This is a genomic window from Mesorhizobium sp. U510 (genome assembly GCF_059180695.1).
The window spans coordinates 4,857,528-4,968,967 of sequence record NZ_CP180532.1 but is presented as its reverse complement, the minus strand read 5'-3'; the positions used below and the strand labels follow the sequence as shown (position 1 = coordinate 4,968,967).

Annotated in this window: 110 protein-coding genes, 2 tRNA genes and 4 pseudogenes (2 of these 116 cut by a window edge); 74 read left to right on the top strand and 42 right to left on the bottom strand. The window is 61.6% G+C overall.

Annotation, left to right across the window (positions count from 1 at the left end; translation table 11 throughout):
• On the bottom strand, positions 1-323 hold the 5' portion of the coding sequence (locus ACLGL5_RS25855; RefSeq protein WP_069092312.1) for a bleomycin resistance protein. 310 nt of this gene lie to the left of the window's left edge; the window shows 323 of its 633 coding nt (coding positions 1-323); the start codon lies at positions 321-323; the stop codon falls past the left edge of the window.
• A gap of 265 nt (positions 324-588) precedes the next feature.
• Here ACLGL5_RS25855 and ACLGL5_RS25850 point away from each other — a divergent pair, with 265 nt between their 5' ends.
• A complete protein-coding gene (locus tag ACLGL5_RS25850) occupies positions 589-3,372 on the top strand; it encodes a valine--tRNA ligase (protein WP_494372792.1) in 2,784 nt (927 codons plus the stop codon).
• A 359-nt stretch (positions 3,373-3,731) separates the two neighbouring features.
• The gene (locus ACLGL5_RS25845; protein ID WP_019858578.1) at positions 3,732-4,898 is read left to right on the top strand and encodes an outer membrane protein transport protein; all 1,167 of its coding nucleotides are present in this window, start codon (positions 3,732-3,734) and stop codon (positions 4,896-4,898) included.
• Here the strand turns inward: ACLGL5_RS25845 and ACLGL5_RS25840 are convergent.
• Entirely contained in the window at positions 4,888-5,163 is a 276-nt protein-coding gene (locus ACLGL5_RS25840; RefSeq protein WP_141700947.1) for a hypothetical protein, read from the bottom strand. The two genes, ACLGL5_RS25845 and ACLGL5_RS25840, sit on opposite strands and share 11 nt — an antisense overlap.
• Before the next feature lie 128 nt (positions 5,164-5,291).
• On the opposite strand from ACLGL5_RS25840, the gene ACLGL5_RS25835 reads away from it, so the two are divergent.
• From ACLGL5_RS25835 to ACLGL5_RS25825, 3 genes are all read left to right on the top strand, one after another.
• Entirely contained in the window at positions 5,292-6,584 is a 1,293-nt protein-coding gene (locus ACLGL5_RS25835) for an OmpP1/FadL family transporter (protein WP_069092311.1), read from the top strand.
• 290 nt (positions 6,585-6,874) lie between these two features.
• Positions 6,875-8,599, top strand: coding sequence for a dihydroxy-acid dehydratase (ilvD, locus tag ACLGL5_RS25830; RefSeq protein WP_038647257.1), 1,725 nt, complete (start codon positions 6,875-6,877; stop codon positions 8,597-8,599).
• Entirely contained in the window at positions 8,586-9,416 is an 831-nt protein-coding gene (locus tag ACLGL5_RS25825; RefSeq protein WP_019858575.1) for a tetratricopeptide repeat protein, read from the top strand. The genes ilvD and ACLGL5_RS25825 overlap by 14 nt, the downstream gene beginning before the upstream one ends.
• Positions 9,417-9,466: 50 nt before the next feature.
• On the opposite strand, the gene ACLGL5_RS25820 is transcribed toward ACLGL5_RS25825, so the two are convergent.
• From ACLGL5_RS25820 to erpA, 4 genes are all read right to left on the bottom strand, one after another.
• On the bottom strand, positions 9,467-9,784 hold the full coding sequence (locus ACLGL5_RS25820) for a hypothetical protein (RefSeq protein ID WP_038647255.1): 318 nt from the start codon (positions 9,782-9,784) through the stop codon (positions 9,467-9,469).
• A gap of 72 nt (positions 9,785-9,856) precedes the next feature.
• A complete protein-coding gene (xth, locus tag ACLGL5_RS25815; RefSeq protein ID WP_019858572.1) occupies positions 9,857-10,651 on the bottom strand; it encodes an exodeoxyribonuclease III in 795 nt (264 codons plus the stop codon).
• A gap of 7 nt (positions 10,652-10,658) precedes the next feature.
• Complete coding sequence (locus ACLGL5_RS25810) at positions 10,659-11,051, bottom strand: VOC family protein (RefSeq protein WP_019858571.1); 393 nt, start codon at positions 11,049-11,051, stop codon at positions 10,659-10,661.
• A gap of 4 nt (positions 11,052-11,055) precedes the next feature.
• Entirely contained in the window at positions 11,056-11,403 is a 348-nt protein-coding gene (gene erpA, locus ACLGL5_RS25805; protein ID WP_038647252.1) for an iron-sulfur cluster insertion protein ErpA, read from the bottom strand.
• 76 nt (positions 11,404-11,479) lie between these two features.
• On the opposite strand from erpA, the gene ACLGL5_RS25800 reads away from it, so the two are divergent.
• The 13 genes from ACLGL5_RS25800 to ACLGL5_RS25740 all read left to right on the top strand — a co-directional run bounded on the left by ACLGL5_RS25800 (position 11,480) and on the right by ACLGL5_RS25740 (position 27,490).
• Positions 11,480-12,694, top strand: coding sequence for a deoxyguanosinetriphosphate triphosphohydrolase (locus tag ACLGL5_RS25800; RefSeq protein ID WP_019858568.1), 1,215 nt, complete (start codon positions 11,480-11,482; stop codon positions 12,692-12,694).
• Between the two features lie 61 nt (positions 12,695-12,755).
• Positions 12,756-14,513, top strand: coding sequence for an arginine--tRNA ligase (gene argS, locus ACLGL5_RS25795; RefSeq protein WP_038647249.1), 1,758 nt, complete (start codon positions 12,756-12,758; stop codon positions 14,511-14,513).
• A gap of 103 nt (positions 14,514-14,616) precedes the next feature.
• Positions 14,617-18,081, top strand: a complete 3,465-nt coding sequence (locus ACLGL5_RS25790) for an SPOR domain-containing protein (RefSeq protein WP_069092310.1) — start codon at positions 14,617-14,619, stop codon at positions 18,079-18,081.
• A 151-nt stretch (positions 18,082-18,232) separates the two neighbouring features.
• Entirely contained in the window at positions 18,233-19,252 is a 1,020-nt protein-coding gene (gene nagZ / locus ACLGL5_RS25785; RefSeq protein ID WP_019858565.1) for a beta-N-acetylhexosaminidase, read from the top strand.
• Positions 19,253-19,315: 63 nt separating this feature from the next.
• Positions 19,316-20,119, top strand: a complete 804-nt coding sequence (locus tag ACLGL5_RS25780; RefSeq protein WP_494372957.1) for a segregation and condensation protein A — start codon at positions 19,316-19,318, stop codon at positions 20,117-20,119.
• Positions 20,116-20,880 carry an SMC-Scp complex subunit ScpB gene (scpB, locus tag ACLGL5_RS25775; protein ID WP_019858563.1) on the top strand — a complete coding sequence of 255 codons (765 nt, stop codon included), beginning with the start codon at positions 20,116-20,118 and terminating at the stop codon, positions 20,878-20,880. The genes ACLGL5_RS25780 and scpB overlap by 4 nt, the downstream gene beginning before the upstream one ends.
• Before the next feature lie 181 nt (positions 20,881-21,061).
• Positions 21,062-21,283, top strand: a complete 222-nt coding sequence (locus ACLGL5_RS25770) for a twin-arginine translocase TatA/TatE family subunit (RefSeq protein ID WP_015317533.1) — start codon at positions 21,062-21,064, stop codon at positions 21,281-21,283.
• Between the two features lie 31 nt (positions 21,284-21,314).
• On the top strand, positions 21,315-22,076 hold the full coding sequence (gene tatB, locus ACLGL5_RS25765) for a Sec-independent protein translocase protein TatB (protein WP_069092309.1): 762 nt from the start codon (positions 21,315-21,317) through the stop codon (positions 22,074-22,076).
• Positions 22,073-22,948: a twin-arginine translocase subunit TatC gene (tatC, locus tag ACLGL5_RS25760; RefSeq protein ID WP_019858559.1), complete on the top strand. Its 876-nt coding sequence runs from the start codon at positions 22,073-22,075 to the stop codon at positions 22,946-22,948. The genes tatB and tatC overlap by 4 nt, the downstream gene beginning before the upstream one ends.
• 104 nt (positions 22,949-23,052) lie before the next feature.
• A complete protein-coding gene (serS, locus tag ACLGL5_RS25755) occupies positions 23,053-24,357 on the top strand; it encodes a serine--tRNA ligase (protein WP_069092308.1) in 1,305 nt (434 codons plus the stop codon).
• Entirely contained in the window at positions 24,357-25,115 is a 759-nt protein-coding gene (gene surE, locus ACLGL5_RS25750; protein ID WP_032930538.1) for a 5'/3'-nucleotidase SurE, read from the top strand. The genes serS and surE overlap by 1 nt, the downstream gene beginning before the upstream one ends.
• Positions 25,112-25,765 carry a protein-L-isoaspartate(D-aspartate) O-methyltransferase gene (locus ACLGL5_RS25745; RefSeq protein ID WP_064984145.1) on the top strand — a complete coding sequence of 218 codons (654 nt, stop codon included), beginning with the start codon at positions 25,112-25,114 and terminating at the stop codon, positions 25,763-25,765. The genes surE and ACLGL5_RS25745 overlap by 4 nt, the downstream gene beginning before the upstream one ends.
• A gap of 177 nt (positions 25,766-25,942) precedes the next feature.
• Positions 25,943-27,490 carry a peptidoglycan DD-metalloendopeptidase family protein gene (locus ACLGL5_RS25740; RefSeq protein ID WP_494372791.1) on the top strand — a complete coding sequence of 516 codons (1,548 nt, stop codon included), beginning with the start codon at positions 25,943-25,945 and terminating at the stop codon, positions 27,488-27,490.
• Between the two features lie 128 nt (positions 27,491-27,618).
• Here ACLGL5_RS25740 and ACLGL5_RS25735 read toward each other — a convergent pair whose 3' ends face one another.
• Entirely contained in the window at positions 27,619-28,509 is an 891-nt protein-coding gene (locus ACLGL5_RS25735; RefSeq protein ID WP_069092307.1) for an NAD-dependent epimerase/dehydratase family protein, read from the bottom strand.
• A 96-nt stretch (positions 28,510-28,605) separates the two neighbouring features.
• Here ACLGL5_RS25735 and ACLGL5_RS25730 point away from each other — a divergent pair, with 96 nt between their 5' ends.
• Complete coding sequence (locus ACLGL5_RS25730) at positions 28,606-29,445, top strand: AraC family transcriptional regulator (protein ID WP_171903294.1); 840 nt, start codon at positions 28,606-28,608, stop codon at positions 29,443-29,445.
• Here the strand turns inward: ACLGL5_RS25730 and ACLGL5_RS25725 are convergent.
• On the bottom strand, positions 29,435-30,310 hold the full coding sequence (locus ACLGL5_RS25725; RefSeq protein ID WP_027046915.1) for an ATP-binding protein: 876 nt from the start codon (positions 30,308-30,310) through the stop codon (positions 29,435-29,437). The genes ACLGL5_RS25730 and ACLGL5_RS25725 overlap by 11 nt on opposite strands.
• Before the next feature lie 288 nt (positions 30,311-30,598).
• Here ACLGL5_RS25725 and yajC point away from each other — a divergent pair, with 288 nt between their 5' ends.
• From yajC to ACLGL5_RS25695, 6 genes are all read left to right on the top strand, one after another.
• Complete coding sequence (gene yajC, locus ACLGL5_RS25720; protein WP_010909882.1) at positions 30,599-30,940, top strand: preprotein translocase subunit YajC; 342 nt, start codon at positions 30,599-30,601, stop codon at positions 30,938-30,940.
• Between the two features lie 51 nt (positions 30,941-30,991).
• The gene (secDF, locus tag ACLGL5_RS25715; protein WP_010909881.1) at positions 30,992-33,541 is read left to right on the top strand and encodes a protein translocase subunit SecDF; all 2,550 of its coding nucleotides are present in this window, start codon (positions 30,992-30,994) and stop codon (positions 33,539-33,541) included.
• A 26-nt stretch (positions 33,542-33,567) separates the two neighbouring features.
• Positions 33,568-33,963 (top strand): Mth938-like domain-containing protein, encoded by a 396-nt coding sequence (locus ACLGL5_RS25710; protein WP_019858550.1) that lies wholly within the window; start codon positions 33,568-33,570, stop codon positions 33,961-33,963.
• A 1-nt stretch (position 33,964) separates the two neighbouring features.
• Positions 33,965-34,816, top strand: coding sequence for a phytoene/squalene synthase family protein (locus ACLGL5_RS25705; protein WP_069092305.1), 852 nt, complete (start codon positions 33,965-33,967; stop codon positions 34,814-34,816).
• Between the two features lie 79 nt (positions 34,817-34,895).
• Complete coding sequence (locus ACLGL5_RS25700) at positions 34,896-35,324, top strand: hypothetical protein (protein WP_069092304.1); 429 nt, start codon at positions 34,896-34,898, stop codon at positions 35,322-35,324.
• Positions 35,324-36,274, top strand: coding sequence for a sterol desaturase family protein (locus ACLGL5_RS25695; RefSeq protein WP_027046911.1), 951 nt, complete (start codon positions 35,324-35,326; stop codon positions 36,272-36,274). The genes ACLGL5_RS25700 and ACLGL5_RS25695 overlap by 1 nt, the downstream gene beginning before the upstream one ends.
• A gap of 12 nt (positions 36,275-36,286) precedes the next feature.
• Here ACLGL5_RS25695 and ACLGL5_RS25690 read toward each other — a convergent pair whose 3' ends face one another.
• The 6 genes and pseudogenes from ACLGL5_RS25690 to ACLGL5_RS25665 all read right to left on the bottom strand — a co-directional run bounded on the left by ACLGL5_RS25690 (position 36,287) and on the right by ACLGL5_RS25665 (position 39,266).
• On the bottom strand, positions 36,287-36,493 hold the full coding sequence (locus ACLGL5_RS25690) for a type II toxin-antitoxin system RelE/ParE family toxin (protein WP_019858546.1): 207 nt from the start codon (positions 36,491-36,493) through the stop codon (positions 36,287-36,289).
• Positions 36,435-36,614: pseudogene (locus tag ACLGL5_RS25685) on the bottom strand (hypothetical protein); the annotation flags it as partial. The gene ACLGL5_RS25690 and the pseudogene ACLGL5_RS25685, both read right to left, overlap by 59 nt.
• A gap of 32 nt (positions 36,615-36,646) precedes the next feature.
• On the bottom strand, positions 36,647-36,886 hold the full coding sequence (locus tag ACLGL5_RS25680; RefSeq protein WP_019858545.1) for a type II toxin-antitoxin system ParD family antitoxin: 240 nt from the start codon (positions 36,884-36,886) through the stop codon (positions 36,647-36,649).
• A 71-nt stretch (positions 36,887-36,957) separates the two neighbouring features.
• On the bottom strand, positions 36,958-38,370 hold the full coding sequence (trmFO, locus tag ACLGL5_RS25675; RefSeq protein ID WP_069092303.1) for a methylenetetrahydrofolate--tRNA-(uracil(54)-C(5))-methyltransferase (FADH(2)-oxidizing) TrmFO: 1,413 nt from the start codon (positions 38,368-38,370) through the stop codon (positions 36,958-36,960).
• Positions 38,371-38,935: 565 nt separating this feature from the next.
• Entirely contained in the window at positions 38,936-39,076 is a 141-nt protein-coding gene (locus ACLGL5_RS25670; protein WP_019858543.1) for a DUF1127 domain-containing protein, read from the bottom strand.
• Between the two features lie 49 nt (positions 39,077-39,125).
• Positions 39,126-39,266 (bottom strand): DUF1127 domain-containing protein, encoded by a 141-nt coding sequence (locus tag ACLGL5_RS25665; protein WP_013531315.1) that lies wholly within the window; start codon positions 39,264-39,266, stop codon positions 39,126-39,128.
• A gap of 235 nt (positions 39,267-39,501) precedes the next feature.
• Here ACLGL5_RS25665 and ACLGL5_RS25660 point away from each other — a divergent pair, with 235 nt between their 5' ends.
• Positions 39,502-40,620, top strand: coding sequence for a DUF2157 domain-containing protein (locus ACLGL5_RS25660; protein WP_069093435.1), 1,119 nt, complete (start codon positions 39,502-39,504; stop codon positions 40,618-40,620).
• The gene (locus ACLGL5_RS25655; protein ID WP_069092302.1) at positions 40,617-41,201 is read left to right on the top strand and encodes a GDYXXLXY domain-containing protein; all 585 of its coding nucleotides are present in this window, start codon (positions 40,617-40,619) and stop codon (positions 41,199-41,201) included. The genes ACLGL5_RS25660 and ACLGL5_RS25655 overlap by 4 nt, the downstream gene beginning before the upstream one ends.
• 198 nt (positions 41,202-41,399) lie before the next feature.
• Here the strand turns inward: ACLGL5_RS25655 and ACLGL5_RS25650 are convergent, their stop codons facing one another.
• Together ACLGL5_RS25650 and ACLGL5_RS25645 are read right to left on the bottom strand one after the other, a co-directional pair.
• Positions 41,400-42,323, bottom strand: a complete 924-nt coding sequence (locus ACLGL5_RS25650; protein WP_019858539.1) for a COG3904 family protein — start codon at positions 42,321-42,323, stop codon at positions 41,400-41,402.
• Between the two features lie 230 nt (positions 42,324-42,553).
• A tRNA-Leu gene (locus ACLGL5_RS25645) sits at positions 42,554-42,638 on the bottom strand.
• 357 nt (positions 42,639-42,995) lie between these two features.
• Between ACLGL5_RS25645 and tig the strand changes: the two genes are divergently transcribed.
• From tig to ACLGL5_RS25620, 5 genes are all read left to right on the top strand, one after another.
• On the top strand, positions 42,996-44,471 hold the full coding sequence (tig, locus tag ACLGL5_RS25640; RefSeq protein WP_019858538.1) for a trigger factor: 1,476 nt from the start codon (positions 42,996-42,998) through the stop codon (positions 44,469-44,471).
• Positions 44,472-44,635: 164 nt separating this feature from the next.
• Positions 44,636-45,157 carry a hypothetical protein gene (locus ACLGL5_RS25635; RefSeq protein ID WP_069092301.1) on the top strand — a complete coding sequence of 174 codons (522 nt, stop codon included), beginning with the start codon at positions 44,636-44,638 and terminating at the stop codon, positions 45,155-45,157.
• Positions 45,158-45,309: 152 nt separating this feature from the next.
• Positions 45,310-45,690: a c-type cytochrome gene (locus ACLGL5_RS25630; protein ID WP_038647221.1), complete on the top strand. Its 381-nt coding sequence runs from the start codon at positions 45,310-45,312 to the stop codon at positions 45,688-45,690.
• A 36-nt stretch (positions 45,691-45,726) separates the two neighbouring features.
• A complete protein-coding gene (locus ACLGL5_RS25625; RefSeq protein ID WP_069092300.1) occupies positions 45,727-46,662 on the top strand; it encodes a heme o synthase in 936 nt (311 codons plus the stop codon).
• 467 nt (positions 46,663-47,129) lie between these two features.
• Entirely contained in the window at positions 47,130-47,942 is an 813-nt protein-coding gene (locus ACLGL5_RS25620; RefSeq protein ID WP_038647217.1) for a DUF2189 domain-containing protein, read from the top strand.
• Positions 47,943-48,081: 139 nt separating this feature from the next.
• Here the strand turns inward: ACLGL5_RS25620 and ACLGL5_RS25615 are convergent, their stop codons facing one another.
• The 7 genes from ACLGL5_RS25615 to ACLGL5_RS25585 form a co-directional block, all read right to left on the bottom strand.
• On the bottom strand, positions 48,082-48,555 hold the full coding sequence (locus tag ACLGL5_RS25615) for an aminoacyl-tRNA deacylase (protein ID WP_038647215.1): 474 nt from the start codon (positions 48,553-48,555) through the stop codon (positions 48,082-48,084).
• Positions 48,556-48,694: 139 nt separating this feature from the next.
• A complete protein-coding gene (locus ACLGL5_RS25610; protein ID WP_019858531.1) occupies positions 48,695-49,096 on the bottom strand; it encodes a cytochrome C oxidase subunit IV family protein in 402 nt (133 codons plus the stop codon).
• 9 nt (positions 49,097-49,105) lie between these two features.
• Positions 49,106-49,825, bottom strand: a complete 720-nt coding sequence (locus ACLGL5_RS25605; protein WP_038647213.1) for a heme-copper oxidase subunit III family protein — start codon at positions 49,823-49,825, stop codon at positions 49,106-49,108.
• Positions 49,826-49,838: 13 nt separating this feature from the next.
• On the bottom strand, positions 49,839-50,543 hold the full coding sequence (locus ACLGL5_RS25600; RefSeq protein ID WP_064984166.1) for a cytochrome c oxidase subunit 3: 705 nt from the start codon (positions 50,541-50,543) through the stop codon (positions 49,839-49,841).
• A complete protein-coding gene (gene ctaD, locus ACLGL5_RS25595) occupies positions 50,540-52,309 on the bottom strand; it encodes a cytochrome c oxidase subunit I (protein WP_019858528.1) in 1,770 nt (589 codons plus the stop codon). The genes ACLGL5_RS25600 and ctaD overlap by 4 nt, the downstream gene beginning before the upstream one ends.
• Before the next feature lie 21 nt (positions 52,310-52,330).
• On the bottom strand, positions 52,331-53,215 hold the full coding sequence (locus ACLGL5_RS25590; RefSeq protein ID WP_069092299.1) for a cytochrome c oxidase subunit II: 885 nt from the start codon (positions 53,213-53,215) through the stop codon (positions 52,331-52,333).
• Positions 53,216-53,348: 133 nt separating this feature from the next.
• On the bottom strand, positions 53,349-54,029 hold the full coding sequence (locus tag ACLGL5_RS25585; protein WP_069092298.1) for a GntR family transcriptional regulator: 681 nt from the start codon (positions 54,027-54,029) through the stop codon (positions 53,349-53,351).
• Between the two features lie 218 nt (positions 54,030-54,247).
• Here ACLGL5_RS25585 and ACLGL5_RS25580 point away from each other — a divergent pair, with 218 nt between their 5' ends.
• The 7 genes from ACLGL5_RS25580 to ACLGL5_RS25550 all read left to right on the top strand — a co-directional run bounded on the left by ACLGL5_RS25580 (position 54,248) and on the right by ACLGL5_RS25550 (position 62,742).
• A complete protein-coding gene (locus ACLGL5_RS25580; protein ID WP_038647209.1) occupies positions 54,248-55,375 on the top strand; it encodes a sugar ABC transporter substrate-binding protein in 1,128 nt (375 codons plus the stop codon).
• A gap of 101 nt (positions 55,376-55,476) precedes the next feature.
• Positions 55,477-57,009: a sugar ABC transporter ATP-binding protein gene (locus tag ACLGL5_RS25575; RefSeq protein WP_069092297.1), complete on the top strand. Its 1,533-nt coding sequence runs from the start codon at positions 55,477-55,479 to the stop codon at positions 57,007-57,009.
• Complete coding sequence (locus ACLGL5_RS25570) at positions 57,006-59,087, top strand: ABC transporter permease subunit (RefSeq protein WP_069092296.1); 2,082 nt, start codon at positions 57,006-57,008, stop codon at positions 59,085-59,087. Before ACLGL5_RS25575 ends, ACLGL5_RS25570 begins: the two co-directional genes overlap by 4 nt.
• A gap of 13 nt (positions 59,088-59,100) precedes the next feature.
• A complete protein-coding gene (locus tag ACLGL5_RS25565; RefSeq protein WP_069092295.1) occupies positions 59,101-59,907 on the top strand; it encodes an SDR family oxidoreductase in 807 nt (268 codons plus the stop codon).
• A 10-nt stretch (positions 59,908-59,917) separates the two neighbouring features.
• Complete coding sequence (locus ACLGL5_RS25560; protein WP_069092294.1) at positions 59,918-60,865, top strand: 3-hydroxyacyl-CoA dehydrogenase; 948 nt, start codon at positions 59,918-59,920, stop codon at positions 60,863-60,865.
• Positions 60,862-61,824, top strand: a complete 963-nt coding sequence (gene kce / locus ACLGL5_RS25555) for a 3,5-dioxohexanoate:acetyl-CoA acetone transferase (protein ID WP_069092293.1) — start codon at positions 60,862-60,864, stop codon at positions 61,822-61,824. Before ACLGL5_RS25560 ends, kce begins: the two co-directional genes overlap by 4 nt.
• 39 nt (positions 61,825-61,863) lie before the next feature.
• Complete coding sequence (locus ACLGL5_RS25550; RefSeq protein ID WP_019858518.1) at positions 61,864-62,742, top strand: SMP-30/gluconolactonase/LRE family protein; 879 nt, start codon at positions 61,864-61,866, stop codon at positions 62,740-62,742.
• A gap of 201 nt (positions 62,743-62,943) precedes the next feature.
• On the opposite strand, the gene ACLGL5_RS25545 is transcribed toward ACLGL5_RS25550, so the two are convergent.
• From ACLGL5_RS25545 to ACLGL5_RS25530, 4 genes and pseudogenes are all read right to left on the bottom strand, one after another.
• Positions 62,944-63,720 carry a hypothetical protein gene (locus ACLGL5_RS25545; protein WP_069092292.1) on the bottom strand — a complete coding sequence of 259 codons (777 nt, stop codon included), beginning with the start codon at positions 63,718-63,720 and terminating at the stop codon, positions 62,944-62,946.
• A 362-nt stretch (positions 63,721-64,082) separates the two neighbouring features.
• Positions 64,083-64,244: pseudogene (locus ACLGL5_RS25540) on the bottom strand (JAB domain-containing protein); the annotation flags it as partial.
• A gap of 115 nt (positions 64,245-64,359) precedes the next feature.
• Entirely contained in the window at positions 64,360-64,584 is a 225-nt protein-coding gene (locus ACLGL5_RS25535) for a helix-turn-helix domain-containing protein (RefSeq protein WP_019858515.1), read from the bottom strand.
• A 628-nt stretch (positions 64,585-65,212) separates the two neighbouring features.
• Complete coding sequence (locus ACLGL5_RS25530; RefSeq protein ID WP_019858514.1) at positions 65,213-65,671, bottom strand: Ros/MucR family transcriptional regulator; 459 nt, start codon at positions 65,669-65,671, stop codon at positions 65,213-65,215.
• Between the two features lie 800 nt (positions 65,672-66,471).
• On the opposite strand from ACLGL5_RS25530, the gene ACLGL5_RS25525 reads away from it, so the two are divergent.
• The 10 genes and pseudogenes from ACLGL5_RS25525 to ACLGL5_RS25480 all read left to right on the top strand — a co-directional run bounded on the left by ACLGL5_RS25525 (position 66,472) and on the right by ACLGL5_RS25480 (position 75,709).
• Entirely contained in the window at positions 66,472-67,611 is a 1,140-nt protein-coding gene (locus ACLGL5_RS25525) for a (Fe-S)-binding protein (protein WP_236952033.1), read from the top strand.
• A 740-nt stretch (positions 67,612-68,351) separates the two neighbouring features.
• Positions 68,352-68,606 (top strand): annotated as a pseudogene (locus tag ACLGL5_RS25520) (recombinase family protein); the annotation flags it as partial.
• 39 nt (positions 68,607-68,645) lie between these two features.
• Positions 68,646-68,846 (top strand): hypothetical protein, encoded by a 201-nt coding sequence (locus ACLGL5_RS25515; RefSeq protein ID WP_027046907.1) that lies wholly within the window; start codon positions 68,646-68,648, stop codon positions 68,844-68,846.
• Between the two features lie 614 nt (positions 68,847-69,460).
• Positions 69,461-69,871 (top strand): hypothetical protein, encoded by a 411-nt coding sequence (locus tag ACLGL5_RS25510; RefSeq protein WP_019858510.1) that lies wholly within the window; start codon positions 69,461-69,463, stop codon positions 69,869-69,871.
• 462 nt (positions 69,872-70,333) lie between these two features.
• A pseudogene (locus ACLGL5_RS25505) lies at positions 70,334-71,190 on the top strand (ATP-dependent DNA ligase).
• Positions 71,191-72,396: 1,206 nt separating this feature from the next.
• A complete protein-coding gene (locus ACLGL5_RS25500) occupies positions 72,397-73,626 on the top strand; it encodes a pilus assembly protein TadG-related protein (RefSeq protein ID WP_019858508.1) in 1,230 nt (409 codons plus the stop codon).
• Between the two features lie 6 nt (positions 73,627-73,632).
• Positions 73,633-74,073, top strand: coding sequence for a TadE/TadG family type IV pilus assembly protein (locus ACLGL5_RS25495; protein ID WP_069092290.1), 441 nt, complete (start codon positions 73,633-73,635; stop codon positions 74,071-74,073).
• Between the two features lie 171 nt (positions 74,074-74,244).
• The gene (locus ACLGL5_RS25490; protein WP_032921104.1) at positions 74,245-74,607 is read left to right on the top strand and encodes a transposase; all 363 of its coding nucleotides are present in this window, start codon (positions 74,245-74,247) and stop codon (positions 74,605-74,607) included.
• Positions 74,571-75,251, top strand: coding sequence for an IS3 family transposase (locus ACLGL5_RS25485; RefSeq protein ID WP_019858503.1), 681 nt, complete (start codon positions 74,571-74,573; stop codon positions 75,249-75,251). The genes ACLGL5_RS25490 and ACLGL5_RS25485 overlap by 37 nt, the downstream gene beginning before the upstream one ends.
• 179 nt (positions 75,252-75,430) lie before the next feature.
• Entirely contained in the window at positions 75,431-75,709 is a 279-nt protein-coding gene (locus tag ACLGL5_RS25480) for a hypothetical protein (RefSeq protein WP_245307160.1), read from the top strand.
• 1,351 nt (positions 75,710-77,060) lie between these two features.
• On the opposite strand, the gene ACLGL5_RS25475 is transcribed toward ACLGL5_RS25480, so the two are convergent.
• Entirely contained in the window at positions 77,061-77,249 is a 189-nt protein-coding gene (locus ACLGL5_RS25475; protein ID WP_245307159.1) for a Y4lK-related protein, read from the bottom strand.
• Positions 77,250-77,736: 487 nt separating this feature from the next.
• On the opposite strand from ACLGL5_RS25475, the gene ACLGL5_RS25470 reads away from it, so the two are divergent.
• Positions 77,737-78,183: a hypothetical protein gene (locus ACLGL5_RS25470; protein WP_141700942.1), complete on the top strand. Its 447-nt coding sequence runs from the start codon at positions 77,737-77,739 to the stop codon at positions 78,181-78,183.
• 25 nt (positions 78,184-78,208) lie between these two features.
• On the opposite strand, the gene ACLGL5_RS25465 is transcribed toward ACLGL5_RS25470, so the two are convergent.
• Complete coding sequence (locus ACLGL5_RS25465) at positions 78,209-78,433, bottom strand: conjugal transfer protein TraD (protein ID WP_069092289.1); 225 nt, start codon at positions 78,431-78,433, stop codon at positions 78,209-78,211.
• 1 nt (position 78,434) lies between these two features.
• Entirely contained in the window at positions 78,435-78,761 is a 327-nt protein-coding gene (locus ACLGL5_RS25460; protein WP_069092288.1) for a conjugal transfer protein TraD, read from the bottom strand.
• 172 nt (positions 78,762-78,933) lie between these two features.
• Here ACLGL5_RS25460 and traA point away from each other — a divergent pair, with 172 nt between their 5' ends.
• Entirely contained in the window at positions 78,934-81,981 is a 3,048-nt protein-coding gene (gene traA, locus ACLGL5_RS25455) for a Ti-type conjugative transfer relaxase TraA (protein ID WP_069092287.1), read from the top strand.
• Between the two features lie 115 nt (positions 81,982-82,096).
• The gene (locus ACLGL5_RS25450) at positions 82,097-82,312 is read left to right on the top strand and encodes a helix-turn-helix transcriptional regulator (protein ID WP_044547753.1); all 216 of its coding nucleotides are present in this window, start codon (positions 82,097-82,099) and stop codon (positions 82,310-82,312) included.
• A 550-nt stretch (positions 82,313-82,862) separates the two neighbouring features.
• Here the strand turns inward: ACLGL5_RS25450 and ACLGL5_RS25445 are convergent.
• Positions 82,863-83,768 (bottom strand): LysR substrate-binding domain-containing protein, encoded by a 906-nt coding sequence (locus ACLGL5_RS25445; RefSeq protein ID WP_019858496.1) that lies wholly within the window; start codon positions 83,766-83,768, stop codon positions 82,863-82,865.
• Between the two features lie 108 nt (positions 83,769-83,876).
• On the opposite strand from ACLGL5_RS25445, the gene ACLGL5_RS25440 reads away from it, so the two are divergent.
• The 3 genes from ACLGL5_RS25440 to ACLGL5_RS25430 all read left to right on the top strand — a co-directional run bounded on the left by ACLGL5_RS25440 (position 83,877) and on the right by ACLGL5_RS25430 (position 86,476).
• Positions 83,877-84,383: an FAD-binding oxidoreductase gene (locus tag ACLGL5_RS25440; protein WP_245307157.1), complete on the top strand. Its 507-nt coding sequence runs from the start codon at positions 83,877-83,879 to the stop codon at positions 84,381-84,383.
• A 122-nt stretch (positions 84,384-84,505) separates the two neighbouring features.
• A complete protein-coding gene (locus ACLGL5_RS25435; protein ID WP_494372790.1) occupies positions 84,506-85,270 on the top strand; it encodes an FAD-binding oxidoreductase in 765 nt (254 codons plus the stop codon).
• Positions 85,271-85,291: 21 nt separating this feature from the next.
• Entirely contained in the window at positions 85,292-86,476 is a 1,185-nt protein-coding gene (locus tag ACLGL5_RS25430; protein ID WP_019858493.1) for an MFS transporter, read from the top strand.
• A gap of 72 nt (positions 86,477-86,548) precedes the next feature.
• Here ACLGL5_RS25430 and ACLGL5_RS25425 read toward each other — a convergent pair whose 3' ends face one another.
• The gene (locus ACLGL5_RS25425) at positions 86,549-88,102 is read right to left on the bottom strand and encodes a winged helix-turn-helix domain-containing tetratricopeptide repeat protein (RefSeq protein ID WP_019858492.1); all 1,554 of its coding nucleotides are present in this window, start codon (positions 88,100-88,102) and stop codon (positions 86,549-86,551) included.
• A gap of 126 nt (positions 88,103-88,228) precedes the next feature.
• Here ACLGL5_RS25425 and ACLGL5_RS25420 point away from each other — a divergent pair, with 126 nt between their 5' ends.
• On the top strand, positions 88,229-88,690 hold the full coding sequence (locus ACLGL5_RS25420) for a cupin domain-containing protein (protein ID WP_027046903.1): 462 nt from the start codon (positions 88,229-88,231) through the stop codon (positions 88,688-88,690).
• A gap of 165 nt (positions 88,691-88,855) precedes the next feature.
• Here ACLGL5_RS25420 and ACLGL5_RS25415 read toward each other — a convergent pair whose 3' ends face one another.
• A complete protein-coding gene (locus ACLGL5_RS25415; RefSeq protein ID WP_010909788.1) occupies positions 88,856-89,107 on the bottom strand; it encodes a helix-turn-helix domain-containing protein in 252 nt (83 codons plus the stop codon).
• 91 nt (positions 89,108-89,198) lie between these two features.
• Here ACLGL5_RS25415 and ACLGL5_RS25410 point away from each other — a divergent pair, with 91 nt between their 5' ends.
• Positions 89,199-89,789 carry a hypothetical protein gene (locus ACLGL5_RS25410; protein ID WP_196232820.1) on the top strand — a complete coding sequence of 197 codons (591 nt, stop codon included), beginning with the start codon at positions 89,199-89,201 and terminating at the stop codon, positions 89,787-89,789.
• A gap of 52 nt (positions 89,790-89,841) precedes the next feature.
• On the opposite strand, the gene ACLGL5_RS25405 is transcribed toward ACLGL5_RS25410, so the two are convergent.
• The 3 genes from ACLGL5_RS25405 to map all read right to left on the bottom strand — a co-directional run bounded on the left by ACLGL5_RS25405 (position 89,842) and on the right by map (position 92,787).
• Positions 89,842-91,095 carry a tyrosine-type recombinase/integrase gene (locus ACLGL5_RS25405; protein WP_069092286.1) on the bottom strand — a complete coding sequence of 418 codons (1,254 nt, stop codon included), beginning with the start codon at positions 91,093-91,095 and terminating at the stop codon, positions 89,842-89,844.
• 147 nt (positions 91,096-91,242) lie between these two features.
• Positions 91,243-91,902, bottom strand: coding sequence for a JAB domain-containing protein (locus tag ACLGL5_RS25400; RefSeq protein ID WP_019858487.1), 660 nt, complete (start codon positions 91,900-91,902; stop codon positions 91,243-91,245).
• A gap of 57 nt (positions 91,903-91,959) precedes the next feature.
• On the bottom strand, positions 91,960-92,787 hold the full coding sequence (gene map / locus ACLGL5_RS25395) for a type I methionyl aminopeptidase (RefSeq protein ID WP_019858485.1): 828 nt from the start codon (positions 92,785-92,787) through the stop codon (positions 91,960-91,962).
• Positions 92,788-93,072: 285 nt separating this feature from the next.
• Here map and ACLGL5_RS25390 point away from each other — a divergent pair, with 285 nt between their 5' ends.
• The 8 genes from ACLGL5_RS25390 to ACLGL5_RS25355 all read left to right on the top strand — a co-directional run bounded on the left by ACLGL5_RS25390 (position 93,073) and on the right by ACLGL5_RS25355 (position 97,484).
• Complete coding sequence (locus ACLGL5_RS25390; protein ID WP_141700941.1) at positions 93,073-93,402, top strand: hypothetical protein; 330 nt, start codon at positions 93,073-93,075, stop codon at positions 93,400-93,402.
• A 74-nt stretch (positions 93,403-93,476) separates the two neighbouring features.
• Positions 93,477-93,752, top strand: coding sequence for a hypothetical protein (locus tag ACLGL5_RS25385; protein ID WP_019858483.1), 276 nt, complete (start codon positions 93,477-93,479; stop codon positions 93,750-93,752).
• A gap of 183 nt (positions 93,753-93,935) precedes the next feature.
• Entirely contained in the window at positions 93,936-94,232 is a 297-nt protein-coding gene (locus ACLGL5_RS25380; protein ID WP_038647195.1) for a DUF982 domain-containing protein, read from the top strand.
• Positions 94,233-94,442: 210 nt separating this feature from the next.
• Positions 94,443-94,706, top strand: a complete 264-nt coding sequence (locus ACLGL5_RS25375; protein WP_038647194.1) for a DUF6074 family protein — start codon at positions 94,443-94,445, stop codon at positions 94,704-94,706.
• A 217-nt stretch (positions 94,707-94,923) separates the two neighbouring features.
• On the top strand, positions 94,924-95,100 hold the full coding sequence (locus ACLGL5_RS25370) for a hypothetical protein (protein WP_155249097.1): 177 nt from the start codon (positions 94,924-94,926) through the stop codon (positions 95,098-95,100).
• A 190-nt stretch (positions 95,101-95,290) separates the two neighbouring features.
• On the top strand, positions 95,291-96,517 hold the full coding sequence (locus ACLGL5_RS25365) for a pilus assembly protein TadG-related protein (protein ID WP_069092284.1): 1,227 nt from the start codon (positions 95,291-95,293) through the stop codon (positions 96,515-96,517).
• A gap of 6 nt (positions 96,518-96,523) precedes the next feature.
• Entirely contained in the window at positions 96,524-96,964 is a 441-nt protein-coding gene (locus tag ACLGL5_RS25360) for a TadE/TadG family type IV pilus assembly protein (RefSeq protein WP_069092283.1), read from the top strand.
• A 166-nt stretch (positions 96,965-97,130) separates the two neighbouring features.
• Positions 97,131-97,484 carry a TadE family protein gene (locus tag ACLGL5_RS25355; RefSeq protein ID WP_223217723.1) on the top strand — a complete coding sequence of 118 codons (354 nt, stop codon included), beginning with the start codon at positions 97,131-97,133 and terminating at the stop codon, positions 97,482-97,484.
• A gap of 31 nt (positions 97,485-97,515) precedes the next feature.
• Here ACLGL5_RS25355 and ACLGL5_RS25350 read toward each other — a convergent pair whose 3' ends face one another.
• A complete protein-coding gene (locus ACLGL5_RS25350; protein WP_019858477.1) occupies positions 97,516-98,052 on the bottom strand; it encodes a DnaJ domain-containing protein in 537 nt (178 codons plus the stop codon).
• Positions 98,053-98,126: 74 nt separating this feature from the next.
• On the bottom strand, positions 98,127-98,300 hold the full coding sequence (locus ACLGL5_RS25345; RefSeq protein WP_171903293.1) for a hypothetical protein: 174 nt from the start codon (positions 98,298-98,300) through the stop codon (positions 98,127-98,129).
• Between the two features lie 1,142 nt (positions 98,301-99,442).
• Here ACLGL5_RS25345 and ACLGL5_RS25340 point away from each other — a divergent pair.
• Positions 99,443-99,814 carry a YybH family protein gene (locus tag ACLGL5_RS25340; RefSeq protein WP_245307154.1) on the top strand — a complete coding sequence of 124 codons (372 nt, stop codon included), beginning with the start codon at positions 99,443-99,445 and terminating at the stop codon, positions 99,812-99,814.
• Between the two features lie 388 nt (positions 99,815-100,202).
• Here the strand turns inward: ACLGL5_RS25340 and ACLGL5_RS25335 are convergent.
• From ACLGL5_RS25335 to ACLGL5_RS25325, 3 genes are all read right to left on the bottom strand, one after another.
• Positions 100,203-100,277: transfer RNA gene (locus ACLGL5_RS25335), tRNA-Glu, on the bottom strand.
• Between the two features lie 323 nt (positions 100,278-100,600).
• On the bottom strand, positions 100,601-101,857 hold the full coding sequence (locus ACLGL5_RS25330) for a YcbK family protein (RefSeq protein ID WP_069092280.1): 1,257 nt from the start codon (positions 101,855-101,857) through the stop codon (positions 100,601-100,603).
• A 216-nt stretch (positions 101,858-102,073) separates the two neighbouring features.
• Entirely contained in the window at positions 102,074-103,909 is a 1,836-nt protein-coding gene (locus ACLGL5_RS25325) for a PHA/PHB synthase family protein (protein WP_064984205.1), read from the bottom strand.
• Between ACLGL5_RS25325 and ACLGL5_RS25320 the strand changes: the two genes are divergently transcribed.
• From ACLGL5_RS25320 to recJ, 8 genes are all read left to right on the top strand, one after another.
• Positions 103,897-104,403: a hypothetical protein gene (locus tag ACLGL5_RS25320; protein ID WP_038652827.1), complete on the top strand. Its 507-nt coding sequence runs from the start codon at positions 103,897-103,899 to the stop codon at positions 104,401-104,403. The genes ACLGL5_RS25325 and ACLGL5_RS25320 overlap by 13 nt on opposite strands.
• A 46-nt stretch (positions 104,404-104,449) precedes the next feature.
• Positions 104,450-105,667, top strand: a complete 1,218-nt coding sequence (locus ACLGL5_RS25315; RefSeq protein WP_019858471.1) for an LL-diaminopimelate aminotransferase — start codon at positions 104,450-104,452, stop codon at positions 105,665-105,667.
• 38 nt (positions 105,668-105,705) lie between these two features.
• On the top strand, positions 105,706-107,019 hold the full coding sequence (locus ACLGL5_RS25310) for a homoserine dehydrogenase (RefSeq protein WP_019858470.1): 1,314 nt from the start codon (positions 105,706-105,708) through the stop codon (positions 107,017-107,019).
• Between the two features lie 123 nt (positions 107,020-107,142).
• Positions 107,143-107,502, top strand: a complete 360-nt coding sequence (locus ACLGL5_RS25305) for a hypothetical protein (protein ID WP_027046898.1) — start codon at positions 107,143-107,145, stop codon at positions 107,500-107,502.
• Positions 107,503-107,572: 70 nt separating this feature from the next.
• Positions 107,573-107,740 (top strand): Thivi_2564 family membrane protein, encoded by a 168-nt coding sequence (locus tag ACLGL5_RS25300; RefSeq protein WP_080643948.1) that lies wholly within the window; start codon positions 107,573-107,575, stop codon positions 107,738-107,740.
• Positions 107,741-107,943: 203 nt separating this feature from the next.
• A complete protein-coding gene (glpX, locus tag ACLGL5_RS25295) occupies positions 107,944-108,927 on the top strand; it encodes a class II fructose-bisphosphatase (RefSeq protein WP_069092279.1) in 984 nt (327 codons plus the stop codon).
• Positions 108,928-108,999: 72 nt separating this feature from the next.
• A complete protein-coding gene (locus ACLGL5_RS25290; RefSeq protein WP_069092278.1) occupies positions 109,000-109,224 on the top strand; it encodes a DUF6434 domain-containing protein in 225 nt (74 codons plus the stop codon).
• 193 nt (positions 109,225-109,417) lie between these two features.
• Positions 109,418-111,196 carry a single-stranded-DNA-specific exonuclease RecJ gene (gene recJ / locus ACLGL5_RS25285; protein WP_494372789.1) on the top strand — a complete coding sequence of 593 codons (1,779 nt, stop codon included), beginning with the start codon at positions 109,418-109,420 and terminating at the stop codon, positions 111,194-111,196.
• Positions 111,197-111,208: 12 nt separating this feature from the next.
• Here recJ and ACLGL5_RS25280 read toward each other — a convergent pair whose 3' ends face one another.
• Positions 111,209-111,440, bottom strand: the 3' end of a protein-coding gene (locus tag ACLGL5_RS25280; RefSeq protein ID WP_069092277.1) for a dihydrofolate reductase family protein. Its footprint extends 335 nt past the window's final position; 232 of the gene's 567 nt are visible here — the last part of the coding sequence; its start codon lies beyond the right edge, outside the window — the gene reads right to left on this strand; it ends in the stop codon at positions 111,209-111,211.

Below are 111,440 nucleotides of genomic sequence, written 5' to 3'. Positions count from 1 at the left end.
AAATTACAGGCCGCTACGATGTCGCTGACAAAGAGCTGTGGCTCGGCAAAGGCGAGATGCGGTTTCGCGGCGTCTGTTGCTGCATGATCGGTCACGGTTTGAAGGCCTTCCTTCAGCGCCTGCCAGCTCTCGAAACCTGACTTTCTGGCGACGAGTTCCTGGGCATCGGCAAGCTTGAAGCCGTGATCGAGGATTTGGCTGTCGCTGAGATCGTGAAAACGCGGCAAGAGCCATCCAATCACAGCGGCGACGGGATAGTACCGCTCGCGGTGCCATTTGAGATAGAGCTTGGCCTGTTTCTTGTGGTGTTCGAGGGTCGGCATGGGCGCATTGCGGGGTTGAGGTGGCGTAGGCGGGCAATGCCCCTCCGGCCGGAAGCCGATGCGCCCTACTGCAGCGTCCGCACGGTATGGCTACGACGCCCGGCGGTCAAGCTGCGAGTGCCGAGCGCCACGACCCTCCGTTGAAATGTGGGCGGGAGCGACTATTTGCTTCTGGTGAACCGAGGCGGCCCTTGCGGTTGACTTGGCCAAGACCTTCCGATTTACACCGAACCAGCAAAATCCCGACAGCGCGGACCGTTTCCCCATGCTTGAAAAGACCTACGACGCAAAGACCGTCGAGCCGAAGATCGCCAAAGTGTGGGAAGAGGCGGACGCCTTCCGCGCCGGCGCCGGGGCGGAAGAGGGGGCCGAAGCCTTCACCATCGTCATTCCGCCGCCCAACGTCACCGGCTCGCTGCATATGGGCCATGCGCTCAACAACACGCTGCAGGACATTCTGGTGCGCTTCGAGCGCATGCGCGGCAAGAACGTGTTGTGGCAGCCGGGCATGGACCATGCCGGCATCGCCACGCAGATGGTGGTCGAGCGGCAGCTGATGGAGAAGCAGATTCACCGCCGCGACCTGACGCGCGAGCAGTTCATCGAGAAAGTGTGGGAGTGGAAGGCCGAATCCGGCGGCACCATCTTCAACCAGCTGAAGCGGCTCGGCGCCTCGGCCGACTGGTCGCGCGAGCGCTTCACCATGGATGAAGGCCTGTCCAAGGCCGTGCTCGAAGTCTTCGTCACCCTCTACAAGGAAGGGCTGATCTACAAGGACAAGCGCCTTGTGAACTGGGACCCGAGACTTTTGACCGCGATCTCCGACCTCGAGGTCGAGCAGCACGAGGTCAACGGCAATCTCTGGCACTTCCGCTATCCCTTGGAGGGCGAGACCTTCGATCCGGAAAATCCGAAAACCTTCATCACGGTCGCGACCACGCGCCCGGAAACGATGCTGGGCGATACGGCGGTGGCGGTGCATCCGGATGACGAGCGGTACCGGCATCTGGTCGGCAAGAACGTCGTGCTGCCGATCGTCGGCAGAAAAATCCCAGTGGTCGCGGACGAGTATTCCGACCCCGAAAAGGGCTCGGGCGCGGTCAAGATCACGCCGGCGCATGATTTCAACGACTTCGAGGTCGGCAAGCGCCACAAGCTCCCGGCGATCAACATCCTGACCATCGAAGCCGCCATCAAGTTGAAGGACAATGAAGACTTCCTCGCCGGTCTCGATGCGACGCCGGAGCGCCAGGCCGTCTGGGACGAGCTTGACGGGCTCGACCGTTTCGTCGCGCGCAAGAAGATCGTTGATCTGATGGAAGAAGGCGGCTTCCTGGAAAAGGTCGAGCCACATCGCCATGCCGTGCCGCATGGCGACCGCGGCGGCGTGCCGATCGAGCCGTTCCTGACCGAGCAGTGGTACGCCAACGCGGCGGAACTGGCCAAGCCGGCGATCGCCTCCGTGCGCGAAGGCCGCACCAACTTCGTGCCGAAGAATTGGGAAAAGACCTATTTCGACTGGATGGAGAACATCCAGCCCTGGTGCATCTCGCGCCAGCTGTGGTGGGGCCATCAGATTCCGGCCTGGTACGGGCCGGATGGGCGCGTCTTCGTCGAGAAGACCGAGGAAGAGGCGCTGAGCGCGGCGATCGAATATTACCTGGCGCTCGAAGGCCCGTGGAAGGCCTGGGTCGAGGACAAGCTGGAAAACTTCCAGCCGGGCGAGATCCTGAACCGCGACGAGGATGTGCTCGACACCTGGTTCTCCTCGGCGCTGTGGCCATTCTCGACTTTGGGCTGGCCGGACCAGACGCCGGAGCTGAAGACCTATTACCAGACCGACGTGCTGGTGACCGGCTTCGACATCATCTTCTTCTGGGTTGCCCGCATGATGATGATGGGCTTGCATTTCATGGACGAGGAGCCGTTCCACACCGTCTATGTTCACGCGTTGGTGCGCGACAAGAACGGTGCCAAGATGTCGAAGTCGAAAGGCAACGTCATCGATCCGCTCGACCTCATCGATGAATATGGCGCCGATGCGTTGCGCTTCACCTTGACCGTGATGGCGGCACAAGGGCGCGACGTGAAGCTCGACCCGGCGCGCATCGCCGGCTACCGCAATTTCGGCACCAAGCTGTGGAACGCGACGCGCTTCGCCGAGATGAACGAAGTCGCGCGCAACGACGATTTCTGGCTGAATGATGCCAAGCTTGCGGTCAACCGCTGGATCCTGACCGAGTTGACGCGGGCCGCGCGCGAGATCACCGACGGCATCACTTCATACCGCTTCAACGAAGCGGCAGGATCTGCCTACCGCTTCGTCTGGAACCTGTTCTGCGACTGGTATCTGGAACTCTTGAAGCCGGTGTTCATGGGCACGGACGAGGCGGCCAAGGCCGAGAGCCGCGCCTGCGTCGCCTTCGTGCTCGACGAAATCTACAAGCTCCTGCATCCGATGATGCCGTTCATGACGGAAGAGCTGTGGGCGCAGACGGCGGGCGAGGGCAAGGAGCGCGATTCGCTGTTGTGTCACGCCGCCTGGCCGTCGCCCGACTTCGAGGACGCGGATGCCGCCGCCGACATCAACTGGCTGGTCGACCTGGTCTCCGGCATCCGCTCGGTGCGTTCCGAGATGAACGTGCCGCCGGCGGCGATCGCGCCGCTGGTCGTGGTCGGCGCCAATGATGTGACGCGCGAGCGGCTGGTTCGCGAGGACTCGGCGATCAAGCGGCTGGCCCGCGTCGGCGACATCTCGTTGGCCGACACGGCTCCCAAGGGCGCGGCGCAGATCGTCCTCAACGAGGCGACAATCTGCCTGCCGCTCGGCAGCCTGATCGATCTCTCCGCCGAGGCTGCCCGGCTGCAGAAGGAACTGGCCAAGGTGACCGAGGAGATCGCGCGCCTGCACAAGAAGCTGTCGAATGAAAAATTCGTCGCCAGCGCCCCGGCCGAGATCGTCGACGCCGAGCGCGAAAAGCTCGCCGAATATCGCGACGCGCAGGACAAGCTCTCGGTGGCGTTGACCAGGGTTCGCGATGCCGGTTGAGGATAGATTCGCTGGACCTTAGTCATCTCTAAAATGACAATCCTTTTGCCTCGAAAGTAGGCATTCCGTTGCGTTAATTTTGACGTAAACGGAAGTTTTAGCCCCATTGTTGCCATAATGTAACAATGGGGCCGAAAGCCCCTGAAAATGGCTATTTTTGAGCCTTTTGAAACGAATCTTCCTCATTTTTCGGTCGGATAAGCACGCGCAGGACCGTTTTTCGGCCTTGCGATACCTAACTGCATTTTGTCGAAAATGCCTTTGGCGAGCATGTACATGTACGCCCCGCGAATTCGTTATTGCACCGTTAACCTGAATTGGCTCTAGCTTGACGCACTAGTTATTCGGGGAGGACATCCATGAACAATTTGCGTCTGAAAGCACTGCTGGGGGCAGGGTGCTTTTCGCTGACTTTGATGGGCTCGGCGCACGCTGGCGGTTTTTCGCGCGGCACCGCCGATACCGATATTCTTTTTGAAGACGGCAATTTCAATATGCGCACCAGCGTGACCTATGTCGCGCCGACCCGGAAATATTCGGTGAACCCGATGAATCCCTATCTGGTCGGGGAGAACTACGCGGACAGTTACGCCATTCCATCGGCCGCCGTTAAGTTCAAGCTGTCAGACAGTCTCTCCTGTGCCGGCACTCTCACGCAATCATATGGCGGTAACGCGACGTGGTCGCGTTCGAGCGGCACGCTCGGCAAGCTGAATGAAGACTTCACCATGTATGAATATGGTGCGACTTGCGGGTTGAAGTTCGATCTCAGCAAAGGCCGTATCTGGCTTATTGGTGGCGTCTACAACGAAGTCACCGACTACCGGCTCGTTGCCGGTGCTCCTTTGGGGACAAGCATACCCGTCCTTGGCGTCAGCCTGCATGACAGCAATATCGGTTGGCGTGCCGGCATTGCTTATGAAATTCCGGAAATCGCGCTCCGCACCCAATTGATGTACCGCTCTGGCGTCGACATCAATGCCTCCGGTACGGCAAGCTTTCTGGGAGGGGCTCTTCCCGGCGGAGCAACGGGGGAAGCCAACTTTCCCCAATCAGTCGAATTCAAGGCGCAAACTGGTATCGCTCCGGGCTGGCTCGCCTACGGTAGCGTGAAGTGGACGGATTGGTCTGTTACGGAAACGCTGATGCTGAACGTGCCGGCGTTGGCGTTGAACAGCGGCAATCTGTATTTCTGGCGTGACGGTTGGACGGTCACCGGCGGCATCGGTCATAAGTTCAACGATCAGATCTCAGGGACTGTTTTTGCATCCTATGACCGCGGCGTTAGCACTGGTTGGGACCTGACTGGCGACAGCTATACGATCGGCACGGGTGTTTCGATGAAGGACAAGTTGGGTGGCGAATTGCGCCTGGGTGTAGCGGCAGTCTATCTGGCCTCCGTTTCCGAGACCCAATACAACAACAGTTATGTTCCTGGCAGCCCCGACCCGCGAAATGGCTTCAACCGTTCCGTGGACGGTGATTGGGGCTATGCACTCTCGGCTGGTTACAGCATCAAGTGGTAACGCCTTTGATCTGTTGAGCAAAAAGGCCGGGCATTGCCCGGCCTTTTCTTTTCGGCCTCCGACTCCCATGGATGCGCCGTCGCTCCAAAAGCAGTTGCTTAACTAAGGTGATCTTGACGTAAACGGAAGCTTTTTTGGCACGATGTTGCCATAATGCTACAGCGCCCAAATTGGCCTTCAGGACACCTTTTTGCGCGGTTTTGGCTGAGTTTCTCCGGATTTTTATGGGGATGCACTCGAAAATCGGCAATTTTACTTGGTTCATGCCGCCCGACACCGCGACGCAGAACGCAATCGCTGAATACGTACGTGTACGCCTCTTGAAATCGTTGTTGTGTTAGCCGTGCAAGTGGTTTTGCTTGAGGTCGTGCTCGAATTCGGGGGAGGCGATTCATGTACAATCTGCATCTGAAAGCACTGCTGGGGGCGGGGTGCTTTTCGCTTGCTTTGATCGGCACGACGATAAACGGGGCGCATGCCGGCGGCATTGAACGAGGTGGCTACGACATCGATCTGCTGTTCGATCCGGCGCCGTTTACCGTGAACACTGACGCGACCTATGTTTCACCACACCGCAAACTAAAGAACGCGGTCGACACGTCGGGAAACCCGGCCCCGCTTAGCGGCAATAGCTCGACGCGCAACACGGGCGACTATTGGGTGCCTTACTTTGGCGTAAAGGCGTCACTCGGCCACGGCGTGGACTGCCTGCTTGATTACTCGCAGCCATGGGGGGCGAGTTCGAGCCCGGGTATTTGGAACGGCTCGTATTCCAACATCGAAACCAACATCAAGAGCAACAATTACGCTGGCACCTGCTCTTACAAGATGGATGTCGGCAAGGGCCAGCTTCGCTTCATCGGCGGCGCGTTCTATCAAGAAGTCTACGGCTTCAAGACAAGCTATATTGGCGGTGTTCCTGACCTGTCAGGCGTCTTCCCTGTCCCCGCCAATTTCGTCGGTCGTGTCGATCTGAAGGCAGACGGCTGGGGATGGCGAGCCGGTATCGCCTACGAAATTCCCGACATCGCTTTGCGTGCCAGTCTCGTTTACAATTCGCAGGTCAAACTCGACAACATTTCGGGCACGCTCGATACCACATCCTTGGCTCCGATCGCGGCTTTCCTGCCTCCTGGTTCTTCGGCTGTGACAGACATTTACGGTTCGGCGAAGATGCCGGATTCCGTGGAATTAAAGCTTCAATCAGGCATCGCTCCTGGCTGGCTCGCTTTCGGTTCGATCAAGTGGGTCAATTGGAGCGTGCTGCAAAGTATTCCGATCTGCTCAACGGCAAGCAAAGGTATCGCACCCTGTACGTCAGTTTCCCCCAGCCCTGTCAGGCTAACCTCGCTCGACTTGATGTACCGTGATGGCTGGACGGTCACCGGCGGCATTGGTCATCAGTTCAATGAGCAATGGAGCGGCGCCGTGCAGATTTCATGGGACCGGGGTACGTCGCATGGTTACGGTGATCAGAGCGATACCTGGACGTTGGGCGGCGGGGTGGCCTACACGCCGCGACCGAACATCGAACTTCGCCTGGCAGGCGCGATAGGTGTGCTGACCAGCGGCCATTCCGGGGTGCTCACGGATGAGAACGGTTATCCGGCCGGCACCGACGTCAGCTATGACTTCGGCAACGATCTGGTCACGGCGATTTCCGGGGGTCTCAAGATCAAGTTCTAAGATATTGAAAATCCTTTTAAAAGGCCGGGCATTGCCCGGCCTTTTTCGTCTGGGCCGGCATCGTCGGTGATTCCGGTATCCAAGCTGCGTTGCATATAAGCCGCACCGGGACCGCCTCGTGCGATTGTGACGTTTTGGCAACACTTTCTGAACAACCCCTGCGCTAGAAGTCAGGCCGGGGAGATTGCCTATTTCCCGCCATAAACCCGGCGCACCTCGAACTTGTCTCGGGACACGCGCCAAAAGGCTCGGCGATGGGGCAGGCCGCACCGCCCGCGGCAAGGATGAGAATGGACGCCAAGGTCATTTCAAAGGCTAAGCTCCCTAGCCGCTATGTGACTGTCGGTCCGGCGCGTGCGCCGCACCGGTCCTATCTCTATGCCATGGGGCTTTCCGCCGCCGAGATCGCGCAGCCGCTGGTCGGCGTTGCCTCCTGCTGGAACGAAGCCGCCCCCTGCAACATCTCGTTGATGCGCCAGGCGCAAGTGGTCAAGAAGGGCGTCGCCGCCGCCAATGGAACGCCGCGCGAATTCTGCACCATCACCGTCACCGACGGCATTGCCATGGGCCACCAGGGCATGAAGTCGTCGCTGGTGTCGCGCGAGGTCATCGCCGATTCGGTCGAACTCACCATGCGCGGCCATTGCTACGATGCGCTGGTCGGCCTCGCCGGCTGCGACAAGTCGCTGCCCGGCATGATGATGGCCATGGTGCGGCTCAACGTGCCGTCGATCTTCATCTATGGCGGTTCGATCCTGCCCGGCAGCTATCGCGGCCGCCAGATCACCGTGCAGGATGTGTTCGAGGCGGTCGGCCAGCATTCGGTCGGCACGATCGGCGATGCCGAACTGCTCGAGATCGAGCAGGCCGCCTGTCCGTCGGCCGGTTCCTGCGGCGCCCAGTTCACCGCCAACACCATGGCGACCGTCGCCGAGGCGATCGGCCTGGCGCTGCCATATTCCTGCGGCGCGCCGGCGCCTTACGAAATGCGCGACCGCTTCAATTTCGCCTCCGGCGAAAAGATCATGGAGCTGATTGCCAAAAACATCCGGCCGCGCGACATCGTCACGCTGAAGGCGCTGGAGAACGCGGCGACCGTGGTTTCCGCCACCGGCGGCTCGACCAATGCTGCCCTGCATCTGCCGGCGATCGCACATGAGGCAGGCATCAAATTCGATCTCTTCGATGTCGCGAAGATTTTCGAGAAGACGCCCTACATTGCCGACCTCAAGCCTGGCGGCAAATATGTCGCCAAGGACATGTTCGAGGCCGGCGGCATTCCGCTGTTGATGAAGACGTTGCTCGACCACGGCTATCTGCACGGCGATTGCCTGACGGTCACTGGCCGCACTTTGGCCGAAAACATGGAGCACGTTGCCTGGAATGAACACCAGGATGTGGTCCGCCCGGCCAACAGACCAATTACCCAAACCGGCGGCGTCGTTGGCTTGAAGGGAAACCTTGCCCCCGAAGGCGCGATCGTGAAGGTCGCGGGCATGGCGGAGTTGAAATTCTCCGGCCCGGCGCGCTGCTTCGATTCGGAAGAGGAATGTTTCGAGGCGGTGACGCATCGCAACTACAGGGAAGGCGAGGTTCTGGTCATTCGCTACGAAGGGCCGCGCGGCGGTCCCGGCATGCGCGAGATGCTGTCGACGACGGCAGCGCTCTACGGCCAGGGCATGGGCGGCAAGGTGGCGCTGATCACCGACGGCCGCTTCTCGGGCGCGACGCGCGGCTTCTGCATCGGTCATGTCGGACCGGAAGCGGCGGTGGGCGGCCCGATCGGCCTGATCCGGGATGGTGACGTGATTTCGATCGACGCCGTGAACGGCACGATCGAAGTGGCGCTGTCGGATAGCGAACTGGCGGCGCGGGCCAAGACATGGAAGGCACGCACGACTGACTACCAGTCGGGCGCGATATGGAAATACGCACAGACGGTCGGGTCGGCCAGAGATGGCGCGGTCACCCATCCGGGCGGTGCGAAAGAAACACACTGCTATGCGGATATCTGAGTTGTTGAGGTCATCTGTCCTTCCGGCACTGGTCGCTGCGGCGATCTTTGGCGCCGTGGGCCAGGCTGTGGCCTTTGACGACAAGGTGTTCGACGACAAGACCGGCGTGAAGCCGCAGTCCAGCCCCTGGGCGGTGTTCCAGTTCGGCTTCTCCGCCTACAAGAACGGCCACAAGGAACAGGCCGCCGAAGCCTATAAATACGCCGCCGAAAACGGCCAGATCGGCGCCACCTGGAAACTTGCCCGCATGTATGCAGAGGGCGACGGCGTGGCGCGCGACGACTATGAGGCGTTCAAGTTCTTCTCCGAGATCGTCGACCAGGATGTCGAGCCCGGTTCGCCGGAAGAGAGCTACGTCTCCGACGCGCTGGTGGCGCTCGGCGATTATCTGCGCAAGGGCATTCCGGGCAGCCCGGTCACCGAGAACGAGGTGGCGGCACAGGAATATTACATGCGCGCCGCCGCCAACTACCGCAACCCGAACGCCCAGTTCGAGATGGGGCAGATGTTCCTGAAGGGCGAGGGCGGCGTGAAGGCCAGCGTCAAGCAGGCCGGGCGCTGGTTCCAGCTCGCCGCCGAAAAGGGCCATGCCGGCGCGCAGGCGACGCTTGGCCATCTCTTGTTCCAGAGCGGCAAGATCGTTCGCGGCCTGGCGATGATGACCGCCGCACTCGAGCGCGCGTCCCCTGCCGATCAGCCCTGGATCCGTGGCATGCAGGAAGAGGCTTTTGCTGCCGCCGGCGAGGCCGACCGGCGCACGGCGATTTCGCTGGCCGATGACATCCTGACCAAGGGCACCACCAACGCAGACCAATAAGGTCGTCTGCCGTTCTCCTCCAACAGGGGGGAGATCAGTCCGTCAGAAAATCAATTCTCGGTTGGCTCCGTCGGCACCATGCTGGGCGCGGGCGTCGAGATCGGCGTTACGTGCAGGTGCGGCGCCATCGTGTTTCCGGGGCAGCTGTCGCCGATCTTCGTCCAGGATGTGTTGTTGAGCACCATCTCGCAGCGCGCCAGATGGCTCTGGTCGGCAACCGTCAGGCAGGCGACCTGGCCGACCGGATAGGACTTTCCATTGGCAAGACATTCCGGGGCGGCGAAAGCAGGCACCATGGCGGCCGTGGCAAATGCCAAGCCGATCGGACAAGCAACAAATCGAATGGTCATGGGAACCCCAGCCGCCATGATGATTGTCCATCATGCGCCAGATTTGTGGCGATACAACGTCCAGACAAATCGACGGCAGAAGGACCCCGGTCAGGCCGGCTGCAGGGCGAGATCGATCGCCACCGGCACGTGATCGGACGGTTTTTCCCAGGCGCGCACATGCTTTTCGATCGAGGCCGACGAGAAGCGGTTGGCGGCTTCCGGCGACAGCAGCAGATGGTCGATGCGGATGCCGTTGTTCTTCTGCCAGGCGCCGGCCTGATAGTCCCAGAAGGTGTAGGTGTCGGGTGCATCGGTGACCGCGCGCACCGCTTCGGTGAAACCGAGATTGAGCAGCCGGCGGAAGGCCTGCCGCGTCTGCGGCTGGAACAGCGCGTCGCCCAGCCAGTTTTCCGGAAAGCGCGCGTCGATCGGCTCGGGAATGACGTTGTAGTCGCCGGCCAGCACAAGCGCCTCTTCCAGCCTCAGCCGCTCTTCGGCCCAGCGCTCCAGCCGCTCCATCCAGTTCAGCTTGTAGGGGAATTTTTTGTCGTCATCGATCGGATTGCCGTTCGGCAGATAGAGCGAGGCGACGCGCAACGCGCCCTTGTCGGTCGAGAACACACCTTCGATGAAGCGCGCCTGTTCGTCGGCCTCGTCGCCCGGCAGGCCTCTGGTGACCTCGTCAAAGCGCAGTTTCGATAGCAGCGCCACGCCGTTGAAACCTTTCTGGCCATGGGTTTCGACGTTGTAGCCAAGCGCCTCGATCTCGGCGCGCGGGAACTGCTCGTCGACCGTCTTGATCTCCTGCAAGCAGACGATGTCGGGCGCGCTCTCGGTCAGCCAATGAGTGAGATTGCCGATGCGGGCGCGAACGCCGTTGATGTTCCAGGTGACGATTTTCATGGCGGCCTTATTCTTCCTGCGACGGGTGGCGTTCGACCAGGCCGATCGTATTGCCTGCCGGGTCCTTTAGGAAGGCCATCCACTCGCTTTCCCCCGGCGGTCCGAAGGTGCCTTCGGTATCGCGATGCACGAGCGCCGGTGGCGCGGTGAAGGGGACGCCCGCGGCTTTCGCCTTGGCGTGGAAGGCTTCGAGGCCCCTAATGTCGAGATAGACTATGCCGGCCGGAACGCCGTCGGTGAACAGCAGCCTCACATTGCCGGCCATGATGAAGGCAATGCCCGGCGGATCGTAGCGGGCATGAACGCCCATGCCGAGCACGTCACGCCAGAAGGCCAGCGTCGAATCAAGATCGCGTCCGGCTGACAGCGCGACCTGACGGACCGCGCCGATGGCAGGCATGCCGTTAGACGGAGAAGCTCGTGCCGCAGCCGCAGGAGGCGACAGCGTTCGGATTGCGGATCTGGAAGGACTGGCCCATCAGATCGTCGACGAAATCGATCACCGAGCCGCCCATATAGACCAGCGACAAATCGTCGATCAGCACGGTCGCGCCGTCCTTCTCGACGGCGACATCGTCGTCGTTGCGCGTGTCGACCAGATCGAATTTGTAGGAAAATCCGGAGCAGCCGCCGCCTTCGACGGAAACGCGCAACGCCGTCTTGCCGGCCTCGCCAGAGACAATCTTGGCGATCCGCCTGGCGGCGGCCTCGGTCATGTCGACTTTCATCGCGGTCTTGGCATCAGCGCCCATGGGCGTCACCTTGCTTTCGGTTTCAGATGATAGGTATGAAGCGCGAGGGGCCAAGTCAACTGCGGCAGCATCAGCCATGACCAATGAGTTGGGCGACATCGGGTTCGGTTATCGGCCGCGCGCGGCCTATGCCACAGATCCGGCGAAGTCGCGCGGACGGCTGTTCGACGAGGTCGAGAGCCCGACCCGCACGCCGTTCCAGCGCGACCGCGACCGCATCATCCACTCCACGGCGTTCCGGCGGCTCAAGCACAAGACGCAAGTCTTCATCGCCCATGAAGGCGACCATTACCGCACAAGGCTGACCCATTCGATCGAAGTGGCGCAGATCGCGCGTGCGCTGGCGCGGGCACTGCGCGGCGACGAGGATCTCGCCGAGGCGGTGGCGCTGGTGCATGATTTCGGCCACACGCCCTTCGGTCATACGGGCGAGGACGCGCTGAACGACAAGATGGCGGCCTGGGGCGGTTTTGATCACAACGCCCAGTCGCTGCGCATCGTGACGAGGCTGGAGGCGCGCTACGCCGAATTCGACGGGCTGAACCTGACCTGGGAGACGCTGGAGGGCCTAGTCAAGCACAATGGCCCGCTGATGGACAGCACTGGCAAAAGCCTGAAAGGGCCGGTGCCGCAAGCGATCCGCGATTATTCGCAGCTGCAGGATCTCGAACTCGACCGGTTCGCCGGCATCGAGGCGCAGTGCGCGGCGATCGCCGACGACATCGCCTACAACACGCATGACATCGATGACGGGCTACGGGCAGGGCTGCTGACACTGGACATGCTGAAAACCGTCTCACTGCCGGGGAAGATCCTCGAGGGCGTGCGCCAACGCTATCCCAGGCTCGATGACGTGCGCACCGGTCACGAACTGATGCGGCGGCAGATCACCGCCATGGTCGAGGATGTCATCGTTGCCGCGACGGCAAATCTGGAACGCGTCGGGCCGCGCAGCGCCGACGCGGTGAGGGCGGCGGGCGAGACGATGGTGAGCTTTTCCGCTGGGATGGCCGCGGCCGAGAAGGAACTGAAGGCGTTTCTCTACAAGCACCTCTACCGGCACGAGGAGGTGATGCGGGTGCGCGCCGGTGCCGAGCAGATCGTCAGGGATCTGTTCGACGTCTATTTCGCCGACCCGCGCGCCATGCCGGACGGCTGGCGCGAGGGGCTGGACCGGGCCGAGGATCGCATCAAGGCGCGCAGCGTCGCCGATTTCCTGGCAGGGATGACCGACACCTATGCGCTCAAGGAACACAGGCGTTTGTTTGACCGCACCCCGGATTTGAGCTAGGGCGAGCGCGATTTTGCCGGCCAGCGAGCCGGATTCGCCTAAAACCGCCAGAGCAGTACCCATGAACATCTTCGCCGATTTCACCGCGCGAGTCACAAAGGCTGTCGAAGCGCTTGATCTGAAAGACAAGGACGGCGTTTCGCCCGACCTGTCGCGCATTGCCGTCGAACCGCCGCGCGACGCCAGCCATGGCGATCTCGCGACCAATGCGGCGATGGTGCTGGCCAAGCCCACCGGCCAGAACCCGCGCGCTCTGGCTGAAAGGCTGGCGTTGGCGTTGCGCGATGACAAGGATGTCGCCGCCGCCGAGGTTGCCGGCCCCGGCTTTGTCAATCTGCGGCTCAAGGACGGCTTCTGGCAGGCGCATCTGTCGGCGCTTCTGGGCGAGGGGCGCAATTACGGCCGCTCGACGATCGGCGCCGGCCGGAAAACCAATGTCGAATATGTCTCGGCCAACCCGACTGGGCCGATGCATGTCGGCCATTGCCGGGGCGCGGTTGTCGGCGATGCGCTGGCCAATCTGATGGCGTTCGCCGGTTACGACGTGACCAAGGAATATGTCATCAACGATGCCGGCGGACAGATCGACGTGCTCGGCCGGTCGGTCATCCTGCGGTACCGTGAGGCGCTCGGCGACGACATCGGCGAGATTCCGCCCGGCCTTTATCCCGGCGATTATCTGGTTCCTCTCGGCCAGGCGCTGGCGAGAGAGTTCGGCCGCGGCCTGCTCCAGATGCCGGAGGATGAGGCGCTCGCCATCGTCAAGGACCGCGCGATCGACGCGATGATGGCGATGATCCGCGATGACCTGGCGCTGCTCAACGTGCATCACGACGTGTTCTTCTCCGAACGCACGCTGCACGCTGACAATGCCAGGAAGATCCGTTCGGCGATCAACGACCTGACGCTGAAGGGACATATCTACAAGGGCAAGCTGCCGCCGCCCAAAGGCGAGAAGCCGGACGATTGGGAAGATCGCGAGCAGACGCTGTTCCGCTCGACGGCGGTCGGCGACGACATGGACCGGGCGCTGGTCAAGTCGGACGGGTCGTTCACCTATTTCGCCGCCGACGTGGCGTATCTGAAGGACAAGGTCGATCGCGGCTTCGTCGACCTGATCTACGTGCTTGGCGCCGACCATGGCGGCTACGTCAAGCGGCTGGAGGCCTTGGCGCGGGCGATTACCGGCGACAAGGTGAAGCTCACGGTCCTGCTTTGCAATCTGGTCAAGCTGTTTCGCGACGGCGAGCCGGTGCGAATGGGAAAAAGGGCTGGGAATTTCGTCACGGCGCGGGAAGTCATTGAAGAGGTGGGCCGTGACGCGGTGCGGTTCATGATGCTGTTCCGCAAGAATGACGCGCCGCTGGATTTCGATTTCGCCAAAGTCACCGAACAGTCCAAGGACAATCCGGTGTTTTACGTGCAGTACGCTTCGGCGCGCTGCCATTCGGTGTTCCGGCAGGCAAGCGAGCAACTGGGCGAGGCGAATTTCGATCGCAAAAGCCTGGCTGCCGCGGCGGCTTCGCTGACCGACGAGGGCGAGATCGGCCTGATCCGCAAGCTCGCCGAATATCCACGCCTGATCGAATCCGCGGCTCTTGCGCTGGAGCCGCATAGGCTGGCATTTTACCTTTATGATCTGGCTTCCAGTTTCCACGGACACTGGAACCGGGGTACGGATAATCCGGACTTACGTTTTGTTAAGGTTAACGACCGACAATTGACGCATGCCAGACTAGGGCTGGTGCAGGCTGTTTCGGACGTTCTGACGTCCGGCCTGACGTTGATCGGAGCCGCTGCGCCCACCGAAATGCGTTAGGTTTGACTAAAAAACCTGTCACCTTTTGCCCACATTGCGCTGGTAAGGGCCAACCCTGCGCGACGTCCATGGCGTCCGAATGAGTGCGAGTTCGGGAACAATAATGGCAGACAGAACCCAGCTGAGAGTAGCCGACAACAACGACATCGCTGACGATGATCCGTTCGCGGAACTGACCAGGATCATGGGATTCGACCCACGCCAGCCAGTCAAGCAGCAGGCGCGGGTCGAGCCGCAGGCCGCTGCCGCCAGTCAGCCCGTGCAAGAGGACGATTTCGACATCGACCTCGAAAAGGAATTGATGGGCGAGTTCGACGCTGGCGACAGCGTCGCCGCTCCGGTTGTCGAGGCTCATGAGCCGGCATTCGAAACGGCCCCCACACACGCGGCCGACGACGAACTTGCGCTGTCGCTCGACGACGATTTCCATCTGGACCTCACGGGTGCCGACGAGCATGGGCCCGTCGCCAGCCATGCCCACCCCGGCGATGCCGAAGCCGCGCCGTCCGTCGAGCCTGCCTTCGACGCCGATTTCGACAATGCCGTTGCCAGTTCGCTCGAAGACGTTTCGCCCTTCGAGGACGACCTGCCGATGGAAGACGAGCTTGCCGCGTCGCTTGACCAGGATTTCCACGTCGAGGACCATGCCGCTGAGATCGAGGACGAAGCCGTCGAGCCCCAGCATGCGGTTGCGGAAATGCCGGTGGCTGTCGAGCCGGCCGGCGCGCACGAATTCGACGACGCGGTGGCGATTTCGCTCGAAGACGAGCTGATGCTTGACGACCATTCGGCGGATCAGCCCCATGCGGCTGCGGCCGCGGTCGACTATCCGGAGCCGGTGCTGGCCGTCGCGAATGAAGCTCCGGCGATTGCCGACGAGGATTTCGAGGGGCATTTCGACGACGCCATGGCGGATGTCGACACGGATTTTGACGTCCAGGCGGACGAGCCCGTGGCCTTTGACGCGGCGGAAGCGCTCGAAGTGCCCTCTTATGCCTTGGATGCGAGGGACGAGTTCTCGGGCTCCGAAGCCGTTTCGGAAGATGATTTCGATCGGAACATGGACAACGCGTTCGCCGAGCCTGCCGAAGAGCCGGTCGCCGAGGTTGCCGCTGCCGCGGTCCAGCCGGTAGCTCCGGCAGCTCCGGCAACCATCATGGCTGAGCCGGCACCGGCCCCCGTGGCGGACGAACGTAGCCTCGAAGACGAGTTGAACGCGCTTCTGGGCGCCATGACGGCGCGCACGCTGCCGTCGGTCAAGGAGCCCGAGCCCGTCGCCGCTCAACCCGTTGCGGCTCAGCCGGCCGCTGCTCCCGTTCGGTCGTATGTTCCCGCGCCGGCAAAGGCCGCCGAGGAGCCTGCCGATCTCGACTGGGATCTCGACGAACATGCGACCGAGGATACGCATGCCTCCAGCGCGGCTCACGCCGCCGATGCCGATCTCGACGATCCGCTGGTCGATGAGCTTCAGGGTCACGAGCTGGGCGCGGACGCTGCCGATCATGGCGACATCGATTTCGACGATGATGCGTTCGACGCGGCCCTGGCCGAGAATCTCGATCCGCGCGACGAGGCAGCTTGGCGGCAGGATCAGGCCGATTCCGTCGATTGGCTGGCCGATCGCTCCGCGCCGACCGAGCCGACCCGTTCGTGGAGCCGTGTGACACCGGTTCCCCAGCAGCCTGCATTCGCCGCGCAGCCGGCCGCTTCCATGACGGCAAGGACGACCGCGCCTGAAATGGCCCCGGCGGCGGCTGTGGTGCCGCCCTATCGCGCGCCCGAGCCGGTTGCGGCCGCGCCCTATGCGGCGCCCGTATCCGCGCCGCAGCCGCGACCGTCCTCGCACTACGAAGAAGAGATGCCCGATGTCGAAACGGTGGATGTGCCGGAGCGCGTCGTGGCGCTGGCGGACGATCTCGACATCCCGGAACTGCATTTCGAGGAAGATGAACCGGCCGCATCAGGCTATGACGATCTCGACGCAGAGTTCGCCAGCCTGCTGACGGAAATGAATTCTGTGGAGGTCGCGCCAGCTCCAGCCGCGCCCGCAAGCAGCGCTGCCTATGCCGATGAATCCTTTGATGGCGGATTCAAATCGGCCTATCAGGCGCCGGCATATGAAGAACCCAAACCGGGTTATGACGGGGTCAAACCGGGTTATGGCGGGGTCAAACCGGCCCTTCAGCCGGAAGCGCGGACCTATGCGGCGCGGCCGGCGGAAATGCCCGCCCGTGCTGCAGCGAACACAGGCTATGCAGACGCCGCCGACGGCTTCGACCTCGACAGTCTGCCCGGCAGCCAGCCGGTCTCGCAGGCGGACGATTTCACCGTCGATGAGCTCGACTATGATCCTGAACTGGACGAGGCAATGTCCGTTCCGGGTCTCGGCGAGCGGGAAGCGGCCAGGTCGTCTGGCCGCCGTGGCCTGTTCATCGCGGCAATCGTCGGTGCCGTGGCGGTCGCAGGCGGTCTTGGCGCCTTTGCGCTGTCTTTCGGCGGCAAGGGCGGCAGCGACGCGCCTGTCATCGTCAAGGCCGACAATTCGCCGATCAAGGTCAAGCCGGAAAATCCGGGCGGCACCGTGGTGCCGAACCAGGACAACAAGGTCTACGACGCGGTGGTCAAGGGCGCGAAGCCGGCCGAGCCGGTGCAGCAGAAGCTTGTCACCAACACGGAGGTCCCCGTGGATGTGCAGGCCAAGGATCCGAACCGTGCCGTCGATCTTTCTGCCGGGCAGGGTGCTGCCGTCGGCGGAGCCGATGACGGCAATGCGGCGCCAACCGCCAATGCCGCGCCGGCCGCCAATGCTGCGCCGACCGCCAGTGCTGCGCCGACCGCCAGTGCTGCGCCGGCTGGCAATCTTGCTCCGGCCGACAATGCGGCGCCCGCGCCCAAGTCAGAGGATCGCATCGCGCAGGTGCTGCAGGATACCGACAAGGGCAACAACACCGATGTCGTCGCCGTCGCACCGCGCAAGGTGAGGACGATGGTGGTCAAATCGGACGGCTCGCTGGTGCCGCGCGAGGATCCGGCGCCGGCCGCGCCGCAGGTGGCGGCCGCTGAGCCGAGCGATCCGGCGCCGCAGCATGTCGCGCCGTCCGCCGATGCCGACCAGACCGGCACCGTGGCGCCCGCCGCGGCCCAGTCGGGCGACGAGCCGGCCCTCAAGCCGGTGGCCAAACCGGCCAAGGCGCAGTCGGCCAATACTCCGGCCAAGGTTGCGATCGCGCCGCAGCGTCCGTCCGACCAGCCCGTCGACGTCGTCGGCGAGGTGAAGCCCGATCAGGTCGCATCCATCGACCCGGCAACGACGGCGACCGGTAGCGGTTCGTGGTCGATGCAGGTTGCTTCGCAGCCGACGGTGGAAAGCGCCCAGTCGACCTACCAGGACCTGCAGCGCCGCTATGGCAGCGTGCTTGCCGGCCGCACCGCCAACATCGTCAAGGCCGAGATTGCCGGCAAGGGCACGTTCTACCGCGTCCGCGTCGTGGCCCAGTCACGCAACGATGCCATCAATTTGTGCACCAGCTACAAGGCCGCCGGCGGCAACTGCTTCGTCTCGCGCTAGGAGCGTTCAACCCATCAAAGCCGGCGCGGCCCGAGGTCGCGCCGGCTTTTTCATGCGCCCAGCGCTTTTTCATGTGGACGCATTTCCGGCGTTGGACCGCATGTATTTCCAGACGATTCCCTTTGGCCGCGTGAAGCCCTAGACTCCTGATATGACCGAATCAAAATCCATGATCCTCGGCTGTGCCGGGAAATCGCTCACCCGCGAAGAAATCAATTTCTATCGCAATGAATGCCCATGGGCCTTCATCCTGTTTGCCCGCAACATCGGCGAGACCGAACAGATCCGCGATCTCGTCGCCGAGATGCGCGATTGTATCGGGCGCCCGGACGCGCTGGTTTTCATCGACCAGGAAGGCGGCAGGGTACAACGCCTGCGGCCGCCGCTGGCGCCGAACTATCCGGCGGGCGGCGCGCTCGGCGCGCTGTGGCGCGACGATCATGACGCCGGTGCCCGCGCTGCCTGGCTGATGGCGCGCCTGCATGCCTTCGACCTGCTGCGCTACGGCATCACCGCGGATTGCCTGCCGGTGCTCGACGTGCCGATCGAAGGCGCCAGCGACGTCATCGGCGCGCGCGCCTATGGCAAGGAGCCGCGCGCGGTCATCGAACTCGGCCGTGCCGCCGCCGAAGGCCTGATGTCGGGCGGCGTGCTGCCCGTGATGAAACACATTCCGGGGCATGGACGGGCCTTTGCCGACACGCATTTCGAGCTGCCTGTTGTCGACGCCTCGCTCAGCGATTTGCAGCGGCATGACTTTGCCCCGTTCCGGGAGCTCAACGACCTGCCGATGGCGATGACGGCGCATGTGGTCTACAGCGCCATCGATCCCAAGAACCCGGCGACGACATCCGGCAAGGTCATCGACGAGATCATCCGCCGCGACATTGGCTTTGACGGGCTCCTGATGAGCGACGACACCTCGATGAAGGCACTTTCTGGGGATTTCCCGACAAAGGCGGCGTCGATCCTTGCGGCGGGCTGCGATCTGGTCCTTCACTGTAACGGCGTTTTCGAGGAGATGGCAGGCATTGCGTCGCGCACCACGGGGCTTGAAGGCAAGTCGCTGGAGCGTGCAAAGCGGGCGCTGACCTATATAAGGAAACGCGACGCGGCCGAGGAAACCGAGATACGGGCCGAATTCGCCACCTATTTCGATGCGGTGGCCTAACCAAGGGAAGTGACAAAGGCAGTGGCGGAAACATTGGAAAGCAAGGCCGCGAAGGCCGCACCGATGGACCGCCTGTGGGCCGAGAATGACAATTCACGCGTCACCGGCGACCCGTCGTTGGTCGTCGACGTGGCCGGCTTCGAAGGCCCGCTCGATCTTCTGCTGCATCTTGCCCGCACCCAGAAGGTCGACCTGGCGCGCATCTCGATCCTGGCACTGGTCGAGCAGTATCTAGCCTTTGTCGAGACGGCGAGGGCGCTGCGGCTCGAACTTGCGGCGGACTATCTGGTGATGGCGGCATGGCTCGCCTTCCTCAAGTCGAAGTTGTTGATCCCCAAGCAGCCGGACGAAGAGGGCGAGAGCGGCGAGGAACTGGCGGCCGTGCTGCAGTTCCGATTGAAGCGGCTGGAAGCCATGCGTGACGCGGCGGCGCGCCTGGTCAATCGCAACCGGCTCGGCCGCGACGTGTTCGCGCGCGGCATGCCCGAAATGGTCATCATCGAGAAGCGCAACGCCTATTCGGCGTCGCTCTACGATCTGCTGACCGCCTATGCCCAGCAGCGGCAGAAGCAGGCGATCACCAATGTGACGATCGCGAGGCGGGGCGTTTGGTCGCTCAAGGACGCGCGCGACATCCTGACCCGGCTGATCGGCTCGCTGCGGGACTGGACGGCGCTGGACAGCTTCCTCATCCAATACATGACCAGCCCGGAAGAGCGGCGCACGGCGATCGCCAGCTCGTTCGCGGCGACACTGGAACTGGTGCGCGAGCGCAAGATGGATCTGCGACAGGACGAGGTGTTCGCGCCGATCTATCTGCGCGATCACCGCGCACCGGCAATCAAGGCAGTCGAGGTGGCATTATGAGCGAACGCGCCAACGCTTCGGTTATCCCCTTCAAGGTGGACGATGAACTGGAAGGCGAGATCGACCAGACTTCGGCCGAGAACCCGGTGCAGAACCCGGCCGAGCGCCTGCATATTGCGGAGGCCATGCGTATGGCGGAGGCAATCGTGTTCGCCAGTGCCGAACCCGTCAGCGAAAAGCAGCTTGCCGCGCGCTTGCCCGACGGCATCAACGTCGCCCTTGCCATGGCCGAGCTGCAGCAGGTCTACGCCCGGCGCGGCGTCAATCTGGTGCGGGTCGGCGACGCGTGGGCATTCCGCACCGCCGGCGATCTCGCCTTCCTGATGAGCCGCGACACGGTGCAGCAGCGCAAGCTGTCGCGTGCGGCGCTCGAAGTGCTGGCGATCATCGCCTATCACCAGCCGGTGACGCGCGCCGAGATCGAGGATATCCGCGGCGTAGAGACGTCGAAGGGCACGCTGGACACGCTGCTCGAGACGGAATGGGTGCGCATGCGCGGCCGCCGCAAGACGCCTGGCCGTCCCGTCACCTATGGCACCACCGAAACCTTCCTCGACCATTTCGCGCTCGAGGAAATCCGCGATCTTCCCGGCATGGAAGAACTGAAGGGGGCGGGCCTGCTCTCGGGCCGCATGCCGTCGAATTTCTCCATCCCGCAGCCGCCGGCCGACCCCGATGTGCTGACCGAGGACGAGGATCCGCTGACCGATATCGATCTCGAGGAACTCGGCCTGCTGACGCCGCGCGTCACGGAAGATTGACCTGTCGGCCCCTGTCCAAGCGCGCCGATAGGTCGTAGATGCGCCGATTGGTAGCGGGCCAGCGAGTTCGAAAAAGCGTGACATCCGTCACCCTTTCATAAACTCTGTCGCTGTTGTGTTTGAATCCCAACGCGAAAACGCATAGATCATCGCCAGGGAAAACATTCGAGAGAGATTTGCTATGGGTTCATTTTCGATTTGGCACTGGATGATCGTGCTGGTGATCGTGCTGCTGGTGTTCGGCCGCGGCAAGATTCCCGAGCTGATGGGCGACATGGCCAAAGGCATCAAGAGCTTCAAGAAGGGCATGGCGGACGACGACGTTGCCGACGACAAGCGCACCGTCGAACACCGTGCCGACGAGACCGTTTCGGCCGCGAAGGAAAAAGCCAGCAAGAGCTGAGCCAAAAAAGTTCTAGTCGGAACAGAGTGCCATGTTTGAAGTCGGCTGGACCGAAATGCTGGTGATCGCGATCGTCATGATCGTGGTCGTCGGTCCGAAGGATTTGCCCAATATGCTGCGCACCTTCGGCCGCACGACGGCGAAGCTGCGCTCTATGGCCGCCGACTTCCAGAAACAGTTCAACGAAGCGCTGAAGGAAGCCGAGCTCGACGACGTCAAGAAGTCGGTCGACGAGCTCAGGGGCCTCAGTCCGATGGCCGAGATCAGGAAGCAGCTCAATCCGTTCGAGCAGGCGGCGGTCGATGTGCGCTCCGGCGTCGACGCCGCGATGAAGCCGAAGCCCGCCGCCGATCCGGCAACGCCCGCCGCTTCGACACCGCAGGCGGCCGAGCCGCTGAAGAACGGCGCAACGGAAATGCCTGGCGTCAGCGCCGCGGGAGCCACGCCGCCAACGCCGATTTTCCCGGCCATGACCGATGAATCGGTGGTTGCGGCATCCACGGAACCTGCCGCGGCGCCGAAGGCATCCACGGCCAAGAAGTCCGCCAAGACCGCGCCGGCGGCAAAGGCGCAGCCCAAGGCCTCGACATCCGCGAAGTCGGCGACAGCAAAAGCCGCACCTGTGGTGATGGCAAAAGCTACACCGGCGCCCAAGGCGTCGACAAAGGCCGTGACAGCAGCAAAGCCTGCCGCTGCCAAGGCGACTGCGGCAAAGACCGCGGCGAAAGCCGAACCGAAACCTGCGCCAGCGAAGAAGCCGGCGGCCAAGAAGACGGCGGGAGCCGCCAAGTGAGCGTTTCGGACAAGGAAAAGGACGAGATCGAAAAATCGTCGGCGCCGCTGATCGAGCATCTCATCGAGTTGCGCCGCCGGCTGATCTGGTCGCTCGGCGGCTTCTTCGTCGCCTTCCTGGTGTGCTTCTTCTTCGCCAAGAAGCTGTTCAACCTTCTGGTCGTTCCGTTCAAATGGGCGACGAAGTGGGCGGGGCTCGACCCGCACAAGGTCGAGTTGATCTACACCGCGCCGCAGGAATTCTTCTTCACGCAGGTCAAGCTCGCCATGTTCGGCGGCATGGTCATCGCCTTTCCGCTGATCGCCACGCAGATCTACAAATTCATCGCGCCCGGCCTCTACAAGAACGAGCGCAACGCCTTCCTGCCGTTCCTGATCGCGTCGCCCATCCTGTTCCTGATGGGCGCCTCGCTGGTCTATTTCTTCTTCACGCCGATGGTGATGTGGTTCTTCCTTGCCATGCAACAGGCCGGCACCGACGAGCAGGTGCAGATTTCGCTGCTGCCGAAAGTGTCGGAATATCTCAGCCTGATCATGACGCTGATCTTCTCCTTCGGCCTGGTGTTCCAGCTACCGGTGGTGACCAGTCTGATGACGCGTGTCGGCATGCTGTCGTCCAAGGCGCTGGCCGAGAAGCGCAAGTGGGCGATCGTCATCGCTTTCGTCGTCGCGGCCGTGCTGACCCCTCCGGATCCGATGAGCCAGATCGGTTTGGCCATCCCGACCATCCTGCTCTACGAGGTCGCCATCTGGTCGGCCCGGCTGATCGAGCGCAGCCAGGAGCGCGAGCGCCTGGCGCGCGAGAAGCAGGAAGCCGGGGAGACCGTGGCCGACAAGGCACCGGACGAGCCTCCGGCGCCGGCTGCTTCGTAAGCCGTCAGCAGCGGCGGAAAACGACAACCGCCGCCCAGCCTCATCTTGCATCGGTCAAGGATGCGGTTTACGCCCTCGGAGCTTAGCTCAGGAGCGTTCAAACTATGCTTGACATCAAATGGATTCGCGACAACCCGAAGGCCCTTGTCGAGGCGCTGGCCAAGCGCTCGTGGTCGGCGGCAGAGGCGCAGTCCACGGTCGATGATTTGATCGCCAGGGACGAGGCGCGGCGCGAACACGTCACCGAGCTGCAGACCAAGCAGGAGCGCCGCAACGCCGCCTCGAAGGAAATCGGCAACGCCATGCGTTCGGGTGACGCCGCTCTTGCCGAAAAACTCAAGGCCGAAGTCGGCGATATCAAAACCTTCATCCAGAATGGCGAGGCGCGCGAACGCGAGCTCGACAAGGCGCTGAACGACGCGCTGGCGGTGCTGCCCAATGTGCCTCTCGACGATGTGCCGGTCGGCAAGGACGAACACGACAATGTCGTCAAACACATCGTCGGCAAGGTGCCGACGCGGCCGAACTGGGTGAAGGAGCATTTCGAGGTCGGCGAAGCGCTCGGCATGATGGATTTCGAGCGGGCGGCCAAGCTGTCGGGTTCGCGCTTCACCGTGCTGAAGAGCGGCCTGGCACGGATGGAACGTGCGATCGGCCAGTTCATGCTCGACCTGCATACGACCGAGCACGGCTATGAGGAAGTGATCCCGCCGCTGATGGTGCGCGACGAGGTGCTTTTCGGCACCAACCAGCTGCCGAAATTCGAGGACGACCTGTTCTTCACGCCGCACGGCGAGGGCAGGCTTGGCCTGATCCCAACCGCTGAAGTGCCGCTCACCAACCTGGTGCGCGAGGAAATCACCGCGCATGAAAAACTGCCCCTGCGCTTCACCGCGCTGACGCCGTGTTTCCGCTCGGAAGCAGGCTCGGCCGGGCGCGACACGCGCGGCATGCTGCGGCAGCACCAGTTCTACAAGGTCGAGCTGGTGTCGATCACCGACCAGGAATCCTCGCTCGCCGAGCATGAACGGATGACGCAATGCGCCGAGGAAGTGCTGAAGCGGCTTGAGCTGCCGTTCCGCACCATGACGCTGTGCACCGGCGACATGGGCTTTGGCGCGCGCAAGACCTATGACATCGAGGTCTGGCTGCCCGGCCAGAACGCCTATCGCGAGATCTCGTCCTGTTCGGTCTGCGGCGACTTCCAGGCGCGCCGCATGGATGCCCGCTACAAGGACAAGGACGGCAAGGGCAATCGCTTCGTCCATACGCTCAACGGTTCGGGCACCGCTGTCGGCCGCGCGCTGATTGCCGTCATCGAAAACTACCAGAACGAGGATGGCAGCGTAACCATTCCTGAAGTGCTGCGGCCTTACATGGGCGGTCTGGCAAAGATCGAAGCGAAGTAATGCGCATTCTTCTGACCAATGACGACGGCATTCACGCCGAGGGCCTGGCGTCGCTCGAACGCGTCGCGCGCACACTCTCCGACGATGTATGGGTGGTGGCGCCGGAGCAGGACCAGTCCGGCTATGCGCACTCGCTGTCGATCTCGGAGCCGCTGCGGCTGCGCAAGATCGGCGAGAAGCATTTTGCGGTGCGCGGCACGCCGACCGATTGCGTCATCATGGGCGTGAAGAAGATCCTGCCCGGCGCCCCCGACCTGATCCTGTCCGGCATCAATTCCGGCGCCAACATCGCCGACGACGTGACCTATTCGGGAACCGTCGCCGGCGCCATGGAAGGCGCGCTGCTCGGCATCCGCTCGATCGCCCTCAGCCAGGGCTATTCCTATGTCGGCGAGGACCGCATCGTTCCCTATGAGACCACCGAGGCGCTGGCACCGGCGCTGCTGAAGAAGCTCGTCGCGACGCCGCTGCCGGATGGCGTTCTGCTCAACGTCAATTTTCCCAACTGCCTTCCTGAAGAAGTCGTTGGCACGGTGGTCACTATGCAAGGCAAACTCGTGCACAGCCTGTGGGTCGATGAGCGCCGTGACGGGCGCGGCCTGCCTTACTATTGGCTGCGCTTCGGCCGCGAGCCGGTCGAGGGCAAGCAAGGCACCGACCTCCACGCGCTGCGCAACAGATTGGTGTCGGTGACGCCGTTGCAGCTCGACCTCACCGCGCATGAGATCCGTGACCAGCTGAGCAAGGCGCTTGCATGAATTTGCCAATCGATGACCGCGAAGGATTTGCCGCTTTCCTGTTGCGCCTGCGCGGCAGGGGAACCGTGCCGAAGGCGCTGATCGCTGCTTTCGAGGCTACACCACGGCGCGGCTTTTTAGCGCCTCACTTCCACCAGATCGCCTGGTCCGACCGCATGCTGCCGATCGAATGCGGCGAGGCGATCGAAGGCGCCGACATGCAGGCGGCGGTGATCGCGGCCCTTGCCATAGAAGCGGGAAACCGCGTTCTCGAGATCGGCACCGGCACCGGCTATTCGGCGGCGGTGATGTCGCGGCTGGCGGCGCGCATCGTCACCATCGACCGCTACAAGACGCTTGTCGAGCAGGCCAGGCAGCGTTTCGAGGCGCTCGGCATCGGCAATGTAGTCGTGCGCCAGGCTGACGGCTCCGGCGGCCTGCCTGCAGAAGGCCCGTTCGACCGCATTGTCGCCTGGGCGGCCTTCGACAGCCTGCCGCGCTTCCTGCTCGACCAATTGTCGAGTGGCGGCATCGTCATTGCGCCGATCGGGCCGGAGGAGGGCGAGCAGGTGCTGGCCAAGCTGACCAAGGTTGGCAGCCGTTTCGAGCGCGAGGATATCGGCCTCGTCCGGCTGCAGCCGATCCTCCGCAGCGTCGCGGCGGTGATCTAGTTTCCGGCGGAGCTTGGGTCCGCGGTCGAACAGCTGTTCGGCCTGCTGATCCATGCCGCCAGCTATCCCCAAATGTTTTAAGAAAATTTTCGTCGGATTCTAATGGGTTAACCGACCAGTAACATTAACGCGCTTTAATCCGATCCAGTTGGTGCAGAGTTTGTGCGGGTTAGTGCGATGCAACTCAGTGTTTTGAAGACAAACGGTCGCAATCTGGCGCGGGGCTGCGCTGTTCTCATGATTGCAGGCGCGGCGGCCGGGTGCAGTTCCCAGGCCTCGCGGTTCAACAGCGTCGACGACGTCTTCACTTCCTCGACGAACAATCAGCGCGCCATCATCAACAAGCAGGACGCCGTGCAGCCCTATCCGGGCGATGTCTCGGCCGCGCCGCTCGACGGCAGCCACACGCAGTCGGTCAGCCGCTCCAGCCTCGAACCGGTTTCGAGCCGGCCGTTGCCGCCGCCCGTTTCAGCTCAGGCGCAACCCGCGCCGGCGCTCGCGCCTGCCGCCAATCCGGTGCGTGTCGCATCGGCGCCGGCCATGGTTCGGCCCGCTCCCCACGTCGACAGGACGACAACCGGCACCGTCGAGCCGGCCGCCAAGCCGTTCAAGAATGCCCAGCCCGACGCGCCGAAGGTGGCCGAGGCGGGCAGGCCGCACGCGACCGAAATCGTCGTCAGAGACGGCGAGACCATTTCCGGCCTGGCCGCGCATTACAAAGTTCCGGCCGATGTCATCATGAAGGTGAACGGCCTGAGCCCGACCAAGGGGCTGAAGACCGGTCAGAAGATCGTCATCCCGGCCTATGCCTATTCGAGCAAGGCCGAGCCGAAGGTCGCCGATGCAAAGCAGTTGAAGGACGGGCCTGCAAAGGATGGCAAGCACGACCTGCCTGCGACCGCGCCGGACAAGGTCGCCGTCTTGCCGCAGCAGCCTAAGCTCAAGGAAGGCAAGTCCGCCGCGCAGGTCGATGCTTCGGCCGCCGCGAGCCAGCCCAAGGAACCCAAGCCCGCGCAGGTCGCCAAGGCAACAGGCGCCGCCGGTACCTATACGGTCCAGTCGGGTGACACGATGTCCTCGATCGCCAGGAAGACCGGCGTCGGCGTCGTTGCGCTGAAGCAGGCCAACGGCATGAAGGACGGTTTGCTCAAGATCGGCCAGACCCTGAAGGTACCAGCCGGCGGAACCGCGACGGTCGCCAGCGCCAAGCCGGCAAAAGTCGATCCGGTGACCACGGCAACCACGCAGCCCCCGGCAAAGACCACGCCGTCGGAAACGCTGGCATCCTATACGCCGCCGAAGAAGGACGCGAAGGTCATCCAGCAGGCCGAGGACGACGAAGCGGTAGCGCCGGACGCCACGGGTATCGGCAAGATGCGCTGGCCGGTGCGCGGCCGGGTGATCTCCGGTTTCGGATCCGGCAAGGACGGCGTCGACATCGCGGTGCCCTCGGGCACGCCGATCAAGGCGGCCGAGAACGGCGTCGTCATCTACGCCGGCGACGGGCTCAAGGAATTCGGCAACACGGTGCTGGTGCGCCACGAGAACGGCCTGGTCACCGTCTATGGCCATGCCAGCTCGATCGAGGTGCAGCGCGGCCAGAAGGTCAAGCGCGGCCAGGAGATCGCTTTGTCGGGCATGAGCGGCACGACGAACTCGCCGAAGCTGCACTTCGAAGTGCGCAAGAATTCCGCCCCGGTCGACCCCTCTGGTTATCTCGAATAGTCCGGCTGTCTCGAATAGAAGAAGAAAGCGATTTTTGCGGGCCGTCTGACCTCCAGTCCGGCCCGCCGGCTCAGCCCGTTCCGCAAGGAGCGGGCTTTTTCAGTTGCTGCAAAGCCCGCCCGCGCGGGTCACAGTTGATCACGGAGCGTGTCGGCGATCATCTCCTCGATGCTGCTGGCCTTTACGCCCAGAAGCGCCTCAGTCTCGGAGGCATCAACCAGCAGAGGTCTCTCGAAGAGGTAACTCATCTCGATGGCCTCATGCATGCCCAGGGATTCGATCTCAGGGACGGAATAGGAACGTGTCCCTGAAACCTCTCGTGCGAGCATCGCCGCGGTTTTCTGGATGAGCTCCCTGGGTGAGGCGTATTGCGAGGGAACGTGAAACGCGCGTCCCCATTCGCCCTTGTAGCGGGCCGCCGCGACCAGCGTCCTCGCGACGTCCCTGGTGAAGGTCCAGGCATGGGTTGCGTCGAGGTCTCCGATGAAGGCGACAGGCTTGCCCTCGATGATGGCGGGCAGCGCGATCAGTGAGAAGTAGCTGATCGCGCCATGTCCGAGATAGTCGCTGGAGCGTATTTCGATCGCCGGTACATCGGCACGGACCGCCCGCTGCCACATGATCGCCCTGGCGGTTCCCTTCCTCGACGTCGGATCCAGGGGCAGGTCGGAGCGAAGCGGGCTATCGGCATTTTGCCCATAGCCATAGAGGTTTCCGAGCACGATGAGCTTGGCGCCGACCGCTTCGGCCGCGCGCACGGTGCCGTCGATGATGGGGAAAAAGTCGGTCGGCCACCGATGATATGCGGCCATGGCACACATGAAGATGGCATCGGCGCCTCGGCAGATACGTGACAGTTCAGAGGCATCCGTGGCGTCGGCCTGTATGGTCCGCACGTTCGGCAACGCGTTCGAGCCGACGCTTCGGCTTGTGAGAACGACATCATGCCCTTCCTCACCAAGAAGGCGCGCGGTCTCGCGTCCAACCGGGCCTGCGCCCACAACAACATAGAAACTCATGGCAACCTCTCTTCCGAGTTTGATGGAGAGGCGTGCGTACAGGGTCGCGGCATTGAAAATCGCGCGGGAATTGCCAAATCTTGAACAGGTTTCGCCATGAATCGAGAGTGCATGCGTCCACAATTTGCTTCGGCCCGATCCCCATCCGACGTAGCAATGATCGCCCGGCACATCGAGGCAGGTGTCCATCGTCTGCCGCGGGCGCCGCACCATCGCGTCATGGTGCATGCAAGCGCGGCGACACGCTCCTACTGCAATCAAGTTGGGCGCTATTTCGTCAGGCGCGCCGGCGATATCGACCTGGTGCCGGCTGGCGAGGAGGGTGGTTTCGAGGCTGAAACCGCGTTCGACACGATCGAGATTGTCTTGCAGCCAGCCCTGATGGAAAGGGTGGCGGCGGAACTTGGCGGCAGGGCGCTGGTATCGCGGCTCGACACACGCCATCTGCTTCGCGACCAGCGCATCGAGCATCTCGCTCGCGCGCTCCGGAGCGATCTCGATGCGGGTGCACCAAGCGGCTCCCTGTTTGCCGACAGCATTGGCGCCGCGCTGGCGGTCAGGCTGCTTGGTGTCGACGATATTGACGTCGAACGGACGAACCGCTTGTCGGATACCCAGCTCAAGCGCGTCCTGGAGCACATTGAGGCGGCTCTCCACGAGCCGCTCTCGGTCCATCGACTCGCCCGGGTAGCCGGCGCGAGCAGCTCGCATCTGCGGACATGGTTCAAGGTGGCGACGGGCGTCACCCTGCATCGCTACGTGTTGCGACGCCGGGTCGAACGCGCTCATGCCCTCCTGCAGCAGGGCGATCTCAGCACCAGCGAGGTCGCGGAATTGGCGGGCTTCGCACACCAGTCGCATCTGGCGCATTGGATGCGCCGCGAGATTGGCCAAACGCCGCGCGACGTGCGACGGGCGCGACGCCTCAATCCTTGAGCGGCTTGCCGAGCCGGCCGGCCAGATCCTGCGTGAACTGCCAGGCGACGCGGCCCGAGCGGCTGCCGCGCGTCGTCGCCCATTCCAGCGCTTCCGCGCGCAGCTGCTCTGGGTCGATGTCGAGGCCATGATGGCTGGCATAGCCATTGATCATCTCGAGATACTCGTCCTGCGAGCATTTGTGGAAGCCGAGCCAAAGCCCGAACCGGTCGGAGAGCGAGACCTTCTCTTCGACCGCCTCGGACGGATTGATGGCGGTCGAGCGCTCATTGTCGATCATGTCGCGCGGCAACAAATGGCGGCGGTTCGAGGTGGCGTAGAAGATGACATTGGCCGGACGGCCCTCGACGCCGCCTTCGAGTGCCGCCTTCAAAGACTTGTAGGACGTGTCGTCATGATCGAAGGACAGGTCGTCGCAAAACAGGATGACGCGGAAGGGCGCGGCCTTCAGCAGACCCATCAGCTTGGGCAGCGTATCGATGTCCTCGCGGTGGATCTCGATCAGCTTGAGCGGCAGGTCGGATTTGGCCTTGGCGTTGATCTCGGCATGCACGGCCTTGACCAGCGACGATTTGCCCATGCCGCGCGCGCCCCACAACAGGACGTTGTTGGCGGCAAAGCCGGCGGCGAAGCGCTCGGTGTTGTCGACAAGGATGTCGCGGACACGGTCGACGCCGCGGATCAGCCCAATGTCGACGCGGTTGACCTTGCGCACCGGCTCCAGATAGCCGGGGTCGGCCTGCCAGACGAAACAGTCGGCCTCGCCGAGGTCGGTTTCAGGCACCGGCGGCGGGGCGAGGCGGCCGACAGCCTCGATCAGGCGGTCAAGTTTCTTGTTGAGGGCGTCGATGGTGCTGTCGGTCATTTCAGGTCTTTTGGCTCGTTTCCTGGGGCGGGCAGGTGGGACACGTTCGAATCCGTCGGGTTCGAAACCGGTCCCAACCTTTTGTTCGAGCGTGATCTTTTCGGTAAACCGGCTCTCGCATTTCGCGATCATGCTCTAACACGGGCGAACAGGCCGGAAAAGCAGCCGATTTGGTCGGTCGCGCAGTTGCATTGACAACTTTACCGACTATATTCCGGCCAAATTTCAAGGGGCCGCCAAACTCCGCAGGACGGTTGGCGGCTGTTTTCAAAATTCAGGAGTACCTCGATGTTCGTGACACCGGCATACGCCCAAGGCATTGGCGGCGCCTCTCCCGATATGTTCATCAGCATTTTGCCGTTTGTCCTGATTTTTGTGATCATGTATTTTCTGATCATCCGCCCGCAGCGCACGCAGCTGAAGAAGCGCGGCGAGATGCTGGCGGCGGTCCGCCGCGGCGACACGGTCGTCACCGGCGGTGGTTTCGTCGGCAAGGTGACGAAGGTGATCGACGACAACGAGCTCGAGATCGACCTTGGTGGTGGCACCAAGGTGACGGCGCTGCGCTCGACGATCGCCGATGTGCGCGTCAAGGGCGAACCGGTGGCCAACCAGAACGCCAAGAAATAACCCAATTCAAGGCGGAGCGATCCGCGGACACGCTCTGACGGACGACGCCATATGCTGTATTTTTCGCGCTTCAAGATGATCCTGATCTGGGTGGCCGTCGCCATCACAGTGATCCTCGCCGCGCCCAATCTGTTCCCCGCCAGCACGTTGGCCCAGCTGCCGAGCTGGGTGCCGAAGCGGCAGATGACGCTCGGCCTCGACCTGCAGGGCGGTTCGCACATCCTGCTGGAGATGAACCAGAACGATCTGATCAAGGATCGGCTGGAGACGACGCGCGACGAAATCCGCACGCTGCTGCGTGACGCCAAGATCGGCTATACCGGCCTTGCCGGCACCGGGCGGACCCTGCAGGTCCGCATCACGGACCCGGCCCAGCTAGACGCCGCAAAGAAGGCGTTGAAGACCTTGACCGATCCTGTCGCCGCCGGCCTGTTCAGTGGCGGCTCCATCCAGGAAATGTCGCTGGATGATTCCGAGCCAGGCCTGCTCAAATTCACCGTCACCGACGCCGGTATCAAATACCGCACATCGACCGCATTGGCGCAGTCGATCGAAGTGGTCGAGCGCCGCGTCAACGAACTCGGCACCACCGAGCCTATCGTGCAGCGGCAAGGCGACGACCGCATCCTTGTCCAGGTGCCAGGCCTGCAGGATCCGCAGCGGCTGAAGGAAATCCTCGGCCAGACCGCCAAGCTGACCTTCCAGATGGTCGACCAGTCGATGCCGGTGCAGGACGCGCTCAAGGGGCGCCCGCCCGCCGGTTCCTCGGTGCTCTATTCCCAGGACGACCCGCCGGTTCCGTATCTGATCGAAAACCGCGTCATCGTTTCGGGCGAAAACCTCGTCGACGCGCAGGCGACCTACAATTCGCAGAACAACGAGCCGGTGGTCTCATTCCGCTTCGATTCGAAGGGCGCTGCCCGCTTCGGCCAGGCGACCTCGCAGAATGTCGGCAAGCTCTTCGCCATCATCCTCGACAACCAGGTGATCTCGGCGCCGCAGATTCGTGAACCGATCCTCGGCGGGACCGGCCAGATATCAGGCAATTTCACCGCCCAGAGCGCCAACGATCTCGCCGTGCTTTTGCGAGCCGGTGCGCTGCCGGCCACATTGACGGTCATCGAGGAACGCACTGTCGGCCCAGGCCTTGGCCAGGATTCGATCCATGCCGGCAAGGTCGCCGGTATCATCGGTTCGATCCTCGTCGTCGCCTTCATGTTCGTCGCCTATGGCTTCCTCGGTTTCCTCGCCAACATCGCGCTGGCGGTGCACGTGGCGATGATCGTTGGGCTGCTGTCGCTGCTTGGGGCGACGCTGACCTTGCCCGGTATTGCCGGTATCGTGCTGACCATCGGCATGGCGGTCGATTCCAACGTGCTGATCTACGAACGCATCCGTGAAGAACGACGGGCCGGCCGCTCGGTGATCCAGGCGATCGACACCGGCTTCTCGAAGGCGCTGGCGACCATCGTCGATTCCAACGTCACCTCGCTGATCGCCACCGTGGTGCTGTTCTATCTCGGCACCGGGCCGGTGAAGGGCTTTGCCATCACCTACGCCATCGGTATCCTGACCACGGTCTTCACCGCTTTCACCTTCACGCGCCTGCTGGTGTCGATCTGGCTGCGCCGCGCCCGTCCGAAGGAATTGCCGAAGGCCCCGGTGACCTTCATTCCGCCGGGTACCAAGATCCCCTTCATGGGCATCCGCCGCTGGACGTTCGCACTGTCGAGCTTCCTGTCGGTGCTGTCCGTGGTGCTGTTCATGACGGTCGATATCAATTACGGCATCGACTTCAAGGGCGGCTCGATGATCGAGGTGAAGTCCAAGAGCGGCGATGCCAATCTCGGCGATATCCGCGCCAGGCTGATGGAGCTCAATATCGGCGAAGTGCAGGTGCAGCAGTTCGGCGCGCCGAATGACGTGCTGATCCGTGTCGGCACGCAGGATGGCGGCGAGAATGCCGAGCAGACGGTCATCGACAAGGTGCGCGGCGAGCTGCAGGACCAGTATGATTTCCGCCGCGTCGAAGTGGTGGGACCGACGGTTTCCGGTGAACTGGCCAAGCAAGGCACTATCGCCATGCTGGTCGCGCTGGTCGGCATCCTGGTCTATGTCTGGTTCCGTTTCGAGTGGCAGTTCGCGGTCGGCGCCATCGTGGCGACGGTGCACGATGTGGTCATGACGCTCGGCTTCTTCGTCATCACCGGGCTCGAATTCAACCAGTCGTCGCTGGCGGCGATCCTGACCATCATCGGCTATTCGCTGAACGACACGATCGTGGTCTATGACCGCGTCCGAGAAGATCTGCGAAAATACAAGCGAATGCCGCTGCCGCAGCTGTTGAACAACGCCATCAACGAGACTCTGTCGCGAACGACGCTGACCTCGGTGACGACGATCCTGGCATTGCTGGCGCTGGTGTTGTTCGGCGGCGAAGTCATCCGCTCCTTCACCATGGCGATGCTGTTCGGCGTCGTGTTCGGCACCTATTCGTCGATCTTCATCGCCGCACCGCTGCTGATCCTGTTCAAGCTGCGCCCGCAGGCCTCGGCCGACGAGGAGAAGCCGGTCAACGGCGGCAAGGCGGTCGCGACCTGACGCGCGGCCCCGAAGGGGTGACAACAGTGGTGACCGGCAAAGGCATCGTCATCCGCGAGGCGCATTTCCCCGGCCGCGCGCCGATCGAGGCTTATGGCAATGGCGGGTTCCGCTTTGCCGACATGTCGCATCGCGGCTCGCTGCTGTGCCTGCCATCCGGCATCCATGGCTGGGAGCCGGCGGACGCTTCAGCGCTGGCGGTGGCGGATTTCGAAAAACTGCTGGCCGAAGCCGATAAGGTCGAGATCCTGCTGGTCGGCATGGGCAAGGATTTGAGGCCATTGCCGGCAGCGCTGCGAGCGGCGCTGAAAGAGGCGGGCATTGCGTCCGACCCGATGTCGACCGGGGCTGCGGTGCGGACCTACAATGTCCTTCTGGCGGAAGACCGCGCCGTGGCCGCAGCGCTCATCGCCGTCGATTGATATGTCGCAAAATGCCAAAATCGTCATGGACGCGGTGCGCGCCGCCGACCATGACCGCTATCTGACGGCACTCTACGCGCCGGCCGAAAAGCGCGACGCGCTGTTTTCGCTTTACGCTTTCAATGCCGAAATCGCCGGCATCCGCGATCGCATCCATGAAGCGTTGCCGGGCGAGGTGCGGCTGCAATGGTGGCGTGACCTCATCGCCGTCGACAATGATGATGCAGCCATCGGCCATCCCGTCGCCGACGCGCTGAAGGCGACAATTTCCGCCCACCGCCTTCCCAAGCTGGCATTCGACAACATGCTCGAAGCGCGCATCTTCGATCTTTATGACGACCCGATGCCGTCGCGCACCGACCTGGAAGGCTATTGCGGCGAGACGGCGGCCGCGCTCATCCAGCTTGCGGCGATGGTGCTCGATCCCGTCGAGGCGCCCCGCTTCGCTGAATTGGCGGGCAGGGCGGGCTGCGCGCAGGCCATGACCGGCCTCTTGCTTCTGTTGCCGCTGCACCGCAAGCGCGGGCAGTGTTTTGTCCCGGCCGACATTCTGGCGGCGGCGGGATCGACGTCGGAAGAGTTTGTTGCCGGCGATGGCGGGCCTGGGGCGCGGCGCGCCGTGGCGGCGATGATCGCGTTGGCGCGCGAACACCTTGCCGCTTTCGAGCGGGGCGCCGCGGCCCTGCCGGTGGCCTTGCATCCGGCATTCCTGCCGCTGGCACTGTCGCGTGCCTATCTCGACAGGATGGAAGGCTCGCGCCAATCGCCGCTCGACGGCGTCGCGCGGCTGTCCGCCTTGCGCCGGCATTTGTTGCTGTTGCGGCGAGCGAGCAAGGGCTGGCCGGCACTTTGACGTAAACGTCAATCGTGCTAAGGATTCGGCTGTGCCGGGAACTGTCGCCAGAGATGATAGGCCGGCCCGGAGGAAATCCATGAGCTTGCCCGTTCTGGTGGCGATCGTCGTCCTTGGCATTGCGCTGTCGGTTGCCGCGGTGCATTTCACCGGCGGCAGCAAGACTGCCACGCTGGCCGATCCGGATCAGGCTTTGCGTCGTTTCGCCGAGGATTTTCCAGAAGAAGTTGCGGGAACAATCTGCCTGACGGCGGACGCCAAAACGGCATTTCTGGACCTTGGACGAGGGCGCACCGGCATCGTTCACAGCATTGGCGACTGCTTTTTGACGCGTATCGTCATGGCTGCGGACGTCTCGGTGTCCAGGTCCGAGGAGACGAACACAATTCAATTGCGGTTGACGGACTTCACCTGGAAGGGCGGCCGTTTCCGCTTCGCCAATGCCGGCGATGCGCAGGCCTTGCTGAAGGCTCTTGAAGCACGCCATGCCGCGAGGGAGGCCGCGTGATGGACAGCTATGATTTTCCGCAGGTCACCCAGCTGGCCATTCCGTTCTTCGTCGCCGCCATCCTGATCGAGCTCTGGCTGGTGCGCACCGGCCGCGCGAAAGGCTCGTTCGAGACGCGCGACACGCTGACCAGCCTGATGATGGGCACCGGCAATGTCGTCGCCGGGCTGCTGCTTGGGGTCGTCTCCTACTGGGCCCTGCTATGGCTGTGGCAGTTCCGCATCTTCAATCTCGGCCTGTCGGTCTGGGTGTTCCTGGCCGCCTTCCTGCTCGATGATCTGCGCTACTATGTCTATCACCGCATCGCGCACCGGGTGCGCTGGGTGTGGGCCGAGCACGTCAACCATCACTCAAGCCAGCATTACAATCTGTCGACGGCGCTCAGGCAGAGCTGGACGGGTCTGTTCACCTTCATGTTCGTGCTGCAGGCGCCGCTGGTGCTGCTCGGCTTTCACCCAGCGGTGATTGCCTTCACCTTCGGCTTCAACCTCGTCTGGCAGTTCTGGATCCACACCGAGACCATCGGCAAGATGTGGGGCTGGTTCGAATTCATCTTCAACACGCCCTCGCACCACCGCGTCCACCACGCCACCAATCCGCGCTATCTCGACGCCAACTATGCCGGCACGCTGATCATTTGGGATCGCATGTTCGGCACCTTCGTCGAGGAGCTGGAAGAGGACCGGCCGCGTTACGGCATCGTCAGGAATCTCGGCACCTTCAACCCGCTGAAGGTGGCGTTCCACGAATGGATCGGCATGTTCAGGGATGCCTTCGCGCCGGGCCTGACGCTCAGCTATCGCATCAATTACCTGATCAAGCCGCCGGGCTGGAGCCATGACGGCTCGCGCGAAACCTCGGAGAGCCTGAAGGCCGCTTATGTCAGGCGAAATCCCAGCGAAGCGGGCAAGCCAGGGCTGCCTATGGCAGGTGCCGGGCCGGCGGAGTAGCTGTTTTGGCTGCTAAGAGGGGTCGCTCGAACCGCCATCACGCATCAGCGCTTCATAGTCGCGACCGCCGTAAAAGATGTTGACGATGCAAACGAGACCGTCGTCGACAATATAAGCGATGACGGCGGAATGCTCGAACGGAACCGTTCGCAGTCCGGGCATGATGTCGTCGCGGGAGCGGCCGCCGTGAGGCGCATTGCCGATGGCAACGATCTTCAATACGAAGCACGAATCTCATCGCTACTTCGGGACTTCCGCCAGACTCAACTATGTATCTGAAAATGCTGCCAAGATCGTTGCTGGCGCTTTCGCGGTACTCAACGTTAAGCCGCCGAATCATCAACGCGGCTCGAATATTGCTCGGCGAATTTCTTAAGCCGGTCGCGAACCTCTTCTCCAGAGGTTCGGTCTCGTGTCCTCGATCGAAGCCTTCACCCGCGCCCTGATCGAGGCGATACGCTCGGCGTGTTCATCTTCCTCACGTTGGAAGGCGCGGAGCGCCGCACGAATGACTTCGCTCGCCGAGCCGAAGGAGCCGTCCTCGACTTTCTCGCGGATCATGCGCGCCATGGCGGGGGTGACGGTGATGGACAGCTTTTCTGCGGATTCCATGGAGCGGCTCCGGTAGATAGGAAAGTAGGATAGTATCCTACTTTCTGCTTCGGGTCCAATCCGGAGGTTTGCTATTCCGCTGCTTGTGCCGTCGGCGTCGGCAGCCCCAGCCATTGCCGGCAATCGCCCAGCGCCCGCGAGGTGATGGCATGGCGCTTGGCGACCGTCTTGTCCTTGCCGCGCAGGCGCTTGCCTTCGATCTTTACCGCTTCCACCGGCGGGAACAGGCCGAAATTGACGTTCATCGGTTGGAAGGAGCGCTTGCCCGGCTCGTCGTCGGAAACGATGTGGCCGCCGGTGATGTGGTTGAGCAGCGCGCCGAAGGCCGTGGTGAGCGGCGGCAGCGAATGTGCGTGGCCGAGCCGCTCGGCGGCGGCGAAGCGGCCGGCGAGCAGGCCGATGGCGGCGCTTTCGACATAGCCTTCGCAGCCGGTGATCTGGCCGGCGAAGCGCAGGCCTGGGCGCGATTTCAGCTGCAGCGAGGCGTCGAGCAAGGTCGGCGAATTGATGTAGGTGTTGCGGTGCAGGCCCCCGAGGCGGGCGAAGTCGGCGTTCTCCAGGCCCGGAATGGTGCGGAAGACGCGGACCTGCTCGGCATGCTTCAGCTTGGTCTGGAAACCGACCATGTTGTAGAGTGTGCCCAGCGCATTGTCCTGCCGCAGCTGGACGACGGCATAGGCCTTGACTGTGGGGTTGTGCGCGTTGGTCAGGCCCATCGGCTTCATAGGCCCGTAGCGCAGCGTCTCGACGCCGCGTTCGGCCATGATCTCGATCGGCAGGCAGCCGTCGAAATAGGGCGTGCCTTCCCATTGCTTGAATTCGGTCTTCTGGCCGTCGACCAGCGCCTGCACGAAGGCAAGGTACTGCTCCTTGTCCATCGGACAGTTGATGTAGTCCTTGCCGGTGCCGCCGGGGCCGACCTTGTCGTAGCGCGACTGGAACCAGCAGGTGTCCATGTCGATCGTGTCGAAATGGATGATCGGCGCGATGGCGTCGAAGAAGGCGAGCGCATCGGCGCCGGTCGCTTCGGCGATCGACTGGGCAAGCGATGGCGCGGTCAGCGGTCCCGTGGCGACGATTGCCTGGTCCCAATCTGCAGGCGGCAGGCCAGGCACTTCCTCGCGCTGGATGGTGATCAGCGGGTGCGCCTCGAGCTTTTTCGTCACGGCCTCGGAGAAACCGTCGCGGTCGACAGCCAGAGCGCCGCCGGCCGGCACCTGGTTTGCGTCACCCGCGCTCATGATCAGCGAGCCGGCCAGCCGCATTTCGGCATGCAGCAGGCCGACCGCGTTGTTCTCGGCGTCATCGGAGCGGAAGGAATTGGAACAGACGAGTTCGGCCAGGCCATCGGTCTTGTGCGCGTCCGTGCCGCGAACCGGGCGCATTTCATGCAGCACGACGGAAACACCGGCCTGCGCGGCTTGCCATGCGGCTTCGGAACCGGCGAGACCGCCGCCGATGATGTGTATGGGATTTTTGCTCATGAGCGCCGGAATAATCGCTTGGGGCGGCGATTGCAATTGCCGTGCTTGGTGCGGGCAAACCGCAGATGGTGAACCAGACGCTGAAAACAACAACACCCGCCGGGGGAGGAGGTCCGGCGGGTGTCGTTTTGGGGGTCGATCCTCGGGAGGAGGTGAAGATCGACCATATTCGTCATCGCCGGGGAGGAGGTCGGCTTTGACGAAATCTCTTTCGCGTCTTGAAAAGGGGCGAAACCCTTTGGAGCAAAATTCATTTTGCCCCGGAGAAACAACGCCCGCCGCGGGAGGAGGTGCGGCGGGCGCCGTTTGGTTGGCCAACCCTCGGGAGGAGGTGAAGGTTGGACCTATTCGTCATTGCCGGGGAGGAGGTCGGCTTTGACGAAATCTCTTTCGCGTTTTGAAAAGGGGCGAAACCCTTTGGAGCGAAATTCATTTGCCCCGGGAACAGCGCCCGCCGCGGGAGGAGGTGCGGCGGGCGCCGTTTTGGTGGTCAACCCTCGGGAGGAGGATAAGGGCTGACCGTTCGCTGGAGGTCGGGGAGGAGGTCGACCCCAGCGAAATTCCGTTAGATCGCCCGACGGGCGATGATCTTGATTTCGTCGCGGACGATACCGAGATCATGCAGCTGGCGGTTCGAAAGGCGACCCAGCTCGGTAACCGTCTCGCGATATACGCGCCAGTTACGATAGTTGCGGATCAGGTTCATTGTCGTTCTCTTTTCGGAAACTTGTTCGGACCATTTGCGGTCCGAAGAATTAGACCGCCTTGCGAGCGACGTAGGGAATGTCGCTGCGGCTGATGCCGAGGTCGGTCAGTTCGCGGTTGCTCAGGCGGCTCAGCTCGGACACGGTGTCCCGGTAGCGGCGCCAGTTGCGATAGTTGCGGATCAGGTTCATGGTAGTTCTCGTTTCGTCTTTCTTGCGGATCATTCCGTTTGTGTACGAACTATAAGTAGGCGGGCTCATATCGATTTAAAAGCGCTATGGCTGCATGGCAGCAATGCAAATTGTGCAATGCAACATTAACGCGCCTTCACGGACCTGACACAAAGAAGCCAGAATCGGAAAGTGCCGTGACGTCAACGGTTTGGCTGGTTCGGCTAAAAAAACGACCTTGTGGGGGATGCAGGACATGGCGGGCTATTCGACACGGGTCAGATCCGACATTGCGCGGTGGCTCCAGGCAGGCCTGATCGACGCCGCGACGGCCGATGCCCTGACGCGTGACATCGAGGCGAATACGCGCAAATCACTGAGCTTCGGTTCGATCCTGGCCATGATGGCGGCCCTGCTGTTCGGCGCGGCCATCCTGATCTTCGTCGCTGCCAACTGGGATGCCATTCCGCGGCTAGCGCGGGTCGCGGCGCTGTTTGCCATCATCCTTGGCGGTTATGTCGGCGGCGCGGTGCTGAAGACGCGCGACCACGCGGCGATCGGCGAAGCGCTGTGGATCGTGGCTGCCGCTGCATTCGGCGGTTCGATCGCGCTGATCGGCCAGATGTACCATCTGTCTGGCGACGAGGCTTCCGCGCTCGTCACTTGGGGCGCCGGTACGGCGTTGGCGGCGGTCGCGCTCCGGTCGAACCCGCTTACAGTCGCTTCGGTCGGCATCGCCGACGCCTGGCTGTTCCTGAAGGGGTTCGACTATTACAGCCGCAGCGCGTTTCCGCATGCCTTCGTCGTCATGGCGATCGTGCTGTTCGCCGTCTCGTTCTGGACCCGCAGCCAGGCCGCACGGCATCTGATCATCCTGTCGCTGCTCTTCTATCTCGTGCTGCTGGCCGGGAATCACGCGACGCTGCCGGTGGCGATCCCCCTGGTCATTGCGTCCACCGTGCTCTTTGCGGCTGCTGTCTTTGCACCGGAACCTGTCGACAGGATCGTTCAGCTCGGCGGCCGGTTGCCCCTGCACGCGCTGCTCGGCTTCCTTACCGGGCTGGCCATCATCCAATTCGAACTCGCCGACGAAAGCACCTACAATAGCGGTTTCGGCATTGCCTCGGTCGTCGCGCTGGCCGGCATCGTCGCCGCCATCGTGCTGGCGGGACGGGAGAGCCGGGGCCTGCGCTGGCTTGCCTATCTCGGCTTCGCCTTCGAGCTAGCCATCATCTATGTCGTTACCTTGCAGTCGATGCTCGACACGGCCGGCTTCTTCCTTGCTGCCGCGGTGCTGCTCGGCATCCTAGCGATCATCATCATCCGCGTCGAAAAACGCATGAAGGGTCCGGCAACGGGGGGAGCCACGGCATGATGACCGGAAAGAGGCTTGTTATCTCGGCGCTGGTGCTGGCGCTCGTCCAGATCGGGTTCCTGAGCTGGATCATCGCCGGCCGGGCGGCGATCCTGCGCAACGGCAAGGAAGTGCTCTTGAAGATCGAACCCGTCGATCCGCGCGATCTGCTGCGCGGCGACTATATCATCCTCGGCTATGACATTTCGCGCATACCAGTGAAGATGATCGCCAACATTCCCGCCGGCAAGTTCTCCAGCGACGACACTTCGATGGTCGTGCGCCTGAAAAAGGGCGCCGACGGTTATTGGACACCGACCACCGCCTGGTTCGGCAAGGCGCCGACGCCGGCCGCGGCCGAAGAGGCCGATATTGCAGGCCATGTCGCCGAAGGCTGGGATCTGCGCAGCGAGGGCATGACCATCGCGCCGGACTACGGCATCGAGCGGTTCTACCTGCCGGAAGGCGAGGGGATGGCGATCCAGGATGACATGCGGGTGCGCCCGTTCGGGATAAGGCTTGCCCTTGCCAGCGACGGCACCGCGCAGATCAAGGCGCTGGTGGACGGCGACAAGACGCTGTTCGAGGAGCCGCTATATTAATAACGATGGATCCCGGTCATCGGTGCGAATCGAGAGACCAGAACCCCCTAAATCAAGCGTAAGGTCTTTGCCGTACAGGCGTTGCGGCAGCGCGGCAGTCGTACCCCACTGGGGAGCCCGTGTGTGCCATTATACGAAATAGCCAAACAGATTTTTCGCAAGAAAGTTCATTGACCCAGGGATGGAGAGCTCCACTGATCAACTCCGGACCTTACTCGTCTCGGCGACGATTTTGGGATAGGGACCAGTCGATATTGTGTAGCTAAAGTCTGCTACGCCTTTTTCCTGCTTGTGTATCGAGGGGCTGCGCACAACCCAGTCATACGCGCCAGAAACCATGCAGCGATCGTTTGCACAGGTGACCGCAATGCTGTCATTGCGGACGTTATATATGCGTTCAGGCCAGCGCCGGTAATAGTTCCTCTTGTCCTGAAGGATCGAACTCAGGTTCGTCAACTTGCCATAATAGTCGACTGTGCGAGCGTAGGACGCCTGAACTTGAGCAAGAGCGAAATCGTCGTTGTCGCCATGATGCTCGATCAGATCCTTGACGAAAGCGACCGCAGCGCTCTCCGCCTGTTGCCTTGCGTCGGGCGCAGGCAGCGGCACGGGCGCAGGATCTGGCCTCGTCGACACCTGCAATGTATCCGCGGGCGATTGGTTCGCTGCGACATTGGTCACACGCAACTCTGCCATTTCGCTGGCCGATAGGTATCTTATGTCATGCTTGTCAAAGCTCGAAGCCAATTCAATCAGTTCGGGGTCCACTCCCATCTCGACTACATAGGATGTGATTGCGGCCGTTCCGAGCTGGACACGGGCCTTGGCTTCTTCTCTGGACATCCCGTCAGTCCATTTCAACCAAGCCCGATGAATGCCGATAGAATCTGGTTCGGCAACACGGTGGACGCCACCCAAGAAGGCCAGTGAGCAGGCTGAGGCGCACTGCAGTTGGCGAAGCTGAAGCGTATCCAACCCTGCCGCGCGGATCATACGCCCCAACCGAAGCGCGCTGCCGACGTTGCCGCCGGGGGAGTTGAATACGATCCTCCGGGCGCCGCTGCTCACAACCGCGTTGCTAAAGGCGTTCAGGGGTTCATTGTCTTTGAACTCGCCGGACACAACAAGAAACGGCTGCTGCCCTGGAGACGAAACAGCCGTGTACTCTAGGGCCTCAACCTTACATGTTGCTGCCGCGACAATTGACCCTACCGCCAGAACTAGAGAAACTACGCGCACAGCTCGACAGAGCCCCAACCTGCCCGCTGCAAGTAAGAACCTGTCAACGAACTATTTCAAGGGTCTTCCTTGAAAGTTGGATTTCATTCGGAGCAGTCATTGGCCGAAAAAATTGGTGCGGATGAAGGGACTCGAACCCCCACGCCTTTCGGCACTGGAACCTAAATCCAGGGCGTCTACCAGTTCCGCCACATCCGCATCGTCCGGCAATCCCATGTAGCCATCATTCTGTCAATGTCAGAGACGACATGTCGGCCAGGGCCGAAACGTTGGTTATTCGCCTAAGCGCGAAGACTGTTGAAAATTAGGCTCGCCTGTGACAAAAGGCGTGTCAAATGTGACGGGACGCGACGATCCGCTTCTACAGAATGTGATAAGAAGTAGGAAAAACAAGAACTTATTCACATTTTGGAACGCAGTTTGGGAGAGTTTGAGCCGTAATTTCGGTCAAATCGCCAGGTTCCGTACCAAAAGCCATTCCCGGCAAGAATATACCGGCAGGCTGTAAACGGCAGAGGCCGTGGCAGTCTCATTGGTGAAAACAAAGGTTTTACGATGCAGGTCACCGAAACGCTTAATTCCGGTCTCAAGCGCGAGATCAAGATCACCGTGCCGGCCGGTGACATGGAAGCCAAGCTGATGGCGAGGCTCTCGGACGCGCGCAACAAGGTTCGCATCAACGGCTTCCGGCCGGGCAAGGTGCCGGTGCAGCACCTGCGCAAGGTCTATGGCAAGTCGTTCATGGCCGAAGTGGTCAACGAGATCCTCAACGACTCCACCCGTTCGATCATTACGGGCCGCGGCGAAAAGGCCGCCATGCAGCCCGAAGTCATCATGACCGAGGACGAGAAGGAAGCCGAGAAGATCCTGGCCGGCGGTACCGACTTCGAGTTCCGCCTCAATTATGAGGTCATCCCGGCGATCGAGATCAAGGATTTCTCCGACATCAAGGTGACGCGTCAGGTGTTCGACGTGCCTGAGGCCGAGATCGACGACCAGGTCAAGCGCGTTGCCGAATCGGCACGCAGCTATGAGCCGAAGACCGGCAAGGCCGCCGAAGGCGACCGCGTCAGCATCGATTATGTAGGCAAGATCGACGGCGAGGCCTTTGCCGGCGGCGCCGGCACCGACCAGCCGTTGGTACTGGGCTCCAAGGAATTCATTCCTGGCTTCGAGGATCAGCTTATCGGCACCAAGGCCGGTGACGAAAAGCAGGTCACCGTGACCTTCCCGGAAAACTACCAGGCGGCACATCTGGCCGGCAAGGAAGCCACGTTCGACGTCACCGTCAAGGAAGTGTCGAAGCCGGGCGAGCTGGAAATCAACGACGAGACCGCCAAGAACCTTGGCTTGGAATCGCTGGAGCGCCTGCGTGAGATCGTGCGCGGCCAGATCGAGAACCAGTTCGGCTCGATGACGCGCCAGAAGGTCAAGCGCCAGCTGCTCGACCAGCTCGATGCCGCCTATTCGTTCGAGGCACCATCGAAGCTCATCGAGGCCGAGTTCAACAACATCTGGGCTCAGGTCACCCGCGACCTGGAAGCCGCCGGCCGCACCTTCGCGGACGAAGAGACGACCGAAGAAGAAGCCCGCGCCGAATATCTGCGTCTTGCCGAACGCCGTGTGCGTCTCGGCCTGGTGCTGGCGGAGATCGGCGAGAAGGCCGGTGTCACCGTATCGGACGAGGAATTGCAGCGTGGCCTGTTCGAGCAGGTTCGCCGCTTCCCGGCCAACCAGCAGCAAGAAGCTTTCGAGTTCTACCGCAGCAACCCCGAGGCGCTGAACGCGCTGCGCGCACCAATGTTCGAGGAGAAGGTGGTCGACCACCTGCTCGGCCAGATCTCGGTCACTGACGTCAAGGTCAGCAAGGAAGAGCTGATGGCCGACGACGAGGACGCGGAAACCACGACCAAGGCCAAGCCGGCGAAAAAGGCCGCGGCCAAGAAGGCTGAAGCCAAGGCGGGCGACGAGGCGGAAGAGCCGAAGAAGAAGGCCGCGCCGAAGAAAAAAGCCGCCAAGGACGCCGAATAAGTTCCCGCATTTGAGGGAATCGACGAAGGCCGCCCTTGAGGCGGCCTTTTTCGTTGCGAAACTGCAACAGCCGATTCGCTTTGCGGGAAATGGCACTTGGCGATACCTGGCGTTGATCATTATCTGCGCTGCTGTTGCAAACCGTGTGGTTCCTGGAGGGGGCGTTGAGCCTATTCTTCGAAAAGGTGCGTCCCGTCGCCCTGGCGCTCGTTCTGGCCTTCGCCTGCGATGTTGCCCAGGCCGGCGCGCTTGCCGGCGAGTGGCGCTTCGGTACGGACGATGGCCTTGTCACCGCTTCGCTTCATGGCACCAACAAGCTGGTCACGGGTGGCGGTGCCTTGAGTTACAGCCCGGTGTTGACCATTGCCTGCCGGGCAGACGGCGAACCGCGCTGGACCGAATGGCTGCAGTTGAATGACGGGGTTTCGGCCAGCCGCAAGATCACCATGTCGGTCACCGTCGACGACGGCGGCAAGTTCGACGAGAGCTGGTCGGTCGGGTCGCGCGGCCGAATGCTGGTGCGCGACGGCGCCGACGGCATCAAGCGCCTTTTTCCCGCAAGCCGGCTGTCGCTTTCCTGGCGGTTCGGCTTGTTGTCAGGCCGCGGCCAGGCGGATTTCGACCTTGCGGGGCTCGAAGAGGCGGTCGAGCAGATCGCCGAAAGCTGCCGGACCAAGCCGCCTTGAGCGCGGCCGGGTTCTAAACCTTCGCAATGCTTGGCTTTTTCTACCCGCCGCCTGAATTCCATGGTATGCTGGTACCGCAATTCCACTGGGGAGAGATATTCTGCCCAGGCGCGATCGTCCGAGGCATAAATGGCGATCAGGGAGGAAATGCCATGCGTGCTATAGCGTTTTTCGCTGGGGTGTCCGTTACGATCTTCATCGCGCATCCGTCGCAGGCACAGGATGCCGCGGCTGGCGAGAAGGTCTTCACCAAATGCCAAGTCTGCCACATCGCAAACGAGGACAAGAACAAGATCGGTCCATCGCTGCACGGCGTCATCGGCCGCACGGCCGGTACGCATCCGGATTTTAAATACTCCGATGCCATGGTTGCTGCCGGCAAATCCGGCGTCAAATGGGACGAGCCAACGCTGACGACCTACCTTCATGATCCCAAGGCCATGGTCAAAGGCACCAAAATGACGTTTCCCGGACTCAAGAACGATGCGGACGTGGCCAACGTCATTGCCTATCTGAAAACGTTCTCCAAGTGACCTGGCTCCCTCGCCATCCATCGGTGGTCGTCCGAGATGTCGACTAGGGAAAGCCGCCTCAAGGATACCTCCATCCGCCTCTCGGAAGCGACGGCGGCCGATTTCTTCGCGCTTTTGAAGCCGCGGGTCATGGCGCTTGCCGTATTCACCGCTTTCGTCGGCCTGATGGTGGCGCCCAGCGTGATGAATCCGGTCATCGCCGTGATCGCAATCGGTGCGATTGCGATCGGAGCAGGAGCGGCGGGGGCCCTGAACATGTGGTACGACGCGGACATCGACGCGCTGATGTCACGCACGTCAAAACGGCCGGTTCCGTCGGGCCGCGTCACGCCGGGCGAAGCTCTCGGCTTCGGCCTTGTGCTTTCCGCGCTTTCGGTCATGACACTCGGCGTACTGGTAGGCTGGCTTGCCGCATCGCTGCTGGCCTTCACCATCTTCTTCTACATCGTCATCTACACGATGTGGCTGAAGCGCTCGACGCCGCAGAACATCGTCATCGGCGGCGCGGCTGGTGCCCTTCCTCCTGTCATTGGCTGGGCGGCCGCAACTGGCGCCATCGGCATCGAAAGCCTCATCCTGTTTCTGATCATCTTTCTGTGGACGCCGCCGCATTTCTGGGCGCTGGCGCTGTTCAAGGTTGGCGACTACGCCGCTGCCGGCATTCCGATGATGCCGAATGTGGCCGGCCCTGCTTCGACGCGTAGGCAAATCCTCGCCTATGCCTTGCTTCTGGCGCCGGTCGGCGTGCTGCCTTGGTTCTTCGGATTCACCAGCGGCTACTACGGAATCGCTTCGGTCGCATTGGGCGCCGGTTTCATCTGGCATTCCTGGAAGGTTCTGGCGGCTTCTGAAACGGAGTTGAAACCCGCCAAGGCGCTGTTTGCCTATTCGATCCTCTATCTTTTCGCGATCTTCGCCGCGCTGCTTGCCGACACCATTGCCATGCGCGCGCTGATCTCAGCCGGGGCCTGAGCGCAGATCGCCATCCGGGAACCGCTCTGGCCGGTCGGCGAGTGCTTTGCCGAAGACCCAGCAGTGCTGTCACGATGGCAGCGCACAGAATCCCAGCAACAGCAGAATGATTATGCCAAGGCCGAGTATGAGAAGCGTCCTTGCGTCCATGACCTTCGCCTTCGACCCAGTGCACGGTCCTGAAGATCGGGATCGACTCTGCTGCGCCGATCTCCGGTTCGCAAAGGATCATGCGCCAATCCAAGTGCTCCAGCGTGTTTACGTGTCCAAAAAAGAGACACGCGGCGCAGCGTGCGCATATCGAAGAAGGGTTTCCAGAGCCAGCCGTGCAGCCCAACAACGGGCGACAAGTCCCTCACAAGAGAGTATATTGGTGGCGGTGCAGGTCGCGGTTTTGCGTGGCCAGTCACGCAGACGGCAGCACCGCTAAATCGCGACCTTTCCGGACCCAGTCTGGAGGAACGGTCATGGCAAGTTTTCATGTGATAGCAGGCGCCAGCGAGACGCTGGAACATACCAAAATTCGAAAAATCGCTGTTTCCGACCTTTTTGACGCGCTCAGGCGGGGCGTCGATGATTTCATGGTTAAACCGTCGCATATCGTCTTTCTCTGCCTGATCTATCCGCTCGTGGGCGTCGTGCTCGCCGCATGGACTTCGGGCGCAAATGCTTTGCCGTTGTTGTTTCCGCTGGTTTCTGGCTTTGCGCTGGTTGGCCCCTTCGCGGCGATAGGCCTCTATGAAATCAGCCGTAGACGGGAAGCCGGGCTCGACACCTCCTGGAGGCACGCTTTCGAGGTCAGGAATTCTCCGGCGCTGCCGGCCATCGCGGCGGTCGGGATCATGCTGTTTGCAATCTTCATCACGTGGCTTTTGACGGCGAAGATATTCTACGAATATCTTTTCGGCCCGGCTCCGCCGGAATCGATATCCAGCTTCATCAACGCGATATTTGCCACCGGACGTGGCTGGACGCTGATCATATTGGGGCACGCCATCGGCTTTGTCTTTGCCGTGGTGGTGTTGTGCACGACGGTCGTCGCCTTCCCATTGTTGCTCGACCGCGATGTCGGCGCCTATGAAGCGATCCACACCTCGGTTCGCGTGGTCCTGGCGAACCCGATCGTGATGGCTGTCTGGGGACTGATCGTCGCCGTCGGCCTGATCATCGGCTCGCTGCCGGTGTTCGTCGGGCTCGCCGTCGTGTTGCCGATCCTCGGCCACGCCACCTGGCATGTCTACCGCAAGGTTGTGGAATCGCCCGCCAGACCGACGAGTTGAGGACGTTTTTGCTTCACCGCACGGGATAGAGCGTTTTAACGCAATTCCCACGGGAAAGCGCTACGCGCTGTCCCGTGGAAAACCGATCACACTTTTCCTGGAATTGCTCGGCATGCCGGTGCGAGCTTGATCGAAGCCGTCAGTAGGCCCGGTGACTGAAGCGGGCGCGGTATGCGCCCATGGTCAAGTTGCGGAAATCCTCGCCGCTGACATGCACCAGCGTTCTGTGGTCGCCGCCTTCGAAGTAGATGTCGGCGGCATCGCCGAGGCTGTCATCGACAATCACTGGCACATCGTAAGGTGCGCCGATCGGCGGAACGGCGCCGGTGTCGCAATCAGCGAAGAGCGAAGTCACCTCGTCTTCGGAGGCTAGTCCGAGACGCTTGTCCATGACGTCCTGCAATGTGCCGAGCTCGATCCTGTGCGTGCTTGGAACCACGGCCAGCGCATAGCCGAGCTCGTGGTGAACAACGACCGATTTGGCCACTATGCTGCCGGGTATATGCGCCGCGATGGCGGACTGTCTGCTGGTGGACGTGCGATGGTGGGCGACTGTGTCGTATGAAATTCCCTTCCTGTCGATAAAGTCCTTCAGTCTGGTTGCGATCGTCATCTTGGCCTCCCTTTGCCGGAGTTCGCGACGCGTGCGGAAACGAGGGCAGTCATTCTCCTTATGTCGTTTCCGGTACTAAAATAGACCAGCGGCTGATGGTTTCGAGGCGCGGTGGCAAGATCGGAATGCGGTTCGTGCTTCAGGGTCCGGCTCCGAAAAATGCCAGCCGGGTGAAAAGCGTGTAGTCGGCTTCGAAGACCATCATTGTCACGAACACCAGCACCAGTATCGGCGGCAGGATGATCGCATAAGCCAGCGCCAGCCGTTCCCAGGCCATGTGCATGAAGACAGCGACGATCAGCCCTGCCTTGAGGATCATGAAGATCAGGATCAGCGACCATCTGAGATAGCCGTGAAGGCCGAAATAATCGACCAGGTAGGAGCAGGTGCTGAGGATGAACAGCCACGCCCAGACCACCAGATAGAGCTTGATCGGATGTTCCTGATGCACGTCGGCATGGGTGACGGCCGCCGGCGCTTCATGTGCATGACCCGCATGAAGTGCGTGTTGTCCGAGGCCGTTTGCGGTTGCTTCTGCCATGTCTGCCTCTCACCAAAGATAGAAGAATGCGAAGATGAACACCCAGACCAGATCGACGAAGTGCCAGTACAGTCCCATGATCTCGACGTTCTCGTAGCGACCCGTGCGGCTGGTGAAGAAGCCGCGCTGTCCGGTGTCGAAATCTCCGCGCCAGACCTTGCGCGCCACGATGATCAGGAAAATCACACCGATCGTCACATGGGTGCCGTGGAAACCGGTGATCATGAAGAAGCACGAACCGAATTGTGCGGCACCCCAGGGATTGCCCCAGGGCCGCACCCCTTCAGTGATCAGCTTGGTCCATTCGAAGGCTTGCATGCCGACAAAGGTCGCGCCGAGCGCCGCGGTCAGAAGCATGAGGATGGCCGTCTTGCGGCGGTCCCGGCGATAGCCGAAATTGACCGCCATGGCCATCGTTCCGCTGCTGGAGATCAGCACGAACGTCATGATGGCAATTAGGATCAGCGGGATATCCGAGCCGCCGATGCGAAGCGCGAAGACCTCGCTGGGATTGGGCCACGGCACGCGTGTCGAAATGCGCGCGGTCATGTAGGAGAGCAGGAAGCAGCCGAAGATGAAGGTGTCGCTGAGCAGGAATATCCACATCATGGCCTTGCCCCAGGACACGTTCTTGAACGCGCGCTGATCCGAGGACCAATCGGCGGCAATGCCTCGCCAACCTGTGGGCCGTGGCTCCGTCTGGCCGATATGTGTCAGTGTTTCTGCCATCCGCTTGATCCCCTTAGGTCAGCATCTGCCGGCAAATGTCGATGAACGTCGCGGCCCAGCCGGCCAGCAGCGCGAAGATGGCAAGCCAGACGAAAAGCAGGAAATGCCAGTACATGGCGCATAGTTCCACGCCGAGGCGAAGTCGTTCCGGCCGCGTTCCAGCCCAGGCGCTCGTGGTGGTCCTGCCCAGAGCCACCAGCCCTCCCAACACGTGCAGGCCATGCATGCCGGTTATCAGGTAAAAGAAACTGTTGGCCGGATTGGAGGCCAGAAAATAGCCGTCGGCGGTCAGCTGCCGCCATGCCATGAGCTGTCCGACCAGGAAGGCGAGCGTCGTGAGCCCGGCCGTGGCAAGGCCGAGCCGTACGGTGTCGATCTGCCCCCTGCGCGCCGCCACCGAAGTGCAGTGCAGGGCCACGCTGCTCAGGACCAGCACGCCGGTGTTGAGCCAGAGCAGGCGCGGCAGCGGCAGCGGCTGCCAGTCCGACACCGCCATCCGCATGAAATAGGCACTGGTGAAGAGCGCGAACAGGCAGCCGACGACAGCAAGGAAAACGCCGAGGCCGATCTTGGCTGTTGGCAGGGCCGACCGGTCGAGGCCGACAAAATCACTGGCCAGACCTTGCTCGAGCCATGGCTTGGCCATCAGCCTCTGGTGCGAAAGCCACCATCCGGCAAAACCGGCAATGACGAGCAGGAAGACCAGGATGACGCTCATGCCGGCTCCCTTGAGGGGCCGAAGGAGCCCGGCATGTTCTGCGGGATGAAGTCTTCCTTGGCACCCGGTACGCTGTAATCATAAGCCCAGCGATAGACGATCGGCAGGTCCTTGCCGAAATTGCCGTGGGCCGGCGGTGTTTGCGGCGTCTGCCATTCGAGAGTCGTGGCCCGCCACGGATTGCCGCCGGCCTCGCGGCCATGGCGGATGCTCCAGATCAGGTTGAACAGGAACACCATCTGGGCGAAGCCGACGATGAAGGCCATGATGCTGATGAACGAGTTCAGGTGATGAGCCGACTCCGTCATGATCGTCATGTCGGTCAGTTCGGCATAGCGCCGCGGCACGCCCATCAGGCCGAGGTAGTGCATGGGGAAGAAAATCAGGTAGGCGCCGAGGAAGGTGACCCAGAAATGGAACCGGCCCAGCGTTTCGTCGAGCATCCGGCCGGTGACCTTCGGGTACCAATGGTAGATCGCGCCGAAAACCACGAGGATTGGAGCAACACCCATGACCATATGGAAATGGGCGACGACGAACATCGTGTCGGATAGCGGAACATCGACCACGACATTGCCAAGGAACAGGCCGGTCAGCCCGCCATTGACGAAGGTAACGATGAAGGCCAGGGCGAACAGCATTGGTATGGTGAGATGGATGTCGCCGCGCCATAGGGTCAGCACCCAATTGTAGACCTTGATGGCGGTCGGAATGGCGATGATCAGCGTCGTGGTGGCGAAGAAGAAGCCGAAATAGGGGTGCATGCCGCTGACATACATGTGGTGCGCCCAGACCACGAAGCTCAGCGCGCCAATGCCGACGATGGCCCAAACCATCATCCGGTAGCCGAAGATGTTCTTGCGCGCATGGGTGCTGATCAGGTCGGATACGATGCCGAAGGCCGGCAGCGCCACGATGTAGACCTCGGGATGGCCGAAGAACCAGAACAGGTGCTGGAACAGGATCGGGCTGCCGCCATTGTGCTGCAACTGCTCACCCATCTCGGAAATCGCCGGCATGAAGAAGCTGGTGCCCAGCACTCGGTCAAGCAGCATCATGACGCTGGCGACGAACAGCGCCGGAAAGGCGAGCAGCGCCATGACGGTCGCGGTGAAGATGCCCCAGACGGTCAACGGCAGGCGCATCATTGTCATGCCGCGCGTGCGGCCCTGCAGCACGGTCACCACATAGTTGAGGCCGCCCATCGTGAAGCCGATGATGAACAGGATCAGCGAGGAGAGCATCAGGATGATGCCCCAGTCCTGGCCGCCTGGCGTCCCGCTCATGATGGCCTGCGGCGGGTAGAGCGTCCAGCCGGCCCCCGTCGGTCCGCCGGGCGCGAAAAAGCTCGACACCAGAACCAGCACGGCGAGCAGGTAGATCCAGTAGCTCAGCATGTTGACATAGGGGAAGACCATGTCGCGCGCGCCGACCATCAGGGGGATCAGATAGTTGCCAAAGCCGCCGAGGAAGAGGGCGGTGAGCAGGTAGATCACCATGATCATGCCGTGCATGGTGATGAACTGGTAGTAGGCTTCCGGGGTGATGAAGTCGAACGTGCCGGGAAAGCCAAGTTGCAGCCGCATCAGCCAGGACAGCACCAGGGCGACCAGGCCGATTGCCGTTGCCGTCGCCGAATACTGGACGGCGATGACCTTGGCGTCCTGCGAGAAGACGTATTTGGTCCACCAACTGTGCGGATGGTAGAGTTCGACTTCCGCGACCTCGGCCGGCGGGATGCCATCTGCAGGCGTGATGTCGACCATAGGAACACCTCCGTGTCCTTTTCAGCGAGACCCGACCGTTTCGAGCCTCGCTGCAATTTCGGGACCCAGCGCCGCCGTCTGTCCCGTCGTCTCGTCCGCCGACCCCGTCTGCTTGGGGGCCGACAATTGTGCAAAAGTCTGCTGCTGGCCAAGCCAGGCCACGTAGTCTTGCTGTGTGTCGACCATGACCACGCCATGCATCATCGGATGTCCCTGGCCGCAAAGTTCGGCGCACAGGACCTGGAAGGTGCCGGTCCTGGTCGGGGTGAACCAGAAATAGGTCACCGAGCCCGGGATCATGTCCATCTTGGCGCGGAATTCCGGCACATAGAAATCATGCAGCACATCGATAGAGCGCAGCAGCATCTTGACCGGTTTGCCGACCGGCAGATGCAGATCGGCCGCTTCGACCACGACATCGTCCTGGCCATTAGGATCCTTGGGGATCACGCCCAGCGGATTGTCGGCGGTGACGTCGCGGGTGTCGGATGTTCCAAGCTTGCCGTCCCTGCCGGGCAGGCGGAAACTCCACTGCCATTGCTGGCCAACGACTTCAACCTCGGTCGCGTCGCTCGGGACGTTGACAAATCGGCTCCAGACGAACAGGCCGGGAACCAGCAACGCCGTGACCCCGACCGCGGTGACGATCGTCAGCCACGATTCGAGCCGCTTGTTCTCCGGTTCGTAGGCGGCGCGGTTTCCCTCCCGATGACGGAAGCGGAACACGCAATAGGCCATGAAAAGCACGACGGCGGCGAAGACGACGCCGGTGATCCAGAAGGTAATGATGATGGTGTTGTCGATATAGGCCCAGTTCGAGGCAATCGGCGTCCACCACCATGGGCTCAGGAGGTGAAACAACACTGAGCCCACGACGATCAAAACGAGTACAAGCGCTACGGCCATGTCCCGTTCCTCCGGCATTCGAGGCGGGGCGAAGCCGCCGCCAAGAAATACCAAGCGCATCATAGCTTAATTTGGGGTCAATTCCAGAGGCGACTATCCTGACGGGAAAAATCCCGTCTTTTGCCGCCGCGACCTATTTGAGCAGGTCGACCAGAACGTCGAAAGCGGCGTCGATATCGGCGCGGATCGCCTGGCGGACGGCCTCGGCGTCGCGGTTGCGCAGCGCCGCGTACATCGCCTGGTGGTGCTCGTTGGCGGTCGAATAGTTTCCGGAATCATGCAGCATGTTGAAATAGGGGCTGATCTGCAGCCACAGATTCTCGATGATGTTGAGGATATTTTCCGAGCCGGCCGCCCGGTAGATGGAGAAATGGAAGGCATAGTTTGCGCGCAGATAGGATTTGACGTCTCCCGCCGCATTGGCCTGTTCGAGGGCGGCCAAGTGCTGGCCGAGTTGCGCGATGCCCCGATCGTCGATGCGCTCGGCAGCCCAGGCGGCGGCAATCGCCTCGATCTCGAAGCGGACATTCCTGAGATCGACGAGGCGCGCGCGGCTGAGTGCGGGAATGCCGATCGAGCGGCCCGAAACGACCATCAAGGCATTGGCCGCGGTCAGCCGCCGCAACGCCTCCCTGACCGGCATCGGGCTGACTCCGAAAGCGTCGGCGAGGCTCTGCACCGTCACCATTTCGCCGGGCACGATGCTGCCGTCGAGGATCAACTCGGTGACATGGCGATAGACCCTGTCCTGCAGGGTCTCCCTGGACAGGGGCACGATCTCGACACCAGGCTTCCTGAACGCCGCTCCGGCCATTTCCCATCAACCTTTCGGCGCAAAGGCCGCGCCATAACCGTTCCCGGAATGCAGGGTTCCGGCTGCCGCGTCAAGCGTTGGCGACCGTAGCCTTGACGTAAGGATATTTCATCATTGATCTTTGATCAAATCATGATACGGTCTCCGACATCGAATGACGAGGGCTACGGTTCGTGCCCTCGGGAGGCATTCGGTCGTTCGTATCGGGAGGAATTCACATGGGTATCGGATTGAAAGTCCGGCGGCTCGCGCTGCTGGCCGGCATGGCCGTATGCGCCTCTGGGCTGTCGGCTGCTGAAGCCGCCGAAAAGCACAAGATCTTTCTCAGCATGAGCTATATCGGCAATGACTGGCAGGCCGAGGCGGCAAACATGGTCAAGGCCATGGCCGCTCACAAGAGCCTTGCCGACAAGGTCGACCTGCAGGTCCAGGTCGCCGGACCCAACGCACAACGCCAGATCCAGCAGATCAACGCCATGGTGCAGAGCGGTGCCGAGGCGATCGTCGTCTATCCGATCTCGCCGACCGCGCTCAACCAGGTCGTGAAGAATGCCTGCGACAAGGGGGTGAAGGTCTTCGCCTATGACGCCGAGATCACCGAGCCCTGTGCCTACAATGTTCATATCGACCAGTTGGAAGCGGGCAGGGTGACCGCCGAATGGCTGGTGAAGAAGCTCAATGGCAAGGGCAACATCATCGCCATTACGGGTGTTCCCGGAACATCCGTCGACGATCAGCGGACAAAGGCCGCCAAGGAGGTCTTTGCCAAGTACCCCGATATCAAGATTGTCGGCGAGGCTGTCGGCATGTGGAGCCAGGCGGTTGCCCGCACCGAGCTCTCCAAGATCCTCGCCACGCGCAGCTGGAACGACATCAACGGGCTGTGGATGCAGGTTGGCTGCTTCACCGCGAACTCCATGCAACTCGAGGCCGGCAAGAAGGCCAGCGAACTCCTGCCTTGCGCCGGTGAGGGCTCCAATGGCGGCCGCATCCAGATGCTGCCTGCGAGCACCGAAGTAGAAGGAGCAGCTCCGCCCTATGCGCCGGCTGGTGCACAACGCATTTCCTATGCCTCACCGCCTTATTCCGGCGCGCTGGCGCTGAAACTCGCCGTCGAGGCGATCGAAGGCAAGGATGTGCCGAAGACCACGATCCTGCCGCTGCCGGTCGTCACCAACGAGACGATCAAGCTGTGCGACGAAGGCACCTGGGCGGAGATGAAAGCCGGCTGCAACGTCTTCAAGCCGTCGCTGGTCTCCAATCCCGGCTGGTTCGCTTCGATCTTTTCGGACCAGACGCCCGAGATTGGCCTCAACGCCGCGCTTGTCGGGCAGCCGGAGAACTGAGCCTCCCAAGGCAATCGCGACGATGCACGGAACCTTCTCCGCGCATCGTCGATCCGCGCCAATGCGCGACGTCCAAAAGTGCGCAGCCTGCGATCGAGGATATGACAGAACATTCCGCGCTCCCCGCCATCGAGATCGACGGCATCGGCAAGGCCTTCGGCCCGACCATTGCGCTAGACGGCGTGTCGTTCCGCATCGCGCCCGGCAGCGTCCACGCGCTGCTGGGTGAGAATGGCGCCGGCAAGTCGACGCTGGTCAAACTGCTGTCGGGACTGGTGCGGCCGAGTGCGGGTCATATCAGGGTCTTCGGCAAGGAGATCGGCTACGGCGCGCCGCGCGCGGCACATACGCTCGGCGTGCAGACGGCGTTCCAGGAGATGACCCTGGTGCGCGATCTTTCCGTCCTCGACAACATGCTTTTGCCCTACGCACCCGTTGGCATCTCCGGGCTGATCAGGCGCGGCGCCGCGCGCAAGGCCGTCCGTCGCCACATCGACGAACTCGGTTTTTCCGTCGATCTCGATGCCGAGGTCGGCGAGCTCGAGCTTTCGGTGTGCCAGAAGATCGAGATCGCGCGGGCCGTCTACCGCAAGCCGCGCATCCTTTTGCTCGACGAGCCGACCTCGACGCTCGCCGGCCGCGACGTCGACTGGCTGGGCGACATCATCGCCAGGCTGAAGGCGACGGGCACCACCATCGTCTTCATCACCCATCGCATGCGCGAGGTGCGCGCCTTTTGCGACACGCTGACGATCCTGAGGAACGGCCGCCACATCGTCACCGCGCCGGTAGCCGATGTTTCCGACGCCGACGTCATCGAAAAGATCATCGGTCGCTCCATTGAGCAGACCTTTCCGCCAAAGCCGGACGGCGCCCAGGCTTTTGGCCCGCCGGTGCTGGGCGTGCGCGACCTGAAGGTCGGGCGCAAGCTCGACGGCGCGAGCTTCGACCTGCGCAGGGGCGAGATCCTCGGCATTGCCGGACTGCAAGGCATGGGCCAGCAGGATTTGTTCCTGGCCTGCTTCGGCATGGCTGAAATCACCCGGGGCGACGTCCTTGTCGATGGCCGCAAGGTCTGGCTCGGCTCGCCGGCGGATGCCTTGCGGCCCAACATGGCCATCGGCCTGGTGCCGGAAGACCGCAAATCCGAAGGCCTGTTCCTGAAACTGTCGGGCAGCCAGAACGCCACGCTGCCCGTCGTCTCGCGCTTCACGCGCTTCGGCCTTGTCGACGCCGCGGCCGAGACCCGCTCCGTCGAGGCGGCATTTGCCACTGTCGAAGTCGACCGCCGCGCCCTGTGGACGCGGGCCGGGGCGTTTTCGGGCGGCAACCAGCAGAAGATCGTCATCGCCAAATGGCTGGTGGCGCAGAGCCGCATCCTGCTTCTGTTCGATCCCACACGCGGCATCGATGTCGGCACCAAGCATGAGCTCTATGTGATGATGCGAAACTACGTCGCCGCCGGCGGCTCGATCCTGCTGCACTCGACGGAAATTCCCGAACTGGTCCACCAATGCGACCGGGTCCTGGTTCTCTATGATGGGCGCATCGCGGCCGAGCTCGAAGGTGACGCCATCACCGAGCGTGCCATCATGCGGCCTGCGCTCGGCCATGCCGGGGACGTCGCCGCATGAGCAGCGCAGCAGTCCCATCTCCTGTTTCGGCTGGTTTCGGCCTGCGCCGTGCGCTGATGCGCCATCGCGGCGCGCTGATCGCCGCGGCCGTGCTTGCGATCCTGCTTTTCATCGTCGACTGGATCAGTGCCGGGCCACTGACCTATTTCGACGTGTCGTTCCTGTCGAGCGGCGGCGCGACCTCGGCGCTGGCGGCGGTCGGCCAGACCATCGTCATCTTGTCGGGTGGGTTCGACCTGTCCGCCGGCGCGGTGATCTCGCTGGTCAATGTCGTGCTGGCATCGAGCATGGATCCGATGGCCCCAGGCGCCAGCATCCTGTTGTGGACGGCGGTCGGCATCGGCGTCGGCATGGCGGTGGGCGCCTTCAACGGCTTTTTCATCGCGGTGCTGCGCATGCAACCCATCGTGGTGACGCTGTCCACCATGTTCATCCTGCAAGGCGTGACGCTGCTGGTGATGGACAAGCCCGGCGGCTTCGTGTCGCCCGATCTCGGAACCTTCTATCTGGGCGACGCGATCACCGGCTGGCTGCCAATGCCGCTGGTGGTGATCGGCGTGGTCCTGCTCGCCTGGTTCTGGCTGAAGGGAACCCGTTTCGGCACGGCACTCTATGCCGTCGGCAGCGATCCGGATTCGGCCGCCGCCGTCGGCATCAATGTCGTGCTGGTGCGCTTTGCCGTCTACGTCATCGCCGGCGGCTGCTACGGTCTTGCCGGCGTGTTCATCAGCGCGCAGACCGGCAGTGCCGACCCGCTGGTCGGCAATCCGCTGCTTCTGTCGATGTTCGCGGCTGTCGTCGTCGGCGGCACGCGCCTTGGCGGCGGGCAGGGCGGTCCGGTGGGCACCGTCTTCGGCGCCTATATCCTGATGATGGTGGTGAACATCCTGCTGGTGCTCAACGTATCGGCTTACTATTCGACCATTGCGGAAGGCACCATTCTGGTGCTGGCGGCCCTTGCCGGATCCCTGTCCCACGCATCGGTGCTTGCCGTGCAACTGCGCGCGGCCCGCGCCCGGCTCGCCGCCTGGCGCGCCGGCATATTGCCCTCGCAGCTCGAGCCGATCGACCGACGGCTCAAGCTCACTGGACCTTCGCAAGGCCAGCGCGGTCCAGCATCGCCGCGCCCGGCTTTCCGCCTGCGCAACGCCGAGACGCTGCGCTATGCGCTGCCCGCCTATGTCTGCCTGCTCATCATCGTCATCGTCACCCAGGTCTGGCTCGGCCACGCCATCCTCAACCCGGGGTATTGGAACTCGCTGCTGGTGCTGTCGTCCTTCCTTGCAGTTCTCGCGCTGGGGCAGGGGACGGTCATCCTGACTGGCGGCCTCGATCTTTCCGTGCCGTGGATGATCGGCATTTCCGGCATCATCCTGGCCGGCATGGTCAATGGCTCCGACGCCGCACTCCTCTACGCCCTCCCGGTCGTGCTGGTGATGGCCTGCGCCGTCGGATTCGCCAATGGCTTCGGCATCGCCTATCTCGGCATCTCGCCGATCGTCATGACGCTGGCCACCAACGGCATCCTCCAGGGCTTCGCGCTTGTCTATTCGCAGGGAACGCCGGCAGGGTTTTCCTCGCCGATGCTGCGCTGGTTCATGACGGCCAGGCTCGGTTTCGTTACGCCTGTCGTGCTGCTGATGGTAGTCTTTGTGGCCGGCGCGGTGCTGCTGCTTGGAGGCACGCCGTTCGGGCGTCGGGTCTACGGCATCGGCAACGGGCTGCGCGCGGCGCGCCTGTCCGGCATCGGCGTCGAGCGCACTCTGATCCTAGTCTACATGCTATCGGCCGTTTGCGCCGCTGTTGTCGGCATCATGCTGACCGGCTTTTCCGGCCAGGCAAGCCTCGGCATGGGTGACGACTATCTCTTGCCGTCGATCGCAGTCGTGGTGGTCGGTGGCGCGCTGATCACCGGCGGGCGCGGCCACTATCTCGGCATGCTCGGCGGCGTGCTGCTTCTGACGGCGCTGCAGATGCTGCTGGCCGGCACCACGCTGCCCTACGCCACCAGGGCAATTCTCTACGGGCTGGTCGTTCTCAGCGCCGTCATGGCGCTGCGCGAACGGCGGCTGCAATGAAAAGGACAGGACGATGAGCGCAAAGGCACCCGCATCGGCGGACGAATTTCTGGCCGGGCTGAAAGGGCAGCGCGTGCTGGTGACGGCGGGCGCAGGTGGCATCGGCTTCGCCATCGCCGACACGCTGTCGCGGCTCGGCGCACGCATCGTCGTCTGCGATATCTCCGACGAGGCGCTGGCTGCAGCTCCGGCCAAGATCGACCTGGTCGCGGCGGTCAAGGCCGATGTCTCGCGCGACGAGGACGTCGACCGGCTGTTCGAGACGGTCAAGGAAAAGCTCGGCGGGCTCGACGCGCTGATCAACAATGCCGGCATTGCCGGGCCGACCGGCGGTGTGGACGAGATCGAACCGGATGACTGGCGGCGCTGCATCGACATCTGCCTGACCGGCCAGTTCCTCTGCGCCCGGCGCGCCGTGCCACTGATCAAGGCAGCCGGCGGCGGCTCTATCGTGTCGATGTCGTCGGCGGCCGGCCGCCATGGCTACGCGTTCCGCACGCCCTATTCGGCCGCCAAATTCGGCGTCATCGGTTTCACCCAGAGCCTCGCCAAGGAGCTTGGGCCACAGGGCATCAGGGTCAATGCCATCCTGCCCGGCATCATCGAGGGGCCACGCATCGAAGGCGTCATCGCGGCACGCGCCAAGCAGGTCGGCATCAGCCACGAGGAGATGACCGGCCGCTATCTGCAGAACATCTCGTTGCGCCGCATGACCAGCCCGTATGATGTGGCCTCGATGGTGGCATTCCTGCTCTCCGACGCGGGCATCAATATTTCCGGCCAATCGCTTGGCGTCGACGGCAACGTCGAAACACTTTGAGGATCGATCCATGGCCAATGTCGCGATTGTCGGAAGCGGGTTCATCGGGCGCGCCTGGGCGATCAGCTTCGCCCGCGCCGGCCATGATGTGCGCATGTGGGATCAGTCGCCTGCCGCGACGGGCGGTGCACGCGACTACATAGAGGGTGTGCTCGGCGATCTCGCCGCGAATGACCTGTTGCGCGGGCAGTCGGTCGACACCGTGCTTGCCCGCATCGCCATCGTTGCCGAACTGGCGGAGGCGCTGGCCGGCGCAACCCATGTCCAGGAAAACACGCCTGAAAATCTCGATGTGAAGCGGGAGGTGTTCTCACTGATCGATCGGCTTGCCGGGCCGCAAACCATCATCGCCAGTTCCACCTCGGCGCTGTTGCCGTCGAAATTCACCGACCATCTGCAAGGGCGGCACCGCTGCCTGGTCGTGCATCCGATCAACCCGCCCTATCTCATCCCGGCGGCAGAGGTGGTGCCAGCGCCGTGGACTTCCGCCGAGACGCTGGAGAAGACGCGCGCCTTCCTCATCGATGCCGGCCACGCGCCGCTGGTGATGAAGCGCGAGCTCGACGGCTTCATCATGAACCGCCTGCAAGGCGCCTTGCTGGAGGAGGCTTTCCGGCTTGTCGCGGACGGCTACGCCAGTGTCGAGGATGTCGATATCGGTATCCGTGACGGCTTGGCGCTGCGCTGGTCCTTTATGGGGCCGTTCGAGACCATTGACCTCAACGCGCCCGGCGGCGTGCGTGACTATGTCGATCGGTACCAGGGCATTTATTCCAACATCTTCCCGCAGATGCTGCGCCGCGTCGACTGGGCGGGCGATGTCATGAAAACGGTCGAGGCCGAGCGCAGCAAGCGCCTGCCGAGGGAAAATCTGGGTGACCGGCAGGTCTGGCGGGATCGCCGGTTGATGGCACTGGCGGCACACAAGAAGAAATCGGATCAGGAGTTCGGACAATGAACGAGACCAGCCGCAAATCAGGCGCATCGGCGGCCAAGGGCAAGGTCATCATCACCTGTGCGGTGACGGGCGCGATCCACACGCCGACCATGTCGCCCTATCTGCCGATCACGCCGGATCAGATCGCCTCCGAGGCGATCGCCGCGGCGGAAGCCGGTGCCGCGATCCTGCATCTGCATGCGCGAGACCCGGAAACCGGCAAGCCCGACCAGACGCCGGAGGCGTTCGCCCGCTTCCTGCCGCGCGTCAAGCAAGGGACCAATGCCGCCATCAACATCACCACAGGCGGTAGCCCCTACATGAAGGTCGAGGAGCGCGTACGCCCGGCCGCCCAGTTCAAGCCGGAAGTGGCCTCGCTCAATATGGGCTCGATCAATTTCGGGCTCTATCACCTCGCCGACAAATACGAGACCTTCAAGTTCGACTGGGAAAAGCCGCATCTGGAGGCGACGCGCGATCTCGTTTTCCGCAACTCGTTCAAGGACATCGAATACATTCTGGCGACTTGCTATGACAATGGCACGCGCTTCGAGTTCGAGTGCTACGACATCGCCCATCTCTACAACCTCGCCCACTTCGCCGACCGCGGGCTGGTGAAGCCGCCATTCTTCGTGCAGTCGGTTTTTGGCCTGCTCGGCGGGATCGGCACCCATCCGGAAGATGTCGCCCATATGAAGCGAACCGCCGACCGGCTGTTCGGCGACCAGTTCCGCTGGTCGGTGCTGGGCGCCGGCGCCAGCCAGCTGCGCATCGCCGCGCAGTCGGCAGCACTCGGCGGCAACATCCGCGTCGGGCTGGAGGACAGCCTGTGGGCCGGCAAGGGCAAGCTCGCCAAGTCGAACGCCGAACAGGTCTTGCTGGCGCGCAAGATCATCGAAGGGCTTGGCATGGAGGTGGCGACGCCTGACGAGGCACGCGAGATCCTGTCCCTGAAGGGCGGCGACAAGGTCGCCTTCTGACGCGGCCAAGCGCTGCACACCGATACACAGGAGGATGGCATGAAGATCGAAGTCGTGGTGGATGTGAAGACGACGTTGGGCGAGGGCCCGCTGTGGGACGTCGAACAGGAGCGCCTTTACTGGATCGACAGTTTCGACGGCCGCGTGTTCCGCGCTACCGCCGATGGGCGCGAGATCCGCTCCTGGGACGTGCCGATGAAGATAGGCTCCATGGCGCTGCGCAAGGACGGTGGCGGCGCGGTCGTCTCGCTGCAGCGCGGCTTCCACCTGCTCGATTTCGCCACCGGCGAGGTGACGCTGATCCATGATCCGGAGCCGGACAGGCCGATGAACCGCCTCAATGACGGCAAAGTCGACAGGCGCGGCCGCTTCTTCGCCGGCTCGATGGATACGATGGAGGAGGGGCCTTCAGGCGGGCTGTACCGGCTGGATCCGGATTTCTCCGTCACCAGGATCGATTCCGGCATCATCTGCTCCAACGGCCCATGCTGGAGCCCGGACGACCGCACCTTCTACTTCGCCGATACCTGGACAGGCGAAATCTGGGCCTACGACTACGACATTGCTACCGGCGCTGCCACCAACCGCCGTACCTTCGTGCGCGTCGACACAAGCAAGGGTGGCGCGGCCGACGGCTCGACCGTCGATGCGCAGGGGTATCTTTGGAATGCCCTGGTCTATGACGGCCGTCTGGTGCGCTACGCGCCGGACGGCACCGTCGATCGCATCATCGACATGCCGGTGAAGAAGATCACCAGCGTGATGTTCGGCGGGCCGAAGCTCGATACGCTCTATGTCACCTCGATGGCCAAGCCGCCGCTGCCGCGCTTTCCCGGCGACGGTGTCCTGCGCGGCAGCCTGTTCGCCATCACCGGCTTGGGCGTGACGGGCGTTCCAGAGCCGCGATTTGGCGGCTGACGGGCTGGGTCGTTCCCCAGCGCCGAAATTGACGGTCGGCATGTTGCCAAGGCCGGTCGGCAGGCCAATGTCGCTACGCGCGACAATCTGCATTTCGTGTCTGACAGGACCGAGGGTGCGAGTTTTTTCTCTATGCTCAAGAAATAGCAAGGCCGCCGGGCGGAGCTCGGCGGCCTTGGCTAATGCCGTTCTGGTCGATGCCTAAGGCGTCGTCTGCGCTTCGATCTTGGTGGCCATCTGGTCGATTTTGTCAGCAAGGACGCCTTGGGCCCAGGCCGTGACCTCGTCATCGACGGGCTTATTGGCCATGTCCGTCAGCGCTGCATCGAGCGATGCCTGGTCGGTGCCGACAGTCGCCGTAGCCGCCGCCGCCTCTGCCTCGTCGGCCGCTGCGTTGTCGGCGTCGACAACGGCCTTCTGGGCGGTGATCTGATCTTTCACAGCCTGAATCTGCGCAGCCGTGGCGTTCGGATCAGTCTGCAGCGCGGTCAGCTGCGCATTCAGCTTATCCAGTTGGGCCTGCGCGGCGGCGGCCGTGGCGGCTGCCGCTTCAGCCGCGGCCTGGGCAACCTTGGCTTTCGCGGACTGTGTCACGAAGGCCTGGATGGCAGCGAACTTCTTGCTCTTGGAATTCATATAGGCGTTGATGTTGCGCTGCAGCGAATTCAGCCGGCCGAGTTTGGCATGGATGTTTTTCTCCTTCGGCACGGATGCGACCTGGGTGGTCGTGTCGACCGTGGTGTCGGTCGTTGCGTCAGCGTCTACCTTGCCAACTCGTCCTGGGGCCGACGCAGACTTGCCACGCGAGGCACCGCTGTTGCCTTTGCTATTGCCATTGCCGCCAGCATTGCCGCCGCCATTGCCATGGCCGCCACCATTGCCGCCACCGTGCCCGTTGCCGCCGGCCCCGGCCAGCGCCGGCGACGCCAGAAGCGCCAATGCGGCAAGCGCCGCGAACAGAGTTTTTCGGTTTGTCATGGTGTCTCCTCGGGGAATCGCCACCTCCGCCCAACCGCGCTAGATCAGCGTAATATGAGAATCCACTAATCGTACGGAGTAAACTTTAGACAAATGCGGTCGCACTGCGAGAGTCCGGCAATGGCTTGTGGATTAACTTGTTGATATTTCATGCAAATAGATGCCGCGAGGTCGCTGTGCTACTGAAGTCCCATACCAGCTAGGACCATGGTCCTGGCTGTTAGCCAATGTCGCCGAGCGGTCAGTCGGAAACGCGTTGGAATACAGGAAGTCGATGACGAAGGCCTGGCCGAATGCGTCACGCGGGGACGCCATGGCTTGCTCTCTGCGAAGACGACGTGGTCGCCATATTGGTCGCTGCCCTAAATCAGCAGCAGGCCCTTCATGCTGGCGTATCCTTTACGCCCGATGATGATGTGGTCGTGCACGCCGATGCCCAGCCGTTTGCCAGCTTCGACGATCTCTTTCGTCATCTCGATATCGGCGCGCGATGGGGTCGGATCGCCCGACGGGTGGTTGTGCAACTTCCTCTCGACGTAAGCTATCTTGTTGAAATATATCGTAAAAATCCATATACCAGAGAACGTGAGGGCCGGCTTCTGGGGGCGGTATTGGATGCTCCTCCGTCACTAACCACGCTCACTCACCGCCGTTCATGCTGAAGCGCTTTGACGCACGGCACGCCACTGTATTCTTTTGATCCCACGTCTCCAGTTCCTCAATTGGATACAACACGGCTTTGCCAAGCTTGACGTACGCCGGTCCAATTCTCTTGGCTCGCCAATTTCGCAGCGTTCCAAGAGAGATGGTGCCGCGATAGCGTTCCCAGACTTCCTCAGCTGTCAAAAACTTCCTGTTGTCCATCAAGCTTCCCAAATGTCCGATTTCGGAAACATGGGAGCAGGCTCAAGCACGCTCCCAAACCCTTGGTCATGCAGTTGCGTGGCCATGAGTAGGTATGCGCATCGGAGATAAAAGCCGCTGGGTGAGGGAATAGAAGCAGTGGATATGTCTGGATAGAAATCGGATCAACTGCCAACAGAGTGTGCAAGGCCGGTCGACCCGAGCCAACCGGAGAATGAGGAGTGCGATCTCCGGTCCCATCGCATCGACCCGTTAGTTTTTGGGTTGATGTCAGAGACGAATTGGATGAAGGCGACGCCTTTCAGCGAGTTTGAGCCAGGCAAGAAGGCTGAGCGGGGCGAGCGCAAAAAACACGAGGCGAACTACTCTCGAAATCTCATCCCCATGTCGCAATCTAGAAGTGACTGGATAGTCAGAGGATGACCGCTCGGTGACCACGAGTTGGGAGCCGAGGCCGTCGTCGATCATCGCCAAGCGGCCCGATGATAGTATCAGTTGCCGCCCCACTAGGAAAAAGGCCGGCGCCCTCGCTGGGAGGTTGCCCGATGGCGCCGGCCAGACGGTCCTTTTCAGGTCCGCCGCTCTCCAGACATAGCTGAGTCTTTCCGTTGCGTCAGGTCGTGGCGGACTACGCTTTGGCTTTCCGCTTCCCAGGTGCCTTCTTGGCTGGTGCGACGGGTTTAGCCTTGCGGCCAAGTCCGATGGACTTCGCCAGTTGCGAGCGCTGAGCAGCGTAATTCGGAGCTGTCATAGGGTAGTCGTGCGGCAAGTTCCATTTGGCGCGATAGGCGTCCGGTGTCAGGCCGAAGTCCGTGCTAAGATGCCGCTTCAGTGATTTGAACTTTTTGCCGTCTTCCAGGCAGATAATGAAGTCCGCCGTCACCGACTTCTTCGGGTTGACCGCGGGAGTTTGCGGCTCAGCGACCGGTGGGATGGGCGTGCCGAGTCCGGATAGCGAAGCATGAACCGATGCTATCACGTCCGGCAAGCCAGAAACCGGCAATGGATTGTTGCTGACATATGCTGAGACAATGTCGGCGGTTAACTCAGCTAGTTCGGCATAGCGCGTATCGGATTCGTTGGTCATTGGTGGTCCTTTTGCCTGATTTATCCCCTCTCTATTGGCTGATGATCAACGACGCAACCGTCGTCTTAAGCCCGATCTATCGAACTGCAGTGGAGCCAATGCAGAATTCGTAAGGTCTTCGGACAACCCTTTGATGTTATTTCCGAAGTAGTTGCTATCGTAGAGCGAATGAGGCTTGTGAAGCGAAGCTACCTGCCCAGCCTCTGGTTTGGCTGGGGTTCCCGGAAGCTTTTCGAATTTTCTGGGTTGCGCCCCAGCCCGAGTTGCGCGTGCTTATAGACAAGGTGGTACACTAGATTCGGTGTTGGGCAGTTTGGAACGCATTGACTTCTGGCAATGGTGCATTCTTGATTCCGCTCGTCAGTTCGCTCCTCCAGTTCTCCACGTGCTGAGCTGCAGCTTTGCGTCCCGGCTGTTCACGTGGAAGCAGGGCACCCTGTTAGAGGGCCGACGGACCTCCCCTCGCTTAGTCAAACAGGGAGGACGAAGGCCTCGTCCTTCAAGATTACCGATTCTTATGTTAATTTCCGAGCTGCCAATGCGCGCACAAGGCCCATTCCTCAGACTTGGAGCCCGCGATGCCCCCAGTGAATGAGACATCCTTCGAGACGGCTCTGGGCGAACGTGTCCAGGATATGGTTGAGGCTTGCACACGATGTGGCAAGTGCGCTGAGGTTTGCCCAAGCGTAGCGCCCGCCGGCATCTCGGATGCGACGCCCGAAGACCTCATTGGCGGTGTTCTCGATCTTGTGCGAAACGGTAGCGGTCCGGAAGCGTCCCGCAAATGGGCAGCCGCTTGCATGCTCAGCGGAGAATGTATCAAGGCGTGCGATTACGGCGTCAATCCTCGCTTTCTCCTTACCATGGCGCGCCTTAGCGCTGCGAAGTCCGACAAGGAGCTTGCTGAACGACGCAGGGCAGGCGTGGAGAGATACCGGGAGGTCAGCCGCGGTGTAACGATGCTGTCGCGCTTGCAACTCGATACGGAGGTCCTGGAAAGGCTGGGTCAAAAATCAGCGTCAGTATCCATGCCCACCGAGCCGGCGGACTTTGTGTTTTACACCGGCTGCAATGTGCTGAAGACGCCGCACATTGCCTTGCTTGCGCTCGATATCATGGATGTGCTCGGTGTCAGTTACCAGGTCATGGGCGGTCCGAGCCATTGTTGCGGTATCGTGCAACTCAAGTCCGGTGACGCCGAGATGAGCGGCCGCATGGGTTCGAGCTCGATGGAGAAGCTGTCGCACTCCAAGTCGGGACAGGTGATCACCTGGTGTCCGACCTGCTACGTCCAGTTCACGGAAAACATCCTGCCAACGGTGGAACGACAGCGCGGCTCCCGCCCGTTCGAGATGAACCCATTCCTAAGATTTATCGGCCAGCGGCTGGCGCAGTTAAAGCCGCATCTGCAGCACAGGGTCGAGATGCGCGTCGCGCTGCACAAGCATCCTGGCGTCGCGGGCATCGTGGAGGCCGCCACCGAAATCCTTAAGATGATCCCCGGCATCTCGCTTGTCGATCTGAACCAGCCCGCTGTAGGTCTGCAAAGCGTGCATGTCGGTGCGCTTCCAAAGTTCAAGCGTGAGTTGCAGTTGAGGGAACTTGAAGCGGCCAGTGCCGCGGGTGTGGACGCCTTGGTTGCGGTTTACCATTCCGATCATCGCGAACTGTGTGCACACGAGCGCGATTGGCCATTCCGCATCATCAATATCCTTGAGGTGGTTGGTGAAAGCATGGGGCTGTATCGGCACGATCGCTACAAGGAGCTCAAGGTCATGCAGGACGTCGACCAGATCGTCAACGAGTGTAGGGACCTGATAGCAAAGCACTCGCTCGATCCCCAAGATGCTCGTGACGTCGTTGTCAGAGTGCTACTGGGCGAGCAGCCGCTTCCTCTAAAGGTTAGCAAGCAAGTCGAGAATGTCGTGGTACCAGGTTGAATGTTGGCGTCCTGGCCATCGTATCATTTCGGGGCGGCGTAGCAATTTGGTCGCTTCCGGAGCGAGGCGGTGTTGTCAACCCATGAGGTAGCTGACCATGCCACAGCGCGTGCTGGCCAGATAAGGTTTCCGTCCATCTCAAGCTTCGCGCCTAGCTTCGACCTTCCATGGACTGGAGTCCATCATGAGACCGTCGGGCGTCGAATAGGAATTGAGTTCAGCCTTAAGCGCTTCGGTTAGGGGTTAAGCCCTAGCCGTCCAAGGCGCGGGCGTGGAAAAAGCGACTGAAGCGCACACATCGGCCATTCGAGATTAGAGAGAGCGGCGATCCTTGCCTGGTGCTGCAAAGCGCCTGAAACCGGGCAAAGAAGATGAAGAGACCAAGGAACGTTTGTCAGTCGGATGAGAAGACCTTGTCTCCGCGCAATCGCGCCGTTGATTGTGCCTTCCTTGATAGAACAGCTCTGCTGTTCGAGCAACGCACCGGCCGAAAGCTGACAGCGGAGGATGCTCGAAAGATCGTAGAAAAAACGTCACCGGGTTCTTTGTTCTTTCGTCTCTTGGCTGAGTGGGAAAATATGGATTGAGCGAGGCGCTTTCCCTCGCTCCGCCGTGACTGGTTAGGAGACGAGGCTGGGAAGATGGTCAAGAAGACTGCGCAGATCGCAAATCGCGGTGGCTTGGTGAGGGCGCTGCTCTATGCTCGCGTTTCCTAAAAAGAACAGGAGAAGGAAGGCTTCTCCATACCTGCCCGATGCAAGCTTTTGAGGGAGGACGCGGCTCAAAAGCAGTTTGGCATTGCCCATGAGTTGCTCGACGTCGAGACGACGAAGAGCAGCGGGCGGACCAACTTCAATGAGATGGTCAAATACCTTCGCAAGCATCCCGGTGTGCGGGTTGTTCTGGTTGAGAAGACCGACCGTCCCTATCGCAATCTCAAGGACTGGGTGACGCTCGACGAACTTCACGTCGAGATCCACCTCGCCAAGGAATGAGTGGTCCTCTCGCAGGACTCGCGCTCGTCGGAAAAGTTCATGCACGGCATCAAGGTGCTGATGGCGAAGACCTACATCGACAATCTCTCGGAGGAAGCCCGCAAGGGAGAGATGGAGAAGGCGGAGCAGGGCATCTGGCCTACCAAGGCTCCGCTGGGTCATCTCAACGTCACGGGGAGCGACGGCAAGAAGGTCATTGCACCGAACGCTGAGTTGGCGCCGAGGGGACGCTTGATTTAGACGTCCAGGTCGCGAAGTTTTTCTCGAAAATATGCCCTGCTGACCGACGTTCCATTGCCAATCTTCTGGCCAGCGCAAATGAAACGATCCGTACTATTCGCGGATGAGCTTGTGAATGATGCTTTTGAGCCAGCGCCCGGCAAGCCGCCTGGACGCAACAAATTTCGCGGATTGAAGTTAATGGCTGGTAGTTCGCGGGATTTCGCGATGCTTCTTGCCTTGGACGGCTGTATTGGCCGGCAGAGGAACAGATGCGGAAATTTTCGGCGTGATCGATCTCACCAGTAAAACGGAAACACGGATCGGCGCCATCAGCTTGGGGCGCTATCCAGTTCGTCGCCAACGCGTCCATGCTTGGCTACGATGTTCGCAGTGCAATGGTCCTGTACGGGGAACCTGGAACGCCTAGCTTGAGGGTACGGGACTGCGAACATCGATGGACGCAATATGGTGGTGCTCTGCTCCAGCCATCCGAGCCAGGGAAGGGGCTTGGACAGGCCTAGGCGCGGTTGCGCAACAGCACGCCGGATTGGCGTTGTTTTTGATTGCATTGCTATTTTAGCAGCCCCTTAATATCGCGCGTTGATTTTCAGCGCTTTTTGGGGAGAAGTGTCATGCCTAAGGTTTCGAATCTCTTTTTTAAAACGGCTGTTGTGTGGCTTATCCTGGGGATCGGTGCCGGCTTGCAGATGGCAATCTCCGGCGATCACGGTTCCTTCCCGGCCCATGCTCACATCAATCTGCTCGGATGGGTCACCAGCGCTATATTCGGTGGGTACTACGCGCTCAACCCGGCTAAGGCGGAGCGGAAAATCGCAATGATCCACTACGGTCTCTATAACGTCGGACTGGTGATCATGCTGCCTGCGCTGTATCTGATGCTGCATGGAGGGTATTCAGCGCTTGAGCCGGTCGTCGCCGCCGGCTCGCTGATGGTGGCTACTGCTGTGCTGATATTTGCCTTTGTGGTTTTCTCCAGCGCGAGCGTGCGATCGGTGTCGGGGCTATCTCCAGCCACCCGCTGAGGTCGCCAGAAGCGGTTTGAGCGACGATGCTACCCTTCGGCAACCAACCCCTTCGCTGCTCGTTGACATGTGGCAGGGTTGATCCCTAGCCACCTCTTGGCCCGCCCTCGGTTCCCATTCCGGGCGGGCGCTTTTTGCCTGTGGTCGCCCGCAGCGGGACTGCTACTTCTTTCGAGAAAATTTGAGAATCGTCAATGGTTTCGGGCTGTAGTGGCTCGTGCCCGGGCTCTTCATGCCAGAAGACTTGTCGTAGGTCGCGCTGATCGACCTTCTGGCCGCAGTTCGGGCAGTTGTAGAAATGGCCCTCTTCGCGGATCAGGTCGCCGCCGTGCAGCTTACCCGGAATGAGTGGCCCCAGGTCTATAGCTTCGTCATGGCCGACCGAACCTCGCGGGTCGCAATAAAAGTTCCGGAACCATTTTAGCACATGCTAATTGAATCGCGGCTTTTGCGAGTCAGTGCATGCGTCTGAAGTTCATAGCCCCGTTGATGCCGACCCTGGTCGAGACGCCGCCCACGGGTGACGACTGGATTCACGAGGTGAAATTTGACGGCTACCGATCGCAAATGATCATCGATGAAGACGGCGCGCGCATCTACACGCGGAATGGTCACGACTGGACGGCGAAATATCGCGACCTGGTGCAGGAGGCGAAGAGCCTCGGTGCGGAAAGCGCCATCGTCGACGGCGAGATCATTGTGCTTAACAAAGCAGGGCTTTCCGACTTCGGAGAGTTGCGGAAGGCGATCACTCGGCGGCAGCACGAACTTTATTTCGTCGCCTTCGACCTGCTGCATCTCAATGGCCATGATTTGCGCGACACGGCGCTCGAGGAGCGGCGCGAGATCCTGGCCAGCATGATAAAGCCTGGCGGCCGAATCCAGTTCAGCGAGCCGCTACCGGGTGAGGCTAAGGCGATCTTTCATCTGCTCGATATGGCTGGTCTTGAAGGAATAGATCGAAGCGGCGCGACAGCAAATACCGCAGCGGCCCGTCCACATACTGGCTGAAGGCGAAATGCTACTCGGTCGACGAATACGAGTTGCTCGGCGTCGAGCGTGAGGCGGGCAAGCCAGCCTTTGCCCTGATGGCCGACCGCGCGACCGGCCGCTATGTCGGCTCGGCCTTCATCAATTCGCGCGGTGCAATCCGCGATCGACTGTGGAAGCGCGTCCAGGAGCACGCCGGGCCGGCGCCGAAGGGGATGAAGCGGCCGGCGACGCAATGGGTCAAGCCCGGCATCATCGGCCGCGTAAAGCATTTACGCGGCGAGGAAGATTTGCGGCACGCTTCCTTGCAGGATTTTCGGGAGGAATGAGAGATATGGGCAACGATGGTCCACCCATTGAGCGACGAGCTCATCCTCGAACGGCTGTCCTGAAGGATGGGGTCATCATTGCCGAGGTGTAAGCATCAATTGCTCCGTCAGGAACCAGCACACACATGGTGCGGAGTTACGAGTTGATCCCGGCGTGGATGTTCCTGACAGGTTCGTCCTGCATATCCATGCTGACGAAGCTAGATATCGGGCCGTGGTGCGCTGGCGAAAGAACGAGCGCCTATCCGGCCTTGAGAGTTGCAACAGCTGCTTGTTTCTGGGCAACCCTGGCCGCTCCGATTTCACCACACGCTGGCGCAGCCGATGACTGAACTACCGCTGTGTTTTTCGATGTTTGGATGGTTTCGGCCGAAGCACACCCTGCTAGGGCCAAGAGTGGCTAACGCGATAACTGAATTCATTTGCCCGCCCCTCCCAAAGGCATCGAGACGACAAAAGGCGACTAAGTGAAACCACCTTAAGACAGGAAAGAGATAGGGGCATCAATCCTGTGCCAACAGCGGTTATAGTGGCTGATTTGTCTGCGGGCTCTGGGTCTCGCAATTGTCAGCAAACTATGAGAGCCATTACAAGTGGCGATATAACCGGCTAAAGGTCTTTGCGCACGGATCCTAAAATCGAAGCTCATGATGCGTGGGCGATTTGTGATGATTTGTTGACGCTGCGCAACCATATCGCCCATCACGAGCCAATTTTCCATCTTCCTTTACCAGCGAGGCTGGCAAGTCGTCGAGAACAACCACGCGATCGATACATTCGCCAGCAAGGCCGAGGCCTTCACCTTCGTCGATGCCAGGGGCGCTCGTGTCCGGTTATCCTGGGGACGGACCGTCATCGCGGGAAAAACCGTGCATTTCGACTTTGAGGGAAGCTTTCAGGAGCAAGGTATCGGCCGTATCATGAAGGAGCAGCACGGACCGTCAGCGGGCACCTGGTCCTGGACGTGCACAAGGCCGGGCCGACACCAAGGGCGAGGCGGTGGCTGCTGTCGAGATCGCCTATACCCGCCGCATCGTCGGGTCGGATTTGGCGCGATAAGCCGAGGCCAGCATATGGCGCGCAGGGGCTAGTAGACGCCGGCTTTTCTGATGGCGCCCGCGACAAGGGATACAATCGACCAGAGGTCAAAAATGAAACGAATTTCTTAGCCGTTTATTGATATGTGCGTGTTTTCTAATTTTCGCTATGTCCCTCATTTGCTTCACCCGATTTCGGCTCATGGCGACCGGTATATGCCGGGCTACAAGTGCAAATGTTGCCATCATTTTCGCCCTCAGCTTGCCGATCGTCGTAGGCGCGGCCGGCTTCGGCGTGGAGACCTCCTACTGGTACTACAACAGCCTGAAGCTGCAGGCGACGGCCGATGCCGCTGCTTACGCTGGCGCGCTCGAACAGATATCAGGTTCCGACAAGCCTACGATCGTGGCGGCCGCGACACAGTCGGCCGCTACGAACGGGCTGGGCTCGGGCACAATCGTCGTCAACACGCCGCCGGTGTCTGGGCCGAACACGGCGAAGAAAGCAGTCGAGGTCATCGTCGCTCAGAACGTCGACCGGATTTTCACCTCGATCTTCACGCAGGGTCAGGTGCCCGAGCAGGCGAGGGCGGTGGCCCTCATCACCAATGCTTCCAAGGCCTGTATGCTCGCGCTTGATCCATCCGCTTCGCAGGCGGCGCTGTTTTCCGGCAGTACGAGCGTAAAGGTCACCGGCTGCTCGGTGATGGCCAACTCGAACGCTTCGGACGCCATCAAACTTCAGGGCTCGGCGAGCCTCCAGGCTGATTGCCTGATTTCGGGGGGCGGTGTCTCGCTCAGCAATCCCGTTACGACCGTCTGCGCGGCCCCGATAACCCAGGCGCTGCCTGCCGCCGATCCATTTGCCGACCTGCCGGCCCCGGCCGCCTCGAACCCCTGCCAGAACGCCAACAAATCCAGCCTGGGGCCGGGCACTTATTGCAACGGGCTCAGCCTCAGCGGCACCGTCACGCTGCAGCCTGGCGTCTATGTCATCCAGAGTGGCGATTTCAAAGTGAATGCGAACGCCAACGTCTCCGGTGACGGGGTCACCATCTATCTCGCCGGCGGTTCGCGTGTCTCGATGAACGGCAACGCCACCGTGTCCCTGAGTGCGCCGACGTCCGGCACCTATTCCGGCGTTCTGATGTATGGAGACAGAACGAGCACCGGCGGACAGGACACCTTCAACGGCACGGCGACCTCGCTGCTGACTGGTGCGCTCTATTTCCCCAAGCAGCAGGTGAACTATCTCGGCAATTTCTCCGGCAAGAATGGGTGTACCCAAGTGGTCGCGGACCTGATCCAATGGTCCGGCAATTCAACCATCAACCAGGATTGCACGAGCCTGGGAATGCGCGACATCCCGGCGACGCAGTCCGTCGCGCTGGTCGAGTAGCCGCCCGTGGAGCGCCGATCAAAACGGATCCTTGGCGACGATACGGGTGTTGCAGCGGTCGAGTTCGCGATGGTCCTGCCTTTCCTGTGCACGGCGCTGCTCGGTATCATCGACGGCTGGTCCTATGTGACGAGCTCGCTGTCGATGCGCGCTGGCGTGAAGACCGCCGCGAACTTGATCATGGAAGGATCGACCAATGATACGGCGATGCAGGCCGTTGCCATTTCGAGCTGGGAGAAACGGCCGGCCGACGGCCAGGTCACGCTAAGCCGGATCTATATGTGCGGGACGACCGTGGTCGACGCCTCCACTCTGTGCAGCGGGCCAAAGGTGCCGTCGGTCTATGTTCAGATCCAGGCATCGGCCACCTGGACGCCGCCCTTCACCTTCGGCGTCTTTTCCGCTTCCAGCGTCATCGGCCATCTGGAGGTGATCCGTGTTCGCTAGGGCGTCTCACCGTTTCGCGGAAATGGCGAAACGCCCTAGCTCTTTGTTTTGCCGCGATTCCCAAGCGAAAACGCTGCGCGCTTTTCCCGGGACATGGAGTGCGCCCCTCGGAGCGGACAGCTTGACTAAGCAGAATTGACTTGGAAGCCGGGCTTTCGAAGGATGGAAGCCATGACTGCACATCGCGCGCACAGCATCGAGTTCAAACGTCAGGTAGTGCAAGAGTTCCTCTCCGGCGAGACGCTTCATGGTCTGGCCAGGCGGCACGAACTAGAGCGTAACCTGATCCGTATCTGGGTCCAGAAATACGAGGCCGGCGCCTTCGACGAGGATGTAGCGGCGGCCGAGACGATGCAGACCTATGAGGCTCGGATCGCCGCGCTGGAGCGGCTGGTAGGCCGGCAAGCCTTGGAAATCGAGTTTCTAAAGGGGGCTCTGAAAAGCGCACCACGTCCCAGAAGATCTCCGACAGCTTCGAAGCCTACGGCTATCGCCGCATGCAGGCGGCGCTGCGGCAGAGCGGCATTGTCGTGAACCACAAGAAGATCAGACGATTGATGCGCGAGCATGATCTGCAGCCCAGGATCAGGCGACGCTTCATCGCCACCACGGACAGCAATCATGAATTGCCGATCTTCCCGAACCTGGCGAAGGACGTGACACTCGATGGCCCGAACCGGCTTTGGGTAAGCGACATAACCTACGTGGCGATTGCGGCAGGCTTCGTCTACGTCGCGGTCATCCTGGATGCCTGGTCCCGCAAGGTCGTTGGTTACGCCATCGGCCGGTCGATCGACGCGCGCTTGACCGTTGCAGCATTGAAGGCGGCAATCGTACGGCGAAAGCCGCCGCCGGGCTGCGTCCATCACTCGGATCGAGGGGCGCAATATGCCGCGCGCCTCTATCGCAATCTTCTCGCCGAGCACGATCTTATTGGATCGATGGGTCGGCGCGGCAATCCCTACGATAATGCCAAAGCGGAAAGCTTCATGAAGACGATGAAGGTCGAAGCCATCTATCCGATGGCCTATGAAACCTTCACCGACGTCGCTGAGGACCTTCCCCGCTTCATTGATGAGGTCTACAACACCCGCCGATTGCATTCAGCGCTCGGCTATCTCAGCCCGCAACAGTTCGAAGACCAACACGCCCGAAAGATGGTCAAAACTGCCGCTTGATCCTGTCCGCTCCGAGGGGCGCACTCCAACAACCGGCTCACACTTCTTCTGGAATTGCGCCAGGCAAAGCGCCTTCCGGCGAGATCGATCAGGCGGGGCCGGATTGGAGTTCGCGCTGATCGCACCGTCCTCATCATATTGCTGTTCGGGATCTTCGCCTTGGGCTGGTCGTGCATTCGGTGTCCAGCGTCCGCTATACGCTGGAGACATCATCGCGTTCGCTGCAGCTTCAGAACACGTTGACCCAGGCCGACATCCAATCGATCGCCATACAAAAATTGCTGGCCTTGGGTTTGAAGGATGTGAACGTGACGATCGCCATCGACCCGGCGAGCGGCGGTTTCCGCATGGCGCATCTCACCGCCCCCTATGCCTTCGTCGTCGATTTTCCTTACCTCGACAGCTTTCCGATCAACTACGCCACCACCGTTACCGTGCCGTTGTTGGTCGGCAGCTAAGACGAGTCGGGCCAGGCACCCGCGACTTCTGTCGTGAAAACGGCCATCAATATTCGCTTGCGCTAATATAAAAAGTGACGTTACGTCACTCCTTCTTGGGGATGCGCAACCGTGGGGAAGGACGATGAGAGTGGTTATAGTTTGCGCGGCACTCGCGATCGCTGCGACTGGTGTCGCCTTTGCCAAGGAGAAGAAGGTGGCGGTCGGTGATGCTATGGCCCTATGCTCTACCAAACATTCGAGCAAGAAGCCGAGGCCAGCGCTTGACTGCAGCTTGACCGGAACAGCCAAATTTCCGGACGGAACAAAGCCGGAAAAGCCACGGTTGGGATATGACACCAACCCGTGGATTATAACAACTGGCCTTTAGGGCCGGTTGACCTGGCCACCGGCTTACAGTGCGGCGGTTAGACGAAACCATCAGGTCCGCCGCACTCCATAGTTGGATGGAAATATGGCGCCGCTGCCCCGCCCGCCGGAGGCAGCTTGATCATGAACTACAACAAGCGCGCGGCCGGAAATTGGCTGGCGGGCCTTCACGCTCCGCTGGCGGACGGCCGCATACGGTGCCCAGTAATCCTTACACGCGTTCCTGACTAACACGGCCAAGATGTGCGGCACATCGCAGGCGGCCCGGCACCCTCCGCGCAGAGGGGACACCGGGCCTCGCCGTCAGCTCGGAAAATATGCCGGCTGCCGGCTAAGAAGGCTATTAGCGATCCGCTAGTCTGAACGAACCCTGCGAATGAAGGACAGCTGGGAGAGAATCTCTCCAAACGGACACGCGAAAGCATTATCACCGGGGGACGAAGCGCCGTTCTTCGTTGGAATGGGGTGTGCACCTCCAGCGGCCGGCAGGGACTTCAGTCTCAGTTGAGCAATCACTAATATGCTTTATAATCTAGACATTGCGGGGCAGGAACCCTGATCCAAGCTCACCCGCAAATGGCCCGGCATGCCAATGTCCACCCGACTTTTGACGCGTGCCGGGCCATTTCTATTGGAGCGCCGATCTTCAAACTCCCGGGTAACGATGTTGGCCGACAAAGTCGCCCACAACCTACGTTGTCAGCGTCTTCGAGAAGCTTCGATGACTGTGCTGACCACCAAGGACAAACAGAAGGCGCTCGATACGGCCAGAAGATCGGCGACAAAGTGCGGGTCGAGGAGATCACGCCAAAGCCGAAGATGCGCTAAAGCATCACATTGGAGACCGTTGGTTGGCCGACACCTACTCGGTTGGAGAGTCTAACCCCGATTTGGTGCCGGCCTGGCGGATCGACAAGTCCGCAACGCAGAACTAACAGGGTAGATTGGTGAGATAATGGCGTGATCGCGGAAGCCGATCTCGCTACTGTAGCTTCTGATTCCCGCGGTGGCCGTACCATGTCTCGATTGGCGATTCCGGATCGATGTGTCGGCCACGCGATTTCAGGTGGGCAACGATCTCGGGCAGCCAGAAATCGCGATCGCCAAACTCTTCGCCAATGCGTACGAGATCATCCGCTGCCGCTACCATCTTCTCGACGTCACCGAGCACGTAGCCCTTATCGCCGATGGCGCAGATATCGCAGCCAGCCCTAATTGCCCTGGTCTACGAAAGCCGGGATCTCTCGCTTGCTGTCATGAGCCTTTTGGTGCGGGCCATTGCAAATCATCTCCTCAGGCAAGTCTTCACCAAACGCAGAGCCGGCTTGCGTAGGGATAAGTCAATTAGGCGGGGGCGTCGAATCGTCAGAATTCTTTCATATCTGCAATCCGCCGCACGTAGCTGATTATTTCAAGAAAGAGGGTGTGGACGTTGTCATGATAGTTTGTGTCCTGAGGCGGCAGGACATCCTGGCAGCTAGCGGCTATGCTTAGGATGTCAAATCGCTCGGTCGCAGCGATATTGTAACGGGTGCCGCATATTTTCCCTATCTTGACTGGAATTGTCTCTACGAAAGCTGGGCCGGCGCATTCCCCGATGCAGACATGCGGATGATAAACTACAGCCCCGTTCGCTGCTGAGTGCGTTCAAGATGAGGTTGGGCATTAGCATCGACACGATCGATCAGGTGCAGGAAATTCATACCAACCGGAGCCTTAACGCCGAAATGACCGAGGTTGCGAGAATGCTCAACGAGCGAGGTCTGCCGCCGATGTCAGAAGCGCTTTTGGCTCTTCAACGACATCTGCCAGGGCCGCCGTTCGGGTTCCCGCCCTATGTCGTAAGACAGTTTGAAGACGCCTATCTCGGTTCCAATCGCAGGCTGGCCGAGCGGCTGCAGGACCTGAATTTGACGAGATGTCGCGGCCTAGATGGCATACCGACGGAGTCTGCATGGCCGGACAGGTCGACGAGGGCAGATTCGCCGAAATCGTCAAACTGGCGGGGCGGGAAGGCAGCGGCGTTGAGCATCTCGCAACGTCATCTTGAAATTCGGTCGAGATTCGTGGTCTTCCATTTATCCGTATTTCTCGCAGACAATTGACGTCGACGCTCCATTCAGCGTTCCGCTAGGGCATTTCCGCATCGAACGCCTGCCTTCCCTCCGCAGTCCATAATCGTTGTGCTTGCTCGCCTTCATGGCTCTGCAGCTTAGCTGCGATCCAGAGCATCGCGCCATAGATGGTAGCGCGATCGTCATTGGTGAGCTCAACAATGCCTGCCTTGACGACGAGCCCGCCGAGTTCGATCAGATGTCGGGTGCGCTGGCGTCGCTCGACCTGCCAACTCCGCATATCATTGCGAGCCTGTGCCGCTTGCCGGCGATTGTGCGCTGCCTGGTTGCGCTGGAGCGCCGCGTGTGTTGCGCTGAGATGCCGGAGCAGTTCGCCGGAACCTGCTCTCGAAAAACATTACTCCACGCTTGGCCCATGCCTCACGCTTCGAGGTGTCTTTCGTCTCGGCAATTGCTACCAGTGCGCCGGCCAGTTCCTCGGTGCTGAGTTGATCGGCGCCGGTGGCGATCACCAGCTCGCCAAGCTGCTGCACCTTTCTCGTTTTGAGTTCCCGCGCTTTTTCTTCCAGCGCCTTTAGTTCCGTGTCGAAGTCCCGTGGTTTACGCATGGCTGTCTCCATTGATTGTCGATCTCTGGATGATAGTTGAGCGTCCGCCGGAAGGCTTCTGTGTTGCCGAGACAGCCCGGGACGGGCTGGTCCATCCCGAGAATTTTTCGAGGGAGGGCGCGCTTATACGTCGTGCCGACGTACACTTTGCCGTGCAAATGATCTGGTCGCGATGGCGATCTATCATCTTCATGTCAAAGTCATTGGCCGCAAGGCTGGGAGCAGTGCTGTAGCGTCGGCAGCCTACCGCTCTGCCTCGCGACTGCGCGACGAGCGCATCGAACGCAGCCATGACTTCTCGGCCAAGCGCGGTGTCGTCCATTCCGAGGTGATGCTGCCGGAGAACGCACCCGAAGCCTGGAGCGACCGCGAGAGGCTGTGGAACGATGTCGAGGCGTTCGAGGTCCGCAAGGATGCGCAGCTTGCCCGCGAGGTCGAGTTTGCGCTGCCGCGTGAACTCAGCCAGGCGCAAGGCATCGAACTGGCGCGCGACTTTGTTCAGGCTGAGTTTGTCGGCAAGGGCATGGTGGCCGATCTCAATGTGCACTGGGACAGGGCGGAGGATGGCAGTCCCAAGCCGCATGCTCATGTCATGCTCACCATGCGGTTCGTGGACGAGAATGGTTTTGGTGCCAAGGTTCGAGACTGGAATGCTACCCAGCTGGTCGAACGCTGGCGCGAGCGGTGGGCGGAGCTGGCCAATGAACGTTTGGCCGAACTCGACATCGACGCGCGCATCGATCACCGCAGTCTGGAAGCGCAAGGCATTGCCCTGGAGCCGCAAACGCAGATTGGTGCGCCAGCCCAGCGCATTGAGGGCAGTGGTGTTGTTGATGGCGACATTGAAGCAGATCGCGCCGAACTGCATCGCGAGATTGCGCGCAACAATGGCGCGCGCATCATTGCCGATCCATCCGTGGCGCTCGATGCCATCACGCATCAGCAATCGACTTTCACCCGAAAGGACATCGCGAAGTTTGCGCACCGACACAGCGACGGAATGGAGCAGTTCAACGAGGTGGTGGCAGCCATCGGCAACGCACCCGATCTGGTCGAACTCGGCAAGGACGGACGCGGCGAAGACCGCTTCACCACCCGACAGATGATCGACACCGAACAGCGCCTTCACCGCGCTGCGGAACGCATGGATTTGGACGAGCGCCACGCGGTGAGTGACGTGGTTCGCGAGGCAGCGCTGGCGCGGGCTGCGGAACGCGGGCTTGTCCTTTCGGGCGAGCAAAGCGATGCGCTTGCGCACATCACCGACGGTCGCGGTCTTGGTGTCATTGTCGGCTTTGCCGGAACGGGCAAGAGCGCCATGCTGGGCGTTGCGCGCCAGGCCTGGGCAGCGGCGGGCTACGAGGTTCGAGGCGCGGCACTCTCCGGCATTGCGGCCGAGAATCTTGAGAGCGGATCAGGCATCTCGTCACGCACCATCGCCAGTATGGAGCACAGCTGGGGACAGGGCCGCGATCTTCTCACCACGCGCGATGTCCTGGTGATCGACGAGGCCGGCATGGTCGGCACGCGCCAGTTGGAGCGCGTGCTCTCTCATGCGGCGGACGTCGGTGCAAAGGTTGTGTTGGTCGGCGATCCACAGCAGTTGCAGGCAATCGAAGCGGGTGCTGCATTCCGCTCCATGCACGAGCGACACGGCGGCGTCGAAATCGGTCAGGTGCGTCGGCAGCGCCAGGACTGGCAGCGCGATGCCACGCGCGATCTGGCGACCGGCAGGATCGGTGCCGCCATCAGCGCCTACGACGCGCGAGACATGGTGCATCAGGCTGCAACGCGCGACGAAGCGCGAGGTGAACTCGTCGAGCGCTGGGATCGCGACAGGCAGACGCATCCAGAGGCAAGCCGGATCATCCTCACCCACACAAACGACGAGGTGCGCGCGCTCAACCAGGCAGCGCGCGAGCGTATGCGCGCTGCCGGTGATCTCGGCGACGAAGTTCAGGTGAATGTCGAACGCGGCCAAAGAAACTTCGCCAGCGGCGACCGGGTCATGTTCTTGCGCAACGAGCGCGGGCTTGGCGTCAAGAACGGCACGCTTGGGATCGTGGAGGAAGTCAGCAAACAGCGCATGACCGTGCGCTCCGATGACGGCAGGTCGGTGCAGATCGACCTGAAAGACTACGCGCATATCGACCACGGCTATGCCGCTACCATTCACAAGGCGCAGGGCATGACTGTCGACCGCACCCATGTGCTCGCCACGCCGGGCATGGATGCACATGGCAGCTACGTCGCACTGTCCCGGCATCGAGAAACGATGGACCTGCATTATGGCGGCGACGACTTCAGCACGCGGGAGCGGCTGGACCGAACGCTGTCACGGGACCGCGCCAAGGACATGGCGTCGGATTACGAGCAAGTCGACCCGGCGCAAAGCTATGCCGAGCGGCGCGGCATCACGTTCCGCGAGCGTCTGGTCGAGATCGTGCGCCGGATCGTTCCGGAGAAGCTGCGCGACCGGATCGGCGAGCTGCTGGACGGGTTGCGCCCACCTTCAGAGGCGGAGCCCGGACAAGAGCGTGGGCAAGGGCCGGAAAGGGGGGGCGGTGGAACGCAGCGCGGCGATGTCGTCGCCGCACCTGGAAGGGAAGCGGCCGCCAGGGCTGCGCAGCGTGAGGGGGATGCTTCGGTGGATTCGGATGCAGCGTTGCGCAGCGCTCGCACCAAGGCGCTGGTGCGTCACGCGCGCGCGCTCGACGCGATGTCGCACAACGCAAATGCGGACGGGCAGGGCAGTCCTGAGCAGACGCGCGAATTGAGGGATGCCCGTAGCGCTTTCGAGAAGGTGCGGCCGTATGGCTGGCGCGATGCCGAAGCGGCTTATGTGAAGAATCCCGAGCTTGTCCGCGAGGCGGGGGCTGGCCGCGTCAGCCGCGTTGTGCTTGCTCTCCAGCTCGAAACCGAAATCCGCACCGGGATGGACAACGATCCCGGCCGCCGCGCCGACCGTTTCGTCGAACGCTGGCAAAAGCTCGATCGGACCGGACGTGAGCAATATCAGGCCGGCGACATGTCGGGCTACAAGTCTACGCGGTCGGCCATGTCCGACATGGCCAAGAGCCTCGAACGCGACCCTCAACTTGAATCCCTACTTGCAAACCGCAAACGCGAGCTTGGCATCAAGATCGATTCCGGCCGGCGCCTTGGTGCGGAACTGGCATTCAGCCATGGCGTCGGCAAGGGGCGGGGCCTTGGGCTCTGACACCCTTCCGATTTGCCGCCGTTTTCACGCCGCAGGCGGCTGAAGCGACAAACCTGATTGCGTCCAGCATTCGGTTCGTCGTGTCTAGCAACAACCACTTTGAAGCAGGCAAGCTATGCCCGAGTCAGATCGTATTGTGCGTCTCAGTACCGTCCTTGCCCGAACCGGTCTGTCCCGCTCGACCATCTATCGCAAGATCGCCGAAGGCACGTTCCCCGCTCAGATCAAGATAAGCATCAACGGGGCGGGCTGGCGGGAATCCGATGTCAATCGATGGATTGACGATCCAGTCTCATGGCACACCAGCGCATCACGAAAAAACAGCGACTAGTGGCGATGGAGTGGCACGTTGCTGTCAATGTTGAACACTTTTCTCTGGGGCAGGTTCAATGACTGGGAAGGGCCGACAGCGGACCGGCGGCTTTGGTGCGCAGAATGTTGACAGCGGACTGTTCGACCGGACGGGATACTGCCCAAAGGAACCTACGATGACGGTAGACTTAGTCTTTGCCGAATTCGAATTAGCGTCACGCCAGAAGCTGACGAGTTTTTAGAATTCGTTCGCCTGGGAAGTGGTCATGGCAGGTGGCCATCGCGAGTCTTATTCTGGCTCTTCATTCGCTCCGTGGTGGCGCTCGCCACCAGGAAATCTGGCTCCGGCGGGCGTCTCGCGTGATGATGAGAACTCTAAGCTATAGCCACTCTGAAATGACATTCGGAACGCAAATCGAAATTGCTGAAATCACGGCGGCCTTTTCACCATCTCCTTCTCCCAATTTAGGCATAGCCGCCCGCCCGGCCTCGGCCCTTGAGGCGATGATGGATGCTGCTCGCTGCGTCAGATCACAAACCGTGCGCGGCACATCCCAGGCTCGACAGTCTCACAATACGGTCCTCATCCACGCCAGGAAGGACTCTATCACCGCGGATCTCGGACTGTGGGGCATCCAAACAATATAAAAACTGTAGCCCGGCAAGGATAATTGATGCGCTTTGACGAGCGAGCCGTTTTCCAGTTCACGGCCAACCACGACGTCACTACAGATCGCAATGCCTTGCCCGGCGACCACCGCATCGATCGCATGCAGTTCCTCGCGGAAGCTCAAATCCCAAGCTTTGTGCGGGATTAGGTCTGGATCGATCGAGCGGGCCGTTGCTAGCCACCGGGTCCAGGTGGGAGCGTCCGGATCCCGGTTCATCCAGTCAAAATGGATCAAGGGATAACGCAGGAGATCAGCAGCACGCTCGATCGTTCGCCCGTCGCTTGCCAATAGTCGGGGACTGCAAATGGGAAAGAAGGAATCGCGACATATCTCCTGCATGGCAAAGCCCACAGGCGGGCGACGTGTGTAGCGGATCGCCACATCTGCGGCGCCGGCGCGTAGATCGAGGACTGCGTCCGTGCCGATGATATCCAGTGGTACGGCCGGGTTGGCCTCTCGCCATTTCGGCAATCGAGGCACCAGCCATCGACTCGCGAAAGCGTTTGGGCTTGTCACCCGCAATGGCGCTTGAAAATCCGGCTCGGCGACCGCGGCAAGGGAGCCGGAGAGAAGATCAAAGCCGTTGCGGAGGATGGGAAACAGTCGCGCTCCCGCGCTCGTCAGCACCAGCGGGCGCGGTCGGCGCTGGAACAGCTTGCGATCGCATATCTCTTCCAACAAGCGGACTTGGTGGCTGATCGCTGTCGGCGTCACGCCGAGTTCCGCCGCTGCGGCCTTGAAGCTGCCGTGCCGAGCGGCGGCCTCGAAGGCGTGCAAAGCGCGGAGAGGCGGGTAGTTTCTCATGCCGGCAGTGTAGATGAATTCCTCTCATCTAGCAGCTAAGTATTTCGCTTTTGCAGAGGGTTGCGTCTCTGTGAGACCATGGTCCTGCCAGAACCGAGGGCGATATCGATGGAGATTCCACGACAGACCGAGGCGCTATTGGGCCGATCTCATTCTCCGAGTGCGGCGATTGAACAGCTACGGCGAGGCTTAAGGGGCGAACTGGTGTTGCCGACGGACGCTACCTACGACCAGGCGCGCAGGGTCTGGAACGGGGCGATCGACAAACACCCTGCCGCAATCGTCTTTTGCGCCAATCCCGATGACGTCGTGCGTGCCGTGACCTATGCCAGGTCGCAAAGCTGCCTCGTGGCCGTTCGCAGCGGCGGCCATAACGTCGCCGGCCTGTCGGTTTGTGACGATGGGATGGTGATCGATCTGTCCCGCATGAAGAAAATCATCGTCGATCCCGAGCGCCGCATCGCCAGGGCCGAAGCCGGCCTGACCCTCGGCGAGTTCGACGCAGCCACACAGGCGCACGGCCTCGCGACAACCATGGGCGTGAACGGCGACACCGGTATTGTAGGCCTGACTTCGGTGGTGGCTTTGGCAAGCTCGGGCGAAAGCACGGACTGAGCTGCGATAATTTGATCGCGGCTGAAATCGTCACCGCCGAGGGACGGCTGTTGCGGGCAAGCGCCAGCGAGCATCCCGACCTGTTCTGGGCCTTGCGAGGCGGCGGCGGCAATTTCGGCATCGTGACGGCGTTCGAATACCGGCTGCACCCGGTCGGCCCGGCGCTTCTCGTGGGCTCGGTGCTTCACGATTACAACCATGCGCGCGAGGCCATGCGGTTTTACGACAAATTCTCCCGCGACGCCCCGGACGAGGTGAGCGTCGATGCCGCTCTCGTCACGCTGCCCTCGGGCGAGCGTGCCTTCAGCATATCGGCTTGCTATGTCGGGTCGCCCGAAGCGGGCGAACCAGTCATCGCGCCGCTGATGAAATTCGGATCCCCGATCGACAGCCGCCTTCAAGCCATTCCTTATCTTCAGATCCAATCGGCGGGCGACAGCCTCTTTCCACGCGGGCGACGCTATTACTGGAAAGCGCAGTTCATGCGCGAGATCAGCGATGGCGCGATCGAGGCCCTGCTCGACGCTTACGCAAAGGCTCCCAATCGCTCCTCCCTGTTGGTTTTCCAGCAGGTCGGCGGCGCGATCGCTCGCGTGCCCGCATCACACTCGCCCTACGCCAATCGCGATGCGGCCCTTGACTGCTTCCCGATCGCGATCTGGGACGACCCGGTCGATGATGAGGTAAACATCCGCTGGGCGCGCGACCTGTGGAATGCGGTCAGGCCATTCTCCACCGGCGGTGTCTATGCCAACAATCTTGGTGATGAGGGTGACGGGCGCGTGCGTGATGCTTACGGTGGCAATTATGCACGCCTCGCCGCGATCAAGAAGCAATACGACCCGACCAATTTCTTCCGACTGAACCAGAATATTAGGCCCGAATAGTTCGGAATATCAGGGGGAACCGTGCGCAGCCGCTGGACGATCCTCGCTGTCCTGTTTGTCGCCCGCGCCGCAATGGCGTTTCAGTTTCAGAGCGTCGGCGCCGTCGCGCCTCTTATCAGCGATAGCGTCGGTGCGAGCCTGGCCGACATCGGCATTCTAATCGGCCTCTATCTTGCACCGGGAGTCGCATTGGCCCTGCCTGGCGCGACCATCGGCCGGCGCTATGGCGACAAGGCGACCGTTCTCGCCGGCCTCCTGATGATGCTGGCGGGTGAAATGCTGATGGCGGCATCGCCGTTCTGGGACCTGCAGATCGCCGGCCGATTGATAAGCGGCACCGGCGGCGTTCTCCTGAACGTCCTGATGACCAAGATGGTCGCCGACTGGTTTGCCGGCCGGGAAATCGCAACAGCCATGGCCATCTACATCAACTCGTGGCCAGCGGGCATTGCTATCGCGCTCGTGCTGCTGCCGGCAATCGGAACGACATTCGGGGTGACCGCCGTGGGCATTGCCGTTTCGGTTCTGGTCATCGTCGGCATCGGCCTGATGATCTTCATCTATCGCGCCCCGGAGGTATCGCCCGCCGGTGGCGTCGAGCGCTCTGGCATTTCGGCCGGGACAACCTATGCCCTCATCGCCGTCGGCCTAATCTGGTGCCTCTACAATGTCGGCTTCGCAATGGTCTTCAGCTTCGGTCCGTCGATGCTCGTCGAGCGCGGGTGGTCAAACGCCGCGGCGGGATCGACGATCAGCGTCGTGCTTTGGCTGGCCACGCTTTCGGTCCCCGTGGGTGGCTTCCTGGCCGATCGCACCAAACGCAGCGGCGCGGTTCTAGCTATGGGCTGTTCAGGCTTTGCATTCCTGGTGCTGCTTCTGTCGCGAAACGGACCGGCGCTGCCCCTCGTCATTGCCATGGGGATCGTGTGCGGCTTGCCTGCCGGCGCGATTGTAAGCTTGCCCACACGGGTGCTCAATCAGAAGACGCGCTCGATCGGGATGGGAGTGTTCTACACCGTCTACTATGCCGGCATGCTGGCTGCGCCGGCGATCGGCGGCAAACTTGCAACCTGGGCCGGCACCGCGGCCGCTGCGCTCGATTTCGGCGCTGCCGCGCTCCTCATTTGCCCTCTCCTTCTTTGGTCATTCCACAGGATCAGCCGCCTCCCACAGCCGATGGTGGCTCCATCCAGGCAAGGCGGATAGTCGTGCTGAGACCGCCGGTACCGCGCCATCAGCACGGTTGTCCCGGCTCCCGGTCTGACCGATTCTATGGCACTACTCTGGCAGTCCAGCAGCACGCAGCGCATTGCCAAGGCATTCCGCCAGCGCTGGAGCACAGTTCACGCCCGCAAACTGGCGGCCGTAACGGAACGTAGGTTGCAGTTCGAGCACCCGCGCGGCAGCTGCCCTCGCTTCTTCCAACCGGCCGAGTTTGGCAAGGGCAGCGGCCAGTTGCACATAGGTGATGCTGTGTGCGGGATTGGCCTGAACGGACTTGTAAGCGGCGCGACAGGCTTCGTCATAGCGGCCGCGCAGAAAATGACTCATCGCCTGCGCATCGAAAGCGGCGAAGGCCCAAGGGTCAAAAGGGCTTAGCCGCATGCCCCGTTCGCTCCACTCGATGGCTCGCTCTGCTTCTCCGCTCCACCCGAGAATGACGCTGCCCAGAATGTAGGTCAGGGCGGACGAAGGACTGATCGCAAGCGCGGCTTCCAATGCAGTAAAAGCAGCATTGCGGTCATGTCCATCCATACCGATGGAAAATCCCGCGAGAGTCAGCGCGAACGCATCGTCCTGCCCGTGAAGGATGGCGGAGCGGGCATAGCGGATCGAAGCGGCACGGTCGGCTTCCTGCAAGCCAGCGCGGAGGAAGAGGCAATGGTGGCACATCGCAGCGTTGCCGTGCGCCAGCGCATAGGCCGGATCGAGTTCGATGGCACGTTCGAGCAGTACAAGTGCTCGCATCACCCGCTCAGGCATTCCGGAATCAACGTCGAGCTGGGCCCGAAGCACAAGGTCATAAGCATCTAGGCTATCGGGACGCCTGCGCTTTACCCTGTCGATTTCGGCACGCCGCAGCCTCGGTGCGATTGCGCCGACAGCCGATATGGCTATCTCATCCTGAAGCGCGAAGATATCGGCGGAGCTGCGGTCATACCGCTCGGCCCATACATGAGCGCCGGTCGATGCATCGATCATCTGGCCGGTCACGCGCACGTGGCCGCCGGCTCTTCGCACGCTGCCTTCGAGTACATACCGCACGCCAAGCTCGCGGCCGACCTGCTTCACGTCCACGGCGCGGCCCTTGTAGGTGAAAGTGGAATTTCGTGCGATGACGAGCAGCCAGTTGATGCGCGCCAGGCCCGTGATGATATCGTCAACCATCCCGTCGGCGAAGTAATCCTGCTCCGAATCGCCGCTCAGGTTCGAGAACGGCAAAACCGCGACCGAGGGTTTGTCCGGCAATGTCAGCGTTGCCGTTGGCGCACCCCCGACTGTCGAATCCCGGCTTGCGCCTGTGACCGCCGGCCCGACATAACGATAGCCGCGTCGCGGCAGCGTTTCGATCCAGCATGCGCCGCCAGCCAGTTCCTCAAAGAGCCGCCGTACTGCCGCTATCTGGACCGTCAGGTTGCTGTCCTCAATTGCCTGTCTGGGCCACGCCGCCTCGATCAGAGCTTCCTTGGGAACCGGCGCGCCCGCCCGCTCCACAAGCAGAGCAAGCAGCGCGACCGCCCGCTGGCCGAGTGGCGCCGGCTCGACGCCGTGGAATAGAATCCCGGTATCGGTGTCGAGGCGAAATGGGCCAAACGCAAGGCTTGTCGGCATTCCCGAAGAAGATACCGTTTGCGAATTTTTCGCAACGATTTCGGAACGGCTTCACGACTCGCCGAAACGGGGAGCGCATCTTGCGCCCGTGCTTTCGGAAGTAGCACTGAGCCAATGGAGGATCAGATGAGCGTCGCTCCCGTCATTCGCATGCCCGACGATAACAAGGGGGTCATGCTGCGTGGCCACCCGATGGTGTTCCTCGTCACCGGCGAGGATACGAAACACACGAGCATGTTCGACTGGACGATCCCGGCCGGGTTCGCCACCGGCCTCCATGTACATCGCGTGCAGGAGGAAACCTTCTACGTGCTTGACGGCGAATGCGTCTGGCAGGTTGGTGACAAGGCGATCCATGCGACCCCAGGTACTTTCCTGTTCATTCCACCGGGGGTGCCGCACAATATCACCAATGTCAGCGAGAAGCCGGCGCGGGTCCTGATGACAGTCTCTCCGCCTGGGCATGAGCACTATTTCGAAGAGCTTGCCAAGCTGGCTGCACACGGCTCACCGGATCCGAAGGCGCTTGCCACCTTGCGGGACCGTTACGATACCGATCAGCTCTCCACACTCAAGACAAGCGCATAGCCCGTTCGTTCCGGTGCAATTCCGGCCACCGGTGCTGTCGCCGTCTGCTTTCAGCACTAGACGAAACTGATCTCTACGGCCGACATAGGCGCAAAGCCGCCGCTTGCTCGCTACGGCGCTGTTGTGTGGCGCGCTCGCAAGCGGTTGGGACGGTCTCAGCTAGATTCAGTCTGGTTCTGCTGCCAATCTCTTGATGGCTGAAGAAGGGTCGAACCCCAGGATTTTCGCCAGATCGATGAATTCGACTACGTCGACGCGGCGTTGGCCGCTTTCGAGTCGAGCGACAAACGACTGATATTCGCCGAGCTTTTCGGCGAGCTCGGTCTGTGTCAGCCCGCTAGCCTCACGCTTTGCAATCAGCATCGTGATCAATGACTTGTGGCGCAGCGTTCCGAGCGTTTTCACCACCGGCCTCATCCAGTTCCAGATGAGGGCTTCAATTATATCTGATTTCCAGTTATCTTAAATTCAGATACGACCCAGCCATGTCGAATTGGAGGGATCCAAGATGGCGCAATCAGCAGCAATGAAACATGACCCAGCACTCGCCCTGTGGGCCGCATGGCATCGTGCCCAACATACATCTCTGGTGCTTTGCAGGGTCCAGCAGCGGTTGGAGACGAGAATTATCTGCAATACCGGAATTCAGCCATTGACCAGAGGCGAAATGAAAAAGCAGCCCATGCCAGTGATCGCACCGGATGGCGTTCAGTACGCTGTTGCTCGGGAGGCCGAAGTCTTAGCCATGACCGAAGCGCTCAAACTTCAAGATGCGCTTCCAGAGGTTCCAGCTGTGTCGTTAGCTGGCATCTTAGCCAAGTTGGAGGTGATCGTCGGAGCGGACCGTGACATCGGCGATCCGACCGATTTCCCTTGGCCACACATCGCTTCCGTATTGCGCGATCTGAAAGCTGTCGCGGGCGATTTGCAGCCGTGCGAGTTGGACCGCTTCACCACTCGCGCTGATATAACGAGGCATCTACAGCAAGCAGCCCAACTCGTAGACTCAGTCGAGGCGGAACAGGCTGCGGAACATATACGCCAAACTGCGAAATCGTTCGCGGAAACATCCGTTCTTCCAAAACCGGCTGAATTTTAGAAATCAAGTCGGCCCTGTCCCGTCTCAAACGCCAAAAAAGGCAGTCGCTAGCTCATGCAGCTTCCTTAAGGGCGACTTTACGCTTCTTCTTCGTCACGAGTTCGCGGACAAACTTGTCCCACTGGGCCATGGCAGCACGCTTTTCCGGCATGTAATTCCAGCGATCGTAGCTCTTGGAACTGACGTCCTGCAGAGTGTGGTTCTGCAATCGGTCTCGGATCTCTTTCGAGAGACCTGCCTTGCCGGCAAGCGTCTTCCAGGTTCGCCGGAGATCGCGGTTTGTCACGACGGGAATGACCTTGCGATCGCGCTGTCGCCACATGAACGAATAGAGCGTTCCATGACTGACAGGCTTGGACGGGTCGGTTGCGGATGGGAAAAACCAACCAAATTCATTCGGCTTGATCGACCCGATAAGCTCGGCCGCGATCTTGGGCACGGGGATGGCGTGAGGCTTTCCATTCTTGGTCTTGGACCAGTCGATGATGCACTCAGCGGCATCCCATTGATCGACGTGTAGCCGAGCAATCTCCTCGACGCGTTGGCCGGTCAGCATAAGAATTCTTACTGCACGCGTGTAAGGGGGATGTACCGGCGCATCGGGATATTCGAGCCAGCGATAGAGACGGACAAATTCCTCTTCGTCCAACCAACGCGTTCCAACGTTTTTTGGTTCTGTCGGAATACCAGCAGCCGGATTGTAGATGAGACGAAAGCGACGGACAGAGGTCGAGCGGTAGTCGTGCTCGGATTTCAGCCCCCAACTGTAGGCCGATCGAATATAGCTGCGAACATGATCGGCCATGGACCGTTTGCCTCGCTGATAGATCGGTCGAATGATGTCCCTGATCTCATCGGGCTCGATGTCACGGGCAGGGCGGTTGCGACCGAGCGAATCGGCGATCTTGTTCAACCCCTTTTCGGCCTCCTTCCAGGACGGTTTTCCATCTGCCTTGAGTGACGCGACGTAAGCCTCAAACAGATCGGCGACCGTGCCGGGTCGCGTGTCGCCTGCAATCTTGATGCTGCGTCCCTTCTGGATCATGTCGGCGAAATCGCGTCTGAAAATCCCGCGAGCCTGGCTGAGGCCCATTGACGGATACGAGCCGAACTTTTTTCTGAGGCGCTTTTGGTCTCGCCATTGCTGGGCCATCCAGTCCGCCGTTACGCGGGTCGGCATTGGCTTTATCACGAGAACGAGGCGGCCTGTTCCGTGACCCTCGCCATCGACAAGGTTCTGCTGCTTTCCGGTCTCCTCGACCTGCTTCAAAGCGCGGCGAATCTCTCCATCGGTAAGGCTTGGCACTGGGGTCTCCCGTAGGCTTTCGAGTGGGATCGGCTGACGGGTAGTAGGGGTCTGTGGTTGGGTCCAAACGGGCCTTCGATCCCCCTAAAACCGACCCCAATATGCCACGATATCCGACTCTGCGACAAGTCGAAAAAGCGATATGTATCAATGTGCTAAAGCGTGATTGTGCGTGATCAAAATGAGGCGAGTGGGATGGTTGTGCACTAGGATGATCGCGGTGGCCGACAGTTCGAGCGCGCGCTTGACCACTTCCCTGGGATAGACGGGCGTGTGGTCGACTGTGCCGGTCTGCTGCACCTCGTCGGCGATCAATGCGTTCTTCTTGTCGAGGAATAGGATACGGAACTGCTCGCGCGCCTCGAAGGCCATGGCCGAGCGGCAATAGGCGAGAAGCTGCGTCCAGGACGAAAGGACTTCGCGGCCATGCACTTCGCCATGCGCCATGCGTTGCGCCGTCGCAGCGACAACCTTCAGGTCGAACGCCACCGCCGGGCCGATGCCCTTGACCTCCTGCAGCAGGTTGACGGGCGCGCCAAGCACTTCAGCCAGCGTGCCGAAGCGCGCCAGCAATGCCTTGGCGGCCGGTTTGGTGTCGGCGCGCGGGATCAGCCGGAAGAGCAAGAGCTCCAGAAGTTCATAATCGGGCAAGGCGTCTGGACCCGCCGAGGCAAAGCGCTCGCGCAAACGGTCGCGGTGGCCAAGATATCCAGGCTTTTCAGCTGGAGCGGGCTTCGCCGTCGCGGCGGGCCGAACCGGCACTTCGGAGAAGAAACTCCGCTCGTCGTCGTCGCTGGCCTTCCCCATCAGCCCCCGCATCCAGCCAATCAGTCGGGCAAGGCGGCCGCCCGACGTATTAAAATATCAGGCCGGCAGGCCGGGCCGGTCGAGGTTGTTGGGCGAGAGCGTGAAAATCTCGCAGCCCGTGTCGGTCACACCGATCGTGTGCTCATACTGTGCCGACAGCGAACGGTCCCGCGTCACCGCCGTCCAGCCATCCGACAGCACCTTCACATGCGGCCGGCCGAGATTGATCATTGGCTCGATGGTGAAGATCATGCCGGGCCGCATCTCGACGCCTTCATTGGCGCTGCCATAGTGCAGGATGTTGGGGGCGTCGTGGAAGAGCTGTCCGACGCCATGGCCGCAGAAGTCTCGCACCACCGAGCAGCGCTCCGCCTCGGCAAAAGTCTGGATGGCGGCGCCGATGGCGCCGGTGCGGGCACCAGGCCTGACGGCGGCGATCCCGCGCATCAGGCATTCATGGGTGACCTCGAGCAGGCGTTCGGCCGCGCGCTTGATGGTGCCGACCGGATACATGCGCGAGGAATCACCATGCCAGCCATCGAGAATGTAGGTGACGTCGATGTTGACGATGTCGCCATCCTTCAGCGGCTTGTTGTCGGGAATGCCGTGACAGACGACGTGGTTGATCGAGGTGCAGGACGATTTCGTGTAGCCGCGGTAGTTGAGCGTCGCCGGCAGCGCGCCGTGATCCATGCCGAACTCGAAGACGAAACGGTCGATGGCGTCCGTGGTGACGCCGGGCGCGACCATCGGCACCAGCGCGTCCAGGCAACGGGCGGTGAGGTCACATGCCTTGCGCATGCCGGCAAAACCCTCCTCGCCATAGAGGCGGATCTGGCCGGTGTTTCTGAGAGGGGCCGTGGCGGCGTCGAGATAGGTGACCATTTTGTCCGTATAGAAAGGTGGGCGCTGCGGGAGTGCTGGCGTGAATATCCCGCCAGATTTGGCACTTGAGGGCAAAAGGTTCAAGGAAGAACTGGCTGATGCGGCCTTGGCTGGCTGGATATTCGTCTCGTTGGTGCAATTTCTATCGGTTTTGCACGGTTGCTTTCCTTTCCGGCCATCCTGCGCTAGGGCGGATATATGTTTTGGAGATCGCGTCCATTACCCAAGCGTGCCAGATCGCTTGAAGCTTCGCTGACGGCAGCCTGCTCATGTCTGATGGGCTTGGTGCTGCTGACGATGCTGTGCCTCGGCAGGCCCGATGTTCCCACTTTCGCGGACCCGGCCCAGACCGGCGCCAGCGTTGGCCTGGAACGGTCGGGCGAGGTCGCGGCGCTGCAGCGTGTCACCAACAAGGCGCAGGCGCTGGAGGTTCGCACAGCCCGGCCGGTGCTGGCCAAGTTCGCCGGCTTCCATCCGACCTTGCCGGCTCCGCAAGCTGTTTTCCTTTATTTGGACCGGATTTCCCCGGCCGCACCCGTTGCCGGATCCGGCATGGTGTCCGCGCTCTGCGCGAGCACCAATCAGCCGCGTGCGCCGCCCTCCACGCAGGCTTGAGCGGTCCAGGACCGCACGTTCATCCCATTCCAAGCCATTCGCGTCGCGACCCGTGCGGCGGCCTTCAGCCGCGCATGGGTGGCGTGGCGCGCCATTTCCGGATCATTGCAATGCAACAACGTATCAAGACATTCAAAAGCCTGACACGTGCGGCCTCGGCTGCTTCCTTTCTGTCCGTTCAGGCCTTCATTTGTATCGGAACCGTCTATTGGGCGGTCGCCGAGACGCTCTATCTGTCAGGAACCGGGGCGCTCATCCTTGGTGCCCTGTTCGCCTTGCCGTCGGCCTATGTTCTCTTGACGGTGGTGCGCATGGCTTTCGATGCAGAGACCGACCCGGCCAATCAATAGCGGCGCCGTCGAGTGAAAGTTCTGCCGGACCGGCTGGTGCCCGGCAGGACTTTCCTCGGCCTGTCTGCAAGCAAAAAACGGCCGTTTCCGCAGTCACGACACATTTGCGTGGCACTGAGCGGGCAAAGCAACTTTTGACGACGAACGGCGTTGCCTGGGCGACGCCAGTTCGGGAGATTGCCGATGGATAGATTGCAATTCGAGGTGCCGGTGCGCATTGCGCAAGGCCCCGGCTTGCCCGTCGAGGAGATTTACAGCGTCGAGCAGGCGCTGGATTTCCTCCAGGACTGGCCGGCGCGCCGGCAGGGACCGGTGTATCAGAAAGCCTTCAATGCCTGCTTCGGCGCCACGGTGGACGTGGTCAAGACCGAGGATGCCTGCCGGGCGTTCATGGCGTTCTGCCGTGTCACCGGACTGATGGCCAGCGACATGATGGCGCCGCGCAAGCGTGGCGGCGAGGCAAGCCTGCTGCGGGCCTGAGGGGTGCTTCGCCTGTTCCGATCGACCAACTCCGTTTTCTCGACCAAGTTGGCTTGAGTGTGCGTGGTGATCTCGTGCCTGGATCATCATCTGCATTTCCTCGCACGGTGATGCATCGACAGCGGCGTTAAGCTTCCGTTTCCACCTTGGCGGCTACGCCATTGCTTGTTCAGCAATGGTTGATTCGTTGCGTCAGTTCAGGTTTGGAAGATGTCCCCAGAAAAAGTCCGTGCATTCCCGATCGACCGTCAGCTGTTCTTGATCAGGGAAGTTGCAGCCAAGCTAGACAATCTGCATGGCGAGCCTGCAGCCTCGTTCTGGAGGGCTAAAGCAGCCGAGTTGCTCGACCTGGTTGTCGGGTCGGGCAGGGACAGAGCAACCGCCAGTGATGAAGTGCGGAGGTTTTTCCTGGCCGTACAGAGAGAGCTTTCGGCTGGACTAGCGACTGAGTCGGCTCCAGTTCTTTCCGCCTAAAAGAAGATATTTCCTTCCAGGCAGCACCTGCCTACGCCTTCGTTGTCCAGGGGGCAGGGGTGGCTGAGGACGCGGTCACCGTCAACGGGCGGAGATGGTGTTCGATGAGGCTGACATCGAAGCGACATCGCGTGACCTCGATACATCAAAGTTAAATGCGGAGGATTCGCTTCGTTGCTAATAATAAGGTGGCGGGGGCTGCTCGGGAGGAGCGCCCATGGAAATACGAGACCTCGTTGCCAAGATTTCAGCCGGGCTGCTGAAGCGCCGTGGCAATGCCCTATCGCTGTCCATCAAGCCGATTCGCGCATCCTTGGCGGATATTCCCCTTAAATCGCGGCAAAAGCCCGCGCATCGCCCACCGCCTCCGATTCGTCCTGCCAGCAACATGTAGTTCGAAGGCTTTTGCCCAGGCGGAAGGTGCCGCACAGTGCTGACGTTCCAGCGCCGCGTGAGTTTCTTGCGTATCGCGACCTCTGCGTGCACCGATCAGCCGACGGCCCACTGTCAATCGAAGCCCTCATCAAAAATGAACCGAACTTTTTAGCCGTTCCTTCATATATGCATGTTTTCTAATTTAAGTTATGACTTTCAATTGCTTCGCCCGAATTCGGATCATGGCGACCGGTATAGGCCGGAGCACACGGGCGAATGTTGCCACCATCTTCGCCCTCACCCTGCCGATCGTCGTCGGCGCGGCCGGCTTTGGCGTGGAGACCTCCTACTGGTATTACAACAGCCTGAGACTACAGGCGACGGCCGATGCCGCGGCCTATGCCGGCGCGCTTGAACAGATCTCGGGTTCCGACAAGCCGACGATCATCGCGGCCGCGACGCAATCGGCAGCGACAAACGGGCTGGGCTCGGGCACGATCGTGGTCAATACGCCGCCGGCGTCCGGGCCGAATACGGCGAAGAAGGCGGTCGAGGTCATCGTCGCTCAGAACCTCAACCGGATGTTCACCTCGATCTTCACACAAGGTCAGGTGCCCGAGCAGGCGAGGGCGGTGGCCCTCATCACCGACGCCTCGAAGTCCTGCATGACCGCGCTCGATGCGACCGCCTCGCAAGCTGTGCTGTTTTCCGGCAATACCAGCGTAAAGGTCACCGGCTGCGTGGTGATGTCCAATTCGAACGCTTCGGACGCCATCAAGCTCCAGGGCTCGGCAGCACTGCAGGTCGATTGCCTGATATCGGCGGGCGGCGTTTCTCTCAGCAATCCGGTTACGACCGTCTGCCCGGCCCCGATCACCCAGGCGCTGCCTGTCGCCGATCCATTCGCCGACCTGCCGACCCCGGCCGCCTCGAACCCTTGCCAGAATGCCAACAAGTCGACATTGAAGCCCGGCACCTACTGCAGCGGACTCAGCCTTAGCGGTAGCGTTACCCTCCAGCCGGGCGTCTATGTCGTTCAGGGCAATCTGAAGATAAACGCCAACGCTTCCGTCACCGGCAGCGGGGTGACTATCTTCATGTCAGGCAGCTCGACGGTCAGCATGAATGGCAACGCCTCCGTGCAGCTCAGTGCGCCGACTTCGGGCGCCTATTCAGGCGTTCTCTTTTATGGCGACAGGGCCGGCAGCAGTGCATCCAGCACGTTCAACGGTACAGCCGACTCGCTGCTGACTGGGGCCATCTACTTCCCAAGACAGCAGATCAGCTATCTCGGCAATTTCTCGGGCAACGGCGGCTGCACCCAAGTCGTCGCCGATACGATACAATGGTCAGGCAGTTCAACCATCAATCAGGATTGCACCAGCCTCGGAATGCGCGACATTCCGGCCGCGCAGTCCGTGGCACTGGTCGAGTAGCCTCCCGTGGAACGCCGATCAAAGCCGATCCTTGGCGACCGTTCTGGCGTTGCCGCGGTCGAGTTCGCCATGGTCCTGCCCTTCCTGTGCGCGGCGCTGCTCGGTATCATCGACGGCTGGTCCTATGTGACGAACTCGCTGTCGATGCGTGCCGGCGTCAAGACCGCCGCGAACCTGATCATGGAAGGGTCGACGAATGATACGGCGACGCAAGCCGTTGCCATTTCGAGCTGGGAGAAACGGCCGGCGGACGGCCAGGTCACGCTAAGCCGGATCTATATGTGCGGGACGACCGTGGTCGACGCCTCCACGCTGTGCAGCGGACCAAAGGTGCCGTCGGTCTATGTTCAGATCCAGGCATCGGCCACCTGGACGCCGCCCTTCACCTTCGGCGTCTTTTCCGCTTCCAGCGTCATCGGCCATCTGGAGGTGATCCGTGTTCGCTAGGACGTCTCACCGCTTCGCGGAAATGGCGAAACGCCCTAGCTCTTTGTTTTGTCGCGATTCCTTGGGGACAGCGCTGCGCGCTTTTCCCCGGACAACCGGCTCACACTTTTCCTGGAATTGCGCCAGGCAAAGCGCCTTCCGGCGAGATCGATCAGGCGGATCCGGGTTGGAGTTCGCGCTGATCGCACCGTTCCTCATCATATTGCTGTTCGGGATCTTCGCCCTGGGCTGGTCGATGCATTCGGTGTCCAGCGTTCGCTATACGCTGGAGACATCATCGCGCTCGCTGCAGCTTCAGAACACGCTGACCCAGGCCGACATCCAATCGATCGCCACGCAGAAATTGCAGGCCTTGGGTTTGAAGGATGTGAACGTGACGATCGCTATCGACCCGGCAAGCGGCGGTTTCCGCATGGCGCATCTGACCGCCACCTATGCCTTCGTCGTCGATTTTCCTTACCTCGACACCTTTCCGATCAACTACGCCACCACTGTTACCGTGCCGCTGGTCGGCGGTTAGTCAATACGGCGCTGACGCGAGCTTCCGCGTTTCAGCCGGCATGGTCCAGCAGTCTTATGGTGGTGTCACGGCGATGTTCGGAATTGGCGCGATCGATGCCTTCCACGGTGATCGCGAAGGTTCCGTTCTCGATCCTTCCAATCCAGCCCTTCGCTTTCAGGTACCAGAGATGAAACTCAAGATGTTCTCGTGGACAGCCTGACAAACGTTCGATTTCTGTATCGCCAATGCCGGGATTGTTTACGTCTTGTCGGCGTTTGACGTAGAGCAGGGAGAGCAATTTTGCCTGAATGGCCACATCACGTTCGATGGTTGTGTTGTTGCTGGCTTCCCCAATCAACTCCGTTCGCAGATTCAAATGGTCCTTGTGCTGAATGTCATACCGCGCGCGCTTGACAGGGTCTTTGAGAACATTGTGGGCTTCCAGGATTTCGCTGAACCGTGATTCATCGCCGGTGTCCTGATTGTCAGGATGGTAGCGCATGGCAAAATAGCGGAATACCCGTTCTATCGTTTCCGAGTTGGCGTTCGGGCTGATTTCCAGGAGTTCGTAGTAGTCAACGAACAAGATGGCGCCCCCACAACATCGCTATTGCGCACACCGTCGAGAGCATGACCGCTGAAGCCAAGAAACAACGGTCCTCAACTTGCGGCTTGGATTGGCGCGAACTGAAGCCGATCGAGAGAATCCGCGCGTGACATTGCAATCAGCCGCGCAACGTCGAAGGCGGCCAGAATGATGAAAACAGCCGTGAGGTTAAGGAAGGCGGGTGATGCAAAAAAGCTCCCGCTCGGATCATAGCTGCTCAGTTCCATGGCGCTCTACCCCTTCAGCGACCTGATGGTTTGGATAATGATCCGGCTTTATGAGGAACACAAGCGCATGCTAATAAGATGGTTGATGCGGTTACTCTGGGACTCAGGGAAGGGGCGGCTCTAGCGTGGAGCGGGAGCGGGAGCGGGAGCGGGAGCAGGAGCAGGAGGCGGCAGTGCTGCGCTACCGCCTCGCCGCGGAGGAGCGCGCATTGACCACTCTGGCGCGCAGCGGGAGGCGTCCGAGCGGGCCGGACGATGCGGCCGCGTAACTTGCGGCGACCGGTCCTTCTTCTGTCCCGTAATGGATCAATTGTCGCTGGCACAACAATTGCATTGTCAGCATAGCCGGCTGTTGGGACCGGCAATTGGGGCGAGGTTGGGGCAGGCCTCGCCGCTTCGCAAATGGAGCGGCGAGGTTTCTGCGTTCAAGCAGATTGCAGGGTGCAACCGGAGACACAGCGACTGGCCATAGGCGGGCGGGCGCCAGGACGCGCGGGAAGCCTCTGCCGCGTAGGACAGCGCCAGCGGGAAACGCTCGCTCGTGACGCCAACTAGGCGGCTTAACGCCTCACCTAAGGATAAAGTACAGCGGAACGAGTATCGAGAATGCCGCGACAGCGGTCAGAAAAATGTCTGTAGTCATGAGCCCCCGCTCGGAATTTCATGACCATCTCACATTCAATTAGCTAAAATGCAAATGAACTCGCGGCCGGCCATTCGAATCTTGCGCGCTCGATCCTGTCGAGGAACATAATCTATCGTTGCGGCGACCCCTCAAAACGGCGATCGCCAATGGCCAGAACCATCCCTTCCAAGCAGCTATCGCAGGCTGAAGTCGAGCGCTTTCTGATGGCAGCGGAAGGCACTCCGCAAGAGCATCATGAAGCCGCTGATATCGCCCAAGCAGCGAGCACTTCCGAGCGCTCCAAAGGACACACGATGCGCCTTCGGCTGTGTAGGCCAACAGGCGCCCAGGGTTCCACGGCAGTGCGGCCCGGCACCCTATAGATTGGGATGTGAATAGGACGCCGGGCCTGACCGACGGGCTGTTTTGTGAGCAACAGCGACGCCGGCTGGTCAATATATGTGCTAATGCTAATATAATTGCAGCGTACGAATGAAGGAACAGCCGGGAGGAGATGATGTCGATCCGCGACGAACTGCAGGAGCTTTGGGATATCTACGTTGCGGCCTATCGAGATGGGGATGCTGCCGGTTGCGCAGCGGTATTCACACCTGATGCGGAATTGCATTCCCCCTATGCGCCGCCGGCTCGCGGCCGCGCGGCGATAGAGGCGCTGCATGGCGTCTGGACTCAACACGCCATCCCCGACAAAACACTAGCCATTATGGAGGCGGGGACTTCCGGGCACCTGGCATGGTCTCTGGCGGCCTATTCGGAGGGTGAGGCCACCGGAAATGGAACTTCACTCAGCGTCTTTGAGCGACAGGCTGCTGGCGGAGGCTGGTTGATCCGCATGTGCAGTCTCAACAGCACCGATCCCGGCCAATGACCGACAAGCCGGCCTAGATCGCCAGCGTCTTCGACAGGGCGCACTGGTGCACTATCCTGACTACAGAGGATGAAGGTGAAGCCCAGGTGCTGGAGTAGGCGATGCTTCAGGATGGCGCGCGAGGGCTCGGGTCGAGGAGATCACCCCGAAGCCGAAGAAGCGCTAAAGGGCTCGGCGCAGACGGCGATAGGTCCGGTGATGGAATGGCGAGTCTCTGAAAGTCCGCCGCATTCGGACATGCCGGATTCGGCGTGGGTGGCGTCCACCCTGCACGCGAAATTGTTTGCTTTGCCATTTTGACCGATTCCTTGGAATCGGCCGGCTCCGGGCGATATTGGCCAAAAATTGGACAGTAAGGACGGGGAGGTCGCCAAGTGTTTGAAAAGTCTGGTACGCCCAAGGGGAATCGAACCCCTGTTACCGCCGTGAAAGGGCGGTGTCCTAACCGCTAGACGATGGGCGCGCTCAGACGAAGCGGCTTATACTGACGTTGTGCGCAACCGGCAACCCGTCAGGTGCCGGCTTGGACAACTTTTTTCCAGTCCTTGGAAACGATGGGGTTTCGCCATGGCTGCACGGCTTGCCGGCCAGGGGAAACGCCCATCGTTTCGTCATTCTGGGCCGAGCAAGGAGCGCAGCGACGCGGCACAGACCCCAGAACCCATGCCCCGACTCAGGGGCGCTGCAGCGGTGCAGTGGCGCTTTGGCCAATCTCGAAAGTTTTGAGAATTGTCCAATGGACCGATGTTGTCTGCCCGCAGGCTCCGGCCCGTCAAATCGCGCCGTTCAGCCGTCGTCACCGCCGCTGCGCCGGCGGCAGCGCCAGTTCCAGTCGCGCTCGGGCCCGACATCGACGTGTACCGATTCGGTGTGGCAATAGGTGCCGACGCCACCGCGGCCGGGCATGGTCCTGATGTAGTTCGCCAGTTCCCATTTGGAGACGCCGGGAACCTGGATGTCGGCGGCGGCGCAGTACATGTGCAGCGAGTTCTTGGCACCGTTGGCGCGGCGGTTGCGGGCGGGGTCGCGGTAGCCAGACGTGACCACCATCTTGCGGCCGTAATGGCCTTCGATCGTCTTCAGCACGCGCACCAGCGAGGGCTTCAGGCAGGCGACATCGACGCTTTCGTTCTGCTTCAGCAGGCCGTTGGGCGCGAGCCGGGCCATGCCGGCGGCGGACGCAACCTGATAGCTGCCACCGATTGGACCCTCGTCCTCATTGAGGTCGACGTCGCTTTCGTCGTCGAGGCCGGATTTGCGCTTGATCTCGAACAGGGCGGTCTGGCGCACGCCAGGCAAGGCATCGCTGCCAGTGATATGACCGGCGTCGTCACCGGTCGAGGCCAACTGTATCGGCTTTGCCGTGGAGTCGGCCGAGGCCAAAGTGATGATCGGCTTTGCCGCCGCGGCGGGCGCGGGCTTGGCCTGTGCGGTCGGCTGTTCGCCCGATCGCGTGTTGATGAGCGGAGCCGGTGTGGCCGAAGCGGGCGTGGCGCCGAACATCGAGGCCAGGAAGCCCCGTTTCCTCGGCGCCTCGGCTTGTGGCGTCTCACCGGCGGTCACATAGACCGGATTGTTCATCACCGGCGCCGCGGCTGGCTTCGGCGTTGTCACCGCGGCATCGGCGGCAGCGATCTTCTGGGCGACTGCGTCGGTCTGCTGCGCCGTCTGGGCCGGCTGCTGCAAGGCCTGCGGCGTTTGTCCCGCGATCGTTTCAGCGCCGGCCGGCGTTATCAGCGGAAAGGCTGGTTGGGGCTTGGCCATCGGTACGTAAGCGACTTTTTCGGGGAGCGCGGTATCGCCTTCGCTCATCACGGTCGTTTGCATGGCCGTTGTCTGCGATGTCGACTCGGCGGTGGCGGCGGACTTGCCGGTGGCGGCCGCGTTGATGTCAGAGGCTGAGGCATTGTAGCCGGGCATTCCGACCGACATTGTCGGGTCGCCGGCCGATGTGCAGGAGGCCAGGAGCACACAGCAGAGCGCTGCCAAGATGGCGCTGCGTTCTCCCTTTGCGAGGCTCCATCCTGCTGATTTCAAACTCAAATTCCCCCTCGATGTCCGGTCGGTACGTCCTTGGCTCAGCACTGGAAGTCGCTGTCCAAGGTGACCTTTGTCTCCGATCCGGAAACGAGACCTGTGTCAAATCCGCAAGCCTGGAAGTATTTCTGCAGTGATTGCCGAATTAGGGCTGCTTGATGGTTGACGACACCATTTCGCCCGCTTTTGCCGGGCCGTCAACTCACCACACATTACAGTCCGTTACACACGCACCTTCACATAGCTGCCGGGAGCATCGCCCAAGGTTTTCATATGCTTGCCGGGTTTGCGGGCAGGCACGCGGGTGTTGTCCTTGGCCTCGATCCAGCCTTGCCAGTGCGGCCACCACGACCCGGGATGCTCTACGGCCTTGGCAATCCATTGGCCGAAATCGCCTTCCGGTTTGCCGCCAGTCCAATACTGGTACTTGCCGGAGGCGGGCGGATTGACGACACCGGCTATGTGGCCCGATCCCGCCATCACGTAGTCGACCTTGCCGCCGAAATATTTCGAGCCGAGGAAGACGGACAGCGCCGGCGCGATGTGATCTTCCCGCGAGGCGAGGTTGTAGATCGGAATGGTGATATCGCCGAGCGAGACCGTATGCCCGGCCAGCTCCATCGTGCCGCGCGAGAGGTTGTTCTCGAGATAGCAATTGCGCAGGTAGAAGGAATGGTTGGCTGCCGCCATGCGGGTCGAATCGGCATTCCAGTAGAGCAGGTCGAAGGGCAGGGGGTCCTTGCCGCGCATGTAGTTGTTGACGACATAGGGCCAGATCAGGTCGCCGGAGCGCAGCATGTTGAAGGCGGTCGCCATCTTGGTGCCGTCGAGATAGCCCTTCTCGTTCATCGATTTCTCCACCGCCGCGACCTGTTCCTCGTCGACGAAGACCTTGAGGTCACCGGCATAGGTGAAGTCGACCTGCGTGGTGAAGAAAGTGGCTGACTTGATGCGGTCGTCGCCTTCCCTGGCCATCAGAGCCAGCGCGGCCGCCAGCAGCGTGCCGCCGACGCAGTAGCCGATCGCGTTGACATCCCGCTCGCCGGTTGCCTCCGCGATCGTGTCGAGGGCGTATTGCAGGCCTTCCCTGATATAGGCTTCCCACCCCTTCGCGCCGTGGCGCTCGTCCGGATTGATCCAGGAGATCACGAAGACGGTGTGGCCCTGCTCGATGGCCCAGCGGATGAAGGATTTCTGCGGGTTGAGGTCGAGTATGTAGAACTTGTTGATCCAGGGCGGGCAGATCAGCAGCGGGCGCTTCAGCACCGTCTCGGTCGCCGGATCATACTGGATGATCTCGGCGACATCGCTGCGGCCGACCACCTTGCCGGGTGTGGTGGCGATGTTCCTGCCGATCTCGAAAGGCGAATAGTCGGCCTGGCGCAGTTTCAGGTCGCCCTTGCCGGCGGCGATGTCCTCGGCCAGCATCTTCATGCCGCGCACCAGGTTCTCGCCGTTGGAAGCTACGGTCTCGCGGAAAAGCTCGGGGTTGGTCAGGATGAAATTCGACGGCGAGATGGCATTGGACACCTGCTTGACGTAGAAGCTCGCCTTGTGGCGGGTGTGCTCGTCGAGACCTTCGGCGTGCTCGACCAGTTCGGACGCCCAGCGCGAGGTGACGAGATAGGCCTGCTTGAGGAAATCGAAGAAGGCGTTGCGGCCCCATTCCGGATCCTGGAAACGCTTGTCGCCGCGCTCCGGCTTGATGGCGTCGTCTTGGCCTTCGGCGTTGGGGCTGACGCGCTGGATGGCGTTCGCCCACACGGTCATGTAGCCGGCGAACAGCCGCGTCTGCGCTTCGAGCGCGCGCTGCGGGTCGGCGAGCCAGTATTCGCTCAGCTTGGAAAACGTCTTGACCATGTCGACGACCGGTTCGGCGACGTGGTCGCGCACTTCGCCGCGCTCGCGCGGTTCGGCCCAGGCGGACGCCGCCTTGCCGGCCTGCTCGATCATGCGCGCCATGTTCAACGCGAAGCGCTCCGGATCCTTCACCAGATATTGCTCGACGGTCGAAGGCTCGTCATCTTCCGTTTTGCCCGAATCGGGTGTTTTGGACATGGTTCGCGGGGTTCCTCCCGAAGCGTTTTCTTGACATATTAACATGGGACATCCGACAGGGTCCAATCTCGCTCTACCTCGGCTGCCAAGGAAACAATATGACGATTAATATTGGCGAGACTGTTTTTTTTGATGCCGCACGCTTTTGCCGCATCGGCGCGGCGATCGTCCTTTTGGGGATCGCCGGGTGTTCGAGCACGAATACCGGCGCTCCGGTGCCGATGGCCGAGAATGCAGGTCCAAAGGATACCGGCACCTTTCCGAACCTCAACATCCCGCCCAAAGTGGCGAACAAGCAGCTCACGCCAGCCGAGACGAACGCCAAGCTCGCCGAACTCAAGGCTGACGGCGCCGCGCAAGGCGCCAAAAGCAGCGGCGGCGCTGCGGTCGCCAATCAGGCGGCACTGGCGGACCTGGCCGCGAAACATGGTCCCCAGGCGCTGAAGCAGATCGAAGGCAAATGCGATCCCGCCCTCGACCCTACCTGCAAATGAGTATATAGCGCGCGCCCAATAGCCCCTTTTGCTGTCTGGAACTGCCATGGAAGAGTTTCACAAGGTCCGCCGGCTTCCGCCTTACGTGTTCGAGCAGGTCAACCGGCTCAAGGCCAGCGCCCGTTCGCGCGGCGCCGACATCATCGACCTCGGCATGGGCAATCCGGACCTGCCGACGCCCAAGGCCATCGTCGATAAATTGTGCGAAGTGGTGCGCGATCCGCGCACGCATCGCTATTCCTCCTCGCGCGGCATTCCCGGCCTGCGCCGCGCCCAGGCCGCCTACTATCAGCGCCGCTTCGGCGTGAAGCTCAACCCCGACACGCAGGTGGTGGCCACGCTCGGCTCGAAGGAAGGCTTCGCCAACATGGCGCAGGCGATCACCGCGCCTGGCGACGTCATCCTGTGCCCGAACCCGACCTATCCGATCCATGCCTTCGGCTTCATCATGTCGGGCGGCGTCATCCGTTCGCTGCAGGTCGAGCCGGACGATGGTTTCATTCCAGCGCTGGAGCGCGGCGTTCGCCACTCGATCCCGAAGCCGCTGGCGCTGATCCTGAACTATCCGTCGAACCCGACGGCGCTGGTCGCTTCGCTCGACTTCTACAAGGACGTGGTGGCGTTCGCGAAGAAGAACGACATCATCATCCTGTCCGACCTTGCCTATTCGGAGATCTATTTCGACGGCAACCCGCCGCCTTCGGTGCTGCAGGTGCCGGGCGCCATCGATGTCTGCGTCGAATTCACCTCGATGTCTAAGACGTTCTCCATGCCCGGCTGGCGCATGGGTTTTGCCGTCGGCAATGAGCGGCTGATCTCGGCGTTGACCAGGGTGAAGTCCTATCTCGACTACGGCGCCTTCACGCCGATCCAGGTGGCGGCGGCCCATGCGCTCAACGGCGACGGCGCCGATATCGCCGAGGTGCGCGAGGTCTACCACAAGCGCCGCGACGTGATGGTCGATTCCTTCGGGCGCGCCGGCTGGAACATTCCAGCTCCCGCCGCCTCGATGTTCGCCTGGGCGCCGATCCCCGAACCGTTCAAGCATCTGGGCTCGCTCGAATTCTCCAAGCTGCTCATCGAGCACGCTGATGTGGCGGTGGCGCCCGGTGTCGGCTTCGGCGAACATGGCGACGATTTCGTGCGCCTGGCGCTGGTCGAGAACGAGCACCGGATCCGCCAGGCGGCGCGCAACATCAAACGCTTCCTGTCGACCAGCGCCAAGCAGCCCAACAATGTGGTGCCGCTGTCCGCCCACCGGTAAGCAAAAATTCGATCTGATTTTGAGGGACGTCGCCTTCCATGGCTGAAGCTCTGCGTGTTGGAATTGCCGGACTTGGCACGGTCGGTGCATCGGTGGCGCGGGTGCTGCGCGACAAGGCGGCCGAGCTGACCCGGCAATGCGGGCGCGACATCGTCGTGTCGGCGGTTTCGGCGCGCGACCCGAAACGCGACCGTGGCGTCGATGTCAGCGCCGCAAAATGGTTCGACGATCCGGTCAAGATGGCGCAGACGGCCGAGATCGACGTGTTCATCGAACTGATCGGCGGCGACGAGGGGCCGGCGCGCCTGTCGGTGAAGGCCGCGCTCGAAGCCGGCCGCCACGTCGTCACCGCCAACAAGGCGCTGCTCGCCAAGCATGGCGTGGCGCTGGCCGAGATCGCCGAGAAGAAGGGCGTGCTGCTCAACTACGAGGCGGCGGTGGCGGGCGGCATTCCCGTCATCAAAACGATGCGCGAGGCGATGGCCGGCAATTCGGTCAATCGCGTGTTCGGCATTCTCAACGGCACCTGCAACTACATCCTGACCCGCATGGAGGCCGAAGGCATCTCGTTCGATGCCTGCCTGAAGGACGCGCAGCGACTGGGTTACGCCGAGGCCGATCCGACCTTCGACATCGAGGGTCACGACACCGCGCACAAGCTGTCGATCCTGACCAGCCTTGCCTTCGGCACCAAGATCGCCGCCAACGACATCTATATGGAAGGCATTTCCAACATCACCCAGGCCGACATCCGCGCGGCCGGCGATCTCGGCTACCGGATCAAGCTGCTCGGCGTTGCTCAGCGCACCGAAAGCGGCATCGAGCAGCGCGTGCATCCGACCATGGTGCCGACCGCTTCCGTCATCGCGCAGGTGCATGGCGTCACCAATGCGGTGGCGATCGAGACCGACATTCTCGGCGAATTGTTGCTTTCAGGCCCCGGCGCCGGCGGCAACGCCACTGCCTCGGCCGTCATCGGCGACATCGCCGACATTGCCAAGAGCCGGCCCGGCTTCCAGCATGGTCCGGTCTTCGGCCTGCCGGCGAAGGAGCTCAGGCCCTACAAGAAGGCTCAGATGCGCAGCCATGCCGGCGGCTACTTCATCCGGCTGACGGTGCATGATCGCATCGGCGTCTTCGCCGCGATCGCCAAGCGCATGGCCGACAACGATATTTCGCTGGAATCGATCGTCCAGCATGCTGTCAGCGGCGAGGCGGCGGCGCAGAAGACGGTGATCCTCGTCACCCACGAGACCACCGAGGCCGCCGTGCGCAAGGCCGTCGACGGCATCACCAAGGACGGTCACCTGACCGACAAGCCGCAGGTCATCCGCATCGAGCGGGCAGGGTAGCTTCGTCCCGGGGTAACAATCCCCGCCGGCCTTTCGGTCGACCCGATGGCGATCAGCCCCAACTGGGCGGAACGAATTCGTTGCGGCGCCGTTCTCTTGGTCAGCAACCAAGGGAGCCGCTTCATGGCCGATACCAACAAGTCCGACACCCCAGCCATCGACGATATCCAGAAAACGCTGGAAAAGCAGATTGCTGAACTGCGCAAGGAGATCACCAAGATCAACAAGAGCATTTCGGCAAGGGGCGCGGAAATGCTCGATGATGCCAGCGAACAGGCTTCGGATTTTTATGAGACGGCTTCGGCACGCGCGTCGCGCACAGCGCAGCAGCTGCGCAGTCAGGCCCAGGCGGTTTCGGAAGTTGCGCGAGAAAACCCGGGCACGACGACCGCCGTGATCGGCGTGATCGGCCTGCTCGGCTTTCTGGCCGGGATTGCCGTCGGCCAGTCGATGAACAACGACACGTCGCGCCGCTGGTATTGAGTGCGCCGGCCTTGAGCCGGCTTTGCCGGCTCGTCTTCCCGTTTCAGGAAATCATTTGAAGGAGGGCGTCGTGGCTTCATCCGTGTTGATCGGCATCTTGATCACATTCCTTGTCATTATTCTCGTTCTCTATCTCGTGCAGCGCCTGCCGCTCGACGCCAGGATGCGGCAGATCGTGCAGGTCATCGTCATCATCATCGGCATCATTTCGCTGCTCAGATATCTCGCGGTTTTCTAGATCGCGAGACCCACCTTTTTTGCTTCTTCAAGGCGGCCCGGTCGTTTCCGACCGGGCCGCGATCGTGTCGGAAATGCGGTTCAATCGATTGATATTGCTGGCCTTTCGATAAAACGTTCGGCAGGTCTTGCCGTTGTCATGCTCGTTTGACAAAACAGGCCCGCCTCCGGCGGGAGGCGTATGCCAACGAGGATTTGCCGAACATGAATGTGGCCCAGAACATCGTCGCCGGCCTTGACCGGATACTCACCATGGAACTGGTGCGCGTCACCGAAAGGGCCGCCGTGGCCGCCGCCAGGCTGCGCGGCCGTGGCGATGAAAAGGCTGCCGACCAGGTGGCTGTCGACGCCATGCGCCAGGAACTCAACCGCCTTGCCATCAAGGGCACGGTGGTGATCGGCGAGGGCGAACGCGACGAGGCACCCATGCTTTATATCGGCGAGGAGGTCGGCACCGGCAAAGGACCGGCAGTCGACATAGCGCTCGATCCGCTCGAAGGCACGACAATCTGCGCCAAGAACCTGCCCAACGCGCTTGCCGTCATCGCCATCGCCGAAAAGGGCAGTCTGCTGTTCGCGCCAGACGTCTATATGGACAAGATCGCCATCGGTCCGGGCTATGCCGAAGGCGTCATCGACATCGACGCGTCGCCGGCCGAGAACATCGCGAGTCTGGCGCAAGCCAAGGGCGTTGCGGTTTCCGACATCACCACCTGCATCCTCGACCGGCCGCGCCATGCCAAGCTGATCGATGCCGTGCGCGCCACGGGAGCGGCGATCCGGCTGATCGGCGACGGCGATGTCGCCGGCGTCATCCACACCACCGACCCGGAGGAAACCGGCATCGACCTATATCTCGGCACCGGCGGTGCGCCGGAAGGTGTGCTGGCCGCGGCCGCATTGCGCTGCACCGGCGGCCAGATGCAGGGCCGGCTTATCCTCGATACGCCGGAGAAGGTCTCGCGCGCCGCCAAGATGGGCATTTCCGATCCGAAGCGGGTCTACCATGCGGAAGACATGGCGCGCGGCGACGTGCTGTTCGCGGCCACCGGCGTCACCGACGGCAACATGCTGGCCGGCGTCAAGTTCGGCCGCACCTATATCACCACCCACACCATCGTGCTGCGCTCGTCGTCACGGACCGTGCGTGAGATCAAGGCGCGGCACCAGGATCTGGATAAGTTCTAGGCCTGCTTGCGAAGCCGCACCGCAGTTGCTAGCCCTTGGCTGCATCTGAACCTGGCGGCGCAAGGATTGACGATGAATGCGTTCGACTGGCACGCGGATCCGATTTCGCGTGCCACGCCCATCACGAAATCCTATCGCAACACCCAGAATGTGCGCCGCTTTTTCACGCGCGAATGCGGCGATACGTTCAGGTTCGATCGGCCTTTCATGGCCTGGCTCAAGGACGGCCGGGAAAAGACGATGGGGGACGCGGCCGACGAATGGATCCGGCGCCAGGCTGAAAAGCGGAAAGCGTAGTTTTCTTGAACTCTCCTGCGACGCCACCCGCCGCGAACCGCCTGGTTCTGCCTGTCTTTGGCCCTAAAGCGCGTCGCGTTCACGCGCAGCACGTTAGGCTGTTGTTCGCGCATGTCGTTAAGCCCAAAACCGCTGCCCATTTTTGGGCGACATGCTCTATCCTGCGGCCAACCATGAATTGGCAAAGCGCATAATGGGCGAAAGGCGCCTATTCCTCGATGTCAGGCAGTCGGCGACCGGTCTCTCCTGGGAGCACCGGCTGACCGAACGGCAGGACATGGTCGCGCTTGCCATCGCGCAAGGTCATGGTGTGCCCGACATCGTCGCGCGCGTTCTGGCCGGACGCGGCGTTACCGCCGACGAGACCGAGCGGTTCCTCGATCCGACGATCCGCGACCTGTTGCCCAATCCGGCGTCGCTGACCGACATGGACAAGGCCGCCACCCGCATCGCGGCGGCGGTGATGGCGAGGGAAAAGGTAGCGATCTTTGGCGACTACGATGTCGACGGCGCCGCCTCGTCGGCCTTGCTGAAGCGGTTTCTGGCGCATTTCTCCATACCGTCGGAAATCTATATTCCGGACCGTATCTTCGAGGGCTACGGCCCCAATCCCGATGCCATGCGCGAACTCGTCTCGCGCGGCGCCACGCTAATTGTCACCGTCGATTGCGGCACCAACAGCGCCGTGTCCGTCGATGCCGCCAACGAAGCTGGCGCCGATGTCGTGGTGCTCGACCACCATCAGGTCGGCGGCGCGTTGCCGGCGGCGATTGCGGTGGTAAATCCAAACCGTGACGACGATCTTTCCGGGCAGGGGCATCTGTGCGCTGCCGGTGTCGTCTTTCTCGCCTTGGTGCAGACCGCGAAAATCCTGCGTGGCCTGAGCGATGTCGCGCCGCCCGACCTGCTGTCACTGCTCGATCTCGTTGCGTTGGCGACCGTTTGCGATGTGGTGCCGCTCACCGGCGTCAACCGCGCCTTCGTCGTCAAAGGGCTGCAGATGGCGCGCCAGCAGAAGAATGAAGGCCTGGCCGCATTGGCGCGGGTGTCGCGCATTGGCGAACCGATCAGCACGTTCCATCTCGCCTATCTGATCGGGCCGCGCATCAACGCCGGCGGCCGCATCGGCGATGCAGCACTTGGCAGCCGGCTGCTTGCGACGGACGATCCGGTCGAGGCGCGGACCATTGCCGAGACGCTCGACCGGCTGAACCAGGAGCGGCAGCTGATGGAGCAGGAGATGCTGGCCGCGGCGCGTGCCGAAGCCGATGCCGAGCTTGCCGGCGGCAACGGCCCGGCGATCGTCGTCACCGCCAGCAACAATTGGCATCCCGGCATTGTCGGCCTGCTCGCCTCGCGGCTGAAGGATCATGCGCGCCGGCCGGCTTTCGCCATCGCCTTCAATGCCGTGGGCATCGGTACTGGTTCGGGTCGTTCTGTGTCGGGCTTCGACCTCGGCCGGCTGGTGCGCGAAGCCGCCGATGCCGGGCTGATCGTCAAGGGTGGCGGTCATGGCATGGCGGCCGGCATCACCGTGGAGCGTGCCAGGCTGGGCGAGCTCAGGGCGTTCTTCGAGGAACGGGCGGCCGCCGACGTGTTTCGGCTGCAGGACGAGGAGAGCCTGGCGATCGACGGCGCGCTTGCCGCCGAAGGCGCGACGCTCAGCCTGCTCGACGCGCTGGAAAAGGCCGGCCCCTTTGGCGCCGGCCACGTCGCGCCGGTCTTCGTGCTGCCGCGCCATCGGCTGGCCGACGCCCGGCCGGTCGGCACCAATCATATACGCTGCGAATTGCAGTCGGACGCCGGCGGCCGCATCCCCGCGATCGCCTTTCGGGCCGTCGATACGGTGCTTGGCGAATTCCTGTTCAAGAACCGGGGCAAGAGCGTGCATGTCGCCGGCTCGCTGTCGGGCAATTACTGGAACGGCAACCGCACGGTGCAATTCCGTATCGTCGATGCGGCGCGGTCGTAGCTGCGTCAGTATCTATGCAGCTTGGTTGGCCGGCGCATAACGCAGCAGCGTCACGCCCTGGGGCAGGCTTTCCGTGCCAAGCGGTTTCAACGCCAGCGACAGGCCGGACTGGAAGTATGGCTTGCCGCCACCCAGCACGACCGGATGCATGTACAGCCGGTATTCGTCGATGAGCCCGACTCGTGTCAGATCTGCGGCAAGATCGGCCCCACCGAGGATGACGAGGCCATCCGTTTTCGTCTTG

What these genes read in the sequence shown, in the direction of transcription:
- ACLGL5_RS25410 (WP_196232820.1), top strand. Translation starts at nt 89,199, where the DNA reads ATGGCGCAATCAGCAGCAATGAAACATGACCCAGCACTCGCCCTGTGG.
- ACLGL5_RS25450 (WP_044547753.1), top strand. Translation starts at nt 82,097, where the DNA reads ATGCCCGAGTCAGATCGTATTGTGCGTCTCAGTACCGTCCTTGCCCGA.
- ACLGL5_RS25730 (WP_171903294.1), top strand. Translation starts at nt 28,606, where the DNA reads ATGAATCGAGAGTGCATGCGTCCACAATTTGCTTCGGCCCGATCCCCA.
- ACLGL5_RS25490 (WP_032921104.1), top strand. Translation starts at nt 74,245, where the DNA reads ATGACTGCACATCGCGCGCACAGCATCGAGTTCAAACGTCAGGTAGTG.
- ACLGL5_RS25500 (WP_019858508.1), top strand. Translation starts at nt 72,397, where the DNA reads ATGTCCCTCATTTGCTTCACCCGATTTCGGCTCATGGCGACCGGTATA.
- ACLGL5_RS25605 (WP_038647213.1), bottom strand. Translation starts at nt 49,825, where the DNA reads ATGGCAGAAACACTGACACATATCGGCCAGACGGAGCCACGGCCCACA.
- ACLGL5_RS25440 (WP_245307157.1), top strand. Translation starts at nt 83,877, where the DNA reads ATGGAGATTCCACGACAGACCGAGGCGCTATTGGGCCGATCTCATTCT.
- ACLGL5_RS25820 (WP_038647255.1), bottom strand. Translation starts at nt 9,784, where the DNA reads ATGGCGGCTGGGGTTCCCATGACCATTCGATTTGTTGCTTGTCCGATC.
- ACLGL5_RS25530 (WP_019858514.1), bottom strand. Translation starts at nt 65,671, where the DNA reads ATGACCAACGAATCCGATACGCGCTATGCCGAACTAGCTGAGTTAACC.
- ACLGL5_RS25550 (WP_019858518.1), top strand. Translation starts at nt 61,864, where the DNA reads ATGAAGATCGAAGTCGTGGTGGATGTGAAGACGACGTTGGGCGAGGGC.
- ACLGL5_RS25560 (WP_069092294.1), top strand. Translation starts at nt 59,918, where the DNA reads ATGGCCAATGTCGCGATTGTCGGAAGCGGGTTCATCGGGCGCGCCTGG.
- ACLGL5_RS25625 (WP_069092300.1), top strand. Translation starts at nt 45,727, where the DNA reads ATGTCGACTAGGGAAAGCCGCCTCAAGGATACCTCCATCCGCCTCTCG.
- ACLGL5_RS25800 (WP_019858568.1), top strand. Translation starts at nt 11,480, where the DNA reads ATGACCAATGAGTTGGGCGACATCGGGTTCGGTTATCGGCCGCGCGCG.
- ACLGL5_RS25780 (WP_494372957.1), top strand. Translation starts at nt 19,316, where the DNA reads ATGGACCGCCTGTGGGCCGAGAATGACAATTCACGCGTCACCGGCGAC.
- ACLGL5_RS25630 (WP_038647221.1), top strand. Translation starts at nt 45,310, where the DNA reads ATGCGTGCTATAGCGTTTTTCGCTGGGGTGTCCGTTACGATCTTCATC.
- ACLGL5_RS25620 (WP_038647217.1), top strand. Translation starts at nt 47,130, where the DNA reads ATGGCAAGTTTTCATGTGATAGCAGGCGCCAGCGAGACGCTGGAACAT.
- ACLGL5_RS25660 (WP_069093435.1), top strand. Translation starts at nt 39,502, where the DNA reads ATGGCGGGCTATTCGACACGGGTCAGATCCGACATTGCGCGGTGGCTC.
- xth (WP_019858572.1), bottom strand. Translation starts at nt 10,651, where the DNA reads ATGAAAATCGTCACCTGGAACATCAACGGCGTTCGCGCCCGCATCGGC.
- ACLGL5_RS25655 (WP_069092302.1), top strand. Translation starts at nt 40,617, where the DNA reads ATGATGACCGGAAAGAGGCTTGTTATCTCGGCGCTGGTGCTGGCGCTC.
- ACLGL5_RS25380 (WP_038647195.1), top strand. Translation starts at nt 93,936, where the DNA reads ATGGATAGATTGCAATTCGAGGTGCCGGTGCGCATTGCGCAAGGCCCC.
- ACLGL5_RS25705 (WP_069092305.1), top strand. Translation starts at nt 33,965, where the DNA reads ATGTCGCAAAATGCCAAAATCGTCATGGACGCGGTGCGCGCCGCCGAC.
- ACLGL5_RS25835 (WP_069092311.1), top strand. Translation starts at nt 5,292, where the DNA reads ATGTACAATCTGCATCTGAAAGCACTGCTGGGGGCGGGGTGCTTTTCG.
- erpA (WP_038647252.1), bottom strand. Translation starts at nt 11,403, where the DNA reads ATGGGCGCTGATGCCAAGACCGCGATGAAAGTCGACATGACCGAGGCC.
- yajC (WP_010909882.1), top strand. Translation starts at nt 30,599, where the DNA reads ATGTTCGTGACACCGGCATACGCCCAAGGCATTGGCGGCGCCTCTCCC.
- secDF (WP_010909881.1), top strand. Translation starts at nt 30,992, where the DNA reads ATGCTGTATTTTTCGCGCTTCAAGATGATCCTGATCTGGGTGGCCGTC.
- argS (WP_038647249.1), top strand. Translation starts at nt 12,756, where the DNA reads ATGAACATCTTCGCCGATTTCACCGCGCGAGTCACAAAGGCTGTCGAA.
- ACLGL5_RS25400 (WP_019858487.1), bottom strand. Translation starts at nt 91,902, where the DNA reads ATGGGGAAGGCCAGCGACGACGACGAGCGGAGTTTCTTCTCCGAAGTG.
- ACLGL5_RS25565 (WP_069092295.1), top strand. Translation starts at nt 59,101, where the DNA reads ATGAGCGCAAAGGCACCCGCATCGGCGGACGAATTTCTGGCCGGGCTG.
- ACLGL5_RS25770 (WP_015317533.1), top strand. Translation starts at nt 21,062, where the DNA reads ATGGGTTCATTTTCGATTTGGCACTGGATGATCGTGCTGGTGATCGTG.
- ACLGL5_RS25745 (WP_064984145.1), top strand. Translation starts at nt 25,112, where the DNA reads ATGAATTTGCCAATCGATGACCGCGAAGGATTTGCCGCTTTCCTGTTG.
- ACLGL5_RS25370 (WP_155249097.1), top strand. Translation starts at nt 94,924, where the DNA reads ATGGAAATACGAGACCTCGTTGCCAAGATTTCAGCCGGGCTGCTGAAG.
- ACLGL5_RS25485 (WP_019858503.1), top strand. Translation starts at nt 74,571, where the DNA reads ATGCAGGCGGCGCTGCGGCAGAGCGGCATTGTCGTGAACCACAAGAAG.
- ctaD (WP_019858528.1), bottom strand. Translation starts at nt 52,309, where the DNA reads ATGGTCGACATCACGCCTGCAGATGGCATCCCGCCGGCCGAGGTCGCG.
- ACLGL5_RS25345 (WP_171903293.1), bottom strand. Translation starts at nt 98,300, where the DNA reads ATGGAACTGAGCAGCTATGATCCGAGCGGGAGCTTTTTTGCATCACCC.
- ACLGL5_RS25740 (WP_494372791.1), top strand. Translation starts at nt 25,943, where the DNA reads ATGCAACTCAGTGTTTTGAAGACAAACGGTCGCAATCTGGCGCGGGGC.
- nagZ (WP_019858565.1), top strand. Translation starts at nt 18,233, where the DNA reads ATGACCGAATCAAAATCCATGATCCTCGGCTGTGCCGGGAAATCGCTC.
- ACLGL5_RS25600 (WP_064984166.1), bottom strand. Translation starts at nt 50,543, where the DNA reads ATGAGCGTCATCCTGGTCTTCCTGCTCGTCATTGCCGGTTTTGCCGGA.
- scpB (WP_019858563.1), top strand. Translation starts at nt 20,116, where the DNA reads ATGAGCGAACGCGCCAACGCTTCGGTTATCCCCTTCAAGGTGGACGAT.
- tatB (WP_069092309.1), top strand. Translation starts at nt 21,315, where the DNA reads ATGTTTGAAGTCGGCTGGACCGAAATGCTGGTGATCGCGATCGTCATG.
- ilvD (WP_038647257.1), top strand. Translation starts at nt 6,875, where the DNA reads ATGGACGCCAAGGTCATTTCAAAGGCTAAGCTCCCTAGCCGCTATGTG.
- glpX (WP_069092279.1), top strand. Translation starts at nt 107,944, where the DNA reads ATGAATGTGGCCCAGAACATCGTCGCCGGCCTTGACCGGATACTCACC.
- ACLGL5_RS25375 (WP_038647194.1), top strand. Translation starts at nt 94,443, where the DNA reads ATGTCCCCAGAAAAAGTCCGTGCATTCCCGATCGACCGTCAGCTGTTC.
- ACLGL5_RS25465 (WP_069092289.1), bottom strand. Translation starts at nt 78,433, where the DNA reads ATGCGGAGTTGGCAGGTCGAGCGACGCCAGCGCACCCGACATCTGATC.
- ACLGL5_RS25415 (WP_010909788.1), bottom strand. Translation starts at nt 89,107, where the DNA reads ATGAGGCCGGTGGTGAAAACGCTCGGAACGCTGCGCCACAAGTCATTG.
- ACLGL5_RS25340 (WP_245307154.1), top strand. Translation starts at nt 99,443, where the DNA reads ATGTCGATCCGCGACGAACTGCAGGAGCTTTGGGATATCTACGTTGCG.
- ACLGL5_RS25585 (WP_069092298.1), bottom strand. Translation starts at nt 54,029, where the DNA reads ATGGCCGGAGCGGCGTTCAGGAAGCCTGGTGTCGAGATCGTGCCCCTG.
- traA (WP_069092287.1), top strand. Translation starts at nt 78,934, where the DNA reads ATGGCGATCTATCATCTTCATGTCAAAGTCATTGGCCGCAAGGCTGGG.
- ACLGL5_RS25700 (WP_069092304.1), top strand. Translation starts at nt 34,896, where the DNA reads ATGAGCTTGCCCGTTCTGGTGGCGATCGTCGTCCTTGGCATTGCGCTG.
- tig (WP_019858538.1), top strand. Translation starts at nt 42,996, where the DNA reads ATGCAGGTCACCGAAACGCTTAATTCCGGTCTCAAGCGCGAGATCAAG.
- ACLGL5_RS25535 (WP_019858515.1), bottom strand. Translation starts at nt 64,584, where the DNA reads ATGGACAACAGGAAGTTTTTGACAGCTGAGGAAGTCTGGGAACGCTAT.
- ACLGL5_RS25425 (WP_019858492.1), bottom strand. Translation starts at nt 88,102, where the DNA reads ATGCCGACAAGCCTTGCGTTTGGCCCATTTCGCCTCGACACCGATACC.
- ACLGL5_RS25850 (WP_494372792.1), top strand. Translation starts at nt 589, where the DNA reads ATGCTTGAAAAGACCTACGACGCAAAGACCGTCGAGCCGAAGATCGCC.
- ACLGL5_RS25810 (WP_019858571.1), bottom strand. Translation starts at nt 11,051, where the DNA reads ATGCCTGCCATCGGCGCGGTCCGTCAGGTCGCGCTGTCAGCCGGACGC.
- ACLGL5_RS25290 (WP_069092278.1), top strand. Translation starts at nt 109,000, where the DNA reads ATGAATGCGTTCGACTGGCACGCGGATCCGATTTCGCGTGCCACGCCC.
- ACLGL5_RS25570 (WP_069092296.1), top strand. Translation starts at nt 57,006, where the DNA reads ATGAGCAGCGCAGCAGTCCCATCTCCTGTTTCGGCTGGTTTCGGCCTG.
- ACLGL5_RS25845 (WP_019858578.1), top strand. Translation starts at nt 3,732, where the DNA reads ATGAACAATTTGCGTCTGAAAGCACTGCTGGGGGCAGGGTGCTTTTCG.
- ACLGL5_RS25615 (WP_038647215.1), bottom strand. Translation starts at nt 48,555, where the DNA reads ATGACGATCGCAACCAGACTGAAGGACTTTATCGACAGGAAGGGAATT.
- serS (WP_069092308.1), top strand. Translation starts at nt 23,053, where the DNA reads ATGCTTGACATCAAATGGATTCGCGACAACCCGAAGGCCCTTGTCGAG.
- ACLGL5_RS25790 (WP_069092310.1), top strand. Translation starts at nt 14,617, where the DNA reads ATGGCAGACAGAACCCAGCTGAGAGTAGCCGACAACAACGACATCGCT.
- ACLGL5_RS25610 (WP_019858531.1), bottom strand. Translation starts at nt 49,096, where the DNA reads ATGGCAGAAGCAACCGCAAACGGCCTCGGACAACACGCACTTCATGCG.
- ACLGL5_RS25510 (WP_019858510.1), top strand. Translation starts at nt 69,461, where the DNA reads ATGCCTAAGGTTTCGAATCTCTTTTTTAAAACGGCTGTTGTGTGGCTT.
- map (WP_019858485.1), bottom strand. Translation starts at nt 92,787, where the DNA reads ATGGTCACCTATCTCGACGCCGCCACGGCCCCTCTCAGAAACACCGGC.
- ACLGL5_RS25840 (WP_141700947.1), bottom strand. Translation starts at nt 5,163, where the DNA reads ATGAACCAAGTAAAATTGCCGATTTTCGAGTGCATCCCCATAAAAATC.
- ACLGL5_RS25670 (WP_019858543.1), bottom strand. Translation starts at nt 39,076, where the DNA reads ATGAACCTGATCCGCAACTATCGTAACTGGCGCGTATATCGCGAGACG.
- ACLGL5_RS25315 (WP_019858471.1), top strand. Translation starts at nt 104,450, where the DNA reads ATGGAAGAGTTTCACAAGGTCCGCCGGCTTCCGCCTTACGTGTTCGAG.
- surE (WP_032930538.1), top strand. Translation starts at nt 24,357, where the DNA reads ATGCGCATTCTTCTGACCAATGACGACGGCATTCACGCCGAGGGCCTG.
- ACLGL5_RS25445 (WP_019858496.1), bottom strand. Translation starts at nt 83,768, where the DNA reads ATGAGAAACTACCCGCCTCTCCGCGCTTTGCACGCCTTCGAGGCCGCC.
- ACLGL5_RS25665 (WP_013531315.1), bottom strand. Translation starts at nt 39,266, where the DNA reads ATGAACCTGATCCGCAACTATCGCAACTGGCGCCGCTACCGGGACACC.
- ACLGL5_RS25575 (WP_069092297.1), top strand. Translation starts at nt 55,477, where the DNA reads ATGACAGAACATTCCGCGCTCCCCGCCATCGAGATCGACGGCATCGGC.
- ACLGL5_RS25725 (WP_027046915.1), bottom strand. Translation starts at nt 30,310, where the DNA reads ATGACCGACAGCACCATCGACGCCCTCAACAAGAAACTTGACCGCCTG.
- ACLGL5_RS25420 (WP_027046903.1), top strand. Translation starts at nt 88,229, where the DNA reads ATGAGCGTCGCTCCCGTCATTCGCATGCCCGACGATAACAAGGGGGTC.
- ACLGL5_RS25735 (WP_069092307.1), bottom strand. Translation starts at nt 28,509, where the DNA reads ATGAGTTTCTATGTTGTTGTGGGCGCAGGCCCGGTTGGACGCGAGACC.
- ACLGL5_RS25825 (WP_019858575.1), top strand. Translation starts at nt 8,586, where the DNA reads ATGCGGATATCTGAGTTGTTGAGGTCATCTGTCCTTCCGGCACTGGTC.
- ACLGL5_RS25325 (WP_064984205.1), bottom strand. Translation starts at nt 103,909, where the DNA reads ATGTCCAAAACACCCGATTCGGGCAAAACGGAAGATGACGAGCCTTCG.
- ACLGL5_RS25310 (WP_019858470.1), top strand. Translation starts at nt 105,706, where the DNA reads ATGGCTGAAGCTCTGCGTGTTGGAATTGCCGGACTTGGCACGGTCGGT.
- ACLGL5_RS25525 (WP_236952033.1), top strand. Translation starts at nt 66,472, where the DNA reads ATGCTCAGCGGAGAATGTATCAAGGCGTGCGATTACGGCGTCAATCCT.
- recJ (WP_494372789.1), top strand. Translation starts at nt 109,418, where the DNA reads ATGGGCGAAAGGCGCCTATTCCTCGATGTCAGGCAGTCGGCGACCGGT.
- ACLGL5_RS25580 (WP_038647209.1), top strand. Translation starts at nt 54,248, where the DNA reads ATGGGTATCGGATTGAAAGTCCGGCGGCTCGCGCTGCTGGCCGGCATG.
- ACLGL5_RS25515 (WP_027046907.1), top strand. Translation starts at nt 68,646, where the DNA reads ATGCACGGCATCAAGGTGCTGATGGCGAAGACCTACATCGACAATCTC.
- ACLGL5_RS25385 (WP_019858483.1), top strand. Translation starts at nt 93,477, where the DNA reads ATGGGTGGCGTGGCGCGCCATTTCCGGATCATTGCAATGCAACAACGT.
- ACLGL5_RS25460 (WP_069092288.1), bottom strand. Translation starts at nt 78,761, where the DNA reads ATGCGTAAACCACGGGACTTCGACACGGAACTAAAGGCGCTGGAAGAA.
- ACLGL5_RS25305 (WP_027046898.1), top strand. Translation starts at nt 107,143, where the DNA reads ATGGCCGATACCAACAAGTCCGACACCCCAGCCATCGACGATATCCAG.
- ACLGL5_RS25695 (WP_027046911.1), top strand. Translation starts at nt 35,324, where the DNA reads ATGGACAGCTATGATTTTCCGCAGGTCACCCAGCTGGCCATTCCGTTC.
- ACLGL5_RS25365 (WP_069092284.1), top strand. Translation starts at nt 95,291, where the DNA reads ATGACTTTCAATTGCTTCGCCCGAATTCGGATCATGGCGACCGGTATA.
- kce (WP_069092293.1), top strand. Translation starts at nt 60,862, where the DNA reads ATGAACGAGACCAGCCGCAAATCAGGCGCATCGGCGGCCAAGGGCAAG.
- ACLGL5_RS25680 (WP_019858545.1), bottom strand. Translation starts at nt 36,886, where the DNA reads ATGGAATCCGCAGAAAAGCTGTCCATCACCGTCACCCCCGCCATGGCG.
- ACLGL5_RS25545 (WP_069092292.1), bottom strand. Translation starts at nt 63,720, where the DNA reads ATGACAAACCGAAAAACTCTGTTCGCGGCGCTTGCCGCATTGGCGCTT.
- ACLGL5_RS25590 (WP_069092299.1), bottom strand. Translation starts at nt 53,215, where the DNA reads ATGGCCGTAGCGCTTGTACTCGTTTTGATCGTCGTGGGCTCAGTGTTG.
- trmFO (WP_069092303.1), bottom strand. Translation starts at nt 38,370, where the DNA reads ATGAGCAAAAATCCCATACACATCATCGGCGGCGGTCTCGCCGGTTCC.